Below are 111,588 nucleotides of genomic sequence, written 5' to 3' on the forward strand. Positions count from 1 at the left end.
AGCGCGCCGGAGCCCTCCGCGCCCGCCGACCAGACGCAGTCGCAGGTCACCGTCTCCATTGGCGCTCAGGACCTCTTCAGCCAGGCCGTGAAGGGCCGCGTCTCCGCCCAGGCCTTCTCCTACAGCGACGTGAAGAGCATCCGCGTCGATGTCTCCGAGCAGGGCACCAACGGCCTCGTCATCTTCAAGAACTTCGACCTCTTCACCTCCGCGGGCGCCTGGACCGGGAAGCTTCCCTTCCTTCCCAAGGCCAAGGCCCTCACCTTCTCCGCCCGCGCACTCGATGCCTCGGGGAACCTTCTGTTCTCCGGCACCCTCGACGCCACGCTGAACCTCGACTTCGAGACCGTCACCATCCCGCTGGCCCCGGCCAACAACAACGCGGTCATCTCCCTCCCTCGCATCCGAAAGATCAGCATCCCCAGTGCCTTCGCCTCTTCGCAGTCGGGCAACATCACCTTCGCGGTGGAAGCCACGAATGGCGAAGTGCTGCGCTACGCCATCACCTCCGCCGTCGCCGGAAGTGGCAGCTTCTCGCCCCTCAACGGAGCCATCACGCTGCAGAACACCGCGGGCGCCTTCGTCTCCCAGTACACGCCGCCGACAGTGTCTTCGGAGACGGTCTTCAACCACACCGTCACGGTGACCAACCCCGCGGGCCACTCCATCAGCACCACCTTCACCACCAAGGTGAAGCCCCCGGAGACCTCCAACGGCGTCATCGACACCTCCGTCGCCGTCCTCTTCAATCCCGTCATCAACGGCCTCAACGGCCTGCGGATGCGTGACACGCAGAACGTCATCTTCACCGCCGACGTGAGTGACGACGGGGCCCAGGAAGCGCTCACCTACGCCTGGAGCTTCACGCCCGCCTCCGGCACCACCTTCGACCCCGTGCCCGCCTTCACTGGCGCGACGAACCCGTCCACGCTCCAGAACTACACCACGGCCGTGCAGGGCGACCTGAAGCTCGCAGTCACGGACGGCAACAACGGCACCACCACGCTCACCTACAAGCTCACCCCGGATCAGTTCCCGGACAACCCCGTCGCCGAAGGGCCGCTGGATGGCATCAACAGCATCCGCAACGGCCGGGACCACACGTGCACCCTCTTCAACAACGGCTCGGTGCGGTGCTGGGGCTACGGCGCCTTCGGACAGCTGGGCTACGAGAACACCCAGAGCATCGGTGACAACGAGCTGCCCTACACGGCCGGCGAGGTGAAGCTGCTTGGCAAGGCCACGAAGATCGCGATGGGTGGCAACCACTCGTGCGCGCTGATGGACACGGGCCTGGTGCGCTGCTGGGGCCTGAACAACTATGGGCAGCTCGGTTACAACAACACGGCCAACCTGGGTGATGGCGAGCCGGTGGCCAGCTTCGGCTACGTGAACCTGGGCGGCCCGGCCACGCGCATCACCGTGGGCGAGACGCACTCCTGCGCGGTGATGGCCACGGGCAAGGTGCGCTGCTGGGGCCGCAACCAGTACGGACAGCTGGGCTACGGCCACACCAACAACATCGGTGATGACGAGCAGCCCTGGAGCGCGGGTGACGTGGACCTGGGTGGCGTCACGGCCACGGATGTCGTCGCGGGCTCCAACCACACCTGCGCGCTGCTCTCCAACGACAAGATGCTCTGCTGGGGCTACAACCTGGAGGGCCAGCTCGGCTACGCCCACGCCAGCAACATCGGCGACAACGAGGTGCCGGGCAGCCAGACCGCGGTCGAACCGAGCGGTCCGATTGCACAGCTCGCCCTGGGCAACAACCACACCTGCGCCCTGCTGAAGACGGGCACCCTGCGGTGCTGGGGCGCCAATGGCCTGGGCCAGCTGGGCACCGGGCAGTCCGGCGGCAACTTCCTGTTCCAGAACTCCGGCAGCATCGACCTGGGCACCGGAGCCCTGCAGGTCACCGCGGGCGTGAGCCACACCTGCGCCCTGCTATCCACGGGCAGCGTGCGGTGCTGGGGACAGGCGAACTTCGGCCAGACGGGCTACGGGACCACGACGGCGCGCAACACGCCGGGCCCGGCCGTGGACCTGGACGGAGCCACCGCGTACCAGGTGGCGGCCTCCGCCTCCGGCAACTCCACCTGCGCGCTGCTCTCCACGGGCAAGGCGCGGTGCTGGGGCCAGGGCAACTCCGGTCAGCTCGGCTACGGCAACACCAACCACATCGGTGACAACGAGCAGCCCTCCGCCGCGGGCGACATCCAGATCCTGCCTCCCGCGCCGTAGTCGCAGCCCTCATCGCGGGCGCCCACAGGACCGGGCGCCCGCCTGTTTTCGTCTGTCATTCCCTTCGCCTTCAGGAGTCTTCCGTGCAGAGGTCATCCCCTCGTTGGTTCCGTTCGCGCGGCATGTTGGGCGCGCTGCTGTTGTCCCTGTCTTCGCCGTGGATCGCAGCATGTAGCTCTGGCTCCAGCGCGCCGGAGCCCTCCGCGCCCGCCGACCAGACGCAGTCGCAGGTCACCGTCTCCATTGGCGCTCAGGACCTCTTCAGCCAGGCCGTGAAGGGCCGCGTCTCCGCCCAGGCCTTCTCCTACAGCGACGTGAAGAGCATCCGCGTCGATGTCTCCGAGCAGGGCACCAACGGCCTCGTCATCTTCAAGAACTTCGACCTCTTCACCTCCGCCGGAGCGTGGACCGGGAAGCTCCCCTTCCTCCCCAAGGCCAAGAGCCTCACCTTCTTCGCTCGCGCGCTCGATGCCTCTGGGAACCTGCTCTTCTCCGGCTCGCTCGACGCCACGCTGAACCTCGACTTCGAGACCGTCACCATCCCGTTGGCCCCGGCCAACAACAACGCGGTCATCTCGCTGCCGCGCATCCGCAAAATCAGCATCCCCAGCGCCTTCGCCTCTTCGCAGTCCGGCAACATCACCTTCGCGGTGGAGGCCACCAACGGTGAGGCGCTTCGCTACGCCATCACCTCCGCCGTCGCGGGCAGTGGCACCTTCTCCCCGCTCAATGGCTCCATCACGCTGCAGAACACGGCGGGCGCCTTCGTCTCCCAGTACACGCCGCCCACGGTGTCTTCCGAGACGGTCTTCAACCACACCGTCACCGTCACCAATCCGGCCGGCCACTCCATCAGCACCACCTTCACCACCAAGGTGAAGCCCCCGGAGACCTCCAACGGCGTCATCGACACCTCCGTCGCCGTGCTCTTCAACCCTGTCATCAACGGCCTCAACGGCCTGCGGATGCGTGACACGCAGAACGTCATCTTCACCGCCGACGTGAGTGACGACGGCGCGCAGGAGGCTCTCACCTACGCCTGGAGCTTCACGCCCGCCTCCGGCACCACCTTCGACCCCGTGCCCGCCTTCACTGGCGACACCAACCCGTCCACGCTCCAGAATTACACCACTGCCTTGCAGGGGGACCTGAAGCTCGCCGTGACGGATGGCAACAACGGCACCACCACGCTCACCTACAAGCTCACCCCGGATCAGTTCCCGGACAACCCTGTCGCGGAAGGGCCGCTGGACGGCATCAACAGCATCCGCACGGGTTTGGACCATGCGTGCGCGCTGCTGAATGACGGTTCGGTGCGGTGCTGGGGCTACGGGGCCTTCGGACAGCTGGGCTACGAGAACACCCAGAACATCGGTGACAACGAACTGCCGCACACGGCTGGCGCGGTGAAGATCCTCGGCAAGGGGACGAAGCTCGCGGCGGGTGGCAACCACTCCTGCGTGGTGCTGGATACGGGCCTGGTGCGGTGCTGGGGCCAGAACACCTATGGACAGCTCGGCTACAACAACAAGGACAACCTGGGCGACGGCGAGCCCGTGGCCAGCTTCGGCTACGTGAACCTGGGCGGCCCGGCCACCCGCATCACGGTCGGCGCGGAGCACTCCTGCGCGGTGATGGCCACGGGCAAGGTGCGCTGCTGGGGGCGCAACCAGTACGGCCAGCTCGGTTACGGGCACACCAACAGCATCGGTGACGACGAGCAGCCCTGGAGCGCGGGCGACGTGGACCTGGGCAACGTCACCGCCACGGATGTCGTCGCGGGCGACAACCACACCTGCGCGCTGCTCTCCAACGACAAGATGCTCTGCTGGGGCCGCAACGGCCTGGGACAGCTCGGGTACTCACACATCAACCCCATTGGTGACAACGAACTGCCCAGCAGCCAGACGCCGTTCGAGCCCAAGGGGCCTGTCGCCCAGATCTCCGCCAGCCGGAGCAACACGTGTGCCCTGCTGAAGACGGGCAGCGTCATCTGCTGGGGCGACAACCTCAACGGGCAGACGGGCAACAACATCTACGGTGACTACATCTGGTACTGCGCCGAGCACCCGTCGACCCGCTGCTACTTCAACTACCTGGCCAACTCGACGACGGTGAACCTGGGCGGAACGACCGCCTTGCAGGTGACCTCCGGTGGCGAGCACGCCTGCGTCCTGCTCTCCACGGGCGCCACGCGGTGCTGGGGAAGCAACACCTACGGGCAGCTGGGCTACGGCAACACGACGGACCTGGGGGTGCCTGGAGGGAACGTGGATCTGGGTGGGGCGACGGCCTATCAGATCAGCGCCTCGGGCAACGGCAACACCTGCGCGCTGCTCTCCACGGGCAAGGCGCGCTGCTGGGGCAAGAACAACGCCGGGCAGTTGGGCCAGGGCAACACCACGGTCATCGGTGACAACGAGCTGCCGTCCGCAGTGGGCGACATCCAGCTCTTGCCGCCGACGCCGTAATCCCTGAACACTCGCGGGCGCCCGGCACAGGTCGGGCGCCCGCTTCGCTTTCCTTCCGTGTGAGCCATGACGAAGCCCGCCACCCTCGCGCTCCTCCTGCTGTGCACTGTCGCCGCGTGTACGTCGCCCACGACGGATCCGGTCACGCCGGAGCCCACGGCCTCTGTCACGTTCACCATCTCCACGGACAGCACCGGCTCCCAATCCCAGACCCGGCGCGCGCTGGGCTTCTCCTTCGCGGACGTAGCGCGCATCCGCATCGACGTGGAGGACGCGGCCAGTCACAGCGCGCTGTTCTCCAACTTCGACCTGGTGCCCTCCCCCTCCGGGTGGTCCGGCACCATGCCGTCCCTGCCGCGCCATCAATCCCTCACCTTCATCGCGCGGGCCTACGACGGAAACAGCGCGCTCCTGTTTCAGGGCAGCACCACGCAGACGCTCATCGCGGACCGGGAGTCCGTGGCCATCACGCTGGCGCCCACCAACGACGGCGCGCCCATCACCCTGCCGCGCATCCCTCGCATCCAGCTCCCCGGTGAGCTCGTCTTCGGCCAGCCCGCCACCGTCACCTTCTTCGTCGAGGCCACCTCCGGCGAGGCCCTCACCTTCGCCCTCACCGCCGCGAACAACGGCGGCTCCTTCGTTCCCTCCAGCGGGACGTTCACGCTCACCGGGACCTCCGGCGCCTTCGTCGCCCGCTACCTGCCGCCCTTCGGCATTCCCAGCCCCACCGACTACACGCACTCGCTCACCGTCACGAACCCGGCGGGGCACTCGGTCAGCACCACGTTCGTGACGCGCGTCCTTCCTGCGGATCAATCCACGGACTCGTTGGGCACCACCGTGCGCATCCTCTTCGCTCCCGTCATCCAGGGCCTGGCCGCGTCCCGCCTCGCTGGCACCTCCGAGGTCGCGTGGTCCGCCTCCGTGTCGGATGATCAGCCCGCACGCACGCTCGACTACGCGTGGAACTTCATCCCGGACGCGCCCGTGACTCCCGCTCCGGGCTTCACCACCCAGGCCAACCCCACCGTCCTCCAGCACTACGCGCCCTCGCTCCAGGGCCGGCTGTCCCTCCAGGTCACCGACGCCGCCGGGGCTCGCACCACCGCCACCTACCGCCTGGGCGCGCAGCAGTTCCCCGATGCTCCCGTGCAGACCGGTGGCCCCACCGACGTCGCCCAGCTCCGCGCTGGGGACAGCCACACCTGCGCCCTGCTCAACGACGGCTCCGTGCGCTGCTTCGGCAGCGGCGCGCAGGGCCGGCTCGGCTACACCGGCACCGCCAACGTCGGGGATGACGAGACCCCTGCGTCAAAGGGCCCCGTGCCCCTCGCTCCCGGCGAGAAGGCCGTGCAGTTGGCCACCGGCCTGGGCCACACCTGCGCCCTGCTCTCCACCGGCCGCGTGCGGTGCTGGGGCGTCAATGCCTCCGGCCAGCTCGGACTGGGCCACACGCACACCATCGGCGACGACGAACCCATCGCCAGCGTGGGCACTGTCGACCTGGGCGGAGCCCGAGCGCTGCGCATCACCGCGGGCGACCGCCACACCTGCGCGCTGCTCACTTCCGGCCACGTGCGCTGCTGGGGCGACAACACCCACGGACAGCTGGGCCTGGGCCACACCGACACGATGGGCGACAACGAGCCTCCGCCCACCACCGATGTCCCGGTCGGCGCTCCCGTGCAGGACCTGGTCGCGGGCGGCGACCACACCTGCGCCCTGCTCTTCTCCGGCCGCCCACGTTGCTGGGGCGCCAACGCCTACGGACAACTGGGTTACAACCGTGATGACGATGTCGGTGACACCGAGTTACCGTCGTCAGCGGGTGACGTGGACGTGGGCGGCACCGCCGTGCAGCTGGCCCTGGGCACGAACCACACCTGCGCCCTGCTGGACACCGGCGCCCTGCGCTGCTGGGGCGCCAACGCCTACGGACAGGTGGGCAACGGCAACCCCGACTACGCCACATCCCTCACCGCCGTGGCGTTGGGCTCGGGCCTCCGCGCCGTCCAGGTCGCAGCCGGTGCGCAGCACACCTGCGCCCTGCTCGAGTCCGGCCAGCTCCAGTGCTGGGGCAACGGCGCCCGGGGGCGGCTGGGATACGCCAACACTCGCTCCCTCTCCGCTCCCGGCACCGCGTTCATCGACGTGGGCGGCGCTCCCGCCACCTCCGTCACCGCGGGCGGCCAGCACACGTGCGCCGTGCTCTCCTCCGGCCGGGCGCTGTGCTGGGGCTTCAACACCTCCGGACAGCTTGGCTATGGCCACGTGCGCGCCCTCGGCGATGACGAGGCACCCGCGCTCGCCGGGGGCATCCTCCTCGTGTCGCCCTGACACCGCGCACAGGAGGGCCCTGACGCCTGGTTGCCTGTCCTCCAGGCCCGGGCGGGCGCTTCCGGAGCGGGGGCCGACACCGGGGCGATGACGTGACGCCGGAGCTGAATGAGGAGCCCCTGCCCATGGATCCGTCCCCGCGCGCGTAGAGCGGGAGCAGAGTTTCCAGGCCTGTGGTTCCTACCGGTTTGGTAGTTTCGCGGGCGGAGGCCGCCCCGCTTGCCCTTCTCCTTCTCCGCGTTGAACCTGCCCCTGGTGCTCGGGGGACTGCTTCTCTTCACGGCGGCCCAGGCTCAGTCGGCATCGTCGGTCCGCGAGCGCAGGGACAGGCGGGTTGTGCTCCCACGTCCTGGTGAGCCCGTCCTGGAGGTTCCAGTCGCGGCGGGCATCCTGACGACCCTTGTTCTCGATTCGGCGCTGGACCGGGCCTCCGTGGAACTGGAGGGCCGCACTCGCTTCAAGCTCGTGGACGTGGGCGAGCGCGCCATCAACCTGGAGCCCGTGATGGAGCTGGGCGCGGGTGAGCATCTGATGCTCCGCGTGCGCTTCGCGGATGGAGCCTTCCCCGAGCATGCGGTCTTCGCTCTCGTGTCTCACCCAGCCGTGGTGGACACCCGCGTGGAAGCGTCCCGTCGTCCGCTGGCTCCCGAGGCGCTTCAGGCGGAGTTGTCCGAGGTGCGCGCCCAGCTCGCGGCGAAGGACGCCGAGCTTGCCGCACTCCGCGCACGCGGCGATGCGAGCAGTCCCTCGGCACTCGCTCTGGCGGGGCTTCTCGACGAGGCAGGGGTATCAGCCAGGAAGGTTGATGATCAGCCCAAGAAGGAGATGCAGTCCTCACTGCGTGTCATGGCCGGATTCAGCCTTCGCGCGTCTGCCTGGGGAGTGGTGTCCGTGGCGGTGAAGAACTACGGAAAGACACCTTGGACGCCCACGGAAGCGCGTCTCACCCGTTCAACGGGCGGTGTGACGGTACAGGTGCTCGGCGTTCACATGAAGCAGCCGCGGATTGGGCCCGGAGAGGTTGGCACCGTTGTGGTGGAGACGGAAGACCCTGCCTGGGATCGAGGTACGTTGTTCCGCTTGGAATTGGTGGACTCCACGGGCACGCGTCCTCTTCTCGTTCCGTCTGTCGCGCTGTAGAGGTCGGCCATGTTGACGGTCATTCATCACCCCGCGCAGCTCCCGCCCGGGTACATGATTCACGGCTGGCGCGTGGTGAAGCTGCTGGGCGCGGGCACCTATGGTGCTGTCTACCGCGTGGAGATGAACGGCCACCCCTTCGCGATGAAGATCGCGATGCACCGGCCCGGGAGCGGCGACGCGGAGCAGGCGGACGCACGGTTGAAGCGGGAGCTGGGCTGCCTCGTTCACCTGACGCACCCGAACATCGTCGAGGTGCACGGCCATGGCCGCTTCCCCGACTTCCGCACCGGGTGGCTTTACGTCGTCTTGGACTTCATCGAGGGCCACACCTTGGCCGAGTGGGTGGAGCGAATGCACCCCACGGCCCAGGAGGTGGTCCGCATCTTCGAGAAGCTCGCGGGCGCCATGGACTACATGCACGGGCGCGGCGTCTTCCACCGTGACTTGAAGCTCGCCAACATCATGGTGCGCGCCAAGGACGGCGAGCCCGCCATCCTCGACTTCAGCGCAGGCGACTACACGCACGCCGAGGACTTGACGGATGCGCCCTTGCCGCCCGGCACCCGCCGCTATCGCTCGCCCGAGGCTGCGCGCTTCTTCAAGGAGCATGGTGACGAGCGGGGCGCGCGCTACGAGTTCAAGGTGACGGATGACGTCTACGCGCTGGGCGTCTGCCTCTATGACGTGCTGACGACGGCGGAGCCCGCGAGCGGTTCCCCGAAGGCGGCCGTGGAGGGACGTTGGGTGCCCAGGTCCGCCCGGGAGTTGAACGCGCGGGTGCCGGCGGGACTCAGTGACGTGGCGATGCGCTTCATCGCGCGAGAGCCCGAGCAGCGCCCCCCCACGGCGGAGGTGATGCGCCGCGAGCTGGCGGCACTGGTGGGGGAGGTGGGGCCGGAATGGACCGTGCCCGTCCATGTCCCTTCGCTGCGGCCACCCGCTGCTCCCGCCTCCAACACGGATGAGGAAACGCCCCCCGCCCTTCGTGTGCGGCGGGCCCGCGTCGTGGACGCCGGAGTGGCCCTCCTCGTCGTGGTGGCCGTGGCGGGGGCCTTCATGTGGCTGCGCCCCGCGTCGCATCCTGTCTCCAGTGAGGACGTTGAGCGTCCACCCGCGCCCACTTCGCCTGGGGATGCGGGAGTCGCCTCCCTCATTCCAGCGCCCATGTCCCTCCAGGATGCGGGCCCCTCACCTGACGCGGGCGACATGCTGGCCGCGTCGTCCCCTGGGGTAGCTTTGCCCCCTCTTGCTCCTGTCCGGAAGGAAAGCTCCGCCGTGAAGCGTGCTCCCATCGTCGCAAGCCCGTCCAAGAAGGACTCCACCGCCAGCTCCAGGGCGGAGTTCCTCGCGAAGTGTGCCGCGGCGAGCGCCGCCGTCGCCTTGCAACTTGGCTGCCCCAGCAGCTCCCAGGTGCGTCCTGAATCAGGGGCGTGCCCCGAGGAAGCGCGCAACGCCATGCATACGTGGGACAAGCCCGACGGGCTCCATTTGACCAAGGGCGATTCAGTGCTGGTCACCATCGACAAGAGCCAGCCGGGCGATCCTGGTGATGAGGGGGTGTTCAGGGATGGCCCCGTGACAGGGGTTGTCTGGAGCGGCACGAAGTACCTCCCCACGGGAACGGTGTTCTCCGGCCGGTTGTGGACGGGAGACGGGACGTTCTTGCTGGCCCGCTACACCGAAGCGCACCTCCCGGATGGACGCACCCTGCCGGTGTGCTTTGCCATTGGGGAGGAGGGCCCCAAGGGAGCTTGGGACGGCTCCAAGCCGGGGGCAGTTCTCTACACTCGTGTCGCGAATGCCTATGCCGTGGACCGCTGGCCCTGAGGCTGGAACGTAAAGACGCGTTGCGTTTCCGTCGCTGCGGGGCCCATTCCGGGGATAGCAGGAAAATTTGAAATAGAGGACCCCTGGCATCGTTCACGCGTGGAGGCAGCCGGAGGTAGCTTTCCGTCTGCCTTTGCGCGGCTCCCTCGCGCGGGCATTCAGGAGCCCTCTTCATGTCCAGTGGTGCTGACTCCCGGCTCGCCGGGGGCACGGTCCTCTTTTCCCACGCGGGAACCGCCTACGAGTTCTTCCAGGAGCTGGGCATTGGCCGCAATGGCGAGCGCGTCCTGTTCGCCCGGCCCCGGACGCCCTCCGGCTACAAGGGGAAGGTCCTCGTGAAGTGCGTGCCCCTGCCGGAAGGGGCCGTGCCAGAGAAGTTCCAGCGGGCGCGTGCGCGGCTGGAAGAGGAGGTGCGGCTGGCGCAATTCCTCCAGCACCCCAACATCGCCCGCGTCCATGGCCTCTTCGAGATGAAGTTTGGAGAGGCGCGGGGCCTGGGCGCCGTCACGGAGTGCGTGGAAGGCTTCAGCCTGAACACCCTCCTCACCATCGCCCAGCTGCGTGGGCGCTACTTCTCCGAGGCCTTCGTCCTCTACCTGGGCGCGGAGGTGGCGGCGGCCCTTGCGCATGCGCACACCCGCACGGACGACGCGGGCAACTCGCTGGGCATCGTCAACCGTGACATCAATCCCGGCTGCATCCGCCTGCGGCCTGGCGGGGGCATGGTGCTGACGGACTTCGGCGTCGCTTGCTCCAGGCTGCAAGGGCGCCTCGCCACGACGCTGCCTCGCCCTCCAGGAGAAGTCATCTACGCTTCACCCGAGGCGCTGGTGGGGGCGGTGACGGATGCGAGAAGCGACCTCTTCTCCCTGGGGCTGGTGCTGCTGGAGTTCGCTACGGGACGACACCTCTACTACCCGGGGAATCTCAAGGTGGAGGACGAGTCTCCTCTGCTCTCGCGGGAGCAGAATCAACGCGTGCTCGCGGCCATGACTACGACGATGGACATGCACCTGCCGCCCTTCGTGGAGGACGCCGTCCACCGCGCCATGGTGTTCAGCGGGAAGGACGTCAAGGAGGCCGCGTTCGGGCTGTCCACCTCGCTGCGCTCCGTCTTCCTCCGGCTGCTGTGCCGGGAGCCTGCGTCTCGATATCCGACAGCGGCGGCGCTGGAGCTGGAGTTGCGCGGGCAGCTCGCGCGGCTGGGGCCGTACAGCGCGGCGTATGCGGTGAAGGAAGTAGAGACCGCCCTCTTTGAAGGCGGCGAGGCCATGGAGGAGCTGAATCTGCTGGAGGACGAGGGTGGCATCGTCCCGGCCTTTCCGTCGCGGAGTCAGGACGCCATCCGCGCGGAGCCCTGGCCCCTGCGCAGCGCGGATGAGACGACGACAGAGCCGGGACCGGGCGCCTTGCGCCTTCCACGGCGGTAACCCATAAGGAGCGGGCCAGATTGGCGCGGGCGGCACTTCGCGCGAACCCGCCCCCTGCTGGATGGCGCCCGCTCGGTCCTGACGACGAACTGCTCCGGACGCTCCTCCCCGACGAGGAAGCCTGACCGAAAGCGGCTTCCCTTCAAGCCTGTCATGGGCCGCCCTGTCGGATCGCCCGCGTGCTCTGGAGGGCCCTGACGCCTGGCTGCCTGCCCTCCAGGCCCGGACGGGCGCTTCCGGAGCGGGTTGCCGGACACTGGGTGCGATGACGAACCTCATCCGACGGAGGGAATCCTTCATGGCCAGCAACGACAAGCGTCCCGCACCCCCGCAGCCCGCCGAGGATTTCTACGGGCGTCCGACCACTCCGAGACAAGACGGAGAACCCCAGCGCCAGGGACAGGGCTCCACGCCCTCCACGCCGCGCGAAGAGCAGAAACCCCAGCGCCCCGGCACTGAAGAGGAGGACGACGAGCGCAAGCCCCGCCGCGAGCTGTCCGAGGCCGACGAGAAGGGCGTCCACCCGCGCACCGAGGACGACGCCGACGACCGCGACCTGCGCCTCCACGACGCCAGCGGCCTGCGTCCGTATGACCCTCGCGAGCGCGCCCCGGGGGCATCGCTCGACGACATGCCGGATGGCGACGGACCTCGCAGCGACGCGGGCACCAACCCGGTGTCCGACGTGTACCGCTACGGCCACCCGGACCGCCTCCCGGACCGCGAGCGCTGAAGCGCTCCGTCGCGCCCGGCCCGGCCCAAAGCTGTCCGACTGTCGGACAGCTTTCCAGGTCGCGCCCGGAAACACCGAGGGCCAGGAACCGGGCTTTTCCGCCCCGTCCTGGCCCTTCGTCACGTCCGGATGCCCGCGGCTTTCAGCCCACGCGGCGCGGGGCGTGATCCAACCGGTGCGCCTCCACCCACGCGTCGGCCTGCGCCAGCGTGTCCACGAAGACCGTGTCGAAGCTGGCCGCATGGCCCGTGAGCAGCATGGCCACGGACATGGCCTTGCCCACCACGCGCTGTGACAGGTCGGACCCCACGTACACCACCGAGCGCATCCACTCCGCGCGCACGTTGTTGGCCAGGTACTTGCGCGACTCGGCGGGCAGCTCCGAGCCCGGAACCTCCGCCACCAGGTAGAACGGCCCCTGCGCCGCCATCTCCTCGTAGACGCGCAGCGCCCACTTCGCGTCCTGCAACCCCACGACGCCCGTGTACTTCGTGTGCAACACGTCTGGCGCCGTCATGCGAATCCGGTGCGCGCCACACGTCCACTCGCGAATCTGTTGCTCCATGCGGTCCTCCCCCCAGCGACTGGAAAGAACCCTACGCCCGACCCCTCCTGTCCAGGGAAGCGCCCCTGCCCTTCCGTACAAGGTCTGGCTGTCCATTGGATGTCAGACCCCCTCTGTACTGTGTACCCATTCCGACAGCATTCCTGAGGGGGAAACACCATGACGGAAACCCGTGAACTGCCGCGCGTCTCGGTGAACAAGTTGGGCGAGTACCTGGTCGCCACGCCCGCCCGCCGCAAGCGCATCATCCACGACCAGAAGCACCCGCCGGATGCCCAGTACCTGCGCTATCCGGAGGCGTCCCATGCCATCACGGACTTCCTCTGCCGGGGCCTGGACATGAACGTGCTGCGGGAGTCCCAGCGCCGGTTCGCCTGCGCGGTGCCGCAGACGGAGTTCGAGGCGCAGCGCATGCAACTGTGTTCGGAAGCACTGGAGCGCTTCGCGGACCTGGTGCCTTGGTTGGATTTGGACGACGCCATCATCAGCGCGGTGGGCGCGGAGCCGCCCGTGCTGGAGATGGCCGGCGTCACCATCAGCGTGCGCCCGGAGGTGGTGGTGCAGCGGTTGGACAAGCACGGCAACCCGCGCGTGGGGTTGATGAAGCTCTACTTCTCCAAGACACAGCCGCTGGACGAGCGGAGCGGCCAGTACATCGGCACGCTGCTGCAGCGCTTCTCTGAGCAGCACCTGTGCCGGCTGGGCCCGGCGGACCACCGTCTGATGACCGTGGTGGACGTGTTCGCGGGCTCGCTGTTCGTCGCGCCGCGCGCGCACATCCGCCGGCTGGGCGACGTGGTGCTCGCGTGCGAGGAGATCGCCGAGCGCTGGGCCGTCCACTGACGGGCCCTACACGCCGTCAGCGAGGCGCCGCTTCCTGACGGCGCCGGTGGGCTTCCAGAAACGCGCGGGCCTGGGCCTCCGAGTCCACGAACTCCGCCTCCAGCTTCGCGCCCCCGATGAAGTTGAGCGCCACCACGAGCGCGCGCAGCACCTCGCGATGCGTGCGCTTGGCGCCGAAGAAGACGACCGCGCGGAACCACGAGGGGCGCACGTGTTCGGCCAGGTACTTGCGCGGCGCGACCGACAGCCCCTCGGAGCTGCTCAAGTCCACGACGAGGTACAGGGGCTTGTCCGGGCCCGCCCCCAGCTCGTGGAACACGTCCACCAGCTCCCGCACATCCGTCTCTGAAAACGATCCCCGGACCTTCGTCCAGAGGATGTCGGAGTCCTCCAGCGAGACACGCTGTGTCCCGAAGACCCACTCCCGCATCACCGCCATGCCCTCTCCCACGCAGAGGGCCTCAGGGTACCCAAAACCCGGGGCCCGTCACCAGCCCGTGACCCCTTCTTTCCGAGGGAATCCGCCCGTCCAACCCTCAGGGTCACGCGCACGCGCACGCCACGTGTCCTCCCGGGCCGGGTCAATCCCCGCACATCGTGTCAAGGCGTCCTGAGCACGGAACCGCACGGGCCGTGTCACGAACGGGTCAGCGCGGTGAAGGCGCGCGACGGGGCGTGGGCGGAAAGCCGCTATGCTCGTGGAGCGGGCGGCCTGACGGACGGTCGCCCCTGGGCGCATCCCCGGCCGGTTGTCGGGACGCGCTTCCTTGCTCACCGTGAAGGGTCGCGCCGCTGGCGCGGAGGATGGGAGCGTGGTGCTGGAGTCCTTGTGGAGCAGACGCGCCGTGCTCGTGTCGGGCAAGGGCGGCGTGGGCAAGACGACGCTCTCCGCGACGCTGGCGGTGGCGGCGGCGCGCGCGGGCCGGCCGGTGCTGCTGGCGGAGCTGTCCCCGGACGAGGGCGGCCCGTCCACGCTCGCGGGGCTGGTGGGCGCGAAGGAGGCCGGGCCGCGCGTGGTGCCGGTGGGGCCGAACCTGTCCTTCGTGCGGCTGTCCGCGCAGGAGGGCCACCGGCTCTTCCTGGAGGAGACCCTGCCCGTGAAGTGGCTGGCGGAGGCCGCGCTGCGCTCGAGGGCGCTGCGGCGCTTCCTGGAGGCGGGCCCCGCGCTCAAGGAGATGGGGCTGATGTTCCAGCTCCTGGCGCTCCTGCGCCTCACGCACCCGGACGGCCGCAGAGTGCACCCACTCACGGTGGTGGACCTGCCCGCGACGGGCCACGCGCTGGCGCTGGCCACGCTGCCCCGGAGCATCCTGTCGCTGATGCCGGGCGGTCCCGTGGGCCGCGCGGTGCGTGAAGGCCTGGACCTGCTCCAGGACCCCGCGCGCACGGGCGTGGTGCTCACCACGCTGCCGGAGCCCCTGCCCGTGAGCGAGACGCTGGCGCTGGTGGGCGAGCTCAAGGAAGTGGGCCTGCCCCTGTCCGCCGCGGTGCTCAACCGCATGCCGGAGGACCCCTTTACGCCGGAGTCTCGCGCGGCGCTGGAGCGGCTCTTGGAGACGCACGGGCCGCACCGGGGGCAGCGGGCGCTGGAGCGGCTGGAGCGCGCGCGGCTGGCCCGGCAGCGGCTGGCGGCGGGCGTGAGCGTGCCCCACTGGGGCCTGCCGGAGCTGGCGCTGACGGGCGTGGCGCTGGTGGAGCGGCTGGCGGAGCTCCTGGAGTCCACACTCGAAGGAGCCGCGTCCCACGGCGGCCGGGAGGCCACGCCATGAAGCTGGACGGCATGCTGCGCGACAAGCGGATCCTCGTGCTGTGCGGCGCGGGTGGCGTGGGCAAGACGACGACGGCGGCGGCGCTGGGCGTGGCCGCGGCGCGCTCGGGGCGCAAGGTGCTGGTGCTCACCATCGACCCGGCGCGGCGGCTGGCGGAGGCCATGGGGCTGAAGGAGAACGGCGCGGAGCCCACCACCGTGCCGCCAGAGCGCCTGTACGCGGACGGCCCGCGAGGCGAGGGGCGGCTGGACGTGTGGATGCTGGAGCCGCGCATCGTCTTCGAGCGCATGGTGCGCCGGATGTCCGCCACGGAGAGCGCCGCGCGCACCATCCTGGAGCACCGCCTGTACCGCTTCCTGTCGGAGCTGGTCGCGGGCGTGCAGGAGTACGCCGCCGCGGAGGCGCTGGACGGCTTCATCGCGGAAGGCCACTACGACCTCATCGTCCTGGACACCCCGCCCAGCCGCCACGCGCTGGACTTCCTGGACGCCCCGGGCCGGCTGTCGCGCTTCCTGGACGAACGCATCATCTCCCTCTTCGGTCAGGAGCCGGGCCGCGCGGGCCGGCTGTGGCAGGGCGCGCAGGCGCTGGTAGGCAAGGTGCTGGACGGCGTCTTCGGCGGCGGCTTCGCGCAGGAGATGCGCTCGTTCGTCTCCGCCTTCGGAGGCCTGTTCGCCGGCATCCGCCTGCACTCGGACCGGCTGCGCGAACACCTGTCGTCGAAGGACGCGGCGTTCCTGCTCGTCACGTCGCCGGAGGCCGCCGCGCTGCGCGAGGCCACCTTCTTCCAGGAGGCGCTCCAGGCCAAGGGGCTGCCCTTCGCGGGCTACGTGCTCAACCGCAGCTGGGCTCGGGACGACGGTCTGGCCCCGGCCGCCGCGCTGAAGCCGCACGCGAACAACGCCGCGGACACGGACGCCGTCAGCGCGCTGGAGCACCTGGCGGGCGTGGAGGACGCGCGCGCGACGGCGCACCGCTCGCTGCTGGAGAGGCTGGCCGAAGGGCTGCCCCGGGGCGCGCTGGCCATCGCCGCGCCGGACGCGGGCGCGGACCTGGAGGACTTCCGGGGGCTGGTGCACCTGGGAGACGCGCTCACCGTCGTCTGACGCCCTGGTCGGGTTGCATTTCGCGTCAGGGCGGACGGGCGAGCGGCGCCGCACCTGGCCGGCTGGAGCTTTGCGCGTCCGGGCGCGCTTCCCATGTTCGCAAGTCGAGGAGGCTTGCGACGCACATGGGCACCAAGGACTACAGCAACGGAAACGGCAGGCATGACCTGGGGCGCGCGGACATCTCCACGCCTCCCACCGACGCCATGGCCACGCACCGCTCACCGGACGTGGCACCGCCGGGCTCGCGCGAGCGCGCGGAGTCCGACGTGAGCGGTTGGAGCCCCGCTCGCGACGAGCCGCCCGCCGACCGCCAGGGGCGCTTCCACCGCGCCGCCGCGTGGCGCCTGGGCCGCGTGCGCACGGACGTGGACGACACCGGCATGTGGCGCAAGGACCGCGAGGGAGAGCGCGACGGCGGCTCCACCGGCCCCTATGGCCGCGACGACCGGGACGTGCGCTACGCCAGCGGCGTGGGCCCCCGGCGCACCCAGGGCGACGACACCGTCCAGGAGATGCAACCCCAGCGCGCCGACTACCGCGAGTGGGACCGCAGCGGCTACGGCGGTGAGGAGCCCCTGTTGCGCGACCGCCCGCGTCGCGACGCATCGGCGTGGCGTGAGGACCCGGGCCTGCGGGAACGGCAAGCCCCAAGGCGGGAGGAGACCTTCCCCCTGGACCCGAGGCTCCGCGCCTCCCGCGACACGTCCACCGCGTCCGCGCCTTCGCTCCGCCGCTGGAAGCGCGAGCCGCTCTCCGCGCGCGACATCATGACCCGCCAGGTGCGCACGGCCCGCCGCGACAGCTCCCTGCGTGAGGTGGCGCAGTTGATGCGGGACGAGGACTGCGGCGTGGTGCCCATCGTGGACGCGGAGGGACGGCTGCTGGGACTGGTCACGGACCGCGACCTGGCGCTGCGCGCCTTCGCCGGTCAACGCGCCGTGGACGGACTGCGCGCCGCGGACGTGATGACGGAGGACCTGGAGGCGGTGCTGCCGGAGGAGGACCTGCACGGCGTCATCGAGCTGATGGGCCGCCGCCAGGTGCGCCGCATCCCCGTGGTGGAGCCCGACGACAGGCTCGTGGGCATCATCGCGCTGGGGGACATCGCCAGCCGCGCGGATCAGGACGAGGAGCTGCAGGAAGCACTGGAGCGCATCTCGTCCCGGCGCTCGTTCTGGAGCCGGCTGCGCTGAGGGCAGGCCCGAGGAGACGGGAGGCTCGAAGGCCTCCCGTCCTGGCCTCGGTGATTCAGGCGATGGAGACGACCACGCCGGACGCGTCCGCCGTCGCGGTGAACTTCTTCAAATTTACCGTCGCCGCGCCCCCGGGGTCGACCACGCCCGTCTTGCTGAACGTGGACGCGTGGCACGGGCAGAGCAGCTCGTCGAGACCCGCGTCGAAGCCCACTTCACAGCCCTGGTGCGTGCAGACGGAGTCCACCGCGGAGTAGGAACCATCCGCCAGCTTGAAGACGAAGATGGTCTTGCCGTAGCCGGTGGGATTGCCGCTCACCATGCCGCCCGTGTTCTGGAGGTCGGGGAACTCAGCGAAGGTGAGCGTCACCTTCCCGTCGACCACCGACGGGAAGTTGTCGCTGCCGGCCTTGAGGTTGATGCTCAGCACCTGCGTGCCCGCGTTGTACGTGGCCACGTACGTCTTGAGCGGCACCGTGGCGGGCTCCTGCGTCACCGCGCCATCCGTCACGTTGAACTTCGACAGGTGGCAGGGGCACACGGCCTCCGTCCCATCGAAGCCCATGGGGCAACCCACGTGGGTGCACGTGGCGGACAGCACCGCGTAGGTGTCCGCGGACGGGTGCACCACCAGCAGGTTCTCCTGCCCGGATTCCTTCGGGAAGCGCAGCGTCACCGAGCCGCCCGCGCGGGACAGGTCCGGGTAGCGCTGCACCACCAGCGACACGATGCCGTCCTCGCCGGGCGTGGTCACGTCCAGCACCGGCGAGGGGTCGATGTTCGGCGCGCATGCGGGCGGCAGGCCCGCCACGACCACGCCCGTTCCCAGCAGCTTCTTGAAGAAGTCTCGACGCGACGAGCTCACGTGCCCTCCGTGAAGACGAGGTGCGGCTCCAGCACCAGCTCGTCTTCCACCTTCACCAGCAGCAGCGTGGGGCGTTCGATGTTGTAGCCCTCCAGGCTGATCTTGAAGGACCCGTCCGCCGTCACCTGCGTGGCGGAGTCGAACTTCACCGTCATGGGGATTTCGACGTCCTTCGTCACGCCGTGGAAGGTCAGCTTGCCCTTGAGGGTGACCGGCACGGAGCCCGGGAAGGTGGCGGGCGGCTTCACGCCGGTGCCCACGGCCTTCACCTCCACCAGCGGGTACTTGGCGGCCTCGGTCACCTCCAGCATGTGCGTGTCGCGGTTGGAGTTCTGCGAGTCGAAGTCCTTCACCTGCGCGCGCACGGCCACCTGGATGGTGCCGTCCGGCTTCAGCACGGCCTTGCCCTCGCTGGGGGCGGCCTTGCCGGACACGGTGTGCATCTTGTGGATGAGCTTGTAGGTGAGGGAGCTGGCGTCCTTCTTCACCGAGTACATCTTCGCGTTCTGCGCGGCGGCGGGGAGCGCGAGCAGCAGGGCAGCGGAAAGAACGAGTCGTCGAGCAATCACGGCGTCCTCCAGAGGGGGCTACGTCTTGTCTCCGCACAACGGCCGGCGCGCGGAGACATTCACGACAGGGGGGATGGGGTCAGAAAGTGAGCGTGACGATGCCCGCGGCGACGCAGCCCAACGTGGCATAGCCCACCACCTGGTGCGCGGTGGCGTACTTCGGCTCCGTGATCTCGCCGTAGCTGTGGGTGGCCAGGATGCCCAGCACCGCCTGGGCAATCATCCCGGCGGTGGCCAGGCTCATGAAGATCTTGTGGAACGTCACCGTGTCCCACTGGAACGGACGCTCCACCGGATCCGGCGCCAGGATGCCCAGCGTGCCCACGGTGGCGAACAGCAGCGACGTGCCGATGACGACGCCCCGGTGCCAGGCGAGCAGCGAGCGATTATCCCCGCCGCCGTCGGTGAATGAACGGCTGAACTGGATCTGCCCCAGCACGGTGGCCGCGGTGAGGCCGCCCGCCATGGCCAGGCCCAGGCCCTGGTGCAGCTTGAGCATGGTGCGGCGCGTCTCCAGGTCCTTCTGCAGGTTCGGGTCCAGCAGGCCCGCGGACGCCTCCGATTCCGGCGTGAGCAGATCGAAGTCCAGGCTGGGCTCGGAGGACGGCGTGCTGCTGCCGGAGTCCTGCGGCGCGGCGGAGCCCGTCGAGCCGGACTCCGGCGTGGCGGACACGGGCGGCGTGACGTCCGGCGTCACAGGCGCCGCGGGGGTCGCGGGCGCGGCTTCCTGCGGGGGAGGCGGCACCGGCGTGGCGGGCTTGCGCTTCGCGGGTTTGCGCTTCGCCGCGGCGACCATCACGGGGGCGTCCGGCGCGAGGGCCGCGCCGGCGGGGGAGGCCGCCAGGAGCATGACGGCCAGGAGGGGGGAAATGACGCGGGTCATCATGGGGTTCCCGGGGGACGACGCGGCCCGTCGAAAAAAGGGGGGGCCATGTCTTTCCAGGCTACCCCGGCTCGCGGTTCGGGTGCACGGAAGTGCACACAGGGTCCGGGTGAACCTTGCGATGCCGACATGTCCCTGGATGGCCGAAGCCATAAGAAACCCCAGGGACCGCCGGAAGTTGCGTCTGTGTCAGGCCGGTGTCGTCGAGGGCACCTCCGAGCGGGGCGCGGTGCCGTGCGCGAGCTCCTGGCCCAGGGCGTGCGGGTCGAAGTAGGCGAAGAAGCGGCGGACCCGGTCGCCGTCCCACTCGATGATGGAGACGCCCTCGTAGGCGACGGCGGCCCCTTTGCGCGCGGTGCCCTGCGTCTCCCATTCGAGGGCCACGCGGTCACCGGATTCAATCATGTTGCGGAAGGTGGACTTCACCTGGCCGAGGGTGGCCTTGTACTCGGTCCAGAAGCGGCGGGCGCCGTCGATGCCGGAGAAGACGTGGGGTGAAGCGACGTTGCTCACCTGCGCATCGTCGGCGAAGAGGGCGACCATCGGCTCGATGTCGCCGTGCTCCTCCAGTTTCAACAGTGCGTCCACGAACCGCTGCGCTCGTTCCATCGGCATCGGGTGTCCTCGCTCGTCGCGAAAGAGAAATCAGGGGTGTGCCCGGGAAGGGTGCTCACGCGAGGGGGAGGTGACCTGCCGCTGGCGGCCGCTCCCTCGTCCTCCAGACGGAGGCCCCACCCCCTTGCTCCCGGGTGGCCCCGTGATGGAAGACGGACGCTGTCATGTCCCAGGAAGCCCACCGCCCCGAGCCGCCTTCCACCGCCTCCAAGAAACAGTCCTGGCAGGAGGCCGAGGCGGCCCTGCTTGGCCTGGCTCCCCCCGTGACAGCGAATGCCGAGGGTGAGGCAGCGTCCGACGCCACGGGTCCCGCGGCCCCTTCCCAGCCTGGCTGGGGCAGCGCCGTCTTCGTGGCGCTGTGCGCGCTGTACCAGCTGCGCCGGGCGATGCCGCTCGCGAACGTGACGCCGTGGGACTTCGGGGCGCTGTTCTCCAAGGGCTACGGCACCGTGGCCTTCCTGGTGTTGTTCCCCTCGCTGGTGTCGCTGTGGGGCCTCACGAGGGGCGACCTGAAGCGGCAGTCCGACGCGTCGGCGTGGTTCCTGCTCCAGGCGGTGGTCTGGGCGTTGATGGCCGTGGTGGCCCTGTTCCAGGGGGAGTTCGTCACGGCGCTCCTGATGCCGTGGCACCTGGCGCTGGTGTGCGCCATCCTGATGGTCATGCGGGCTCCGCCGCCGCTGGAGGCCCCGGTGCCACCGCGCGGGAGCCCGCCCCCGCCCACCGTGCGGCCCGCCACGCCCGAGGACCGGGACGCCATCGCGGGCCTCCAGGATGCGGCGCTCGCGCGGCGTCCCACGACCTTCGAGGCGCCGTCCGAAGGCGAGGAGGACGGACGGCACCCGGTGCTGGTGGCGGAGGAGAACGGGCGCGTCGTCGGGTGTGCCGCCACGCGCGCCCACAGCTCGCGCGAGTGCTACGCGGACATCGCGGACTTCAGCCTCTTCGTGGCGAAGGACGTCCGGGGCATGGGCGTGGACGAGCTGCTGCTGAAGGCGCTGCTAAAGGCCGCGGAAGGAGCGGGCTTCCACAAGCTCACCACCTGCGTCCTCGCGAACCAGTCGCACACCCTGAAGCTGTTCGAACGCCTGAGGTTCACCACGGTGGGCACGCACGAGAAGCACGCGAGGGTGGACGGCGCGTGGCACGACGTGGTGGTGGTGGAGAAGTTCCTGCGATGAAGGGGCCGGAGGCGGCTCCACGGACACTGTCTCCTCGTGGTACCCGAGGGTGGGGGGTGCCCCTCTTGCTCGCGGGCTTGCGCCGGAGGATGACTGTCCTCCAGGAGCACCCATGTCCCAGCAAGCCCTCCGTTCCGAGCCGTTGCCCTCCTCCGTCGACGAGGCGCCCGCCAACGTTCCCGAGTCCATCGCGGCGGAGTCGTCCCCACCGCTGACGTTCCTGCTGGAGGAGGTGCGCTCGCCGGGGATGGTGCGCGCGGACATCGACGCGCTCATCGTGGGCCTGGGCCGTCCGCCCGCGCCGGACGAAGCGCCGCGGGAGCGAGCGGATCTGCTGCTGGGGCTTCTGGACCGGAGCAACCCGGTGGGGGACTACGCGGGTTCGGGTGGGATGAAGGTGCGGCACGCGGCGAAGGAGGCCCTGATCGCCATGGGCTATCCGTACGCGATGGAGCTGCCGCCCGAGTTGGTGGAGGCAAAGGGCGCTGACAACAGGGCGGAGGGGCTGACCGCGGGCAACGCCACCCTGGCGGTGGCGAGTGCGCTGTACCAGTCGGCGGCCATGGTGACGGTGTGGTTCCTCCTCGAGTACTTCCGGATGCCGGCGGCGGCCGAGGTGACGTTCGGCATCGGCTCGGTCCTCTGGATCTTCACCGTGCTCTCACTGATGGGCCACCACTCGCGGTCGAGGGACATGCAGTCCATCGCTTCGGTGGTGCTGTGGGCGGCGGCGGTGTTGTGGATCCTGGTCGCCCTCCCGTTGGCCGTGTTCACGTATGGCGTGGCCCTGATCTTCATCCCGTGGCACCTCGCGCTGTGGACCGCCATCTCCCTGCGCCCGGAAGCCGAGGAGGAGGCTCCGAAGAAGCGCGCGCCTTCTCCGTGAGCCCACCGCGCGAGGGAGTCAGCGCCGCGAGTCCTGGGCCCACTCCTCGCGCGTCCAGCCCTGCCGTTCATAGAGGGCTCGGCGCTCCGAGGGCAGGGCCTCCCAGCCGACGCCGGGGTCCAGGTCCTTGGGGCGGCTGAAGAGGCCGGGGACATCGTTGCGGACGGCCTGGGAGGCGCGCTCGGGGGTGAGTCCGCGCAGGCCGTAGCCCAGCTTGAGGCCAGCGCGGCTCTGGCCGGACTTGTCGGAGACTTCGAAGGAGACGCCGCCACCGAACTCCGCGGTGCGCGGGTTGAGAGCCGCGTGGGCGCGAGCATGCGGGCCCGCGCCCAGGGACAGCTCCACCTTGCCCTCCGAATCGCGGCTCACACTGGCGATGCCCAGATCCACCTGGAGCTGAGCCTCCGTCTTGCCGTGAGCGTCCATCATCACCTCCAGGCCCAAGGGACCGGCCTTCGAGGCGATGCCCGCCTGAGTCTGGACGTCGGTGGTGCCGCGCGCGGAGGCATGGGCTGTGCGTTTGAATTGGATCATCTCGTGGGACGCGCTCGCTTCGGCGGAGACGAAGGCACCGGCGGGACGTTCTCCAGAGAGGACCTGCGCGCGGGCGGTGACGGTTTCGTAGGCCTGGACGAGCGAGTGTTGGGGGCGCCCCAGGCCGGCCTTCCATTCGGACTCGTAGCGTTCGCGCTGGGGGTCGGACCAGGAGAGGCCGAGCGACGTCTCACGCAGGTCCAGCGACTGAGGAGGCCCGAGCACGCGAAGGGCCTGGAGGCTGCCAGCCTGGGCCACGGCGTCGCCATAGCGTTGCAGATAGGCATCGTAGGCAACGACAGCGGCACGGCCGGTGTCGGTGGCGTGAGCGTTCACGGCGTCGCGAAGGGCAGCAGGGAGCTTCGGATCATTGACGAAGGTCTCCGGCCGTCCAGGCATGCCGAGCGGTCCTTCCACCCCGCCCGGGCGCCGCGAGAGGACGCCGTTCGACGCGGCCTGTTCGAGGAAGGACTGGCGCGACGGAGCATCCATCCGGGACACGTAGGTGGCGAGCAGCCCATCACGATCCATGCGGTCCAACGTGGCGCGGTACGCATCGCGAGGCACGGAGCCAAGCGCATCATGCGTGGCCTTCACATCGCTGTCGGTGAGGAATGGGTTCGACAGGCTGCGCGTCAGGTGCGAGCGGACCGAGGCATAGACGTCCTCGGGGACGGGAGCGGAGGGAGAACGCAGCCGACCACCCATCGCCGCGAGCTCGCGCGCGGACACGGCAGGGCCGTCCGCCAGCGTGGAGGGACGGGGTGCGGAAGGAGCAACGGAGGGGCCGTCATAGGGCCGCAGCTCGTTGCGACCCGGCGCGGAGGCACTGCTCTCACTGACGGAGGTCCTGCGGGACGCGGTCGTGCCCACACGGAGTTCGGGCGCGGGTGCATCAGGTTCAGGAAGCGTGGGTTCGGGGGACAGGGGACTGCTACCGGGCGCATCGATTCGGGACATCAGGCTCGCTCCGAGGAAGGAGGAGCCCGTGCCCTGTGCAGCCGGTGCGCCACGGTCAGGTGCCCGGAATCAGGGGCTTCGCGCGAGGGAGGATCCGCCTTTCGGACCGGGAATCCCTTGGCGCGGACGCATTCAGGCGGGAGTGCGGTCCAGCCAGGCTCGCAGCCGGTCGCGAAGGTCCTTCAGCTCCGGGCAGAACGTGAGCAGGGCCTGCCACTGGCCTCCCAGTCCCTGCATCGCGCGTTTGCGACCGCCACCTGGTTGCAGCAGCCATCCCTTCCGCCGAAGAAAGGGATCCGCGTACTGCTCCTTGGGGTCCTGGTGGGCGCGGACCTCCGCCCAGGCAGCGCCCAGTTCATCGCGATGCAACGCGAGCATCCACACTTCGACCTCTTCAACCGCGAGGCAGGCGATGAGCCGGTGTGGATGTTCCGCTTCGCGGCCTCTTGCTTGATGCGAATTGCCCAGTCGATCTCCGTCCCGGTCGACCATGAGAAGGAACAGGTTCTCCATCGGGTTCTCCGCGACGATGCTCTCGATCGTCTTCTTGTCGAGTGCTTCGGAGATGTGGATCCTTCAGGACCTCGACACGGGCCTTCCGCCCCAGGTCTTCGAAGAGCTTCTCGACGATGGGCTTGAGAATGTACTGGTCGCGCGTGGGGTCCTCGGGAATGACGAGGACCTTCACAATGCGCGCTCCAGCCAGCCCGTGGTGAACAGGTGCTCAATGTTGGAGCGCTGCGACACTTCTTCGAAGTGAGGAAGGTCGCCCAGGCGGCGCAGCACGGTGCCCTCTTGGTCTGGGGAGCGAGCGCAGAGCACAGTGCTCTTCAGCGATTCGGCGGACAGAGCCTGGAGGACCTGTGGCGAGTGCGTGGTCAGGATGACCTGGAGCCCGCGTTCACGTACGACGGACTCCAGGAACTCGACGAGAAGGTGGATGCGCTGCGGATGAAGTCCGGTCTCGGGCTCTTCCAGAATCACGAGGCTGCCCTCCCGCACGGTCCTCAATGCAACCAGTGTTCCCAGGAAGCGCAGCGTCCCGTCCGACAGACTCCGAGCCGGAGTTCGAGTCCCATCCTTCTCGACAAGGACGAGCATCACGTCCCCGAGCTCGGTCCTGCTGAAATCGAGCCCGACGATCTCTGGGCCGCATAGCTCTGCGAGCCAATCGACCCACTCCTGCTGTGTGTCGGGATGGCGCTGGCAGTGGGACCAGATCACAGACGAGATGTTTTCCCCTTCGGCCCCCAGTTCAATGTCCTGCTGAGGTGCGTAACCCCGCATCCGCGCTGGAATCACTTCTAAGAAGAGAGATGTCCCCAGCGTTTGAGTTCGCATCACCGGGCCAGCGTACAGCTCACTGAGCTGATTGAACGCTCGGCGATAGACGCTTTGATTGGCCTCGTTCGAAACCGAGATCGTTACGTCTCGCTCTTCCGACGAGACAATGCGCCTTGAGCCGGAGGACAAAGGCCCTCTGACGGGTACTGCATCGACAACGACCCGAGAAGGGCCCCCTAGGACCGGGCCATCCAAAGTTACCCGCTCCCAACGAAACATGGGCTCTCCCAGGACCTTGATGCCCATGGCATGCGTCAAAAAGTCGGGCTTCGAGCCCCAGCGAAGTGTCAGCTCAACCAGCGCATCGGTTGAACGCGCGAGGCCCATGCTTCCACCGCGCAGCGCGGGAGCGACTTCACGCCCCGCCTCCCTGCGCCCTAGAAGAGCTTCCGTCAGCGTCCATCCCAGTTCCAACCGCTGAACCAGCCTCAGCGCATCCAGCAGATTGCTTTTCCCGGAGGCGTTCGCCCCGACGAGCACAGTCAACGGAGCGAGCTTCACCTCCGCGTCCGCGAAGCTCTTGAAGTTCTTGAGGTGGATGGATTCCAGCATCGCCACCACCCTACTTCACGGCCCCCGGCGCGCGAACGCCCATCCCCACACAGCGTCCTCCAGAAACGACAAGGACCCCGGTCCCGAAGGCCCGGAGTCCCAAAACCTGTCCGACAGTCGGACAGCTTTCAGCCCAGCACGTCCTGCGCGCGGCGGTAGTACATCTCGCGGCTCGCGAGGCCGTTGTAGCCGCCGTTGATGCGGCGGGTGACCTCGCGGAAGTTGCCCGCGTCCGCGTAGCTGTTCAGGTTGCGCGAGCCCCAGTACCAACCCGCGATGCGGAACGCGACGTCCGGATCCTTCGCGCGCTCCGGGTGCCCTTCCAGGTCGATGCCCAACGCCTTGCCCGCCGCACGGTAGTTCGCGCGGCCCGTCAGCTGGATGGGTCCCCGGCCCTTGTAGCGCTTGCCGTCGCCCGGCTGCGTGTTGCCCAGGTCCTTGCGGCCCTCGTACGCGGCGCCGGAGGCGATCTCCTCCATGTAGCGCAGCTCGCCGCTCTCATGCGCCAGCTGGGCCAGGAACATCTCCTTGCGCCGAGGCGTGTTGATGTTCGCCTCCGCCATCGCCTTGTTCAGGTGCGGCAGGTACTGCTCCGCCTTGGCCTGCGACAGGTTCGGCATGATCCGCCGCAACTGCGCCACCGTCACCCCGCCCTTCCCGCCCGACGTGCCCGGCGTCCCACCCACGCCCCCCGTCGACGGAGGCGGCTTCGACGTCCCGCCCGAGCCACCCGTGCGGCCCGGAATCGTCAGCTTCTGGCCCACTTGGATCTTGTTCGGATCCGCGATGTGGTTCGCCTGCTGCAACGCCCCCACCGTCGTCCCGTACCGGCCCGCGATGCCGCTCAGCGTGTCCCCACTGCGCACCGTGTACGAAGCGCCCCCGGACGACGGCGGCTTCGACGTCACCGGCGCCGCGCCCCCACCCGCGCCCGGAATCGTCAGCCGCTGGCCCACGTAGATCTTGTTCGGGTTCGCGATACCGTTCGCCTTCGCCAGCGCCCCCACCGTCGTGCCGTGCCGCCCCGCGATGCCGCTCAGCGTGTCCCCGCTGCGCACCGTGTAGCTGCCCGCCTTCGACGGCGCCGCCTGGAACCCATCCGGGACCGTCAGCCTCTGGCCCACGCGGATGAGGTTCGCGTTCGCGATGTGGTTCGTCTTCTGGAGCGAAGACACCGACGTGCTGAAGCGCTGCGCGAGCCCGCTCAACGTGTCGCCGCTGCGAACGGAATAGGTCGTCACGAATGAAACTCCGGGAAAAGAGGGAATCAGTGCCCGGATTTTCGCGACGCCTGGGAATTTGTTTCCCAGGAAGACCTACTTTTCAGGTTGCTGCATCTATCCGTTATTCCTGTGCCTTCGAGTCACGCAACCGTGACTGAAGGTCGCGGGCGGCGCCGGTGTCGTGCATCACGATGAGGCTCTGCACGTAGTACGCGAGCGCCCAGAGGTTCTCCTCCGGGATGGCGCCCTTCCACGACGGCATCGCCGCACCGCCGACGCCCGCGGCCATCACGCGGTAGAGGTCCTCGCGCTGGGCCTGCGCGGTGTACGGCTGGCCCTCCACGCGGGTGTCCTGCGGCCACACGGTGCGCAGGCGGTGGAAGAGGAAGTCCGGCGGCAGCACCTTGGCGAACTGCGTGGCCTCGCCCTTCGCGTCCACGGTGAGCGAGTAGTCCGAATCCCGCTGCAGCGCCGTGTACGGATCCGCGTTCGCCAGGTTCACCTTGCGGCCGGTGACGCTCTCCGTGAGCGCGGCGAGTTCCGCTCGGGGCAGGTACGCGACGTGGCAGCTGGCGCAGCCCGCGTTGCCCTTGCCGGCCACGTGGTAGACGGTGCGGCCGCGCTCCACGGCCTCGGCTGCGCGGCCCTTCCACGGGTCGTCGGACAGGGCGAGGGCCGCGCCGGGGAACTCCTGCTTCCAGCGCGGACTGAAGGTCTTGAGGTACTGCACCACGGCGTCCACGTCCGCCGGCGGCACGTCCCAAGCGAACATGGGCGTGCCGTGCAGGCCCCGCCGCAGCGTGCGCTTCAGCGCGTCGTCGGTGGGCAGTTCGCCCGCCGCCACGCCTCCGAACTTGTAGAGGCCCTGGTGGAAGTTGCGAGGCGGAGGCCGCATCCCGGAGCCCGCGGGGCCCTGGCCGTCGCCCTTCTCGCCGTGACAGGACGCGCAGTAGTGCGTGTAGACATCATATCCGCGCGCCAGCGTCGCGGCGGGGATGACGGTGCCGTCCGCGAGCTTCAGGGGCTCGAAGGTGGGCGTCTCCTTGCGGCACGCGGGAGCAAGCGCCCCCAACGCGAGCACGGCGAGCACACGGAGCGACCGATGAGTGGAGCAGGAAGTGAGCTTCATGGGAGGTACACCACCGCGAAGAGGACGCCGTACATCACCGTCGAACACCACCAGCCGGGCAGGGCGCGCCGCAACGGAGCGCTGACGTCCTGTCCGCGCAGCACGCGAAGTCCCGCGCGCAGCAATCCCACGAGCACGACCGCCAGATGCGCGGCCTGCACCGCCGACAAGCCATACAGCGAGGAGGCGAAGACGCCGCCGTCGGGGACGCGCAGGTCCCGGTACCAGAACAGCACGTGCAGCCAGGTCGCCTGCGTCGCGAGGAACCCCGCCCCGGTGCCGAGCACTCCCGCCAACGTGAGCCGGCCCGGTCGTTGCTGCCGGAGCGCGGCGTGCAGCAACACGACCCCGATGACGAGAAGCCCACCGGCCAGCGCGGGAACGAGTGCTCCAGGGCGCGCGGACTCGGGAGGCCAGAAGCCGCGCAGCCGGTAGAAGCCCGCGGAGAAGGCCATCGAGCAGAAGAGCATCGCCGCCGCGCCGTGCGCGATGACGACCCCGAACCAGAGGTTCGCTTCGTCGCGCTGGAGGGACGTGGAGGCCAGCGTCCCGGCGGGGTCGTTCGTGCTCACGGGGCTGGACTCTCGCATGCCTGGGCCCGGCGGAAAGCACCAGGAAGCCGGGCGGCCCCCCGTCCCTCGGAGCGGCGCCCATCGGCCGAATCACGTTCGCGCATCACACCCGTGAGCATCCTCCGTCCTTGGAGCCGTCGCGCCGATGCAAGAACCCCGCGTGCGTCCAGGCCCGCCGGTAGTAGCCTGCCGCGCTGCCCCGATGGAACCCGCGCCCACTCCGCTCGCAGCGCCGTCCCCGTCCGTCCCTTCTCGCGCTTCGAGGGGCCTGGACGTCTGGCCGTTGATCATCGTGGCGCTGGGCGCCTGGGTGCTGCGCGCGCTGGCGTTCTTCCATCGCTCCGGCGCCATGGGCTACCCCATGGACTACGACGAGGGCGTCTACTTCTCCGCCGCGTCGCTCCTGCTGCGCGGGGACCTGCCCTACCGCGACTTCATCTTCGTGCACCCGCCCGGAAGCCTCCTGCTCTGGGCCCCCGGCGCCGCGCTCACGCTGGGGCTCGACGCGGCCACCGCCTACGGCATCACGCGCTACCTCGCCGCCGCCGTGGGCGCCCTGTGCGTGTTCCTCGCCGGCCGGGTCGCCTGGCGCGCCTGGGGTCCGCTCGCGGGCTGCGTGGCGGCGCTCGCCTACGCCGCGTATCCGGAGGCCGCCATCGTCGAGCGCGGCACCTTCCTCGAGCCCCTGCTCAACGTCTTGTGCCTGGGCTTCGCGAACCTCTGGCTCACCTCCGGCACCCACTCCCGAGCCCGCCGCATCGGCGCGGGCGTGCTCCTGGGACTCGCCATCTCCGTGAAGCTTCCGGGAGGACTGTGGCTCATCGCCGCGCTGCTCGCACGCCCGGGGAAGGAGTCCTGGCGTCACGCACTCCTGCCCGTGTTCGTCGCGTTCGCCACCTTCGTCGTCGTCGTGGGCCCCCTGGCCGCGCTCGCCCCTTCCGAGTTCATCCGCGACGTCATCACCTTCCAGGCCGCGCGCCCGCCGGACGGTGAGCTGGACCGATGGATGCGCCTGCGCGAGATCTTCCATGAGCGCCGTTGGGGCGGAGTCCTCCTCGCCCTCGTGGGCCTCGGCACCGCGTGCGTGCGCGCCTTCCGTGCCGCTCCGGAGCACCGCCCCGCCGCGCGCTTCTTCGCCTGCACGTTCGTCCTCAGCGTGGTCCTGTTCCTCGCGTCACGGACCTACTGGAACCAGTACAACGCGCACCTCGCCGCTTCGGAGGCCGTGCTCGCGGGCCTGGGCGCTTCCATGCTCCACGCCTTCAGCATCCGCTGGGGCCGCACGACATCTCGCGCCGTGGCAGCACTGCTGCTCGCCGCCGCGTTCGTTCCCGGCGCGCAGCACGTCTACCAGAGCGCCCAACTGCAGGCCCCGGACGTGGTGGCGCTCGCGAAGCACATCCGCGCGGACGTGCCACCCGATGCGTGCCTCTTCTCCTTCGAGCCCGGCTGGGCGCTCGCGGCGGGCTGGCTCCCCTCGGGCGCCACGCCCATCGTGGACGGCTACGCCACCATGCTCCAGGACGCCATGAGCTCCGGCGACCGATTCGAGACCACCGACGAGGCCCTCTCCGCCGATGAGGCCCAGCAGGCCCTGCGCATCATGCTGGGCTCCTGCCGCTTCGTCGTCCTCGGATGGAGAGGCACCTGGCAGCTCACGCCGCAGAGCCGCCCCTGGTTCAAGCAGCGCTTCGTCCGCCGCTTCCCCGCGGGCGACGCGGGCGGCGTGGACCTCTGGGAGCACCGCTAGACGGCGCCCTCCACCCCGGGCACCGGCGTCGCCACCGGCTCCGCCACGGGTACACCCGAGGGCAGCGGCTCCGCCTGCCCAATCCAATCGCGACCCAGTTGCTCCTGTACTTCCGGTTGCGACAGCGCATGCGGCCCGCGCAGCACCACGGCGCCAGGGCCCGCGTCCATCCACTCCAGCGTGCCCACCCGCCACGGGTTCGGCTCCGCGGCACGGCCCCACTTGAGCGTCCGCACCAGGTTCACCACGAACACCAGCTGCACCGCGCCCAGCGCGAACGCGGCCCAGCTGGTCCACCGGTTCAACGTGAGCAGGTGCGCGAGGAACGTGTACTGGTACGGGTCATAGAGCCGCCGCAGCTGCCCCGCGTAGCCCGCCACCAGCTGTCCGCCGAAGACGGCGATGAACAGCACCGCGCTGAGGAGCACGTGCACCTTCGCCATGCGCTCGTCCAACGTGCGCCCGTACATGCGGGGGAACCAGAAGTAGAGCCCCGCGAACACCGCGAGGAAGCTGGCCGCGCCCATCGTCAGGTGGAAGTGCCCCACCACCCACATCGTCCCGTGCAGCGGCACGTCCGTCGCCACCGCGCCCAGCGCCAGCCCCGTGATGCCGCCCAGGCCGAAGACAATCATCGTCGCCAGCGCCGCGAGCATCGGCGACGTGAGCCGCACGCTGCCCCGCCACAGCGTCATCAGCCAGTTGAGGAACATCACCTGCGCCGGCAGCGAGATGAGCAGCGTCAGCACCATGAACGTGCGCCCCAGCACCGGCGCCATCCCGCTGGTGAACAGGTGGTGCGCGTACACCGCGCCGCTCAGCGCCGTCACCACGCCCATGGCCCCCGCCGTCATCCGGTAGCCGTGCGCGGGCTTGCGGCTGAAGAACGCCACGAAGTCCCCCACCATGCCCCACGCGGGCAGGATGAGGATGTAGACCTCCGGGTGGCCGAACAGCCAGAACAGGTGCTGGTACACCAGCGGGTCGCCGCCCCCGCCCACCGCCGCCGCGCCCGCGATGAAGAACTGCGTGCCCGCCACCCGGTCCAACAACAGCAGCACCGTGGCCGCCGCCAGCACCGGCACGAACAGCACGTTGAGCACCGCGCCGTAGAACAGCCCCCACACCACCAGCGGCATCCGGCCCCACGTCATCCCTGGCGCGCGGCAGCGCACCACCGTGACGACGAAGTTGAGCCCGTACAGGAACGCGGACACGCCCACGCACAGCACCGCCACCGTCACCAGCGTCTGCCCCAGCCCCGGCGTGAACGCGGGCGTCGCCAGCGGCGGATACGACGTCCACCCCGCGCTCGCCGGCCCCAGCCGCACCACGAACGACACCAGCATCAGCGCGCCGCCCACCGCGTAGGCCCAGAAGCCGAGCGGCGACAGCCGGGGGAACGCCATCTGCTTGGAGCCAATGGCCAGCGGCAGCACGAAGTGCCCCAGCGCGCCGAAGAGCAGCGGCGTCACCGCGAAGAAGATCATCAACAGGCCGTGCATCGTGAACACGGCCGTGTACGTGGGCGGAGTGAGCGCGCCCTTCGACTCGGGCAGCACCCACGCGAGCCCCGGCACCGGCTGCCCGGGCCACGCCCACTGGAAGCGGATGAGCATGGCCAGCAGGCCACCCACCAGCAGGAACAGGAACCCGCCCCACAGGTACTGCCGCGCCACGCGCTGGGGGTCCGTCGTCCAGAGCGACTTCAGCAGCGCCCCCGCCTTCATGGCGTCCTCCACACCCAGCCCCAGTGGGCCGCGGTGTCATCCGGGTCGTAGCCCTGCACCGCCTTGAGGCTCGCCTCGTGCAGCCACGCCGCGTACGCCTCCGGGGACAGCGCCGTCAGCATGCCGCGCATCCGGTAGTGGCTGGTGCCGCAGTGCTGGTAGCAGGCCACCTCCCACGAGCCCTCGCGAGCGGCCTGGAACCACGTCTGGTTCACGCGGCCCGGAATGGCGTCCAGCTTCACTCGGAAAGCGGGCAGCGAGAACCCGTGCACCACGTCCGTGGAGACCAGCTGCACCCAGACGGGCACGTCCGCCGGCACGCGCAGGTCGTTCCACGTCACCACGTCGTCCTTCGTGCCGAACGCCCCGTCCGCGCCCGCGTACCGCGCCTCCCACGACCACTGGTGCGCGTTGATCTGGATGCGCACCGTGCGCGGATCCTCCGTGGGGACGCGGAAGTTCCAGAGCACGTCGTTCAGGTAGCCCTGGGAGCCCAGGAACAGCGTCCCGTCCACCACGCCGAACACACCCAGGGCCAGCCCCAGCACCCACGCCCGCGAGCGACGCGTGCCCCCGTCCGGCGCCACCTTCCGGGCACCCCGAAAACGCACCACCGCCAGCAACATCCACCCGAGCATCACCGCCGCCAGCGCCATGTCGAAGCCATGGCTCGTGGCCAGCAGCGCGTCGATGCGGTCGCCCGTCGCGCTCGCGTTCTCCGGCGGCGCCAGGCTCCAGGCACCACGCGCGGGCGGCACCGCCAGGGGCGCCTGCGCATCCGGCGGCGCGATGTCGCTCGGGGACGACGGGGATAACGCCGGGGACTCCGCCATCACGGATGCTCCTGTTCCACGGGGGCCGAAGCCCGCTCCGCTCCCTGCTCCTCTCGCCCTACCCGCCAGGCCGCCCAGAGCCCCACGCCCACCAGCGCGAAGGGCACCAGCATCAGCGCCAGTAGCAGCTCGCCCGCCCCGCCGGGAGACTCCGGCGCACGGGCCGTGCACGAGGGGCACGCCAACACCGCCGCCGGCACCAGCCCTCCGACGAGTCCGAGCCACGGCCCGGACCCCGCCAGCGACCGGAAGCCTCCCCACCCGCCCGGCGAAGTGCGTCCACCCAGGGGCTGGAAGAGGGCATGGGCCACGGCTTCCGGGCTAGCACGCACCCAACGTCCCCTCAAGGAGCACCCTGCCCGCCGCGAAGCGGCCACTCTCCCTCATGCCTCGCATGCGGCCAGCCCCTAACCCGTCAGGCCCGGCGCTTGTGCGCCCCCCGCCGATGCCGTACGTGCCGACGCATGTCCGTCGAATCGCCCTCCCCGTCCGCCGCCCCCCGCTCCCGTCCCGTGCGCCGCTCCTGGGTCTGGGCGGGCATCGCCGTGGCGTCGCTCGGCTTCATGGGGGTGGCGGTCCACGACCTGGTGCAGGGCCGTTCCCAGCCGCCGCCCCGCCTGGGCGCGCTGCCGGACTTCACCTTCACGCGGCAGGACGGACAGCCCTTCGGGTTGAAGCAGCTCCGCGGCCACCCGTTCATCGCCAACTTCATCTTCACCCGCTGCCCCACCGTCTGCCCCGTCTTCACGCAGAAGATGGCGCGCGTGCAGGAGCACACCTCGAAGCTGGGGACGGATCTCCAGCTGGTGTCCTTCTCCGTGGATCCGGCCTACGACACCCCGGAGCGGCTGGCCGAGTACGGGAAGAAGTACCAGGCGGACTTCACCCGCTGGAACTTCCTCACCGGCGACTACGCCACCCTCAAGGACACCATCGTCCAGGGCTTCAAGATCAGCATGGGCCGCGAGGCCGGCGCCCCCGAGGACGACCTGCTCTCCATCTTCCACGGCACCCACTTCGTGCTGGTGGACGGCACCGGAGAGATTCGCGGCTACTACGACAGCGCGGACCCCGAGGCGACCCAGAAGCTGGAGACCGACGCCTTCCGCATCACCCGCGAAGAAGGCTGAGCCGCGCCGCTTCCTGATCGCGCCCGCACTCCAGGTGCGTCATGCTGGGTCGCATCCCACTCGGGCCCCGAGCCCGTAACGGAGCCGACATCGGAGCCGACATCGAAGCTGGGCATCGGAGCCTTCAAAGCCGAAGGGCCGGCGCCCCGCCCATGACGGACGGAGGACCGACCCCAGTGCCTCGCGCGGCGTTGGCCCGCAAAGCCGAAAGGCCGGCCCCACCTCGCGGTGAGTACCGGCCCTCGTGCATGAGTCACGCTAGCTTCAGCGGGGAACTCAGTTGGTCAGCGCAGCCTGGGCGTGGGCGAACAGGTTCTGCACGTTCTGCTGCGCGGGCTGGGAGGCCAGCGCGCCGACCTGGTCCGCGCCCTGCTTCACGGTGGTCGCGATGTCCGCGATGGACTTCACGGTGGGGGCGAACTTGGTCAGCTGGGACAGACCGGCCAGGGGGCCCTTGGCGAGCAGGGACGCGCCGGAGTCGATGAACTTGTCCACGAACGGCTTCGCCAGCTTGCCCAGGCCGAACGGGAGCTTGTCCAGGAGGCCGCCGGCGAGACCCTTCAGGCCGCCGGTGATGGCGCCCATGGGGTTCTGCACGAAGTTCAGCGCCTTGCCCGCGATGTTCGCGACGCCGCCAGCGATGTTGGAGACCGTCTTCGCGACGCTGCTGACAACCTTGCCGATGCCGCCCATGGTGAAACCCCCTACTTAATTTGGTTTGGAGAGTGTGTGCCGGAGTGAAGCTTCAAAAGGATTCTCGGAGGGGGGAGGAAAATGTTTCCTCCCCATTTTCCGATCTATTTCACGGGGATTCCGGGCGACCTCAGCCGCGGGTTCCGCCGCCGCCCTTCTTCATCTGCTCCAGCAGCTCCTGGCGCTTCGCCTCGTCCTGGGGCGTCTGGGGGGCGCCCTCGGCCGCGGGGTTCAGGCTCGGCTTGCCGGCGGTGCCGCCCTTGCTGGCCTCGAACTCGGACTTGGCGAAGGGGTTTCCCTGGCCGGGCAGCTCACCCTTGGCGCCCGCGACCAGGAACTCACCGACCTCCTCCACCGTGTGCACGGGGAAGCCGTTCGCCTTCAGCTCCTCGTCGGACACGACGTTGAGCATGGGCTCCTTGTCCTTGTCCTGCGCGTACTCGAGCACCAGCTCGACGTAGTCCTCCAGCTTCATCCCCACGGCATCCGCGATGCGCTTCGTCTCGGGATCCTTGAGGAGCTCCGCGCGAACGACTTCCACGGGACGGGACAGACCACGCTTCTTGCCAGGGGCTTGCTGGGACATTGCGGTTTCGCTCCGGAGAGGAGAGGAAAGACGGCTGGGAACAACTCTAGCCCATCTTTCCAGTAGTACCCATTCCCCGCCCCGGACGGCTCCCCGCTCCCTCTGGGACACCCCTCCCGGCCGTGACCCGCGCCTCCCCGTCTCGGGCCACCCCGTCCAGGACGACCGGCCGGGAAACCCAAAAGGGGGAGGGGTTCACGTTCCCAGGGGCACGGGCCCCGGGGTTTCAGCGGACCGCGTTGCGGGGCGCGCCCTTGCGCACGGGACTCGATGCCTTGCGCTTGGGCAGGATGCGGGTGACGGAGCCCGGGCGGCGGGCCACCGCGGCGGCGCGCTCCTTCTCCTCGGCGGCCTTCAACGCCGCGGCGCGCACGGCCAGTTGCTCCGCCTGCTGCGCCCAGCGGCGCTTGAGCGCGTCCCGCAGGCCGTCCGTCTGCAGGTCCACCTGCGCCTGGTTCAGCCGGTAGTGCAGGTCCTCGCGCAGCGTGCCCCGGGTCAGGGCGGCCATCGCGGTGCCGGACACGCCCACCACCACCTTGGGCCGCTCCTCCTGCATCTGGAGGCAGCGCAGGATGAGGCCCTGGGCGTCCAGCGGCAGCTTCCCCGCGTCCGCGATGAACACCACGCCGTTGGGCTGACGGAGCGCGCCGGCCAGCTCCGGGCCCTGGCGCACCTCCGTGAGCGGGACGCCGAAGTTGCGCGCGGCTTCCTCCGCCCAGGCCCTGCGCTCATCCTCGGTACCTCCGTGGATGATCAGCGATGCACGGTTGGAGACGAGGTCCTCTTCTCGATAACCGCGAAGAGCCACGGGATGCCCTACCCTTCTGGGAAAGCGGGTCCTCCCAAAGTCTAACGCCCTCCAGGGTCGCCTGTTCAATCCCTTACGCGTGGGAAAAAAACAGGGACCCGTTCCGCGAGGAGCCCATCCACTGGACGCCCGTTCCCGGGTCAAACAGAAGGCACCACCATCACGGGCCGGCGGCAGCGCAGCACCAGCTCGCGCGCCACCGCCTCCTCCAGCACGTCCGGAACCACTTCGCGGTGGGCGGACGTGCCCACGCACACCAGGTCCACGCCCTCGCGCTCCGTGGCCTGGCAGATGGCGATGGCGACGTCGTCTCCGCTGACCCCCTCCACGCTCCAGTGCACTGCCCGCGCGACCGTGTCCCCGGGCACCTGCGCCCAGAGCCGGTTCAGCACCCGGTCCCGCTCGCTGTCCGGCTCCGGGAGCACGCCGTGGAAGTCCCGGGGGCCCCGCTCGCGGCCCCGGAGCCGGTGCACGTGCAACAGGTGCACGCGTCCGCCGGGCCCCACCAGCGAGCACGCCTGCGCGATGGCCTGTCCGGAGGCGAGGGTGAAGTCCACCGGCACCAGCGCGCTCCGGGGCGGAGGAAGCCGGCGAGGTTCGCGCGCTCCGGGCGGGATGCACGCCACGGAGCGCTCCGCGTGGCGCAGCACTCCTTCCGACACGGAGCCGTGCCACAGCCGCTGCACGCCGCCGCGCAGGTGCATGCCCACCACCGTCAGCTCCGCGCTGCGCGCATGGGCCACGTGCAGCAGGTGGTCCGCCGGGCGGCCATAGCCGGGCTCCAGCACCACCTCCACGCGGCCCTCCCCCTCCAGGTCGCCCAGGCGCTCGCGCACCTCGCGCTGGAGCACGCGCTCCACCAGCGGCTCCAGCCCCTCCATGGTGCGCTCGCGCGCGTCCAGCCGCTCCACGTGCACGGGGGTGTGGACGCCCAGCCGCTCGCGCTCCTCCAGCGGTGAGCACACGTACGCGGCCAGCACGTCACACCCGCCCACGCGCCGCAGCTCCCGCAGGAAGGTGATGGCCGCGTCGGACGTGGAGGAGCGGGGGTCCACCCCCACCATCACCAGCAGCCGGCGCCGGCAGCGGGCCCAGTCCAGGAGCGCCGTGTCCCGGCGCACCGCCAGCACCGGGGCGCAGCCGTGGCGGGCCAGGCGCTCCGCCAGGGACGTCTTGCGCCAGGGGGACGTGCGCCAGCCCTCCGCGGCCACCACCACCAACCGGGCGCTGCGGCACTCCTCGTCCCCCAGCAGCGTCTCCACGGAGGCGCCCCGCTGCATGCGCGGCTCCACCAGGCCCGCGAGCGGCCTCAGGCGCGCGGCCTCCGCGGCCAGCCCGCCTTCCGCCGCGGACAGGGCGTCCGGGGCCTCCGCGTCAGGCACTTCGTCATCCACCCCCAGGAGCAGCAGGGGCTCTCCCAGGCGGCCGGCGAGCGTCGCCGCGACGGTGGCCGCGTGCGCGGCGTCGGCGGACAGGTTGGTTGCGCAGATGATGGCCATGGCGGGGCCCCCCGAGGAGGCGATGCCCGCTGGAGCCTCCCCTCGCCACGAAGGATGCGCACGCCGGACGCCCGGTGACGTGCGGCCCGGGCGTGCCGGCCTGCCTGCCCACCAGGGCGGGGCGTCCCGGCGGCGAGGCCCTCCCTACCGCAGGAGCTGCTGGTGACCGTCGTGGTTGGTGTGGTCCTGGTTGTCGCCCGCGCCGCCGCGCTGGTTCTCGCGGCCGAAGCTGGACAGGAACACGCCCTGCTCGCTGCTCGCGTAGTGGTAGGGCCGGCCCCAGGGGTCCAGGGGCACGGCGTGGAGGTAGCGGGGCACCAGCAGCGCGTCCAGGTCCCCCTCCTCCGGCAGCTTCCCTCCGTGGTCCGCGCGGTAGCGCTCCAACGCGCCCAGGATGAGGGTGAAGTCGGCGTGGATGTGCTGGGCCTGCTCGGGGTCGCGGCGGCGGAAGGCGGTGAGCACCAGGGCCACGACGAGCGCGACCGCGAACACCACCGCCACCCAGGGCAGCGGGGAGCGGCGGGACTTCTCGGGGACGGCGGACGAGGAGGTGGCGGCCATGGCCCGCCCACCCTACCGCGTCAGAGGGCGCGGTAAAGCGGCACCGGCTGCTGCTTGCCCTTCAAGCGCACCGGCGGCAGGTCCTCGAAGGCTGTCTCGTTCGCGTCCACCAGCTCGCGCGTTCGCTCGCCCACCAGGATTTCCCCCGGCCCGGCCAGCGCGCACAGCCGCGCGGCCACGTTCACCGCGTCGCCGATGCAGGTGTACTCGGCCCGCATCGCGCTGCCGATGTTGCCGGACACCACCACGCCCGAGTTCAACCCCACGCCCAGCTCCAGCACCAGGGGCCGGCCCTCGCGGCCGTGGGCCACCCACTCGGCCTCCGCCACGGCGCGCAGCTCCGCCACGGCCTCCATCATCATCTTCGAGCACTGCAGGCCCCGAAGCGCGTCGTCCGGGCGGCCCACCGGCGCGCCGAAGACGGCCATCAGCCCGTCGCCCAGGAACTTGTCCAACGTGCCGCCGCAGGTGAGCACCGCATCCGACAGCCGGCCCAGCACCTGGTTGAGCACCGCCACCACCTGTTCGGGAGGCAGGCTCTCCGCCAGGCCGGTGAAGTTGCGGATGTCCGCGAACAACACCGTCACCTCGCGCTTCTCACCGGCGAGCACCGCCGCGTCCGCGCTCTTGAGGATCTCCTCCACCACCGCGTCGGACGTGTAGCGCGCGAACAGTTTGCGCATGCGCTCCGTCTCGTCCGTGCGGCGCACCACGCTCTCGATGCGGGCCGCCAGTTCGTCCATGGACGCGGACTTGTTCACGTAGTCGTCCGCGCCCGCGCGCAGGCCGCGCACGCGCTCCGCCTCGCGGTCGTTGGCGGTGAGCATGATGACGGGGATGGCGCTGCGAGGGCCCTCCTTCAGCCGCCGGCACAGCTCCACGCCGTCCAGCCCCGGCATCTCCAGGTCGCTCAGCACGATGGCCGCCTGCAGCCGCCCCATGCCCTCCAGCGCCTCGTAGGGGTCCTGGAAGCAGAGGACCTCGTAGCCCAGGGCCACCAGCCCCTCCTGCACGAACGCGCACGCCAGGGGGCTGTCGTCCACCACCACCACGCGGCGGCGCCCCTCCGTCGCGGGACGTGGCAGGTCCTGCCGGCCGACGATGCGGTTCTGCACGCCCAGCGCTTCGTAGATCTGCTTGTAGGTGCAGTGGCCCAGCTCGACCAGGATCTCCCCCAGCCGCCGCCCGTCGCGCCGCTGCCGCGCCAGCGCCTCGTCCAGCTGCGCGAGCGTCACGTACTTGAGCCCCACCAGCAGCTCGCCCAGGGGCGGCTGCGCGGGCCCCTTCTCGTGGTTCAAGCCCAGGGCCTCTCCCAATGCGTCCTGAATCTGCTCGCGTGACACGTAGCCCAGGGAGATGAGCGCCTCTCCCACGCGCTGTCCGGTGAGGGCCTGCAGCGCGAGCGCCTCCTGCACCTGCCCCGGCGAGACGACGCCCAGCTTGAGCAGCAAATCACCGAAGAGGGGGTTCGATGCACTCACGCGGAAGCCTCCGTCTCACACACCCGAGCGCGGGAGCGTAGCGCAACCCCGGCCGCCGCGAAGCCCTCACCACGTCTTGTCTCTTCCCGCGTCCCCCATCCGACGGGACCGTCGTCCCTTCGGACGCTCCACGGGAGCGCCGCGCGGCGTTCCTGGCCGGCTCGCCGTCAGTGCTCGAACATGCGGCCGAAGGCCATGACGATTTCCAGGATGATCAACGCGACGATCATGACTTCCAGGACGTGCGAGCGGTCGATGTCCACCTCGCCCTTGAGCAGGCCATAGGTCTGCGCGAGCAGCTGCTGCTTGCGCGTGACGGAGGCCTGCCACGCGGGGATGCGCAGGCGGCGCACGGCGCCCTCGTAGACCTTGGCCAGGTAGAAGTCGCCAATGATTTTCAGGCTGTTCTCCACCCGCTCCACGAACTCGTTGAGGTCCACGAGCGTGCCCAGCGTCTCGCGCGCCAGGTTGCGGTACGGGCTGCGGAACAGCGTGAGCCAGCCGGGCTTGCGCGCCTGCACCTCGTCGTGGATGCGCGCGATGTGCTTGTCCAACCGCTCGTCGTAGTAGCGGAACTCCAGGAGCTGCGCGTTGGCGATCTCCAACAGGTCCGGGATGTCGCGCGAGCCGGACGGCTCGTAGACGAACGCGCTGTTCCAGTCGACGACGACCAGGTCGTGGGCGGTGTAGCTGAAGCGCACCTGGGTGACGGCCTCGCGCTCGCGCGGCGCGAGCGGCGCGGCGGTGCTCTCTCCCAGCAGGAGCCGAGCGATGTCCGCGCGCTGGAACAGCTCCTCCGCGGAAGGGTTGCCCTGGATGCGTTCGGCGAAGATGACGGTGTAGCTCTCGCTCTGGTCCCAGAGGTGCGGCCCCTGCACGGCGGAGGCGATGGTGCGGCGCACGCCCTCCACCAGCTCCCGCGCCAGGTCCTCCAGGGCATGGCTGTCATAGAGCTCATCCGCGACCTGGGTGAGCGTCTCCCAGGTGGTGCCGGGAGCGACGGGGACGCGCAGGATGATGGACGCGGCGCCGTGGTCGAACAGGCGCGCGGTGGCGTCCACCGTGACAGGACCGTCACGCAGCGCGAGCGGCCTGCGGCCCAGCTCATAGACCACGGGCGGGTTGGGCAGTTGGATGTACTGGCTGTTCTCGCGCGACAGCTTCAAGCGGCGCGAGTCCTCCGTGAGCGCCTTGCGCGCGCGCTCCAGGTCTATCTCCTCCGCGATGTCGAACGTGCGGTAGCAGAGGATGTGGGCCTGTTCGAAGAGCAGCATCATTCCGGCGGGCGCGGACATGGTGCGGAAGAGCCTACTCGACGTCCTCCCACAGGACCTTGAGTTCCAGGGGAAGCGCCTCGAATGGTTCCGCGTGGACTATCTCCGAGTCCCCGTAGGCTCCCAGCAGCAGGTAGTGGCCGCCTTCCAGGCGGAAGACCTCCAGCATGTGTTCGCGCGGGTCCACCAACCAGACGTGTTTGACGCCCTCTCGGGCATAGATAGGCAGCTTGCGGGCCCGATCCAACCGGAACGTCGACGGGGACAGCACCTCGCACAGCCAATCCGGCGCCATCGTGAAGCCCACGACGTCGGGCATCTTGGGCATCCGCTCCCGGCGCCAACCCGCGACGTCGGGAACCAGGACGTCCTTGCCCAGGTGAAGCTCCGGCTTGGGGAGGAAGAGCCATCCTCCAGGCCCTCCACGCCCCCGTCCGAAGGGATGGTGAAGCTCACCAAGCAAATGCATTGCGGCGGAGGCAAGCGGCGCCGCGAGCGGGGGCGTCGCGAACAGCTCCCCGTTGACGATCTCCCCAACCAGATTCGGGGGCAGTGCTTCCAGGTCGGCGTAGGTGGCGGGCTTTCGGGTCATCTCCGGGAAGAGTAACCCATCAGGTAGGGACTCACCTATCTGACACCCGGCGGCCGGGAACCCCGGAAGGGCCCCGGGGCCTGAAACATTTCCGGATGTTTCACTCAGTCGCCGCCGCCCTCGGGCAGCTTGATGCCAATGCCACCCGGGCCCTCGCCATTATCTGGCAGATTGCCAATATGCCCTGGCGTGGGAATGGGGCGGTCTCCCGCCTGACGCTTGTTCTTCTGTTCGTCTTCCGGAAGCTGCGGTTCCTTCCGGGGGCTTTCGTGCTCACCCATGGTGGCTCCTTCGCACGTTGAGAGGATTTGACCTCTCCCAAGCTAGGGAGCTCGCGCCCCGGCTGGCACCCCGTTCCTGCCGGTCCGCGGAGCATGCGGGGACACGAGCGGGGGCGGATGGGGAGCTCAGACGCCCCGGGGCTTCGCGGGCGGCGTCAGCACCGTGCGCACGTCCCACAGCTCCGGGAAGAAGCGCAGGTCCAGCGCCTTGCGCAGGAAGCCCACGCCCGACGAGCCGCCCGTGCCCTGCTTGAAGCCGATGATGCGCATCACCGTCATCATGTGCCGGTAGCGCCAGAGCTGGAACCGCTCCTCCGTATCCACCAGCTTCTCGCACATCTCATACGCGTCCCAGTGCTTCTCGGTGTCCTCGTAGATGCGCCGGAACACCTCCATCACCTGGGGGCTCTTCTCATACGGCTGACGCCAGTCGCGCTCCACGTGGCTTCTGGGAATGTCGTGGCCCATGCGCGACAAATGGCGCAGGAATTCATCGTAGATGCCCGGCGACTCCAGCAGGCGGTCCAGCTCCGCGTGCACACCCTGCACGTGCTTGAAGGGCCCCAGCGCCGCGTCATCCTTGTTGCCCAAAAGGAACTCCAGCGCCCGGTACTGGAAGCTCTGGAAGCCTGACGCGTGGCCCAGCGTGTCGCGGAACTCCAGGTACTCGTTGGGCGTGAGCGTCTCCAGCACGCTCCACTGCTCGAAGAGCATCCGTTGGATGTGCGCGACGCGCGCGAAGATCTTGAACGACGGCTCCAGCCGGTCCGCCTGGATGTAACGGATGCAGGCGGACAGCTCGTGGATGAGCAGCTTCATCCACAGCTCGCTCGTCTGGTGCTGGACGATGAACAACAACTCGTCGTGATGGGGAGGCTGGGAGCGGGGCACCTGCGCGGACAAAAGGCGGTCCAACTGCAGGTAATCGCCATAGGTCGTCCGGCCCGCGAGGTCCGTGACGATTCCAGGCTCCAGGTCGCGTTTGTTCATGGCCCGGGCACTCATGCACACCAACGCCCTCGCGGCGCAAGCACATCCTCCGCGCGGTCAATCCTGCCACGTGCTTCCAGACGGAAGGGCGTGGTCTACCTGTATGCCCGGGCCGGGGCGACGACTGATACTGCGGAAGAACCTAGGCGTTCTTCTGAGCGGCTTCCGCGAGCGCCTTGGAGGCGGCGCGGCCACGGGGCAGCTTGATGTCCTCCACGCTGTTGGGGTTGGCGTAGTCGGACCACGCGGAAGGACGGCGGTTGGTCTTCTCCAGCATCCGCAGCTTCTGGTAGTGCGCCGCGCAGTAGCCCTTGGTGCGGCTGGGCTTGCCGCAGCCCATGATGGCGCACTCACGGGCGCCGCCTTCCACCACCGCCGGCTTGCGGCCCCGGCGCTTGCCACCCGCCGCAGCCACCGGCGCGCTCACCGACGGACGACCCGCCGGGCGACCCACGGGACGACGACCGGGCTTGCCGGCCGCGGGCGCGTTCGCGCCGAAGAGGGGGCCCACCACCTGAGCCAGGGGCGCCAGACGCTCGGCCACGCTGCGCAGCGCATCCAGGTCCGCCGTGCCCGACTCCAGACGAGACACCACGTCGCGCAGGGGCTTGAGCTGCACTTCAATCTCGTTGCGAATCATCTCGCGGAACGCCTTGTCAACTGACATTTCGACCAATCCTCGGTTTAAGGGGGGAGCATTGCCTTGGCGTGAACCGGCACGCACAAGTACCAATACCTTCCAGAAAGGCAATTGTCGAAGGAAGCGATAAAAAGTTGTGACGCCACTGCGTATCAGCAGGCGAGAAAGGCCCGGGAAATGGGTCTCGGCGACGCTTTCAGGCGCTTCTCACGCATCCCAATGCAGGGGTTCCAACAACGCTCCACGACCCGGGGCGGGGGGGTGCTGCGAGCGATCCAGCAGTTCCTCGTACGTGAGTGCGAGGTCGTGTCCCAGTTCCTCCAATTCCTCCGCGTCTAGAGACGCGGACAGGCGGGGGAGCACCCCATGTTCGGTGGCCTGCACATGCGCCACGACCTGATCCTCCAGCGTGAAAAGGCGCGCCTGCCACTCGACGCCGCGAGGCGTCAGCTCCTGCAATTCCTCCATCAGCTCACGCAGGGTGAGGTGGTCCTCGGCCTCTTCTCGGGCGCGGGTGCGGCCCTCCACGCGTGTCAGCAGCGGATGGACGCAGCGCTCCTCCAGCCGGGAGTGCAGGCGCAGGAGGCGGGCCAGGGCCTCCTGACCGTGAGTCATTTCCTCCGCGTCCGCCTCCGAAGCCAGCCGCTCCAGCAGCTCCTCCAGCTCGCGATGTTGATGCAGGAGGATGTCGAATGGGCCGGCCATACCCCCAAGCATCAGCACGGCTCCGGGGGCAGACAACCGCACCCATCCCCCCGCCGGGAAAGGCAGCCTGCTGGCGTGCATGCCCTTTTCCGGTGATTGCGGCGGTTGAGCCCCTGCCCGGCCGCCTGGTGTCAGGGTGCCGGCTTGCGAGTGCGGCTGCATCTTGGCTCCACCGTGGAAAACCCACTCACCAGCGTCCGGCAAGCCGTGTTCCGTTTCGCGGAGGGCGGCGCCGCCCTGTCCGCGCGCTATCACCGCGCCCGACTGGTGGGAGCTGAACATTTGCCCAGACATGGGCCGTTGCTGCTCGTGGGCAATCACGGTGTCTGGGGATACGAGACCCCCGCCTTCTTCCACCTCCTGCACCGGGCCACGGGGCGCTATCCGTTGGGGCTGGCGGAGCGGGGGTTCTTCAAGATTCCCCTCGTGCGCACGGTGTTGCCCTGGCTGGGCGGGGTGGAGGGGACGCGGGAGAACGCGCTCCGGTCGCTCCAGGAGGGGCGGCTCGTCGTCTGTTATCCGGGCGGCGCGCGGGAGACCTTCAAACGCAGTCAGGGCCGCTACCAGCTCCGGTGGGAGAGCGCGCTGGGCTTCGTCCGGCTGGCCATGCAGGCCGGGGTGCCGGTGGTGCCCTTCGCCGGCTTCGGGGTGGATGACACCTTCTTCTGGCCTCCGGACGAGGACCGGTGGTGTGTGCGCCTGGCCGCGGAGGACAAATACCGCATTCCGTTGGTGATGGGATTGGGCCCCCTGCCGCTGCCAGTTCAATTAACCTTCGCCGTGGGTGAACCCCATGAACCGCCGCCGTCGGGTGCGTCGGAGTCACGCGTGCGAGCCTTCCGCGACCGCGTGGCCGCCAGCGTCCGGTGCCTGCTGCTGAGGGCCTGCCATGCTTGATACCGCCGCCACTCGCGTCCCCGCCCCGCCCCACCCGCCGCCGCGGGTGCCGGACGTGGAAGACATCCAGCGCGGGTATGAGCGGCTGGACTGCGAGGAGCGCGTCGTCCGGGGCACGGCGGTGCGGCTGTTCACCTTCCCTGGGGGCAACAGGGATGTATCACGCACGGTGGTCTGTCTTCCGGGGCTGGGCGCCAGTGGCCGGTCGTTCGCCCCCATGGAGCCGCTGGCCCAGGCGTGGAACCTCCTGTTGTGGACGCCGCCGTTGAAGACACCGGCGACCCATACGCCGCTCCAGTGGAACCTGTCGGTGCTCAACAACCCGGAGGCGGGGCTGCCGGAGCGCTTCGCGTTGTTGGGGTCCTCCTACGGCAGCCTGCTGTCCATCGCGTATGCGTTGGAGCACCCCCAGCGGGTGAAGGCGCTGGTGCTGGTGTCGCCGGTGGCCAGCGTGCGCAAGGTGCGGCGGCTGGCGTTGTCGCTGTCCACGCTGGTGCGGGCGCCCCAGCCGCTGGCGTATGTGTTCGCGCCCACGGTGGCGCGGGTCATGGGAGGCCGGTGGCTGCCGGCGGAGGGGCGGGCGGAAATCGTGCGCGAGGCCCGGCGCATTTCGCCGCTGGAGCTGATGCGGCGGCTGCGCGACATCCTGGCCGCGGACCTCCTGCACCGGCTACAGGAGCTGCGCGTGCCCACGCTCATCATCGAGGGCGGCCGGGACCTGCTGGTGCCTCCAGCCGCCGCGCGCGACGTGGCGGCGCATGTGCCGGGCGCCCGGCTGGAGTTCCTGGAGGCGGCCAGTCACCTGCCGTACATGAGCCACCCGGAAGCGTTCAATGAACGCGTGTCCGACTTCCTCTCGCGGCACCCTGACTGAACAGGCGTTATCTCTAGTCGCGGGGGGAACACATCCACATGACCACGGCCGCAGACCAGCTGTCCCGCTCCGCGCTGCTGTTCCTGTCGCGTCAGTCCAACCTGAAGGACGTGGCCACGCGGCTCAAACCCTTTCGCCAGCTGGCGTCCCGCTTCATCGCGGGAGAGACGCTGGAGGAGGCGGTGGACGCGGTGAAGGCCCTCACGGCGAAGGGGCTGATGGCCAGCTTCGACCATCTCAACGAAGCGGTGCGCTCCCCCCCGGAGACTCGCGACGAGGTGAAGCAGTACCTGCGGTTGTTGGCGCGCATCGACCAGGTGGGCGTGCGGGCCAACGTGTCGATGAAGCTCACGCAGTGCGGCCTGTTGTTCGACCGGAACCTGGCGCTTCAGAACGCGCGAGCGGTGGTGGCGGATGCGACGGCGCGGGACTCGTTCGTGCGCGTGGACATGGAGGAGAGCGCCGTCACGCAGACGACCCTGGACATCGTGCGGGATTTGCACTCGGAGTTCGGCGAGCGGCACGTGGGCGCGGTGCTCCAGAGCTACCTGCGGCGCACGGAGGAGGACGCGAAGGCCCTGTGCGCCGAGCGCGTCCGCATCCGGCTGTGCAAGGGGGCCTACCTGGAGGGTTCCGACGTGGCGTTCCCGGACAAGAAGGACGTGGACGCGAACTACGTGCGCTGCATGCGCATCCTCCTGGACAGCGGCGTGTATCACGGCATCGCCACGCATGATGAGCGGATGATTGACGCCACGTTGGAGTACGCCGCGCGTCAGCATCTGCCCAAGGGCGCCTTCGAATTCCAGATGCTGTATGGCATCCGGCGCGACCTGCAGGAGCAACTGGTGAAGGACGGCCATCCGGTGCGTGTCTATGTCCCGTATGGGAAGCACTGGTATCCCTATTTCATGCGCCGGCTGGCGGAGCGTCCGGCCAACCTGTGGTTCGTGATGCGCAACCTGATGAAGGGGTAGGCCATGAGGAATCCGTACGCGGCGGCCTATGTCGCCGGGGCCGTGGGCACCGGCGCGCTGGGATTGCTGGTCACCGTGCGCAATGCCTGGCTGGGCCATCCACCGCCCTACGCCGCGCGCCACATCGCAAGGCACGTGCTGAGCCGGCTGTTCCGCCGGAAGCTGTCCCGGCACGAGGCGTCGCAGTGGGCCTTCGCGCTGCGCGCGGGCTATGGCCCCCTGCTGGGCATGGGCTGGGGCCTGGTGCGGGTGCGCACGGCGAAGTGGACCCTGCTGCACAGCGGCGTGTTGCTGGGCCTGGGGGTGCTGGCGTTCGAGCGCGCGGCCTTCCCCGTGTTCAAGGCGACGACGTTCGCGAACACCTGGTCGCGCGCGGAGCACGCCTGGCTGTTCGCGCAGACGGCCCTGTTCGGCGTGGTCACCGAGGCGACCATGCGCTGGCTCACGAAGTAGGCCGTTTCACGGAAGTGGGACGGCCGTTCCCAGTTCCGGTCAGGCCCCGGGGCGGCGTGCTCCGTCCGGCGGAGGAAGGCCGTGCGTGGCATCCTCGTTGCTACACGCGCGTCCTCGTCCCCCCACCCCTGACAGGTCCATGCTCTTGCACGAAGTCCGGCGCACGTTGCGCTCGATGGCCCGGGAGAAGCTCTTCACCTCGGTCGTCGTGTTGACGCTCGCGCTCACCATCGGTGCGACCACGGCGGTCTTCAGTGTCGTGTACCCGGTGCTCTGGCAACCCCTGCCGTATCCGGAGTCGGAGCAGTTGGTCCGCCTCTTCCAGGCGACGACGCCGGGCGCGGGGGCCGGGCCGCACAAGGACCGCACCCGCGTGAGCCTTCCGGTGTGGAACGCTTGGCGCGAGGGTGCCCGGAGCTTCTCCGGCATCGAGGGCGTGCGGGTGGCGAAGCAGCTGCTGGGCGGAGCGGGGCTGGAGGCGCGGCTGACCGTGGGACGCGCCTCCGCGGGGCTGATGCCCCTGCTGGGCGTCCGGCCCGCCCTGGGGCGGCTCTGGGGGACGGAAGGAGAAGTTCCGGGCCGCGACCGCGAGCTGGTGCTGACCCATGCGCTGTGGCAGCGGCTGTATGGGGCGGACCCCGCCGTCCTGGGCCGGAGCGTCCTGCTGGACGACACGTCGCACGTCATCGTGGGCGTGCTGCCGGAGGACTTCCGCTTCGAGCCGGAGGTGGAGGCGTGGAAGCCCCTGGCGCTGGATGCGCTCAAGGACGGAGGCAATACGCTGCGCGTCGTGGGACGGATGCGTCCGGGCGTCTCCCTGGAGCAGGCCCGGGGGGAATTGCTTCCGCTCACGCTCGCCGCGGCGGACGTCCCGGGCGAGCCACGGGTGGGGGTGCACGTGGAGCCCCTCCACGCGTACTTCGTCGAACAGTCCCTTTCCCAGCTCCAGATCGCGGCCGGGGCGGCGGTGCTGCTGTTGCTGTTGGGGTGCTCGAACCTCACGAACCTGCTGCTCGCGCGGGGCAGCGCGCGGATGCACGAACTGTCGGTGCGCCTGGCGCTGGGAGCGACCCGGTGGCAGCTGGTCCGGCAGGTGTTCGTGGAGAGCGCGGTCCGGGCCGCGTTCGGTGGCGTGGGCGGGTTGCTGCTGGCGCTCTGGGGGCGGGGACTGCTCACCCTCTTCATTCCGGGCTGGTTCGTGTCCGGACCGGGGCTCGAGCCCTCCTTGCTCGGCATCGTCGCGGCCGTGTCGCTGACGACGGCGGTGCTGGTGGGGGTGCTGCCCGCGCTCCACGCCTCGCGCGGAGAGGCCCGGGCCGTGCTCGCGCCGATGATGCGCGGAGGGCGCGGCGCGACGTCCCTGGGCTGGGCACGCTCGGCACTGGTCGTCGCGCAGCTGTCCCTGGCGCTGGTGCCGCTGGTGGGCGCGGGGCTCATGCTGCGCACGCTGTGGAAGCTCCAGGCCGTGCCGCTGGGCTTCGAGCCCGAGAGGGTCACGGTCGCGGAGGTGTTCTTCCCGCTGGAGCAGTTCCCCGACGAGGCCCGGGCCTCGGCCCTGGCCCAGGCGCTCATCGCGCGGCTTGAGACGCTTCCCGGCGTGGACTCGGCCGGGCTCACCGCGGCGCTCCCCTTCTCGGGTGAAGTCTGGCGTGAGACGGCGGGCTTCCACGTCGCGGGGATGCCCCCGCCGTCCGGGATGCCTCCCCGAGCCGGTTACGTCCCGGCCAGCGCGGGCGCGTTCCGGGCCATGGGCATCGCGTTGAAGCAGGGCCGCCTCATGGACGCGGGCGACACAGCGGATCATCCTCCCGTGGTGGTCGTCAGCGAGGCCTTCGCGCGCCGGTATCTCCCGGGCCGGGAGCCGGTGGGTGTCCGGCTCCAGTTGGAAAGGGACGCGGCGCCCCGGGAAGTCATTGGCGTCGTCGGGGACGTGCCCATGGAGCGCATCTCGGTGGCACCGTCCGGGGACCTCTACGTCCCGCTGGGCCAGGACATGCGCAAGAGCTTGAACCTGGCGGTGAAGTCCTCGCTGCCAGCGCACCAATTGCTGGCGCTGCTACAGGAGGAGGTCCGCGCGGCGGATCCAAACCTGCGGCTGCTCAACGTCCGCCCGCTGGACCGCGTGGTGGAGGCCGGCTCCGCCCGGGTGCGGGTGCTGGGCGGACTGCTGGCGGCGTTCGCGCTGCTGGGCGCGGTCCTGGCCTCGGTGGGGCTGTATGGATTGCTGGCCTTCTGGGTGACGCAGCGGACGCGGGAGCTGGGCATCCGGAGCGCTCTGGGCGCGACGCCTCGGGGACTGCTCCGGCTGGTCGTGACCCAGGGATTGCGGCTCACCGGCCTGGGCCTCGCCGTGGGGCTGCTGGGCGCGGGGCTGCTGGCCCGCGCGCTCTCCGCGATGCTGTATGGCATCACGCCCCACGACCCGCTCATCTTCGTGGGAGCGCCCGCACTGCTCTTCCTCACCGCGCTGGCGGCCAGCTGGATTCCCGCGGTCGCCGCCACGCGTGTCTCCCCTGCCGAGGCCCTCAAGCAGGACGCCTGAGGGCCCCTGCCCCACCTCAGGACTTGTTGCCCTTGTGGGGGAGGAGGTTCTCCACCATGTCCTTCATGGACTGCTTGAGGAAGCCGCCCGCGTCCGGGTCGCCCTTCACGACGGCGGAGGCGAACATCTTCGCCTGCTCCACGGTGATGTGCGGCGGCAGGGGCGGCACGTCCGGATCCACGTAGGCCTCGAAGACGACGGGCCGGTCCGAACCCAGCGCTTCATCCCATGCGGACGCGAGCCGGTCCGGCCGGTCCACGCGGAGGCCCTTGAGGCCCAGGGACTCGGCGTATTTCGCGTAGGGGAAGTCCGGCAGCTCCTGCGACGCGGCGTACTTCGGGTCGCCGGCCATCGCCCGCTGCTCCCAGGTCACCTGGCCCAGGTCGCGGTTGTTGAGCACCAGGACGATGAGGCGCGGGTCCTTCCACTCCTTCCAGTACTTCGCCACGGTGATGAGCTCCGCGTTGCCATTCATCTGCATGGCGCCGTCGCCCACCACCGCGAGCACCGGGCGGTGCGGGAACGCGAACTTCGCGCCCAGGGCGTACGGCACGCCGCAGCCCATGGTGGCCAGGTTGCCGGACAGGGACGCCATCATCCCCTGGCGCATCTTCAGGTCGCGCGCGAACCAATGGGTGGAGCTGCCGGAGTCCGCTGTGAGGATGACGTCCACGGGCAGCTTCGGGGACAGCTCCCAGAACACGCGCTGCGGGTTGAGGGGGTTCGCGTCGTTCATGGCGCGCGCCTCCAGCACCTTCCACCAGCGCGCCACGCCCTTCTCCACGCCCTCGCGCCAGCTCCGGTCCTCCTTGCGCTTCAGCTGGGGCAGCAGCGCGCGCAGCGTCTCCTTCGCGTCGCCGACGAGCCCCACCTCCATGGGGTAGCGGATGGAGAGCATCCGGCCATCCAGGTCGACTTGAACGCCGCGCGCCTGGCCCTCCGGCGGAAGGAACTCCGAGTAGGGGAAGCTCGTCCCCACCATCAGCAGCGTGTCGCAGTCCTGCATCAGGTCCCAGCTGGGCTTCGTGCCCAGCAGGCCGATGGAGCCCGTCACGAAGGGCAGCGCGTCCGGCAGCACCGCCTTGCCCAGCAGCGCCTTGGCCACGCCCGCGCCCAGCCGGTCCGCGACCTCCAGCACCTCGACCTCCGCGTTCATGGCGCCCGCGCCCACCAGCATCGCCACCTTCTTGCCGGCGTTGAGGACGTCCGCGGCGCGGCGCAGGTCCGCGTCCTGGGGAATCACTCGAGGGGATGCGTAACCCACGCTGGAGTGCACGGTGCCGTGCTTGCGCGCGGGCGGCTCATAGAGCAGCTCCTGCAAGTCGTTGGGCAACACCAGACACGTCACGGTGCGCTCGCACCGGGCGATGCGCACAGCGCGGTCCAGCGCGTGGCGGATGGCGGAGGGCGCGGTCACCATGGTGACGTACTCGCTGGCCACGTCCTTGAAGAGAGAGGTGAGGTCCACCTCCTGCTGGTAGTGCCCGCCCAGGGCCGTGCGCGCCTGCTGGCCGACGATGGCCACCACGGGCTGGTGGTCCAGCTTCGCGTCGTAGAGGCCGTTGAGCAGGTGGACGGCCCCCGGGCCGGAGGTGGCCATGCACACGCCCACCTCGCCAGTGAACTTCGCGTGCGCGCAGGCGGCGAAGGCGGCCATCTCCTCGTGGCGGACCTGCACGAACTGCATCTCCGAGCTGCGCCTCAGCGCGCCCATCACGCCGTTGATGCCATCGCCCGGGTAGCCGTAGACGCGGCGCACGCCCCACTGGATGAGGCGATAGACGAGGTAGTCGCTGACGGTGGCGCTCATGCGCGAGGCTCCTGGGCAGGGGGAGGTTCCTCGCGCATCAAGCTAGTGACCGCGGTGGGCCCTGGAGCCCGGGGGCATCCGGGTGCCCGTTCCGCCCTCCTGTGAGCGGACCTGCGTGCGGGCGGCTACTGCCGCTCGGGGCCTTCCGGTTCGTGCCGGTGCCGCCGGCCCTTGTCGTGGGCGAGCTCCGGGCGCTTCTCCGCCAGCCAGGCGATGGCGTGGGCGGAGCTGGGGATGGTGAGCATCAGGAACGCGGCGACGAGCAGCCCTCGCAGGAGCAGCCAGCCGTCCGCCGTCGCCAGCGTGGCGCCGATAATGACCAGCGCTCCGCCGAAGGGCACCGCGCCCGCCGCGTGCACGCGCGTGAGCACCGAGGGCAGCCGGTACATGCCGATGATGGCGGCGGTGATGAAGCACAGGCCCAGCGCCACCAGGCCGTCGGCCACCCACTGCACCATGGCGGACATCATCGACTGTCCTCCTCGTCGTGGAAGGTGCGGCCGTGGTGCAGGAAGCGGGCGCCGGCCACGGTCTGCACGTAGGAGAGCAGGGCCAGCACCAGGGCCGCGTCCAGGTAGCCGGCCTCGCCGCGTGTCGCGCCGTACAGCGCCAGCACCGCGCAGATGACCAGGCCCAGGGTGTCCACGGACATGAGCATGTCCGCCGAGGACCGCTGGCGTGAGGCCAGCAACACCAGCGCGCCCAGCAGGCCCACCATCCACACGATGGCCAGGGTGAAGAAGGTCTCGTGCATCGCAGGCCGCCTCCCTACGGAAACACCGCGCGCTGGTAGCGCTGGTAGAAGTGGTCCTGCTGCCGGATCAACCGGTCCGGATCCGACGCGTCCAGCGCGTGCATGCGCATCACGCGCTTCTTCCAGTCCAACTCCAGCAGCACCGTGCCCGGGGACAGGGACATGACCCACGAGGACACCTGCACGCCGCGCGCGGTGCGCTCGCCCATGGGGACCTCCACCACGCCCGCGTGATTCGCGCGGTCCGCGGGGCCGAAGATGACCATGAGCACCTGGAAGCAGCTCCGCGTCACCAGCACGGCCAGGGCCCAGCCGAAGCGGGGCAGGTGCAGCGTGCGGCGCCAGTGCTCGCGAGCGCTCAGGACCGGCGGCAGGCCGGCCAGGGGGAACAGGCGCATCACGCCCAGGGCCAGCACCGCGCCCAGCGTGAGGTCCACCGGGTGGAAGCTGCCCACCATCAGCGCGTACAGCAACGCCAGGGACAGCATGTGCAAGAGGGTGCGCGGCTTCATGGCAGCGTCCCCAGGCCCTGGATGGCGTCGCGTCCGGCGCGCAAGAGCGGCTCCGGCCAGAGGCCCGTGGCGATGAGCGCGAGGGACAGCGCGTACACCACCGCGCCCGTGCCTCGGTGCAGGGCCGCGCCCTCCTTGAGCCAGCGCTCGCGCTGGTAGGCGCGGAAGAGGGCCAGGAGCGACAGGGCGCTCGCCAGCACCACCAGCCCCGCGAGCCAGGCATGCCCCTGCTCCAGTGCCGCTCGCAGCAGCCAGGCCTTGGACCAGAAGCCCGCGGTGGGCGGCACTCCCGCCGTGCTGAAGGCCGCCACCGAGTAGGCCCTGCGCGCCCGCTCGCCGCCCCGGTCCTGCGCCAGGAACAGCGCCGTCTTGTCCACGGAGCCCGCGAGCGCCAGCGCCACCGCCGCGCACAGGCCCTCGCGGCCATCCAGGCTCAGCGCGGCGATGATGAGCCCTGCTTGCGTGATGGACGCGTACGCGAGCACCTCGCGCGTGTCCCGCCGGGAGAGCGCCAGCACGGAGCCGTAGAGGATGCTCGTCGCGCCCAGGACTTCCAGCAGCGGCCGGGCCTGCGCCAGCACCTGCGGCATCACGTCCACGCCGAAGCGCAGCAGCCCATAGCTGCCGATGTTCGCCAGCGCTCCCGCGAGCAGCGCCGCCACTGTGGGGCCCGCGTCCCGGTACACCGCGGGTGCCCAGAAGTGGAACGGGAAGAAGCCCAGCTTCACCCCGAACGCGCACAGCAGCAGCGTGCCCGGCACCAGCAGCGCGAACGGCGGCCCGGCCTGTCCCCACGCGATGATGGACAGCATGTCCAGCGTGCCGGTGGTCAGGTACAGCATCACCACCGCCGTGAGGAACAGCGTGGACCCCATCAGGTTCACCACCACGAAGGTGAACGCGGCGCGCAGGTTGCGGGGCTTCTCGCCATACGACGCCAGCCCGAACGCGGCCGTCATCGCCAGCTCGAAGAAGACGTAGAAGTTGAACGCGTCCGACGTGAAGAACACCCCTGTGAGCCCCGCGCCCATGAAGACCACCAGCGCGGGGAAGCTGCGCGACGTGATGCCTCCCGCCACGTGCTCGTACACGAGCGTTCCCAGCAGCACCGCGGTGGACACCAGCGCGAACACGATGGAGAGCTGATCCGCTCGAAGGCGGATGCCCACGCCCACGGGCCAGTCTCCCGTGACGAACTGGGGCGCCTGCGCGCTCCAGGCCTGGGGCAACAGCCACACCGTGCACACGAGCGTGCCCGCGAGCCCCGCGATGGCCAGCCACGCCACCCACGCGCGGCGCCCGTCCAGGAACGCCAGCACCACGCCCAGCACCCACGGCAGGAGCAACGGACCCCAGAGCGGCATCAGGGGTCCTCCTCCCTCTCCACGGCGTGCACGCGCTTGAGCTCCGCTTCCACCAACCGGTCCGTGCGCAACGAGCCGTGCGCCCGCTGCGTGCGGTGCACCAGCGTGAGCAGCAGCGCGGACACCGCGAAGCCGATGACGATGGCCGTGAGCGCCAGCGACTGGAGCACTGGGTCCGTCACCGGCCAGCCCTGCTGCACGCTCAACGCCTCGCCGCGCTCCGGGAAGGAGCCCGCGAGGATGAGCAGGACGCTGGAGTTGGTGATGAGCACCGTGCCGCACGCCACGCGCACCAGCTCGCGCTCCAGCACCATGCGCACGCCGCACGCGAACAGCAGGCCCACCACCAGGGACGCGATGAGAATCATGGTCCGGGCTCTTCCTCTGCTCCCGTGCGCAGGGCGAAGCGGTCGATGACGGTGACCACCAGCCCGAAGACGATGAGCATCAGTCCTCCCTCGAAGATGAGCGCGGTGTGCAGGTGGAGGCCTCCCATGCCCAGCTCCGGCTGGTCCGGGCGGGGGAAGAGGCTCATGGGCGTGTAGCCCGCGAGCACGGGCAGGAACGCGGTGCCCACCACGAGCAGCAGCCCCACGCCCGCCAGCGGCGCCGCGTACCGCACCGCCACGTAGCGCCGGGCCTGGTCTCGACCCGCCACCACGTACTGGAGCAGCACCGCAAGGCCTGCGAGCGCCCCTGCCGGGAAGCCTCCGCCTACCGATGCGCCGCCCTTCAGCCAGAACGAGAGCGCGATGATCAACGACGGCCACAGCAGGAGGCGCGACAGGGGTGGGACGAAGGAGATCATGGCCTCTTCCCCTTCAGGGTCAGGAGACTGGTGACGCCGAGCAGCGCCGCCACCACGACGGTCATCTCCCCCACCGTGTCCAGGCCTCGGAAGTCCGTGAGCACCGCGGCGACGACGTTGGGCGAGTGCGCGGCTTCCGCCAGCTGCACCGTGCGCGCGCCCACGCGGTCCGCATGGAGATGGGACAGGGCGCTCCAGCTCAGGAGGAAGGCGCTCGCGCCCGCGACTCCCGCGGCCAGACGGTCGCGTCCGCGTGGGTTCTGGGCCTCGTGCTGGGCGCGCGCGAGGCGTCCGCGGGGCAGCAGGGCCAGCAGGCCCGCGAAGAGCAGCGTGAAGGTGGTCTCCACCAGCACGGAGGTGAGGGCCACGTCGGGCGCGGCGGCGAAGGCGAACACCATGGCGAGGCTGAAGCCCACGCAGGAGATGAGCAGCACCAGCCGCAGGTGGCCCTTCGCGCGCAGCGTGGCCAGCGCGGCGGCGGACGCGAAGGCGAGCGCCATCACCAGCGTGATGTCCGCCCACCCCACCGAGCCCACCTTGAAGCGGTCGCGCAGCGGCGTCACGCCCAGCACCGCGAGGCCCAGCAGGCCCGCGGGCACCAGCACGGACGCCACGCGATCGCGCAGGTCGCGCACCTCCTTCTCGTGCAGCCACGTGGACAGCCGGTCCAACTGGTGCAGCAGCAGGCGGTAGCCGCGTTCAGCACCTACTCGGGACGCGCCTTCCAGCACGCGGGAGAGCGCGGGCGTCCACGCGCGGCGCGTGGCGAACAGCGCCGCGCCCAGGACCCAGGCCCCCACGGCGAGCAGGTTCTCCGCTCGCGCATCCAGGTGGTACGCGAGCTCCAGCGTGGAGGGCTCGCCGCGCATCGCCTCCGCGGAGGCTCGGGAGGGTGCGACGAGGAGGCTCGGGAGCACGCCGCCCAGCAGGATGGCGGCGGCGAGCACGACCACGGGGGCCACGAGCAGCGGCGGTGCGGCGGGCGCGTCCTGGCGCGGTCCACCGAAGAGGCCCCACCACAGGCGCAGCGTGTACGCGAGCGTCATGCCCGCGCCCACGAGCCCGGCGGCCATGAACGCGGGGCCCTCCTTCGCGAGCGCGTGGAAGAAGACCTCGTCCTTGAAGAAGCCCACGGTGAGGGGCAGCGCGGCGAGCCCCGCCGCAGCGACGGCGCTGGCACCCGCGAGCACGGGCAGCGAGTGGCGCAGGCCTCCGACCTCGGACAGATTTTTCTTCCCGGTGACCTGGGTGATGGCGCCCGCGGTGAGGAAGAGGGCGGCCTTGCACGGCGCGTGGGCCGCCACGTAGAGCGGCGCGCCTTCGGAGCCCAGCGCCACCAGCACCAGGGCGTAGCCGTACTGCGCGATGGTGGAGTACGCGAGCACGCGCTTGAACGGATCCGCCACCAGGGCCATGAGGCTGCCCATGCCCAGAGACAGGAAGCCGATGGCGAGCAGGCCGTGGCGCACGTCCGTGGCGGGGGCGAACAGGGGATAGAGGCGCTGGAGGAGGAAGACGCCCGCGGCGACCATCGCGGCCGAGTGCAGGTACGAGGACACGGGCGTGGGCGCGGCCATGGCGCGAGGCAGCCAGAAGTGGAACGGCACCTGCGCGCTCTTGCCCAGCGCGCCCACGGCCAGGCACACGAGCGCGCCGGTGGACGCGGGGTTCTGCGCCGCGCGTTCGAAGACGAGCGGCAGGGAGAAGGTGCCGTACTGGAGGCCCAGCGTCATGGCGCCCGCGAAGAAGACGACGGAGGTGGCGCCGGTGAGCACGAGCGACAGGAGCGCGGCGGCGCGCGACTCGGGGTCCTCGCGGTCGAAGCCGATGAGCAGGTAGGAGATGATGGTGGTGAGGTCCAGCGCCACGAAGAGCAGCAGCAGGTCATCCACGGTGACGAGCAGCACCATGGCGGCCATGAACGCGAGGAGGAGTCCCTGGAAGCGCACCTCGTCGCGCGCGGGACGGCCTTCCTCGTGGAGGTGGTGCGGCATGTACGCGCGCGAGTACAGGACCACGAGCGCGCCGATGCCGAGCGCCATCGCGGCATAGAGGCCGGACAGGCCGTCGCGGGTGAACTCCAGCGACAGGCCCCAGGAGGGGGCCCAGGGGAGCACGAGGCGCGTGGGCGCCTGTGTTGTCCATTCATGGACCAGCGCCCCCATCGCGGCGAGCGCGCCCAGGGCGCCCATCCAGGCCGCGGCGCCCGGACGCCACCGGCCCGCGACATAGGCGAGCGGCGCGCACGCCAGGGCCAGGAGGATGGGCAGGAGGAGGGGCATGGGCGAAGAGGCCCACGTTAGGAGTGGCCCGCCGACGCAGGCACACAACCGTCAGCCCCATATGCGGAGCGTCACCCCCAGGTCACTCGTGGAGCCGGGGCCGTGCGCTGGTGGACAGCCCAGCCTGTTCCGATGGCCCGCTGCTACAGCGAGTCCAGCAGCTCCCGGCACTCGCGCCGCCAGTGGAGCGCGGTGGCGGGCACGGGGTTCACGCGCACGGAGCCGTCCGTGGGCTCTCGCGACAGGAGGCGCACCTCTTCCGGGCGCACGTGCTCCAGCAGGTCCGGCGAGTGCGTGGCCAGCACCACCTGCACCGGCTGGCCTCCCGTGGATTCGCCTCGCGTCATGGCGCGCAGCAGCTCCAGGACTTCGCGCACCAGGCCCGGATGCAGGGCGCGCTCCGGCTCGTCCAGCGTGAGCAACTCCGGCAGCGGGCGCTGATAGGGCAGCACCAGGAACGCGAGCAGCCACAGCACTCCGTCCGACACGTAGTCGGGGCCGAACCAGACGTCCGGACTCCAGCGGTCGCGGAAGCGCAGCCGGAAGGAGCGGTCCTCCAGGTCGCGCGCCACGTCCACCTCCGACAGCGACGGCACGCGCCTGGCCAGCTCCTGGGAGATGACTTCCCGCGTGGACATGGGCAGCGCCGCGAAGACGCTCGCGAGATTGCCGCCCTTGCGCTCCAGCCAGGTCGCCTTCGCGGACGAGCCAGCTCCGCGCAGCGCCTCCATGCTCAGCGACAGCTGCTGTGTGGAGTGCCCCTGGCCGGGCAGCGTGTCCATCACGCTGAATGGATACTCCACGCGCGTGCGGTCGCCGTGCGCGTACGTCCACTCGATGGAGAGCGGACGGGACTCATCCCGCCGCCAGAAGTCCGAGGGCTCGTACGCGAGCTGGTGTTGGAGCCCCTCCAGCACGGCGGTCTTCCCCGCCGCCGAGGGTCCCACCAGGACGGTCAATGGCTCCAAGGCGAGCTGGACGTGAAGCAGGCACCGGTAGTGCTCGAAGCGGACGGAGGCAATCACAGCCGGAAATCTAACGGCCTCCCCCCAGGGGCCGTCCATGGCTCCAAGCGGACCCAGGTTCCAACGTGGGGTGTCCACCACGCCCTCCAGGCGGTCAGGCCCTTCCCCGGCGGGGTCTCCGCCTCGGGTAAACCGGGTCCTCTCTCCGCGCGGCCGTTCCTACTCTCGACGATGAAGGGAGGGGGGATGCGGATGCGCGGACGGCGTCAGGAGGCGGACTTGGCGGTGGCGCCGTGGAACCCTGTGCGCGATGCCGTGCTCCCAGGTGCGCTCGCGGGAACGCTGGGCGCCTTCGCGATGACGGTGCTCGCCTGCGCGTTCGCGGCCGTGCTGCAAGGCGAGCCCTGGAGGCCTGCGCTCCTCGTGGCGGGGCTGTTCTTCCGCGGTGGCACGGCCCAAGGAGCCGGCGCGGTGCTGCTCGGGCTGTTCATCCACTTCGCCGTGGCGGGTGGACTGGCCACGGGCTTCGCGCTCCTGCTGCCACGCCGGGGCACCGCCGTCGCGGCGCTCTGTCTGGGAATGCTCTACAGCCTGGGCCTGTGGGCCGTGATGACCCGGCTGATGATTCCCTTCGCTTCGCCACCCCTCGCGCGCGAAGCTCCCTCCGCGCTGCTGTTCCTCCTGCACATCGCGTTCGGCGCGGCGCTCGGCACGGTGCCTGTACTCCGCGACGTCCTCACCCGCGTGGACCGGCTGCGACGTCAACTCCAGCTCTTGAAGCAAGCGGCCTGAGCGGGATGGGAGTCAGTGCCGCCCATTAGCGTTCGGCGGCATGCAACCCCATTCCATCAAGTCCTCCAGGCGCGCCTGGCTGCTCCTGTCCGTGCTGTTGGTTCTCCTTGCTGCATGCGCGGAGGGCGTGATGACCGCGACTGGCGGCATCCGGAAGTGGGTGGGGCCGGAGGTGCGGGTCCCTGGCGGTGGAAACTTTCGCACGGTCATCTACTACGGCCCCTGGCAGTGCAGCCCCAACCTCATGAACTACTGCCGAGACAAGTGCTCAGGAGAGGGCTACGCCCTTCAAGGCTGCATCTGGCTCGCGGACGTGAAGATGGACTTCGTGGGCGACATTGTGCGGGCCGGCAGCCGGTTTGGCATGACGAACTGCTGTTGCAACTACCCGACGCTGAGCAAGGCCCAGAACGACTCGGCCCGGGCGAAGTGGAAGTCCATTCGCGATGGATTCCGGGAGCGGTGGTCTGAAAAGTTCGGTGAGTGGCCTCGCGAAGCGGACGGGTCGCCATACCAGGCGCACCACCTTCGCGACCTCAAGCATGGTGGCAACCCCACCGACTGGGACAACATCATTCCCTACCCCAAGGACGTTCACGAGACGCTGTTGGGGCTCTACAACCAGTGCTACGCGAGCCAGCCTCCATGGACCACGCCGGGGGGAAGCTACCCCTACGGAGAGTAGCCAGATGCCGACGATGACCGAACTGCTGGAGGAGGTGTCACGGCACCACTTCCCCAACGCGCCCGCGACGTCCGCACAAATCGAGGCGTTCGAGGCCAGCATGGAGTGGCGGCTGGACCCGGACATGCGCGCGTTCTACCTGCACTGCGACGGCGCGAAGCTGTTCGACCGCGTCGACCCGGACTTCCACTTCCTCCCGCTGGCGATGATTCGCCGCGCACGGACGGTCATGCTCCAGGACGACAGCGACAAGTCCGGGCCCGCGTCCTGGTACGTGGCGTGCGCACTCCAAGACAGCAACTACGTCATCGTGGACGTGGGCCAGCAGTCCGGAGGGCGCTATCCCATCATCGACGGCTACCGGGAGGCGTTCCCCGACCCGTACTACTGCACACAGATCGCCAACTCCTTCTCGGAGTTCCTTGCCGGCGCGCTCCACTCCGAACGACGTTGGTTCTGGCTTCGAGAAGAGGCGTAACGCCCTGACGCTCACGGCTCCCGAGGACCCGCGGGCTCCGGAGGCCTCGCGCTCCTCGGGTCCTCCATCGCTCCTGGCAGGGCCTCCACCGGGAACGGACCTGGGGGAATCGTGGGGCGGAAGCGCGTACGCGTCTCCAGCACGCACACCGCCAGCAGCACCGCCACGAACACCACGGACGTGAGCAGCACCAACCCATTGCTCGCGCGCTGTTCGCGCAGGTGCATGTAGAACAGGGCAATCAGCAGCCCCTTCGCCCCCGCGATGAGCAGCGCCACCGGCAGCGACCATGCGCCGTGCGGCAACTTGTGCAGCCCGTACGTCAGCGCCGTCAGCGCGAGCAGCACCCCTCCCACGACCAGCACTCCGGCCACGCTCAGCTGACGCTCCGGCCTCTCCACCGCGTCCTCGGTCACGGGCCCTCTCCTCATGACAGGTACAGGATGGGATAGACGAACAACCAGATGACATCCACCAGGTGCCAGTACATGCCGCCCAGCTCCACCGGCGTCGCGTACGCCGAGCCGAACGTCCCCGACGCGGACCGCACGCCCAGCACCGTCAGCACGCTCACGCCCACGGTCACGTGCAGCGCGTGGAAGCCCGTCAGCAGGTAGTACAGCGTGAAGAAGAGGCTCGCGCCCACACGCGGCACCTCCGTGAACCGGTACGCGTCCCCAGGCAGCCCGCCCTCCCTCACGTGATGCGCGTACTCCACGCCCTTCACTCCCAGGAACACGACGCCCAGGAGCGCCGCAGCCAGCAGCAACGCGCCGCCCAACCCCGGCCTGTCCTCCCGCACCGCGTGCACCGCGAGCGCCACCACGATGCTGCTCGTCACCAGCAGGAACGTGTTCAGCGTGCCCAACCCCACGTCCATCGTGAGCTGCGCCGCTCGGAACACCTCCGGGTACACCGAGCGATACACGCCATAGGCCGTGAACAACCCCGCGAACAGCAACACCTCCGTCGCGATGAAGACCCACATGCCCAGATACGCCGCCTGCCGGCGCGCACCCTCGGAGCCCCAGTGCTCCGTCACGGCCTCAGGCGGCATGCGACACCTCCTCGCTCGCGTACTCGTGCGGACCGGTGGGGTACTCGGGCGGTGTGGAGAAGTTGTGCGTGGGTGGCGGGGACGCGGACCGCCACTCGAAGCCGTCGCTGCCCCAGGGGTTGGCTCCCGCGACCGCGCCATGCCTCAGGCTCCACGCCAGATACCCCGCGATGGCCAGGAACCCGAACGCCAGCAGTGACGCTCCCGCCGTGGACGCCACGTGCAGTGACTGGAAGTGCGGCGGATAGTCCGCGTACCTCCGAGGCATCCCCAGGTTCCCCAGCAGGAACTGCGGCACGAACGTGGCGATGAAGCCGAAGATGATCAACACCGCCGCGCCGTTGGCCAGCTTCGCGGGGAAGCAGCGCCCGGACATCTTCGGGAACCAGTAGTGCAGCGCCGCCAGGAACGCCATCACCGTCGCCCCCACCATGATGAAGTGGAAGTGCGCCACCACCGAGTACGTGTCGTGCCAGTGCAGGTTCAGCGATGTGGTCGCGTACGCCACGCCAATCATTCCTCCGAAGAAGAGGAAGAACATGAACCCCAGCGTGTAGATGAGCGGCGACTCGATGGCGATGGAGCCCCGGTAGAGCGTGCCCAGCCAGGAGAAGATTTTTATCGCCGTGAAGATGGCCACCAGCATCGACATCGCGCCGAACGCGCCGGACCCGAACGTGGACTGGCCGGACGCGAACATGTGGTGGCCCCAGGTGAAGAACCCCACGAACGCGATGCCTAGCGTGGAATACACAATCATCCGGTAGCTGAAGGCGTTCTTGCGGCTGAAGGCACACACCGCCTCGCTGATGACGCCCATCGACGGCAGCACCATGATGTAGACGGCCGGGTGGCTGTAGAACCAGAACAGGTGCTGGAAGAGGAGTGGGTCGCCTCCTCGCGCGGGATCGAAGATGCCCGCGCCCACCACCCGCTCCAGCGCCACCAGCAGCAGCACCATGCCCAGCACCGGCGTCGCCAGCACCTGGATGATGGATGTTCCGTAGATGGCCCAGACGAACAGCGGCAGCTTCATCCACGTCAGGCCCGGCGCGCGCAGCGTGTGCACCGTGGCGATGAAGTTGAGCCCGGTGAGGATGGTGGAGAACCCGATGATGAACACGCCCACCAGCACCGGCAGCACCGCCGTGCCCGTGGTCGTGCTGTAGGGTGTGTAGAAGGTCCAGCCCGTGTCCGCGCCGCCCTCGAACATGCCCCACAGCGCGACGCTGGCTCCCAGCACGTAGAGGTACACGGACGCCAGGTTGAGCCGGGGAAAGGCCACGTCCCTGGCCCCAATCATCAGCGGCACCAGGAAGTTGCCGAAGGCGGATGGGATGGCCGGAATCATGAACAGCCACACCATGGTGACGCCATGGAGCGTGAACATCCGGTTGTACGCCAGGTGCCCCATGATGGTGCGGCCGGGCGTGAGCAACTCGATGCGCAGCGCCAGCGCGAACAGTCCGCCCACGAGGAAGAAGAAGAGCGTCAGCCCCAGGAACATCACCCCGATGCGCTTGTGGTCGTGCGTCGTGAGCCACGACCACACGGTGCGTCCGTCCGTCAGGTAGGACTCAGCGGCCGGTGGGGACATAGACGGGCTCCTCGGCCGCGGTGACTCCCGGGCGCAGGGGACGCAGGGACTTGATGAACTCCACGAGCGCTCCGGAGTCCTCCGCGCTCAGCCGGCCGTGGTAGCCCGGCATCACGGGCGCGTAGCCAGCCACCACCTTCGCCAGCGGATCCATCATGGACTCGGTGAGGTACGCCTCGTCCGCGAGCACCGCGCCGCCGCCCTCCAGCGGCTCCTGCCTGCCGTACAGCCCCAGCCACGTGGGACCGATGTGCGGCGCGCCCGTCACCGTGTGGCATTGCAGGCAGCCCTGCGCGGCGGCGATGCGCTCGCCTCGAACGGCCATGGGCTCGGCGGTGTTGGCGCCGGGCAGCGCGGCCACGGGGAGGTTGCGGCGCTGCGCGTCCTTCCACGCCTCGAAGTCCTCGGGTGGCAGCACCACCACCTCGCCGCGCATCTGCGAGTGGTCCAGCCCGCAGTACTCCGCGCACAGCACCTGGTGCCGGCCGGGCTTCGGGGCTTCGAACCAGAGGTCGGTGTAGCGGCCGGGTATCGCGTCCCGCTTCATGCGGAAGTCCGGCACGTAGAAGGAATGGATGACGTCCCGCGAGGTGAGCAGCAGCCGCACGGGCCGGCCCGCGGGCACCACCAGCGTGTCGATGGCGCTGGGGCCTCCGGGATAGGTGAACTTCCACATCCACTGCTTGCCGGTGACGTACACGTCCAGCGCGTCCTGGGGCGGGCTCATCACCCAGACGAACTGTTTGAAGCCCAGGACGAACCAGAGCAGGAACAGCGACAGCGGCACGCCGATGAACAGCGCCTCCAGCCACGTGGGCGCCACCACTCGAGGCGTGGGGTCCGACGCCGTTCGCCGGCGGTAGCGCACGAGGAAGACGAGGCCGACGGCGCCAATGCCCATCCCCACCGCCATCGTGGTGAGCAGCAGGATGTAATGCAGGTGGTCCACCTTCACGGCGAAGGTGGAGCCCTGCTCTGGGAGGAAGAAGAGGCGGCGCAGCAGCTCGTTCATCGCGCACCCCCTTCACCTTCGGAGAGCATCTGCCGCATGGCCGCGTCGATGGGCTGGTGGATGACGCCCGCGTCCACGTCCACCCAGCCGTAGCCGTCCAGCCGCTCGCGCTGCCGTGCCTTCAGCGCATCCGCGCGCCGGTCCAGCGAGAAGGGGGCCTGGTCGAGCATGCCCACCTGCAGGGTGCTCGGAGGCATGGGGAGAGGACGCTCGGATCCGGGACGCCAGAGGATCCACAAGGCCCACGCCGCGACGCTGGCAGCCGCGAGCAGCGCCAGCGCCACGGCCCCGACGCGCAGCAACCACGCGGTGGGCAACCGCTCCAGTTCCGGAGGGGGTGGACGGGCTTCGCTCATGGCGGACGAACCTGGAGCGAGTGGACGAGATACGGATCCGCCACGGGCACGGGATAGGCGCCACGCGAGAGCCAGAGTGCCGCCGCCACGGACAGCCCGCCCACGCCCAGCCACGCGGTGAGCGCCGTCCAGGGAACGAAGACGCGCTCCGGCGAGAGCGAAGGGAACAGCAGCCACGCCACGTCCACGGCGTGCATCGCGAGCAGCCACAACGCCACGGCCCCCAGCACTCGCGGACGCGACTTGAGCTCGCGCGACAGGAGCAGGGCGAAGGGGATGACGAAGTGGCCCAGCACCAGCACGAGCGACAGCACGCCCCAGCCGTCCTCCAGGCGAACGCGGTACCAGCTCACCTCCTCAGGCAGGGCGGCGACCCACATGAGCATGAACTGCGAATAGGCGATGTAGGCCCAGAAGCAGACGAAGGCGAACATCAGCGTGCCCAGCCGGTGGTAGTGGCCCGGGGACATCAAGCTGCCGAAGTGCTGTGTGCCGCGAGTGGCCGCGCCCGCGATGATCATCAAGGCCAGCGCGCCCACGAACGCGCCGGAGAAGACGTGGACGGCATAGACGGTGGACTGCCACGTCGCCTCCAGCGACATCATCCAGTCCAACGTCATGAAGGAGAACGTGAGGCCCAGCGCGGGCAGCGAGCCTCCGCTCAGCCGCCGTTGCCACAGCGTCCAGCGCACATCGCCCGTCGCGTCCTGGCGCACGGACCAGCGGTACAGCAGGTGGCCCACCAGTCCCCAGGTGACGAAGTACAGCGCGGCGCGCACCAGGAAAAAGGGCACGTTGTTGTAGAGCCGCCGGTGTTCGAGCACCTGCAGCGTGTGCTCGCCCAGGTCCTCGGATGGCGCGACCCACGGATACAGGTGCCGCATTCCCAGCACGAGGGGCACGAACAGCACGAGGAACAGCGGCGCGGTGGCGGACGTGACCTCCAGCGCGCGACGCAGCACCACGGGCCAGCGCGCTTTCGACGCATGGAAGGCGGCGAGCAGCAACAGCGCGCCCAGGCACAGGCTCAACCAGTAGGTGAAGCCGAAGAGATAGCCCGCCAGTGCCTGACGCACGTCGAGGAATGCGCCGATGGCAGTGGCGGCAAGACCTACGACCCCGAGCGCCGCGCTGATGCCCAGCGCGCGTTGTCCGCCCTCGAAGCGTGGGAGCACGGGAGGTGTCATGGTGCTCCGACCTCCTGGCGCAGCCGTGCCTGCACTTCGGGCGGTGCGACGGTGAGCGGTGCGTGCTGACTGCGGCCCAGGGCTCGCAGGTACGCGACCACGGCCCAGCGCTCATGGGGGGTGAGCTGCGGTCCGTATGCGGGCATCACGCCGAAGCCATGGGAGATGACCGCGAAGTAGAAGCCCGGCGGGTGCGGCAGGTCTCCATTCGTGGAGCGCTCGTTCAGCCGTCCTTCCATCGCGAGGCCTCGTGGCCCCACGAGCGCCACCTGCCGGGCCCGCGCTGTGTCCGCGTCACTCACCTTCACGCGTCCCGCGTCCGGAACACCGGGCCGCCCCGCATCGGCCGTGTCCCTCACGGCGCCCTCCCCGTCCACCCTCTGGGGCAGCGGGAACGCATCCGGTCCCACCCTCGCGGTCACGGCCTGCGTTCCCGTGTACGGGGCTTCGCCCTCCACGACGCCGTAGACCACCTGGCTCGCGTGGTCGTGCGGCACGAACAGCCCGGGCGGCCGACGCTGCGGCATCTTCCTGGCCACGATGGCGTCCCCGTCTCCCGTCAGCCCGTGGCACACCGCGCACCAGGTCTCATAGGCCGTGCGCCCCTCCTCCAGCAGCTGCCGGGTCAACGGCACTGGCACTGCTTGAAGCCAGGTCCCTTCCGCCGTGAGCCCCTGCGTGTCCCCACGCGTGCGCCACTCCTGCGCCACCGTCCCCGGCACCAGGGGGCGCATGGCTCGGCCGTCGTCGAAGAACTCGCTTGCCCCGAACGCCTTCGCTCGCGGCTGTGACGCCATCGGATCCGTGTCGTCGCACGCGGCCAATCCGCCTAGCAGCGCCATGAGCGTCCAGCGCTTCATCGCGCTCCCTCCGCCACCACCGACACCTGCCGCGCTCCCAGCTCACGCAGCGCCGCCTCCACCTTCGGTGCGTCCTCGCCGTCCACCGCCACGCTCGCCCAGAAGCCGTCCACGGACGCGCTGCGGAAGGACTCCACGTCGAACACCGGGTGCGTCACGTGCGGGAAGCCGAAGAGCAACATCAGCGCGCCAAACACCGTCAGCGCCGCGCTCAGCACCGCCAGCTCGAACGCGATGGGTAGGTTCGTGGGCACGCTGTGCAGCGGCCGGCCTCCCACGTTCAATGGATAGTCCACCGCGTTCGTGAACCACTGCGTGACGTACGCGAACGCCGCCCCTCCCAACCCCGCCCCCAGGGTCAGCATCGGCAACCACGAGCGCTTCAACCCCAGCGCTTCGAACGTCTCCTCCACCGGGAACGGCGTGTGCGCGTCCAGATGTTCGAAGCCCCTCGCCCGCAGGTCCTTCAGCGCGGCCACCAGGGCTTCGCTGGACGCGAACTCTCCCAGCACCCAGTGTCGGCTCATGGCGCACCGCCTGGCCGTGTGCCCTGCTCACGCCGGAACTGGAGCGACGCGTCCACCTCGCGCTGGAGCTCCTTCATCTCGCTCACCGACACGGGCGGCACGAACTTCAGGAACATCAGGAACGCCGTGCCGAAGAACGCCACCGTGCCGCCCAGCAGGCTCCAGTCCACCCACGTGGGCCGGTACGCCGCCCAGGACGACGGCAGGAAATCCATGCTCAACGACGCCACCACGATGAGGAAGCGCTCGGTCCACATCCCCACGTTGATGAGCAGCGCCGCCACCCACAGCACCACCACGTTCGTGCGCAGCCGGGAGAACCAGAACAACTGCGGCACCAGCACGTTGCAGAAGATCTGCATCCAGAAGAGCGGCGCGTACGGTCCGAAGAACTCCGCCTCCGTGGCGTGCATCTCGAACGGGTTGCCACTGAACCAGGCGAAGAAGTGCTCCTGGATGTAGCCGTAGGCCACCATCCACCCCGTGGCCATCAGCACCTTCGCCATGTTGTCCAGGTGCAGCGGCGTCACCACGTGCTCGATGCCCAACGCCTTGCGCGCCGGAATCAACAGCGTGAGCACCAGCGCGAAGCCGCTGAACACCGCTCCCGCGACGAAGTACGGCGGGAACACCGTCGTGTGCCAGCCCGGCAACTGAGACACCGCGAAGTCGAAGGACACGATGGTGTGCACGCTCACCACCAGCGGCGTGGCCAGCCCCGCCAGCAGCAGGTAGCCAGTGCGCCACTGCCGCCAGTGCCTCGCCGAGCCCCTCCACCCCAGGCTCGCAAGCCCGTACCAGAAGCGCGCGCGGGGCGTCTTCGCCGTATCGCGCGCCGTGGCCAGGTCTGGAATCAGCCCCACGAACCAGAACAGCAGCGACACCGTGAGGTACGTGCCCACCGCCGCGATGTCCCACGTCAGCGGCGAGCGGAACTGAGGCCATGCGCGCAGGCTGCTCGGATAGGGCACCAGCCAGTAGAACTTCCACGGCCGCCCCAGGTGCAGCAGCGGGAAGAGCCCCGCGCACGTCACCGCGAAGAGCGTCATCGCCTCCGCGAAGCGGTTGATGGACCCTCGCCACTTCTCCTGGAACAGCAGCAGGATGGCGCTGATCAACGTCCCCGCGTGACCGATGCCGATCCACCACACGAAGTTCGTGATGCCGAACGCCCACGCCACCGGGATGTTGTTGCCCCACATCCCCACGCCCACGAAGAGCGTGACGCCCACCGCCACCGCCAGCACCGCGGTCCCGGCCAGCCCCAGTCCCATCAGCGCCCACCAGGTCCGGCCCGCGGGGCGGTGGACGAAGGCCAGCAACGACTCGCTGTAGGCGCGGTCGGAGTGGCGCCCCTCCAGGATGGGGTGCTCGGTGAGCGGGTCTCCGGGCGCGGGCACCTGCGGGTCGGCCGTGCTCATGCGCCTCCCTTCGGCGCCGGGTTCTTCAGGCGCACCAGGTGCACCGTGCGCGGCCGGGTGCCCAACGTGTTGAGCAGCTTGTAGTGCCTCGGGTCTTCGTGCTCGCGGCGCACGCGTGACTCCGGTGCGCGCAGGTCCCCGAAGGTGATGGCCTCCGTGGGACAGGACTGCTGGCACGCGGTGCGGACCTCGCCTTCACGCACGTCACGGTGCGCCGCACGAGCGACGGTCCGCGCCCGTTCGATGCGCTGCACGCAGTACGTGCACTTCTCCATCACCCCGCGCGAGCGCACCGTCACGTCCGGGTTCTGGCGCAGGCGCGTGAGGGGCTCGCGCTGCTGGTACTCCAGATAATTGAAGCGGCGGACCTTGTAGGGGCAGTTGTTGGAGCAGTACCGCGTGCCGATGCAGCGGTTGTAGACCATCTGGTTGAGGCCCTCGTCCGAGTGGACGGTGGCGTTCACCGGGCACACGTATTCGCAGGGCGCGGCCTCGCAGTGCACGCACGCCACGGGCTGGGTGATGAAGCCCGGGTCGTCCGGGTCGCCCAGGAAGTACCGGTCGATGCGCAGCCAGTGCATCTCCCGGCTCTTGAGCACGCCTTCGCGCCCCACCACCGGCACGTTGTTCTCCGCCTGGCAGGCCACCATGCACGCACTGCACCCCGTGCACCGGTGCAGGTCGATGGCCATGGCCCACTGGTGGCCGCCGCTCGCGAGCGCCGTGGGCCCCGGCGGATAGAGCCGCTCGCCGTCTTCCTGGAGTGAGTGGAGCGCCTGGGGCTTCGCGCGGAAGGACGCCTGCGTGAGCTGGAGCGCCAGCTGGCGTCCCTCCATGCTCCAGTGTTCCTGCGTGAGCGCCAGCGCGTGATAGCGGCCCGTGCGCGTGATGTTCGGAGTGCCGCCGCCCCATGGCAGGTTCCGGAACCGCAGCACGTTCGCGTTGACGCCCACGCCCTGCCCTACGGGCCCGACGCGCTCGCGGCCGTGGCCCAGCGCCAGCGTCACCGTGTCGTCCGGCTGACCGGGCAGCACCAGCACGGGCACCTCCACCGCCCGGCCCTGCACCTCGATGCGCGCCACGTCTCCTTTCTCCAGCGACAGTGCCCGCGCGGTGGCCGGAGAGAGCAACGCCGCGTTGTCCCAGGTGAGCTTCGTCACCGGATCAGGCAGTTCCTGGAGCCACGCGTTGCCGGCGAAGCGGCCGTCGTACAGCCGCGAGTCCAGCACCAGCGACAGCTCCAGGCCCTTGGGGGCTTCCCTCAGGAGGCTCGCGCGGGCGTCTGCTCGGAGGTCTGGCGCATTCCCGAGGAACTGGGAGGGCTCCAATCCCGCGACCTCTCGCGCATCCCGAATCACCGCGGCCTCGTCCAGCACGGCCCGAGCGGGCGGTGCCTGGGTCTCCGGGATGACGCCGTCCGCGAGCCACGTCTCCCAGCGCGCCTCGAAGTCCGGCGGTGAGCCCGAACGTTCACGCCACAGGGATTTGAGCAGTTCGTAAGGGCTCTGCGACTCCAGGCCCGCGAAGACGGACAGGAGCTCCACCTCGGAGACCGCGCCAGGGAACAAGGGCGCGATGAGGGGTTGCAGCACGGACGCGGTGCCGTCGGGTGCGCGGCCGTCGCGCCAGGATTCGAAGGGATGCGTCGCGGGGACGAAGGTGGGGCAGAGCGCCGCCGTCTCGTCCTCGTGGAGGCCGTGGTACAGCCGGAAGGGGACGCGCTCCAGGGATTGCGTGAAGCCTGAGTCCACCACCGCCGTCCAGGCCGGGTTCCACGCCGTGATGATCAGCGTGTCCACCCGCTTATCGACCATCTCCCTTGTGAGCGCGGTCAGTGCCTTCGGGTCTCCGTCCGGGAGCGCCACGGGCTCCAGCAGCCGGGGCGTGTTGCCCAGCGACTCGTCCATCGCGAATGCCAACTCATGCACCAGCGGCGGCTGGCGCGGGCCCACCGTCACCCGGCCCTGTCCCCGGTGCGCGAGCAGGTCTCTCGCCGCGCCGTGCACCCAGGCGCGCTGTGCATCCGTGAGCGCGGTCGGTGGAACGCGCAGGCTCGCGAGCCCCGAGGCCAACGCTGGCGTCACTCCGCGCGTGGGATTCGCCGGAGCATTCCCTCCCAGGCCCGCCCCTACCGCCTCCGCCAGCGCGAGCATCAACGCGACGCCCTGTGACGGACGCATCCGCAGCCGTTCGTCGGCGAAGCCGCCCGTGACGGTCAGCGTGCTCTCCGCCACCCACAGCCGATTCATCGCCTCCGGCTTGCGTGCGTTCACGAAGTCACGCGCCGCACGCAGGTGCCCGGGTTGTGTCGTCGCGAGGAAGTCGTCGTCCACCGCGACCACCACCGCGCGCCCCACGTCGTGCACCACGTCCAGCACCCTGCCGTACGCCAACCGCGTGCCCTCGCGACGCCCGTCCGCCAGGGTCGCGCCACAGGAGATGATCCGCGCGGACGGGAAGCGCTGCTGGATGCGCGCGTACAGCGCCTGCACCAGCGGACTGCTCGTGGGCTCCACCAGGAAGCGCAGCCCCGCGCCCTGGTCGTCGCGTTCGGCCTGCTTCCGCAGCGCATCCCTCACGGTGCCCCACGCGGCCTCAACGCCTTGCAGCCGCGCGGTCTTCGCTCTCGCGGGGTCGTAGAGCCCCAGCAGCGCCGCCTGTTCGAAGATGCCGGCCGCGCCCAGGCTCGCTGGGTGCAGCGGATTGCCTTCCACTTTCGTGGGCCGCCCCTCGTGGCTCTCCACCACCAGCCCCACCGTGCGGCCGTTCCACTCCAGCCCCGTGGCGAAGTGCAGCGGCACACCCGGCGTCAGCCCCTCCGGCGGCGTCGAATACGGGAGGATCTTCTCCGGTGGCTGACGGAAGCATCCGCTGAAGCCCGCCGCCGCCAGTGACGCCGTCGCGAGTTGCAGGAAGGTGCGCCGCGCCACGCCCTCGGGCGGAAGCATCGCGCCGGGAGGATGTTCGCGGGACAGGACCTCATGTCCGGGCCCTCCCGTGTGCCACTCCTCCAGGCTCCGCCACGCGCGCACCGGTTCCGTCCCGTCCGTCACGGGCGTGTCGCGGTCATCCGTTCGTGCGGGGTCGGTCAGAAGTGGCATGTGTTGCAATCCGTGCGAGGGGACACACCGAGCGCGGCCTGCACCGCGCGGCCCGTCTCCCTCGGGTCTCCAGGTGGACGCCATGTGAGGTTCGCGACCTCGGACACGGGGCGCAGCCACGGCGTCGGGTCGCGGTGACAGTCCAGGCACCAGCCCATGGTGAGCGGTGCCACCTGCTCCACCGCCGGCATGGTGTCCACGCGGCCGTGGCAGGTGACGCAGCCCACGCCCTTGTTCACGTGGATTTGATGGCTGAACCAGACGTAGTCCGGCAGCGCGTGCACCCGGTTCCATGGAAGCGCCGTGCCGTCGAAGCCGCTGGCGCGCACCGGCTCCAGGCGGGCGCTCTCGTTCCACACCTGCGCATGGCACCCCAGGCAGCGCTGCGTGGGCGGCACTCCCGCCACCGGCGAGCGCCACGCGCCCTCATGGCAGTAGCCACAGGGGATGCCCTCGTCGCCTACGTGGTGGCGGTGATCGAAAGGAAGTGGCTGCTCGCGAGGCGTGAATGAGCCTCGACCCAGCGGGTTGCGCGCGAGGAGCAGCAGTCCCGCCAGAGCCACTGCGGGCACACCCAGTGCCAGGGCGATAAACGCCCGCAGCACCGAGTCGGTCCCCGGGCGGAACAGCGGAGCCATGGCCCCCCCTTCAACATGGGAGCCTCCGCGGGCCAGGTCGCTGGAGGCGGGCGCGACTGTGGGCGTGGCCTCAAGGCAACCACCAGCCTCCCGCTTGCGTCCCGTCGCGTTTCACACGGCCAGGACGCACGACGTCCGCCAGTCCACAGGGATGCCGCCCACCCGTGCAGCACGTAAGCGCGCGATGCACGTGCTCGCGGGCGGACTCCGCTGCACGATGTCTGCACGCATTGGCGTCCACGAAGGAGCCACGCGCGAGCAGTGCGCGGCAAGCCACTGCACATCACGTCAGCGTGAGCACCGCTCCTGCGCGACGGAGCCACGCGTGAGCAGCGCACGTCACGTCACGGCAGCGTGAGCACCGTTCCTGCGCGAGCGGCCCAAGCGCCTGCGCGCCTCCCTTCGCTCAGCGCCTCGACGCGAAGCCCCAGGCCCCGCGCATCAGGACGGCAGCGTGCGCCCGCGCACGGACGCGGAGGCCGTCATCACCGACGCCGCGCCCACGTACACATCCACCGGAGACAGCGGACCCGAGCCCGGCAGCGCCGCCAGCTCGCGCACCATCGCGTCCTGCCCGTGGCACTCCACTCCATTCCCCATGCAGTCGCGCAGCGCCGCCTGGAACCCCGCGGCGGAGTCCGCCCCGCGCTCATCCAGCAGCACCCCGCGCAGCACGTCCCGCAGCGCGGGCGACACCCCACCCAGCGCCGCGTCCACCCCGGCCGCGTCCTCCGGAACCACCGTGTTCCCGGACACCAGCGCCAACAACACCCGCCCCAGCGCGCGCAAATCCTCCCGCGTCTCCACCGACGAGCCCACCGCGCCCTCGCGCACGGGCAGCTCCACCACGTCCGGCCGAGACGGCGACGTGAAGCGGCGCAGCAGCGGACGCGCGGGCCGCAGCCCGAAGTCCGTCAGCGTCACCTCGCCCCGAGGCCCCACGCGGATGCGATGCGCATGCACATCCCCGTGCACCACGCGCGCGCCATGCGCGGCTTGCAGCGCTCCCGCCACCTCCGCGCCCACGTGACATACGAACGCTTCCGACGGCCGCCCACCCCGCCCCAGCACCCTCCGGCGCGCCGTGGCCAGCGAACAGCCCGGGACGTAGTCCGACACCACCGTCAGCGTGTCGCGCACGTCCACCTGGAAGCCGTGGAGCCTCGCGATGCCCGGATGCCGCAACGGCACCGCTCGCGTCAGCGCCTCCTCCAGCGGACGCCGCGTCTCCGGCGCCAATCCCGACGCCAGGAGGAACGTCTTCACCACCAGCGGGCGCGCATCCACCGCGTCCTGCTCCAGCGGCCACACCAGGGACACCCACTCGCCCAACGGGCCTCTCCCCAGCGGATGCAGGGGGGCGAACGCGGGCAGCCTGGATGCGAACGGAAGCACGGACATGGCAACCTCCAACCCAACACATCCAACCCGTGACGTCAACGCACCGCGTCCTACTTCACGGGTCCTGCATTCCCCGACACCCGGGCACGAAGCCCAGAGTGCCGGGGAAGGCCCGAGGCTAGAAGTAGCCGCCGACCGTGGTGGTGATGCCCAGCGTCACGTCATTGCCCGCGAAGTAGCCCTGGTCCGAGCCCAGGCTGCCCACGTCCTGGCTGATGACCGCGCGCACCTGCGGACCCGCGCCGATGAAGAAGTGCGGCGTGAGGTGGAACAGCACGGGGGCGTTGAAATCCAGGACGAAGTTCACGTCGCTGGCGTTCGGCACGTGGGCGAACTGCACGCCGAAGCCCGCCTTGGGCCACAGCGACACGCGCTCGCCCAGCGGCAGGTGGTAGCCCACGCGGCCCAGCACGCCCAGGCCCACGACGGTGCTGTCACCGAAGCCGAAGGCCACCAGCGCGGACGCGCCCACCGACAGGTTCTGCTGGAGGAAGTAGTCCGCGGACGGCTCCAGCCGGATCAGGAACACTTCGGAGGCGGTGTTGTAGCCCAGGAAGCCGTTGAGGTCCTGGCTGATGACCATCTGGCCCGCCTGGCCGAACGACGACGAGCTGCCCGGGTTCGCGTTCAGGTTCGGCTCTTCCGCCGCCACCGCCTGCGCCGACACCGCGAGGCCCGCCACCAGCGCCAGGCCCGTCCACTTGTTGCTTCCACGCATCGATGTTTCTCCCCTCGTTGGCGCCCCGGCCGACCCTTCCCGGAGCGCATGCGGGGCCCCTTCTAGCCAAAGGACGCCCCAACGCGAGGATGTTTTCGGACCCACCCAACACTTCGTTGACACCACACCATCAGCACCGCGAACGGAAAAATCCTGATCGCGGCGCCCTCGGAGCGGGTGACGTCATCGCGCCCCGCTTCAACGTGCCGCGCGCATCAGGCCGCGCGCGCCCAGCACCGCGCCGCCCACCACGCCGCCCGTGAGCGCCGCCAGTCCCAGCGTCGCGGAGAAGCGAACCCACGCGGGCGTCGGGGGCACGCTGCCACGAGGCCCCACGCCCTCCACCACGGGGGTGAAGAGGTTGCCCTCGGGCCGGTCCAGCGGCATGTCCGTCGTCTGCATCCGCACGCCGAAGCGGGAGAGCACCGCCTTGCCCACGGACGGCGCCAGTCCGTTGAGCCACAGCATCAACCGCCCCTGGAGGAACGCCGGCACCGACGTGCGGCCCGGCCGCTTCGCCAGCCGAACCACCGCGCGGGCCACCAGGTCCACGTCGTACGTGGGCGGCACCGGCACGGGCTTCCACCCCAACATCGTGGGCGCGTGGTCGAACATGGGCGTGGACACGGACGGCACCAGCACGTTGGAGACGTGGATGCCCGTGCCCGCCAGCTCCATCTCCAACGCCTGCGCCCACCCCAGCGTCGCGTGCTTCGCGGCCGCGTACGCGGACAACAACGGCGCGGACCCCGACGCCAACATGGACTGCACGTTGAGCAGGTGGCCGTGGCCCTGCTTGCGGAAGTGCGGCAGCACCGCGCGCGCGAAGCGGAAGTAGCCGAAGCACGACACGTCGAACACGCGCGTGATGTGCTCCCAGGGCAGCTGGTCGAAGTAGCCGTAGGACTGCACCGCCGCCGCGTTCACCAGCAGGTCCACGCGGCCGTAGTGCTCCACGCACTCGCGCACCACGCGCTCCACGTCCTCGGCCACCGTGACGTCGCCGTCACTCACCAGGCACTCACCGCCGCGCTGGAGCACCTCCACGCGCAGCTGCTCCAGGGCCGACTGGCGCCGAGCGGTGACGCACAACCGCACGCCGGCCTCCGCCAGCCGCAGCGCGGACTGCCAGCCCACGCCGCTCGACGCGCCCGTGACGATGGCCACCTGTCCTCTCAAGTCCTCGTGACGAGCCATGCGCTTTCGCCCCTCCTCGCCCTGAGGTGGGCCTTCTGGCCGGGCTTCGCACGAGGCAAGCCCCCGGAATCCTCCGCGCGACGCCCGCTCGCACGGCCGCCCTCCGGACCGGGAACAGGGCGCGCCCCGCCTCCCCATCCCCGAGTGTGCACCCGTCAACAAGGCGCCCCACCCTATGAGCACGCTTGCAGCCACCGCACCGAAAGGGCCCGACCATGATCCGCTGGAGCCGACTCCGTCCCGAGAAGCGCTCGCTCCTCCAGGACATCCTCATGGGCGCCGCGGGCGGCGCGCTGGGCACCTTCGCCATGAACCAGGCGCAGGCGCTCATCGCCAGGCTGAGCGAGTCCAAGCAGCAGGACGACTCCCAGCAGGAGCCCGCCACGGAGGTCGCCGCGCGCAAGGCGGCGGAAGGCGCGGGCGTGAAGCTGGAGGGAGAGCGGAAGAAGCAGGCCGGCAACGTGGTGCACTGGAGCTACGGCACGCTCTGGGGCGCCGTGCACGGTGCGCTGCATGAGCGCGTGCCGCTGGCGGGAAAGCTGTTCGGCGTGGGCTTCGGCCTGGGGCTCTTCCTCATCGGCGACGAGCTGGCGGTGCCGCTGCTGCGCCTCGCTCCGCCGCCCCAGAAGGTCCCGGCGAAGTCGCACCTGAGCGCGCTCGCCGCCCACATCGTCTACGGCACCACGGCGGAGGGCACCTACCGCCTCGTGCGCCGCGCCCTGGCCTGAGCGCGGCCCGTGCGGCTCACGACCAGGAGACGTCGTAGTACGCGTCCACCAGCGACTGGGCATGCCCGCGCACCTGCACGTCGTGCACGCCCGTCACCTCCAGCGCGGACTGGAGGATGCCCTCGTTGTAGGGCACCGGCATCAGCGAGCGCTTCATGATGACCCGGCCCGACGTGGGGCCCGTCCACTCCACGGAGCGCTCGCCGAAGTTCAGCGCCGTGCGGTAGCCGGAGTGCATCAACTCCAGGAGCCGCTTCGGGTCCCCACCCGCCTGCTGCACGAAGTCGCGCGCGAACATGGAGTTGAGGAAGTCCAGCATCGCCTGCGTGCCAATCTGCCGCTGCGCCGCATCATGGCCGCCGACGAGCGGCGAGAGCTGCTCCGCCGCCACGTAGGACAGCCGCAGGAAGCGCGGGAACGGATAGGTCTGCATGGGGATGAAGTCCGCGGTCTCCCCCACCTGATCCAGACAGCGCTTCACCGCGTCCGCTCCGCCCAGAAAGCGCACCGCGTCCAACACGCCCAGGAAGAACAGGCCCCGGCTCGTCTCCTCCGGCTCCGTCGCGGCCAGACGGGCTTCCAGGTCTCGGGCGACGTCCTCGGGTAGGTTCAGCGTGCCATCCGGCATCTGTCGTCCTTTGAGTGAGGGGGAATGGACCAGGCGGGGACCTGACGGGGCGCGAGGATTCCACAGGTCTCGCTCCATCGCGAGTCCTCGATGCGCACGCGCCGCGCCATGCGACACATGTTTCACGACGTGGGAGGTCCTTCCGGGCCTTCCCCGGATGACGGCAGGAAGCGGCGCACCACTTCCATCAGGTCCGACACCGCCACCGGTTTGCGCAGGTAGTCCACCGCGCCTGGGGGATGGAAGGGGCTGCCGGACAGCACGATGATGGGCACGCCTTCCAGCATGCGCTCCTGGGACAACCTTGAGAGGAAGGCCTGTCCGTTCATCACCGGCATCATCAGGTCCAGCAGCACCAGGTCCGGACGAGGATGGGACGCAAGCCAGCTCCAGGCATCCTCGCCATGGATGCACTGCGCGACGCGATAACCCTCCATCTCCAACAGCGTCGCGACCGCGTCCCGAAGGTCTTCCTCGTCCTCGATCAACAGGATGAGAGGGGCACTGTCCGTCATGCAGGTTCTCCACTCGCTCTCCGCCACGTCTCCGGCCATCACGTGGCTGTGGGTCTTCCTGCTCCGCCTGAAGGCCCGCGGGGCCCCAGGGGAGGGTGGAGCAGGAAGAGGCGTTGGCACCGTGGAGTAGTAACGGTTCGAGCCCCCCGGTCTGATTTCGCGCACGTGCATTTCCGTGCCTGCTCGCCTGCTCTCGCGTTCACTGCTGGACGCGAGCCAGGGACCGGCGGCACTGGTCCGCCCCGCCGCGCGTCCCCATCTTGAGCACCAGATTCCACGTGCGCATCCGTAGGAGGGGCGGCCTTGAAGTTCCGCGACCTGATGAAGGGTTGGCCCGTCCTGCGGCAATTCGCCCGAGGAGACAGCCGGGCCCTGGGCGACACGGCGATGTCGGCGCGAAGCCGCTCGCTGGCGCCGCGCACGAAGTCCGCGGACCGGGTGGTGAAGTCCATCTGTCCGTACTGCGCGGTGGGCTGCGGGCAGGAGGTCCACGTGCGCGACGGGCGCATCCTCGACATCGAGGGTGACCCGCATTCCCCCATCTCGCGCGGAAGGCTGTGTCCCAAAGGGGCCGCCACCTTCCAGTTGGTCACGGGAACGCAACGCATCCAGCAGGTCCTCTACCGCCGCCCCGGCGGGACGGAGTGGGAGCCCATCCCGTTGGAAGAGGCGATGGAGAAGGTGGCCGAGCGCGTGAAGCGCACGCGCGACGCGACGTTCGAGGTGACGGACGCGAAGGGGCAGCGGCTGAACCGGACGCTGGGGTTGGCGCACCTGGGTGGAGCGACGCTGGACAACGAGGAGAACTACCTCCTCAAGAAGCTCTTCAGCGCGCTGGGCATCGTGCAGGTGGAGAACCAGGCTCGAATATGACACGCGTCCACGGTGCCCGGTCTGGGCATCACGTTCGGCCGCGGCGGAGCCACGACGTTCCAGCAGGACCTGCAGCACTCGGACTGCATCCTCATCCAGGGGTCCAACATGGCCGAGTGCCATCCGGTGGGCTTCCAGTGGGTGATGGAGGCGAAGGCCCGGGGCGCGAAGGTCATCCACGTGGACCCGCGCTACACGCGCACCAGCGCGGTGGCGGATATCTACGCGCCCATCCGCGTGGGCTCGGACATCGCGTTCCTGGGCGGGCTCATCCACTACGTGCTGGAGCACGAGCGGTACTTCCGTGACTACGTGGTGCAGTACACCAACGCGGCCACGCTCATCCGCGAGGGCTTCCTGGACACGGAGGACCTGGAGGGGCTCTTCAGCGGCTACCAGCCGAAGGACAACCGCTACGACATCGACACCTGGCAGTACCAGGGCGTGTCCGGAGTGGTGCCGGCGGCGGGCCACAAGGAGCTGACGGACGAACCGGGCGCGGGCGCGGGCGGGCATGACCACCGCGTGGACCTCCGCGACGAGCACCGGGACGAAACGCTCCAGCATCCCCGGTGCGTGTTCCAGCTGCTGAAGCGACACTTCGCGCGCTACACGCCGAAGGTGGTGTCACAGGTGTGCGGCGTGGACGAGGCGCTGTTCCTCGAGGTCGCGCGGACGCTCTGTGACAACTCCAACCCGGAGCGCACCAGCGCGTTCTGCTACGCGGTGGGCTGGACGCAGCACACGGTGGGCGTGCAGTACATCCGCACGGCGGCCATCCTCCAGTTGCTGCTGGGCAACATCGGCCGGCCCGGCGGAGGCATCCTCGCCCTGCGAGGGCACGCGTCCATCCAGGGCTCCACGGACATCCCCACGCTCTACAACCTGCTGCCCGGCTACCTGCCCATGCCGCGCGCGAGCGGCACGGACTCACTGGAGCACTACATCCGCAAGAACAAGTCCGGCAGCGGCTGGTGGACGGAGTTCCCCAAGTACGCGGTGTCCCTGCTCAAGGCGTGGTTCGGGGACAAGGCGACGAAGGACAACGACTACCTGTTCGCGCACCTGCCCCGGCTGACTGGCAACCACTCTCACATGCAGACCGTGGCGGACATGGCGGACGGGAAGCTCCAGGGCTACTTCGTCATGGGGGAGAACCCCGCCGTGGGCAGCATGAACGGGGCGCTCCAGCGCAAGGGGCTGCGCAAGCTGGACTGGCTGGTGGTGCGCGACTTCACGCTCATCGAGACCGCGGAGTTCTGGCGCACGGCACCGGAGATCCAATCCGGGCAGGTGCGGCCGGAGGACATCCAGACCGAGGTGTTCTTCTTCCCGGCCGCCGCGCACACGGAGAAGGACGGCACCTTCACCAACACGCAGCGGCTGCTGCAATGGCATCACAAAGCCGTGGAGCCGAAAGGGGACACGCGCAGCGAGCTGCACTTCGCCTACCACCTGGGGCGCAAGCTGCGTGAGCGCTACGCGGGCTCCACGGACCTGAAGGACGCGCCGCTGCTGGATTTGACGTGGGACTACCCCACGCACGGACCGCACGCGGAGCCCTCCGCGGAGGCGGTGATGAAGGAGATCAACGGCTACACGTTGGCGGACGGGAAGCTGGTGGACGGCTTCACGGCGCTGAAGGACGACGGCTCCACTGCGTGCGGCTGTTGGATCTACTCGGGTTGCTTCAAGGACGGCGTGAATCAGACGGCGCGGCGCAAGCCCGGGCAGGAGCAGACGTGGGTGGCGCCCGAGTGGGGCTGGGCGTGGCCGTCCAACCGGCGCATCCTCTACAACCGCGCATCGGCGGACGCGAACGGCAAGCCCTGGAGCGAGCGCAAGCGCTACGTGTGGTGGGACGCGGGCGAGATGAAGTGGACCGGCGAGGACGTGCCGGACTTCATCGTGGACCGGCCGCCGGAGTACCGGCCGCCCGAGGGTGCGACGGGGCTGGCGACCATCGCCGGCAATGATCCGTTCCTCTTGCAGGCGGACGGCAAGGGCTGGCTCTTCGCGCCCAGCGGGATGATGGACGGGCCTCTGCCCACGCACTACGAGCCCATGGAGTCGGTGGTCTCCAACCCGCTCTACGCGCAGCAGTGCAGCCCCACGCGAGAGGAGTGGAAGCGCAAGGACAACCCCTATCACCGGGCCTGGGGCGACCCGCGCTATCCGTACCTGGTCACGACCTACCGGCTCACCGAGCACCACACCGCGGGAGGCATGTCGCGCTGGCTGTCATGGCTGAGCGAATTGCAGCCGGAGATGTTCTGCGAAATCTCCCCGGAGCTGGCGCGCGAGAAGGGGTTGAACAACGGGGATTGGTGCACCATCGCCACGGCGCGAGGGGACCTGGAGTGCCGGGCGCTCGTCACGGAGCGCATCCGTCCGCTGAAGGTGAAGGGACGGCAGGTGCACCAGATTGGTCTGCCGTACCACTGGGGTGTGACGGGGCGCGTGCGCGGTGAAGGGGCCAACGAACTGACGGCGTTCGTCGCGGATCAGAACGTGGACATCCAGGAGTCGAAGGCGTTCACGGCGGACCTGCGAGCAGGGCGGATGCGCTCGGGGGAGAGGGCCGCAGCGGGAGCGGCGCCGCCTCCGCTGCTGTTGCCGGAGGTGCCGCGCGACGTGACGCCGCCTGGGGACACGGACCATTCAGAGACGCAGGAACCCGAGGGGAAGGGATAGGCGCATGGGAGGCCGCAAGGGGTTCTTCACGGACACGACGCTCTGCATCGGCTGCAAGGCGTGCGAGGTCGCGTGCAAGCAGTGGAACCAGCTTCCTGACGACGGCTTCCACTTCACGGGGATGTCCTACGACCAGACGGCGCACCTGGGTGCGTCGACGTGGCGGCACGTGGCGTTCGTGGAGCGGCCGGTGCCGCTGCAGGGGCAGACGTCGGGCGCGGGGGACTTCTCGTGGCTGATGATGTCGGACGTGTGCAAGCACTGCCAGCGCGCGGGGTGTCTGGAGGCATGTCCCACGGGCGCCATCGTGCGCACGGAGTTCGACACGGTCTACGTGCAGCCGGACGTGTGCAACGGCTGCGGCTACTGCGTGTCGGCGTGTCCGTTCGGAGTGATTGATCGGCGCGAGGACGACGGGCGCGCGTGGAAGTGCACGCTCTGTTACGACCGAATCGGTGACGACCAGACGCCCGCGTGCGCGAAGGCGTGTCCCACGGCGTCCATCCAATACGGTGATTTGGACGAGTTGCATGCGCGCGCGGAGTCGCGGGTTCGCGACCTGCATCAGCGTGGCGTGACGGACGCGTACCTGTACGGGAAGGACGCGGAGAACCAACCGGGCACGGGTGGGCTCAACGCGTTCTTCCTGCTGTTGGACAAGCCGGAGGTCTACAACCTGCCGCCCGACCCGGTGGTGCCGACGAAGAAGGCGCTGCGGTCATGGGCGTCGGTGGCGATGGGTGCGGTGGGCATGGTGGCGGTGGCGCTGGGCGCGGTGGCATTCGGGCGGGAGGGGCGCGGATGAGCGACGACACGCTGCTGGACCGGCTGCAACGCAAGGCGGACGGGCGGAACATCGACACGCGCGCGGGCATCCTGGAGGGCGAGGGTGCTCAGCAGCGGGTGAAGGATCCGGAGCCTGTGCGGCATGGGATGGACGTGTTGCCCACGGTGCCGTCACGGTCGGGGCCGGACAGTGCAGCGGCGCCGAGCTACTACGGCATGCCCGTGTTGAAGGAGCCGCTGTGGATCTGGACGGTCCCGGCGTACTTCTACGTGGGTGGAGTGGCGGGTGCCGCGAGCGTGCTCGGGGTGGCGCTGGAGCACATGGGAGGACGGAGGCTGGAGCGGCTGGCGGGGCGCTGTCACGCGGTGGCCACGGCGGGGGACATCGTGAGCGCGGGGCTGTTGATCCACGACCTGGGCCGGCCGTCGCGCTTCCTGAACATGCTGCGCGTGTTCCGTCCCACGTCGCCCATGAGCATGGGTTCGTGGGTGCTGGCGGGCTCGGGCGCGGTGAACACGGCGGCGTTCGTGCTGCGACGGATGCCCGGAGCTCTTGGAGTCATGGGACGCACTGCGGGCATGGTGGGCGCGGTGCTGGGGTTGCCGCTCGCGGGGTACACGGCGGTGCTGGTGAGCAACACTGCGGTGCCCCTGTGGCAACAGGTGGGGCGCACACTGCCACTGTTCTTCATGGCCTCCGCGACTGCGAGCGCTGGGAGTTTGTTGTCGCTGTTCCCGCACACGGACGCGGAGGAGCGCGTGCTGCGCCGCTTCCGTGTCGCGGGGAAGGTGGCGGAAGTGCTCACGCGCGAGGCAGTGGAGCTGGAGGCGCGGCAGGTGGTGGAGGTGGGGAAGCCGCTGCGCACGGGTGTGTCGGGAGCGCTGTGGACGCTGTCCCGGACGTGCTCACTGGCGGGATTGGTGATGGACGTGCTGCCGGGACGAGCGCGGTGGAAGCAGGTGACCGCGGACGTGCTGTCCACAGTGGGCGCGGTGACCGCGCGTTACGCCGTCATCCAGGCGGGCAGGGCCTCCGCGCGGAATCCACAGGCCACGTTCCAGGGACAGCGACAGGGACTGGGTGCCGCGCAGGTAGAGGGGAACACGGAGGCGTCGGACGGAAAGCCACTGAGCTTCCCGTTGCCCGTGCTCGGTCAGCCACAGGCCGGCATGCCCTACGCACGGTTCATGGCAACGTGACGCCGTATCGGACCAAATCCTCCGGCGTGTTCACGTTCGCCAAGGCCCGCAGCTCCGGATCCACCGCTCGCAATGCGTCCACCGGCAAGGTCCGCGTCCGGAACCGCATCAGCAGCCCCCGCAGAGACGGATCCTCCACCAAGGCTTCACCCCAGTGTGACACCAGCTCCGTACGATACGCCGCGAACAACGGCTCCCACCGTCCGTCCCGCTCGATGCACACCGCGTCCACATCCTCGCCTCGCGCGTCCAGCACCACCCGCGCCGCGGCCTCCGTCACGAATGGCATGTCGCACGCCACCGCGAACACCCACCGCGTGCGGGCCGCGCCCAGGGCCGCATGGACCCCTCCCGGCGCTCCCTTGCCCTTCACCGCGTCCGCCACCGTGCGGAGCCCGAAGCGCTCGTACGGCTCCGAAGCATTCGCCACCAGCAACACGTCCTCGAAATGCGACCCGAACGCCCGCAGCCGTTCCAAGGTTGTGAGCCCCTCCACGCTCAGCAGCCCCTTGGCCACGCCCCCCAACCGGGTCCCCTGCCCCCCAGCCAGGATGGCCAGCGTCACGTCGGGAAAGGTCGCGGATCCGTCCATGTCCGCCGACCCTACACACCTCTCATCCTCCGCGAAAACGCTTCACACCCCGGATTTCGCCAACCCCCAGAGGGAGGGAGCAACCGCATCTCCCATGCCCCGTGTGGACAAGGCACGCGCACCCCGTCGTAGAGTCCGCCGCCCCCTCGCTGACTCATGCCGCTGACTCCCCTCCCCGCCGCGCGACTGGCCGCGCTCGATGCCATTGTGCCCGCGGCCCCCGCCCGGCTTCCCTTGATGGAAGCCCATGGCCGGTTCCTCGCCGCTGGCGTCGTCGCGTCACGCGCGCTGCCCGGCTGCGACAACTCCGCCATGGACGGGTGGGCTGTGCGCGCCGAGGAGACCCGGGGCGCCAACCGCGACCGCCCCGCGCGCCTGCGCGTCGTCGACACCGTCTACGCCGGCCACCTCCCGCGCCGCGCCCTCCAACCCGGCGAGGCCGCGCGCGTCTTCACCGGCGCCCCCCTCTCCCCCGGCGCCGACGCCGTCGTCCGCCAGGAGGCCGCGCGCCCCACCGACGACGGCTCCCACGTGGACCTCTTCGTCTCCGTCGCCCCCGGCCATGACCTGCGCCGCGCTGGCGAAGAGGTGATGCCCGGCACGCCGCTGTTCCCCGCCGGCCAGCGCGTGGACGCCACCGTGCTCGGTGTGCTCGCGTCGCTGGGCGAAGCCACCGCGCTCGTGCGCCCCGCGCCGCGCGTCGCCGTCATCGCCACCGGCGACGAGCTCGTTCCCCCCGGCCAGCCCGCGCAACCCCACCAGGTCTTCGAGAGCAACCGCCTCCTCGTGGCCGCCCTCGCCCGTGAGGCCGGCGCGGACGTCACGCACCTCGCCCGCTCGCGCGACGACGAAGCGGAGCTGCACGCCCAGCTGGAGCAGCTCGCGCCCCAGGTCGACGTGCTCATCACCACCGGCGGCGCGTCCGTGGGCGACAAGGACTGCGTGAAGCGCGTCCTCACCCGCATGGGCGCGCGCTTCCTCGTGGACGGCGTCGCGCTCAAGCCCGGCAAGCCCGTGGCCGTGGCCCGTCTGGGCTCCACCGCCGTCGTCGTGCTGCCCGGCAACCCCGGCGCCGCCACCGTCGCGTTCGACCAGTTCGCGCGGCCCCTCCTCTTCAAGCACCAGGGCGTCATCGAACAGCGCCGCGTCACCCGCGCCCGCCTCTCCGAGCCCCGCCACAAGCAGGCCGGCCTCACCTACCTGGTCACCGTCGCGGCGCTCGAAGCGCGCGGGGACAGCGTCGAACCGTGGGCCCGCTTGCGTCCCCAGGGCGCCGGACAAATCCTCCAGAACGTGGCCGCCCGGGGCTGGGCCGTGCTCCCCGCCGGCCGCGCAGACTTCGCCCAGGGCGAGTCCGTGGACGTGCAGCTCTTCGACACACCGGACTTCCACGCCGTGGAGGCCGCATGAAGCCGCCTCCCGCGCTCGCCCTCATCGGCCACTCCGGCGCCGGCAAGACGACGCTCCTGGAGCGCCTGCTGCCGGAGCTGGCCTCGCGCGGCCTGCGCGTCGCGTACGTGAAGCACTCCTCGGATGCGCACCCGCTCCACCGCCCGGGCAGCGACACCGCGCGCCTGGACGCAGCGGGCGCCGCGCTCACCGGCTTCGCCACGCCAGACGGCACGCAGCTCACCACCCGGCAGCCCCTGTCCCCTTCGCTCCTCGCGCGCGACGCGGGCCGCGTGGACCTGGTGCTCGTGGAGGGCTGGAAGGACGGCCCCCTCCCGAAGCTGGAGGTGTGGCGCGAGGGACTGGAATCCCCGCTCGCGGCCTCCCGCCCCGACGTGCTCGCCCTGGTGACGGACGCGCCCACGCTTCCGCCCACCGTGGCCTCGCGCCCGCGCGTGCCAGCCACCGCCACCGCCGTCGCGGACCTCCTCACCGCGTGGCTGCGTGATCAATCCGCGACATCCAAGGTCTCTCGCCCAGAACCGCGCGGCGTCACCCACCGCGCCGTGCGCCGCTTCGACGGAGACACGCTCCGTGCGGCCGAGGATGACCGCGTGGCCGTGGAGGAGCCCCTGGAGATCCGCGTGAATGGCGACCCCGTCGCCACCACCATGCGGACCCCCGGGCATGATCGCGAGCTGGCGGTGGGTTTTCTCTTCGCCGAAGGCATCCTCAACGACCGCGACGACCTGGGCAGCCTGTTCCACTGCGGCCACCCCGGCGAGGAAGGTTACGGCAACGTGCTGGAGGTCGTTCCCGCCGCCGGTGCCGTGCTCGACCTGGAGCGCGTGGAGGCCACCCGCCGCGGCACGCTCACCACCTCCGCCTGCGGCGTGTGCGGCCGCCGCGACGTGGACGACCTGATGGCCACGTGCGCCCCCGTCGCCCCCGGCCCCGTCCTCTCCGCCCACACCGTGGCCCGCGCCACCGAACGCCTGCGCGACATCCAGCACACGTTTGAACACACCGGTGGAGTGCACGCCGCCGCCGCGCTGGATGCCCATGGCGAGCTGCTCGCCTCATATGAGGATGTGGGCCGCCACAACGCCGTGGACAAGGTGGTGGGCGCCCTGGTCCTGGCCGGCGCCGTGCGCACCCCGCTCCGGATGCCCACACCGCCCTTCCCCGCCGCACCCACGGTCCTGGCCGTCAGCGGCCGCGCCAGCTTCGAAATCGTCCAGAAGGCCGCCCGCGCCCGCATCCCCGTCGTGGTCAGCGTGTCCGCCGCCAGCTCCCTGGCCATCGACCTGGCCCTGCGTGCTGGCGTGACGCTCGCCGCGTTCTCAAGGAACGGCCGCTGCAACGTCTACACCAGGACAGAGCGCCTGGAGCCCCACTCTCAACCTCCGGGAATTCCTCATGACTTCCGCCATGACGCATCTCGGTAGGAGCGCAGGCATCCGACTGTCAGACGGGCATCGTACATGCAGTCGGCGGGCGTACCCGACTGCTTTGGGGTCCAGGTGGGATCCAAAGGACCCATTGGACCTCAATGTCCTGGGACGCGAACTCACACCCGACGGCTGGGATGGGTGTCCAAGTTTTCACCTGTTGTCATGTCTTTCTTGCTGAGCAGTGGTTGCGCCGCGACGCACTATTTGGCAGTCTTTGCATTTCCTCCTGGTTAAACTTTTCTAGTCTAGACGGTATCCTCTGCGAGTGCCGAACCTGAGCAGAGGGGGGTGGACACGATGAGCAGTGCGACTGCAAGCGCCGAGGTAAAGGCTTCCGGGGCGACGGAGGCGACGGCCGCGGCCGAGGTCACCGATCCGCCGCGCCTGGCCCCTGGCTTCGCTGCGAAGCTGAACCTCACCGTGGATGTGGCGCTGCTGGTGGCGGTGCTGATGGGCTCCGCCTGGATGCGCGGCGGGCTGACGTTCCCCATGAGCTGGGAGCTGCCCAGCATGGTGCTGACGGCGGTGCTGGTGTGGCTCATCACGGGCACGGCGCTGTGCCTGTACGACTCGCGCTTCGCCGAGCGCAGCAAGATGGACCACGTGGCGCTTGTGTCCGTCACCACGCTGGCGGTGGTGACCATCCAGGCGGTGCTGGAGCTGGCGATGCCCACGGCGTCCCATGTGGGCCTGGCGCCACTGCTCTTCATCTTCTGGCCGGTGGCCCTGCTGCTGCGCCTGGGCGTCTTCCGCCAGGTGGCCTCGCAGGAGGCCCCCACGGAGGAGGTGCTCATCGTGGGCACCGGCGCCATGGGCCGCTACACGGGCGAGGACCTGCTCAAGCGCGGCCGTCACAAGATCCTGGGCTACGTGCGCTTCCCCGCGGACCACGCCTCGGGCGACAGCCTGCCGGCGGACGTGCTGGGGCCCGCGGACGAGCTGGAGCGCCTGCTGCGCACGCTGCCCGTGAGCGAGGTCTACATCGCGGGCAACACGCTCAAGCAGGGCGAGTCCATGCAGGCGGCCATCAAGCTGGCGGAGCGCTTCGGCGTGCCGTTCGCGCTGCCGGCGCACTCGTTCCGCCTGGACCGCGCTCGCCCGGTGGACTCCCGCGCGGTGGCGGACGGCTACCTGCACTTCGCCGCGGTGGCGCCCAAGCCGCACCAGATGGCCATGAAGCGCCTGTTCGACATCGCCGTGTCCGCGGTGGCGCTGTGGGCGCTCTTGCCGCTGTTCGCGGTGGTGGCGGCGGCCATCAAGCTCACCTCGCGCGGCCCCATCTTCTTCAAGCAGCTGCGCACCGGTCAGCACGGCAAGCCGTTCTACATGCTGAAGTTCCGCTCCATGGTGGTGAACGCGGAGGAGCTCAAGGAGCGGCTGGCCGCGCAGAACGAGCAGACCGGCCCCGTCTTCAAGATGAAGAACGACCCGCGCATCACCGGCATCGGTCGTTTCATCCGCAAGTTCTCCATCGACGAGCTGCCCCAGTTCCTCAACGTGCTCCGCGGTGAGATGAGCATCGTGGGCCCGCGCCCGCCGGTGCCCAGCGAGGTGGCGAAGTACGAGACGTGGCAGCGCCGCCGCCTGTCCGTGCGCCCGGGCCTCACCTGCATCTGGCAGGTGTCCGGCCGCAACCAGATCTCCTTCGAGCAGTGGATGTACCTGGACATGCAGTACATCGACCACTGGAGCCTCACCGGCGACCTGCGGCTGCTCCTGCAGACGGTGCCCGTGGTCATCACCGGTCGCGGAGCAAGCTAGCAACCGGGGTGTCATTCCGGGCCCGGCGTTGACGCGCCGGGCCCGTTCGTCTTTCCATGGGGCGGGCCTTCCTCCCCTGGTGTGCAGCAGCCCCGAAGGCCCGCTTCATCCATGACCGTGAACAGTCCGACCTCCCCCTCCGCTGAAGCCGACGACGGCGCCCGTGCGAACGAAGTGCGCGGCGCGGTCCGCAGCACCATGCAGCTCGGAGGCTCGCTGATGGTGACGTACGCCATCGCGCTGGGCATCCGCGCGCTGATGCCGCGCTACCTGGGGCCGGAGGCGTTCGGCTACTTCAACTGGTCGGAGGCGTTCGCCGCCACGTTCTTCGTGGCCACGAACCTGGGCCTGGAGACGTACATCCGGAAGGAAGTCCCCGTCCGGCCAGAGCACGCGAGCGACTTCTTTGGCACCACGATGCTCCTGCGCCTGGCGATGACGCTCGTCCTGATGGTGGCGCTGGCGCTGGTGCTCCACCACACCGGCGAGCCTCCGGAGGTGCAGCACCTGGTGCAGTGGTTCGCGGTGGCCCAGTCGCTCATCGTCATCAACGCGTCCATGGCCGCGCTGCTGCACTCCAAGGGCAAGGTCGCGGGCCTGTCCGTCTCCAACGTCATCACCAAGATTGTGTGGGGCGGCGGCCTGGCGCTGATGGCCGCGTTCGGCGTGGGCCTGCAGTGGCTGGCCGTGCCCATGGTGCTGTCGGAGGCGGTGAAGCTCATCATCAGCTGGAAGCTGGCGAAGGAGCACCTGGGGCTGAAGTTCCGCGTCGACCTGACGGCGACGAAGAAGGTGATGAAGGCGTGCCTGCCGTTCTTCCTCACGGCGGCGGCGCTGGCGTGCAACGGGCGCACGGACATGACGCTGTTGGGCAAGCTCGCGTCGAAGGAGGAGGTGGGCTGGTACGGCGGTGCGTTCAGCATCGCGGGGCTCACGTTCCTCATCTCCCCCATCTTCGGCTGGGTGCTGATGCCCATGATGTCGCGCGCGGCGGCCCGCTCCCCGGAGGAGCTGTCGAACCTGACGCGCCGCTCGCTGGAGGGCGTGCTCGCGTTCACCGTGCCGGTGATGATGGCCATGGTGCTGGGCGCGGACCTGTGGGTGCGCCTGATGTGCGGCCCCGGCTTCGAGCCCGCGGCGCTGCCCCTGCGTGTGCTGTCCCCCATCTTCGTGATGGCCTACGTCACCATGGTCAGCAGCATCTGGCTGACCATGTCCAACAAGGAGTGGTGGGTGACGCTGGCGGCCACCATGGGCGCGGTGGTGAACCCCATCCTCAACCTGATGCTCATCCCGACGCTGTTCCGGCGCATCGGCCCGTCCGGCGGCGCCACCGCCACGGCGCTCTCCATGTTCTTCACGGAGGTCATCGTCACGGTGCTCTTCCTCAGCCGCATGGGAAAGAACTCCTTCGACCGGCGCTCCCTCCTCATGGTGGCCAAGACGGCCGCGGTGTGCGTGGGCTGCGTGGTCCTGGACCGGGTGCTGGCCGGAGCGGGCTTGCAGGCGTGGCCCCGGCTGGGGCTGACGGCCTCCGCCTACGTGGCGGGCGTACTGGGCACCGGTGCCCTGCGTCCCTCGGAGCTGCTTCAGGTCGTGCGCATGGCGAAGCAGCGCGGTGGTAATGGTGCCGAGGTGGCCGTGCCGGCCGCCCCCGCCGCGTGAGGAACTCTCAGGCCATGCCTTCCCGCCCGTCCCGATTCCGCGGTCCCGTCTCCCGCGCGCTCGCGTGCGCCGGGTTGCTCCTGCTGGCCCCCGCGTGCAGCGGCCTGGGCCAGTACACCTGGGTGAACGACTACCAGGAGAAGCCCACCGAGTCGGACGCCGCCTACCGCATCGTCCCCGGCGACGTGCTCAACGTGAAGGTGTTCGGCCAGGAGGCGCTCACCACGCGCGCCAAGGTGCGCGAGGACGGCAACATCAGCCTCACCTTCCTGGACGACGTGGAGGCCGCGGGCCACTCGCCAGCCCTGCTGGCGCAGCAGATCCAGACGCGGCTCAAGGACTTCATCAACCACCCCGTCGTCACGGTGTCGCTGGAGGAAGCGCGCCCCATGTCCGTGACGATGCTGGGCGAAGTCGCCAACGTGGGCGCGCACGTGCTGGACCCGGGCGCGACGCTGCTCCAGGCGCTGGGCGCTGCGGGCAGCTTCACCGACTACGCCCACCGCGACCGCATCTTCGTGCTGCGCCGGGATGACCCGCAGGCGGAGCAGCCCACGCGCATCCGCGTGCGCTACGAGGACATCATCCGCGGCGAAGGCCGCGCGGCCGCCTTCCGCCTGCGCCCCGGCGACGTGGTGGTGGTGGAGTAACCCGTGCTGGACGCGGCCCTCGCGAGCCTGTGGCTGGAGGTGGCCTCCGCCTCCGTGAAGTACGGCGCCTCGGCCCGCGTGGACACCCGCGCGCGCTCCATGGACGCGCAGGCCACGGGGGAAGCCGTGTCGCCCCTGGCGGCGGACATGGACATCGTCCCCACGGTGAGCCTGAAGTACGACGACGGCAGCGCGGTGGCGCAGGTGGAGTACGCGCCGCGCATCTCCTTCCGTGAAGCCACCACCAACCCGCGCACCGAAGTGCAGCACGTGGGGCGGCTGTTGGGGGACTGGCGCCCCTCGCGCGGGCTCACGCTGCACGGCACCCAGGAGTTCGTGCTGGGCCAGGTGAACCTCTTCACCAACCTGCCCCTGGGCGGCAGCCTGGACGACGACCCGGCGGTGCCCGGGGACACGCCGGCCCTCCCCATCCAGCCGCTGCCGGAGGGCGTGGACACGGTGTTCTTCCTGTCCTCGCTGACGACGCTGGCGGCGGAGACGGTGTGGCTGGGCCCGGGCTGGCGGCTTTCCGGCAGCGCGGGCTTCTCCGCCAGCGGCGGCCTGGACGACACGGCGAAGGAGGCGGTGCCCTTCCAGTACGGCCCTCGCGCGCAGCTGTCCCTGGGGAACTCCCCCGCGCCCCGGCACACGCTCTCCACCACGCTGGCGTACTCGGACTCGCGCTTCTCCACCGGCGCTCGCGCCACCGTGACCACGCTCACCGGCGGCTGGACGCACCGGTTGGATCGGCGCACGGCGGTGGAGGCCGGGGTGGGCGTGGGCGTGGCGTACTCCGTGCGCGCGACGGAAGAGGACCCCACGGATGACCCGGAGGTGCCCGGAGTCACCCCGTCATCCACCTTGTCAGGTGGGCGGCGGCTGACGACCTTCCAGGTCGGGGGCGCGCCCGTGGAGGATCCGCCGCAGCGCCTGGAGCTGCTCCCGGACCTGACGCTGGCGGTGTCCCACCGGGTGCCGTCGCGGACGGCGGACTTCAACGGCCGGCTCGCCGCGAGGGTGACGCCCTTCGTGGACCGGCTGACGGGGCTCGTCTACCCGAGGGCCGACCTCACGTTGAACGGCACCTGGGCGCTGAGCCCGCGCTTCCGGTTCTCCGGGACAGGTGGCGGCGCTTTCGCGGTAGGCGGAGCCGTGGGGGACCGGCAGGTGGTGGGCGGTGTGGGCGCGGGTTGGACGGTGAACCGGTGGATGACCCTGGAGGTGGACACCCGCGCGGCATGGACTCGCTCGCCCGACGTGGAGGCGGCCCGTACGGTGTGGTCCGCGACGCTGGGACTGACGGTCCAGAAAACGGGTATCCTCTGAGCCTCCCGTCATGGCGAAGCTCATCCTCCTGTCCGTCCTCGTTGCCACCATCGCGCTGCCCGGAGCGGCCGCGCGCGATGCGCATCCCTGGCGGGGGATGAAGAAGGCCATCTTGTGGGTGGCCCTCTTCAACATGGCGTACGCATATGGCGTGCTCGTCCTCGTTCCCAGGTACGGGTTCGGGTGAGGGAAGGAAAGGCGTCAGACGTGATGGAGCTCCAACAGCTCACCGTCCTCCTCGTGGAGGACTCTCCGATGTTCCGCGTCATGCTGCGTGACATGCTCGAGCAGATGGGCGTGAAGAACGTGGTGGAGCAGCCCAACGGCAAGGCCGCCATGGAGTACCTGGCGAGCGGCGAGCTCAAGCCGGACCTCGTGTGTCTGGACCTGACGTTGCCGGACGTGTCCGGCTACGACGTCTGCGAGCACATCCGCCGCACGCCCGCCATCGCGCACGTGCCGGTGTTGATGGTGTCCGCGCGCAACCTGCCGGAGGACAAGGCCTACGCGGAAGAGGCCGGCGCCAACGGCTACCTGGGCAAGCCCTTCACGCCCGAGGAGTTGGAGAAGCGCGTGCGCCACGTGCTCAAGGCCGCGGCGCCCCGGGGCACCGCGTGACGACGCCCGCCCCACGCACGCCTCGCTCCGCCCCGCCCCCGCCGTACGTCCCCGAGCGCGAGGAGACCAACGCGCCGGCGGACCTCATCGACTGGGGCTTCATGTTCGACGGGCTGGGCTTCGTGCGCAGGGCCATCTTCCGGCACTGGTTCCTGGGGCTGTGCATCGTCGCGGTGATGGCGGGGCTGGGTTCGGCGGCGGCGAAGCTGATGCCGCGCAAGTACCACGTCGAGACGCGGATGCTGACGTACCGCAACCTCATCATCTCCTCGTTGGTGAACCCGGGCCGGTCCATCCCGGTGGAGGCGGATCAACCCACGCGCGCCGCGTGGGAGATGGTGCTCAGCCGCGGCAACCTCAAGTCCGTGGTGAAGAACGCGAAGCTCATCGAGTACTGGGACCACATGCGGTCGCCCCTCAGCCGCGTGAAGGAGCAGTACCTGAAGAAGGCTCCGCCTCCCATGACGGACGAGGAGAAGGAGGAGGCGCTCATCGCGATGCTGGAGACCAGCCTCATCGTGATGGCGGAGGGCGGCAGCGGCACGGTCACCATCGGGGTGGACTGGAGCGATCCGCAGATGGCCTTCAACATCGTGGAGGCCGCGGCGCAGAACTTCCTCGACATGCGCCATGACTCGGAGATGGGCGCCATCTCCGAATCGGTGAACATCCTCCAGGGCCAGGTGGCCAACGAGGCCGCGAACATCAAGCAGGCCATCGCGGACCTGGAGCGCGCGGTGCGTGCCGCGGATGCGCGCCGCAAGAAGAAGGATGCGGACCCCAAGCAGGCCAGCGCGCGGCAGGCGCTCCTGGCAACGGACCACGCGCTCGCGCAGCTGAAGTTCCTGGTGCAGGCCAAGCGCCGCGCCATCCGCGACGTGGAGGAGTTCCGCGGTCGCCGCCTCACGGAGCTGCGCTCGCAGCTGGCGGAGCAGCGGGTCGTCTTCTCTCCGCAGCACCCGGTGATTGTCGACCTGGAGCAGCGCGTGGCGACGATGCAGGCGGACTCGCCGCAGCTGACGTCCCTGCGCTCCGAGGAGCAGTCGCTCATCCAGGAGTACCTGCGCATGGGCGGCACGGACGTGGACTCCACGACCGAGGGCACGAGCCTGGCGGCGGGCTTCGGCGCTCCCATGGCGGGCGCGATGCTGGGCACGCCGGATGATCCGGAGGTGGCGGTGGCCACGGACCGGATGCGCATGGTGGTGATGCGGCACCAGGAGAAGCTGCGCCGGTTGGACCAGGCGCAGACGGAGCTGGAGATCTCCAAAGTCTCCATGAAGCACCGCTACAGCGTGCTCTTGCCGGCGCTCTTCCCGGAGAAGCCGTCCAAGCCGAACCCGAAGCTCATCGCCATCGCGGGCGTGGTGGGCGGGGTGGCGCTGGCGGTGTTCGCGGCGGTGGCGTTGGACATCCTGCGCCGCCGGGTCCTGGAGAAGTGGCAAGTGGAGCGGCTGCTCAAGTTGCCGGTGCTGGCGGAGCTGGAACGGCGCTGAAGGTTCATGCGCTCGGCCGTCCTTCGGATGGCGCGAGCGCGGGGGTGACACTGTCGTGACGGTCTGGACCTGGGTGGACGTGGCGCTGTGCGTGGGACTGCTGCCGGTGGTGGTGGGCTGCGGCTACCTGCTGCTCCTGACGCTGTTGTCGGGGCGCAAGGCGGCGCCGGTGCCGCCGTCGCCGGCGGTGCGGAAGTTCGACGTCATCATCCCCTCGCACAACGAGGAGTTGGGCATTGCCCGGACGGTGGCGAACCTGTCCGCGGTGGACTACCCGGCGCACCTGCGGCGCATCATCGTGGTGGCGGACAACTGCTCCGACGCGACGGCCCAGAAGGCGCGGGAAGCGGGCGCCACGGTGCTGGAGCGCCAGGACGCGGAGAAGCGCGGCAAGGGCTACGCGCTGGCGCACGCCTTCGAGCACAGCCAGCGTGACGGCTTCGCGGACGCGGTGGTGGTGGTGGACGCGGACACGGTGGTGTCCGCGAACCTGCTGCACGCCTTCGCCCGCCGGCTGGAGGACGGGGCGCACGGCGCGCAGGCGCACTACGGCGTGATGAACCCCACGGCGTCATGGCGCACGCGGCTGATGACCATCGCGCTGGGGATGTTCCACCGCGTGCGCTCCATGGGCCGCGAGCGGATGGGCGTGTCCTGCGGCCTGCGCGGCAACGGCATGTGCTTCACGCACGCGGTGCTGAAGCAGGTGCCGCACGACGCGTTCAGCGTGGTGGAGGACCTGGAGTACGGCATCCGCCTGGCGCGCGCGGGGCACCGCGTGCACTACGCCTGGGAGGCGGAGGTGCTGGGCGAGATGGTCACGGCGGAGAAGCAGAGCCGCTCGCAGCGTCAGCGCTGGGAGGGCGGCCGCGCGCAGATGCGCAAGCTGCACGGGTGGCCGCTCTTGAGCGACGCGTTGAAGCAGAAGAGCGGGCTCCTGCTGGACCTGTCCATGGACGTGCTGGTGCCGCCCCTGAGCCAGTTGGTGCTGGCGACGGTGGCGGGCTCGGTGCTGGCGACTGGTGTGGTGTGGCTGTCCGGGGGCACGGCGGTGGCGGCGTCCGCGCTGGCGTCGTTCGGCCTGATGTCGCTGTCGCTGTACGTGCTGCGCGGCTGGTGGGTGTCCGGCGTGGGGGCTCGCGGCCTGCTGGACCTGGCGTGGGCGCCCTTCTACGTGGTGTGGAAGGTGTGGCTGATGGTGCGCGGCCCCGGCGCGGAGAAGCGCGGCGAGTGGGTGCGCACCACGCGTGAGGCAGAGCGGCGGTAGCGCTCAGGCGCGGGGCTTCCGCTTCGCCGGAGGCTTCGGTGCGCCGAGCGACGCCTGGATGGGACACACGGTGTCCGGAGGGCAGAAGCCTTCGGCCATCAGCGTGGTGATGGCGCGGCGCATGCGGCGCAGGTCGTCGATGCGCGCGTCGATGGCCTGGACCTTCGCTTCGGCGAAGCGGGCCACGTCGCGAGTGGGAGTGCCTCGCCGGTCGGTGAGTGCGAGCACTGCGGACACCTCCTTCAGCGTGAAGCCCAGCTCCTGCGAGCGTCGGATGAAGCGCACGCGGATGGCGGCGTCCTGGCCGTAGAGGCGCTGACCGCTCTCGCTGCGGTCCATGGGCAGGAGCAGCTTGCGGCGCTCGTAGAAGCGCAGCGTGGACAGCTTCACGCCGGATTCACGGGCGAGCGCGCCGATGCGCAAGGGGGCTGCTTCAACGGGCCGTCGCGGGGATGCCACCACGCCACCTCCTGGCGCCGAGGATGACACCGCCCTGCGCGAACATCCACGCCAGCTCCAGTACGAGGAACACGACGAGCACCCGCGTCGCACCCTGCGTGAGCGACCACGCCATCCAGGCGGAGAACAGCGCCCGGCCCGCGGTGTCGGCGGCGCCGTTGAACGCGGTAGGCTGAACGAGCCGCACGACGGACCACAGCGTCACGATGGTGCCGAACAGGGCCACGAAGAACAGGTGCGTGGACGTGAACGCGGGGAGCGGCTCACCGCCCAGGCCCAGCGCATGGTGCACGGCTCGGATGCCCTCGAGCACCGCGTCCGCGGTCCACGGCGTGGCGAAGGGGATGGTGACGAAGAAGTCGTACAGCGCGCTGGCGAAGACGACTCGGCGAAGCAGGGACGGTTCAGGGTTCATGCGAAGGACGCTAACCCCTGCACCTTGGTGCAGAGGCAAGGGCCTCCGCTCAGATCCCCGTCGCGGGAGCCGCCGCCCGACTCCGTGCGCCGAGCAGGAGCGCGCCCTGCACGAACATGCCTGCGGCCTCCATCACGAGGAACACGCCCAACACCTGGGATGCCCCCTGCGTGAGCGCCAGCACCATCCACGCGGAGACAAGTCCCCGGCCCACCGTGTCGATGGCGCCATGCAGCGCGGTGGGCTGGAGGACACGGACCAGCGCCCAGATGACGGCGAGCACCCCGAAGAGGGCGACGAAGAACACGTGCATGGGAGTGAAGGCCGGCATGGCCTCACCGCCCAGCGCCAGGCCCTCGTGCGCCCACTGCATGACGCCCAGCATCGCTTCCGCCGTCCACGGTGTGGCGAATGGAAGCGTGACGCACAGGTCGTACACAGCGAAGCCACGGACGGCGCGGCGAAGCAGGGAGGAGCTCATGCCTGGAACCCTATCCCCCGCCGCCCACGGGAAGCTCCTTGAAGAGAACGTCCATGGGTCCCAGGCCGCGCGCCACCTCCACGAAACGCTCGGTCACGACAATCAACGTCACGGCATCCGTCAGCCGGAACACGTCCAGGTCCGTTGGCAACGACGCGCCCTCCAGCCTGCACTCCTCCGGCATGGCCGCATCCACCCGTCCACAGGTCTCACAGGGCGGCGGCCCCAATGGAAACAGCCGACCACGCGCCGTGAGCTCCAGTTCATGGAGCGCCGGAGTCGATGCCCCGCTTGGAGTCAACTCCGCTCTCACCGGCACAAGGCCTTGAAGCCCGGCGGTCCGCAGCGCGGCCAGGGCATCCTCCCGCACCAGGAGCTTCCAGGGGTCCCTCAGGACGAGGGGGCCGAACGACCCCTCCGCGGTACCAACCAGGGGACCGAAAGTCGTTCCGGGCTCCACCTGAGCCCCAGATGGCAACAACGGCTTCACCTGCTCCAGGAGCCGTGCGTAACGCGCGAAGGGCTCCAGGCGCGGCGTCTCGAGCTCCGTCCGCAATGGGCTCTGGGACAGGTCCACGGAGGGATAGGCCAGTGCGATGCCACTCCAGGTCTCACCGCAGGTAGGACACTCCACGCCGGGCAGCATCCAGCGAGCATCCGCCTGATAGGTCCCCGTCCAGATGCGAGGCGCGTCGTAGTGCGGCGTGCTCAGCTCGAAGTAGCGCATCAGTCATCCCTGGGAAAGGGACCCAGTTCGATGCTCTGCCAGTAGGTCATCGTCAGCCCGAACAGACCGAACTGCTGGATCATCTTCGATGCTTGTTCGAAGTGCTGCGGCTTGGTGGCCCGGCCGTAGGTCCTCGAGAAGAACATGCGCCACTCGCCATTCCAGGGCGCTCCATCAGGTCCCCGATGGATCCGCGCGTGCAGGTCCTTGTCGATGGCCATGACGTAGTCATGCACGTTGATGCCCTTGGAGAGGAAGTACGCCGTGTACTGCTGCGGGAAGAGGTGATGCTTCTCCTTGGGACGCCGCGCCCATTCCTCCATGGCCTGCTGGCGGCGCACTTCGCTCGGAAGGCGCTCCTGCGGATACCAGCGGAACACCATGACCGGCTGCCGATCTCCCGGCAGTCCCTGGGCACTGCCCCAATTCCGCTGCGCGGTGCCCCCGGGTGCCACGAACACGGGCGCAGTCGCGCGCGTGCGGACAATCCCGGAGGACGCGAGATCTTCACAGAAGAAGAGCGCGCATTCCGTCCCGGTACAGAGCGTGGCGACGCAGCGGTCCTCTGCGTCCGGCTCGCAACCCTGTCCGACTTCCGCCCGAGCCCAGACCTGAAGAGGAGCCCCCACGGGCGGCGTCCCCGAAGACGCGCACCCGAGGACTCCCGCGATGAAGCCCAGCGCCCACCTTCGCATGGCGGACCCTTCCCGAGACTTCAGTCCGCCAGCGGCATGCCGAAGTCCGGCTGGCCGCGCTCGCCGGACACCCAGCGATACACCTCCAGCACCTGCTCCGCCTTCGCCTTCCACGTGAAGTGCTTGAGGATGCGCGCCCTCGCACGCTCGCCCATGGGGCCAATCACGGACGGATCCGCGACCAGCTTCTCCAGGACTCCGCGCACGCGCTCCACAATCTCCTGCGGCGTGCCCATGGGAATCGCGAAGCCCGTGGACGGACTGACGATTTCTCCCGGGCCGCCGTAGTCCATCACGATGGGCACCAGCCCCAGCGCCATCGACTCCGCCACCACCGCGCCGCCGAACTCGCGCACGCTCGGGAAACCGAAGATGTGGTTCTTCGACAGGCGGCCCTGCAGCTCCTGGTGCTTCACCCAGCCCGCGAACGTCACGCCGTTCTCCAGGCCGCCCCTCGCCACCTGCGCGCGCAGGTTCTGCATCTCCGCGCCGTCGCCGATGAGCTCCACCTGCAGCTTGCCCTCGCGCACCAGCGGCGCCGCCGCGTCGATGAGCATCGCCATGCCCTTGTACGGCACGAAGCGCCCCACGAACGCCACCCGCAGCGGTTCGCCCGGCTTCGGCGGCTCCGCCTTCGACGCGCCGAAGCGCCGCACGTCGATGGCGTTCTCCGGGATGTAGACGACCTTGTCCTGGTACTCCTGCGACAGCTGCGCCCGCGTCGCCCGCGAACCCATCATCAGCGCCGCCGCGTTCTGCCGCGTCGACTTGTAGAAGGGCATCAGCTTGTAGACGTCCCGGATGTAGCTCAGCCACTCGCGCTCACGCACGCGCGCGTCCCCGAAGCCCTTGGGCCACGGCAGGCCGCCGTTCATGGGGCCCATGATGAAGGGCACCCCGGCGTCCGCGCACCGCGCCGCCAACGTGCTGGGCGTCGTGGGGCTGATGGGCGTGTAGCGGTGCACCACGTCGAATTCCTTCGCGCGGATGCGGTCCCCGAAGCGCCGCCAGAGCAGCTCCTCGAAGTAGTAGTACGGCAGCACGCTCAGCGCCGTGGCCGTCGTCCAGCCCACGCCCGCCTTGCCGCGCAGCACCTCGCCCACCTTCTCCAGCGGGCGCTCCACCGGCGTGGAGTCCAGGGCCGTGAAGTCCTTCCCCTCCACCAGCCCCTGCTTGAGGATGTTCTCGCGGTTGCGGACCTGGGTGACCAGGTGCACATCCGCCACCTCGGCGAGCGCCCTTGCCAGGGACCAGCCTTCCAGGGGGACGCTCACCCAGTCTGGGTTGCACAGCTCAGCAATCAGGAGGACGCGGGGTCGGGTGCCAGCCATACGCCTTCGCATCTATCCCAACCCGGGCCCGGGATATAGCCTCCCCCTCGCTCGAATGGCCTTCAAACCCTCGCCCGCCGCCTGGCTCCAGTACATCGTCATGGTCGTGGGCCTGGGCGCCGTCACCCTGGGTGCGGCCGCCGTGGGTAACGGGGACCCCATTGTCACCATGGCGCCCGTGCTGGCGCTCACGGTGGGGTGGGTCATCATCAAGGTGCCGCTGCGCTACCTGGCCATCACGGTGCTCTACCTGGTGCTCGCGGTGGACTACACACCCGAGCGCCCCCAGTCGATGTTCTGGCCGTCGCCGCTCTTCCCCCTGGGGAAGCTGCTCTTCACGCAGATGCACGAGCTGGTGGGCATTGGCGCCCTGCGCTTCCCGCTCATCGACGGGCTCATCATCGGCTCCATCGTCATCGGCATTGTCCGGCGGGCCACGAAGTCCAAGATTGATCCACCGGTGGTGCCCATCCCCCGGCCGCTGGCGGTGGTGCTGGCGATTTCGTTCTTCTCCATCATGTGGATGGAGGTGTGGGGCATCGCGCGGGGCGGAGACATCAAGAACTCGCTCTGGCAGTGGCACCAGGCGGCGGTGCTCCCGCTGGTGGGGATGATGTACCACTACAGCCTGCGCGGGCCGGAGGACTGGCCCCTGGTGGCGAAGACCATCATCGCGGCGGCGCTCACCAAGTCCGCGGTGAGCACCTACTTCGCCCTGGTCATCATCCCGGCCCAGCACCTGGAGGTGGAGTACACGACCTGCCACTCGGACTCGATGACGTTCATCTTCGCCATCAGCGTGTGCATCATGCGCTGGCTGGAGCGGCCCAGGTCCGGCCACGCCATCCGAGGCCTCCTCATCATCATCCTGGTGTTCATCGGGATGTTCTTCAACGACCGCCGGCTCGCGTACGTGAGCCTCGTGGGCGGGCTGGCCGCGGCGTACCTCTTCAACCCGTGGACGCCGCTGAAGAAGTTCATCACGCGAGGGCTCATCGCGTGCTCGCCGCTGTTGATTGTGTACTTCCTGGCCGGATGGAGCTCCAGCAGCAGCATCTTCAAGCCGGTGGCGACCTTCCGCTCCATCATCGAGGGTCAGCACGCCGAAGGAGAGCTGGACTACCGCGACATCGAGAACCTCAACCTCATCGCGACCTGGAACACGAACCCTGTGTTCGGCACGGGCTACGGGCACGAGTTCCTGGAGCCCTACCCGCTGCCCAACATCGCGTTCGTGTTCCCCACGTACCGCTTCCACCCGCACAACTCGCTGCTGGGCCTGCTGGCCTTCGGCGGGTGGTTCGGGTTCACGGGCGTGTGGATGTACCTGGTGGTGACGGTGTACCTGGCGGCGCGCGCGTACCATCGAGCGTACGCGGCGGAACACCGAACAGCGTGCCTGGTCATCGTGGGCGTGGTGGCGTCCTACCTGAACCAGGTGTTCGGAGACATGGGCATCATCTCGTACATCTGCACGTTCCAGGTCGCGGTGTGCTCGGTGCTCGCGGGCAAGCTGGCCATGGTCACCGGCGCGTGGCCGTGGCCTCAGAGGGAGAAGGTGCTGGGCCTGACGCGCGCGGCGCCGGATGAGGCGCCGCCCTCGGGTGCGACTGCGGCCTGAGCGGCTTTCGGCTGGCCAGCTTTCTGGAGTGCTAAGGACGACGAGGGACGAAACCGACGTTTGTCCCGTCTAGCGACCTGACCTATACCCGCGCCGAGGACGGCCCCGTGCGCCCGGAGAAGCTATGCTTGAACGGCTGGAACTCCATCATGTCGGACCAGCCTCACGGCTCGAACTCGAGCTGGCCCCGCGACTGAATCTCCTCACGGGCGACAACGGGCTGGGGAAGACCTTCATCCTGGATGTGGCCTGGTGGGCCCTGACCCAGACCTGGGCGGGCTATCCCGCGTCGCCTCACCGCGGAGAGCACCTCACTCCGGAAATCTCCTTCCGCCTCAAGAGTGATCAAGGCGCCTTCGACTCCACCAGCGAGTACGACTTCAGCGGCCAGTTCTGGTTCCCTCCCCAGACGACTTCGAAGAACTCCAGCCTTGTCATCTATGCCCGCATCGACGGTTCCTTCTCGGTCTGGGATCCGCTGAGGAACAGCCAGCGGCCGCACTCGACCTGGCCCGGCACGCCACCTCCACAGAGCGCGTATCATTTCACTCCCCAGCAGGTCTGGGATGGTCTGGAGCCGGATGGGAAGGTGCTCTGCAATGGCTTGGTTCGGGACTGGGCCACGTGGCAGGGGCGGAACGACGTTCCCTTCCATCAGCTGCTACGGGCCCTGGAGGTGCTGTCGCCCTCCGAGAAAGAACGGTTGGCTCCAGGAGAACTGACCCGGATAAGCCTGGAAGACGTTCGCGACATGCCGACGATTCGGACCTCTTATGGCCAGGAGGTACCGGTGGTTCATGCCTCCGCAGGAGTCAAACGCATCATCGCCCTGGCCTATCTGCTTGTCTGGTCGTGGCAGGAGCATGTCCAGGCGAGCCGTCTGCTCCAACAGGGCGTGACGCGGCAGATCGTCTTCCTCATCGATGAGCTCGAGTCCCACCTGCATCCCCGTTGGCAGCGGACCATTCTCCGCTCGCTCCTGGGCGTCATGGGCGCGCTGACCCGCGAAAAGGTCGAGGTACAGGTGCTCTCGGTGACGCACTCGCCCCTACTGCTCGCCTCGTTGGAGCCGCTGTTCGACCCCGCGAAGGATGCGCTCTGGAACCTGGATCTGGTGGACCAATCGGTGGTCCTGAAGAAGGAACCCTGGCGGCGCCGTGGTGACGCGAACTCGTGGCTCACCTCGGACGTCTTCGACCTGACGGAGCCCCGCTCGCTGGAGGCTGAAGAAGCCCTCCAGCAGGCCAAGGCGCTCATGAGCCGCAAGGGCGTCACGCACGAGGAATTCAACGAGGTCCGTCAGAAGCTCCGGGCCAGTCTCTCTGACGTGGATCCGTTCTGGCTGCACTGGGGCTTCTGGGCACAGGAGGCGGGACTCCAGAAATGATCCGGGTCGAGAAGCAACCCGAACCTCGTCCGCCCGGCTTCGACTTCGACAATCGAGTGCGCCAGCCGGGGCTCAGTGCACTCGCTGAGCTTACGGGTCAGGCCGCGACGATCTCGCGACCAGGGCGCCCCATCCGGCAACGGGCATCCCGGGTCGAGGACCTGACGCACGACGACCTGCGGGACTACCCCTATTGGACGCGGGCGCTCGATGCCATGCACGACGCCTATCAAGGCATCTGCGCCTATTCGTGCTTTTACATCGAGCCCCTCTGCGGATTGACGGTCGACCACTTCGTCGCCCTTTCACGTACGGGGGCTCCGCAGGCCTACGAGTGGGACAACTACCGGCTGGCGTGCTCGCTGATGAATGCCGCCAAGAACCAGTTCCCGGATGTGCTCGACCCCTTCGTCATCCAGGACGACTGGTTCACGCTCAATCTGGCCACCTTCCAGGTCGAAGCGGCGGAAGGCCTTGAGGCGCCGCTGAAGCAACTGGTGGATGCCACCATCACCCGCCTGGGGCTCGCCTCACGGGATGTCAGCAACACGCATCGCACGTGGTTCGAGACCTACTGGAAGCCCGCTGTGCCTACTCAGCCGATCCCGCTGTGGTTCCTTGAACGGCGAGCCCCCTTCCTGGTCCGCGAGATGCGTCGCCAGGGGCGTATCCGGCCTGAAGATGCCGCGAGTCTTCGGTAAGGGGGTTAGCGCTGGATGGACAGGATGCGCCACTGGCGCGTGTCGATGGCATACGTGGCGCTTGCGTCCGTGACGGGCCCTTCGGAGTTGCACGCGTCCTGCCGGGGCACGAAGCGCACGAACATCACGCCCTCCGGACCGGGCGCCGTCCACACGTCGAAGGATTCCCGCCGGTAGAGGCACAGCTCGTCCGCGGTCGCGCCCTTGTGCGGCTTCAGGTCCAGCGGACGGAAGTCATCCATCGCCAGCTGCGTCGCCACCGCCACCAGGGCGGGCGTCTGCGTGCGCCCCTCCGCGGGCAGGTCCAGCGGGAACTGGAAGCGGGCCATCTCCTCGTCGGAGGCGCGTGGCGGACGGATGGGCCTCGCGAAGAGCACGCAGCCGGAGAGGGGCAACGCGAGCAGCGCCGCGAGCCCGCGCTTCACGAACACCCGCTGCAACGACGAACCGTGGCGACCCATCTATTCACTCTACGGGAGTATTGAAGCCCGTGTCCCTGTACGCTTCATGGATGTACCCGATGAGCTTCCACGCTTGGTCTCGCATCCGAGACTCAAAATACCCCTAAAGCAAGCAGCGCATGTGAGCATACTTGGTAGTTTACCTACCCCATTCGTGTCGGGATTTGTGGAGGCTCAGAATGTCTAGGCAGGAAGAAGAGGATGAGAAGGAGTTCAACCGAATTCTAAGTGTCAGCCAGTATGACGAGCCTCCCGTATTCGGACGGCTACAGTTCAATGTGAAATCCCCTGTTGCCTCCGTGCAGTCCTCTAAGGAGAAGCTGAAAATCTTCCAATCCGCCATCCGTGCTCAGACGGCACAATACAAATACCTTTTGAGCGGAGATGTCAGGCTCGAAATCACCTGCTTTCTCGACAAGGAGAAGCGCCACGAGTCTGATGCAAGCGCCGACTTAGACAACATACTCAAGCCCATGCTTGATAGCCTTGCGGGCCCCGAGGGCATTCTCATCGACGACAGTCAAATTCGTTCATTGGGCATCAAGTGGCTGTCATCAAGCTCTTCGGATGACTTCGTCGACCTAGACTTCGAATTTATAGATTCTGACTATGTTCCGAAGGACGGCTTGGTCTTCGTCAACCTCGACCGCGCTCTTTACTTGCCGGTAAACACCGGTTTGCCACGTGCCGACCAACGCATTTATTGGTTCTTAATGCTGTGCCTGTTCCGCGGGGCCAAAGCGCTTAAGCAGTTGACGGGGAACTACAACATCACGCATGGGGCCATGATGGCACAGCGCAAGTTCCACCGCACACGGCTCAAAGGATTCACGGTCCTATCTCGACGCGACTACGGCAAGTATCTGCGAGGAGGTCCGCTCCCCGTGGCTCCCGCCAAAAAGTAGTTTGGCTATGTAGCGTCTTGTTCGCACCAAGCGCCCCTCGCCTGTTTACGAAATACGCTTCCGCCACTACAGGAGCGTGAGTTCGTCTTTGAGGATGCCTATAGACAAGGCTCGTGCTCGCTCACTTACCCGGTGCGGGCCCGGAGTTCCGCGGCTTCGGCGGCGGCGGCGGTCAGGTGCTCCAGCTCCAGGTCGATGTGCTTCGCCTGCGGGATGGCGCGGCGGACCTCCGCCTCGATGGCGTCGATCTCCTCGCTCAGGGTGCGGATGAGGTGCCGGGCCGCGTCCGTCAACGCGCGCTCGCGCTCCGCGCCCACCGGGGGCAGCCCCTGCGCGGGCAGGGCCTCCGCCAGTCGGGCCGCCACGAAGGACTCGCTGAAGCGCAGCTCCGCCTTGAACTGGTAGGACTCTGGGGTGAGCTGCCGCGTCTTCACGTCGTGCAGGTCCGCCAGGCTGGGGCGGGCGCGCAGCAGATCCTCGAAGCGCTGCTCCACGTCCGAGGGCACGGACCGGCCCAGCAACAGCTCCCGGTTCTCCACCATCAGGTAGATGGCGATGAGCCCCAGCAGCACGCCCACCGTGAGCGAGGCCGCCGCGTCCCACACCGGGTTGCCCGTCACGTGCGTCAACGCGATGCCCGCCGTCGCCAGCACCAGGCCCAGCACCGCCGCGCCATCCTCCAGCAGGATGGCCACCGACGCCGGGTCGGCCTTCGTCCGCACGAAGCGGAAGAAGGGCTCGCCCGCGGCCTGCTTGAGGAGCCCGCGCACCGCGAACAGCAACACGCCGCCCTCGATGAGGAACGACAGCCCCAGCACCCCGAACGTCACCGGCCCCGTCTCCGCCACGTGCGGGTGAAGGAGCGACTGGATGCCGTGGTAGACGGTCACGCCGCAGCCCACGAAGAAGATGCCGGACGCGGACAGGATGCCGAAGATGAAGCGCTCGCCGCCGTAGCCGTACGGGTGCGAGTCGTCCTCCACGCGCGCCGCCCGCTTCAGCCCCAGGAACAACAACACCTGGTTGCCCGTGTCCGCCAACGAGTGGATCGCCTCCGACAGCATCGCCCCTGAGCCCGACAGGAAGAAGGCGATGAACTTGATGAGCGTGACCAACACGTTGCCGGACAGCGCGGCGATGACGGCCTTGAGCGACGATGCAGGAGCAGACATGGAGGTGCCAAACCTACCATGGGGCGCCCACCCGCCCGTCCGCACCGCGTCCGACCCTTGTCCTTCCGCGTCATCACTGCTGGACAGCCTCTGTCCAGGGTGATTGTTTGTTCTCAAATCATAGAGAGACTGGGAGAGCGCCGTGGGCCGTTTCGTGCCGCCGTGGATGTGGGTGTTGCTGCTGTTGGGGCCCGTGGGGGCCTTCGCGCTGAACGCGGGGCTGCCGCCGCCTCCGCCGGAGGTGGACCGGAGCACGCCCACGGCGACGGCGGCGGGGTTCCTGGATGCGGCACATGCTCGGGATGGGCTGCGGGCGCCGCACTACCTGGACCTGTCGCGGCTGCCTCCGGAGACGCAGGCGGAGGAAGGGCTGACCCTGGCGCGGCGGCTGGTGGTGGTGCTGGACCGGACGATGTGGCTGGACTTCGCGCGCATCGGCCGCGAGCCGGCGGGCCCCGGGGAGCGCGCCCGCCGCGAGGTGCTGGGCCAGGTGGCCACGGCGCGAGGCCCCCAGGACATCGTGCTGGAGCGGGTGGACGCGGAAGGAGGCCCCGTGTGGGTCTTCAGCGCGGACACGGTGGGCGCCATCGACACGCTGTTCCAGGAGCACGGGTCGCCGCTGCTGGAGATGCTGCCACCCGTGTTCTTCACGCGCCCGCTGTGGGTGCTGGAGACGTGGCAGTGGCTGGGGCTGGCGGTCGTGCTCGTGGGAGCGTGGGCGCTGGGGCGGCTGGGCGAGGCGGTGACGCTGCGGGTGGGTGCTCGCGCCGCGGGGCTGACGAAGTCTGGCTGGGATGACGAGCTGCTCGCCGCGGGCAAGGGGAGCATCCGCTTCGTGCTGGCGGGCATGCTGACGGCGGCGGGGGCGCGGTTCCTCAAGCTGCCTCCTCCGGCGCAGGAGACGGTGGATCTGGCGGCGCGCTCGGTGGTCATCGTGGCGGTGGCGCTGTTCGTCCTGCGCTTCCTCACCCGGGCCGCGCGCTTCCTGGAGGACAAGGTCGCGAAGTCGCCGGAGGGCACGGACGTGGCGAGGGTGCGCGGCCTGCGCACGCAGCTGGCCATCCTGCGGCGCGTGGTGGAGGTGGCGGTGGTGGTGGTTGCCGCGTCGCTGCTGCTGCTCCAGTTCGAGGCGGTGCGCAACGTGGGCGTGTCGCTGCTGGCGTCCGCGGGCATCGCGGGCCTGGCCATTGGTCTGGCCGCGCAGAAGTCGCTGTCCACGCTGTTCGCGGGCATCCAGCTGTCCATCACGCAGCCCATGCGCATTGGCGACACGGTCATCATCGAGAACGAGTGGGGATGGATCGAGGAGATCACCCTCACCTACGTCGTCGTGAAGGTGTGGGACCTGCGCCGGCTGGTCATCCCCATCACGCAGTTCCTGGAGAAGCCGTTCCAGAACTGGAGCAAGGTGTCGCCGGAGATTCTGGGCACGGCGGAGCTGTACGTGGACTTCCGCACGGACGTGCCCGCGGTGCGCGCGGAGCTCAAGCGCATCCTGGAGCAGGAATCCAAGGGGCTGTGGGACGGCAAGGTTCAGGGGCTTCAGGTGACGGACCTGAGCGAGCGCACCATGAAGCTGCGCGCCCTGGTGAGCGCCGCGGATTCCGGCAAGGCGTTCGACCTGCGCTGCCTGGTGCGAGAGAAGCTGGTGGCCTACCTCCAGGCCCAACCGCACGGTCTGCCGCTGCTGCGCGCGGAGGCCACGCCCCTGCCCCTCCCGGAGGAGAAGGCCGTGGGACCGGCGCTGCTGGCCGCGCGGGCGGGCAACACCTGAGGCCTCAGTGCCACGTGCCCACGGAGAGCCGGCGCTCCTCCGCGATGGGCTGGAGCCGCTCGCGCAGCTGTTCGCGCACCTGGTGGAGCCACCAGCCCACCGTGCCCGTGGAGCGGCCCACCTGGGCACCGATGCTCACGTAGGAGCGCCCCTGCGCTCGCAGGTGGAACACTTCCCGCTGCTGCGGCGGGAGGCGCTCCACCGCTTCGCGCAGGTCCTTCTCCTGGATGAAGGTCCAGAGCTCGCTGCCCTCGGTCTCCTCCGGGTCGTCCGCGAGCACCGTCACCCAGCCCGCGTTCACCGCCTTGCGCTGCTCCGCGCGGTGGTGGCGCAACAGGCTGATGGCCCGCGTGTTGATGACCCGCCCCGTCCACGCACGGAAGGCCTCAGGCCCTTGAAGGTGCAGCCGCTCCTTCCACGCCTCGTCCAGCGCGTGCTGCACCAGGTCCTCCGCGTCCGCCGCATTCCCCAGGATGCGCTGGGCGTGCTTCAAGAGCCCTGAACGGAATTGGATGACCAGCGCCGCGAACGTCTGCATCTCTTTGTCAGCCATGGAAGTGCCCCCCGAGCTCCGTTTCCGCGCAGGACCATGATGACAAAACCTTCCAATACGGACATGGCATTCTTTGCGGGGATTACCCAGAGTGTCTGGAAACCCTATCCCACCCGGCCATTTCCGCCTCCAACGTCCCGAATGCATCCAGTGTCTGTCTTTTGGATGTCCATCCAGGGCAGGTGCACATGGGTTCCCGACAGAAGCGCGCCGGGATGATCAGCAGTCGTCATCCCGGGCGAAGACTCACGACGACGGCCCTCCGGGGTGATTGACCCTGGGGCAAAACGCCCCGGTGTGGCGAGCCCCCTGGTCGGATGGGGCAGAACGCCCCGGCTCGAGGCATGAAACACACGTGAAACACGGCAGGGTTCTTGCTGACCGCGTGAGCAGGAAGGCGGCAATCGCTCATGCTCGAACAACGGCGCCCGGAGTCGGCCGTCCGCGACGTGCTTCCCTATCGGAAGCCGAAGCTGGGACGGGACTACTGGATCAAGGACAACGCCCTGCCCAACGCGCTGGAGGTCTACGAGCGCAACCTGGCCCGCGAGGACTGGACGATGGGCGCCCCGTGGCGGCCTGAAATCTGGCCCGGCATCCGCGCCCCCCACGCGCTCACGCCCGCGGAGCTGGCCCCCATCGAGCAGTGGATCTGCGAACAGGCTGGCGTGCGCGCCCTCAAGCAGGAGGCCCCGTCCCAGGGCTCGCTGTCCCACAACCACGTGCAGCTCGTGGGGGAGAAGGAGTCCACCGCGAAGCCGCACGTGGACTCGCTGGCGCTGTGTGACTTCGCGGGCGTCATCTACCTGCACCCGAAGCCGCCCGTGAAGCACGTGGGCACGTCCTTCTACCGGCTGCGCATGCCCGGCGGCGGCCTGGGCGGCAACACCTGCCCTCCCGGCTGCGTCAACCTCACCCAGGCCTTCGGCGTGACGAAGCTGCCCGCGAACGCGTGGGCGCAGGACATGGAGGTGGAGAACGTCTTCAACCGCCTCATCGTCTACCGAGCCGACTTCGTGCACTCGGCGACCGCGTACTTCGGGCAGGGCGACAAGCGGAACAAGCGCGCCACCGCCCTGTTCTTCTGGAAGGCCGTGCGCTGAAGCCGGCTACGCCAGCATCCGCGCCAGCATGTCCGCGCTGCGCTCGCTGCTGAACTGCTCCTCCACCTTGCGGCGGCCGGCCTCGCCCAGCCGCACCGCTTCGGCCGGGTCCCGCGCCAGCTTCTCCAGCTTCTCCGCCAGCACGGCGGGCGCCTGCGGCGGCACCAGCACGCCGTCCACGCCGTCGTCCACCAGCTCCTTCACGCCGCCCGCGCCCGTCACCACCACCGGCGCCCGCATGGCCATGGCCTCCATGATGGCCACGCCCAGCGGCTCCTGGAGGCTCGCCAGCGCGAACAGGTGCGAGCGCTGGATGCCGTCCTTCACCACGTCCTCGCTCACCGCGCCCAGCAGCGTCACCGCGTCCGCGAGGCCGTCCTGCTGAAGCTTCGCCTCCAGCACCTTGCGGTACGTGGTGCCGCCCGCCTCGTCCTCGCCCGCGATGGACAGCCGCGCGTCGATGCCCTTCTTGCGCAGCATCCCCACCGCGTCGATGAGGTCCGCGTGCCCCTTGCACGGGTTCAGCCGGCCACACGCGAACAGCCGCAGCGGGCCTTCACCGGACCACGGCTCGTAGGCCACCGAGCGCTGGAAGCGCGACAGCTCCACGCCCATGGGCGCCAGCTCGATGCGGTCCGGCAGGCTCCCCGCCAGCTCCTGGCGCACCTCCGCCAGCAGCTTCTTGGTGATGACGAAGGCGAACTTCGCGTGCCGCCACTTCTCCCGCTGGTTCGGCCCGTAGTCGTCCAGCGGCCCGTGCAGCGTCATGCTGTACGTGAGCCCGGACAACAGGTTCGCGAACATGGCCACATGCGCCGCGTTGGCGCAGGAGTGCACGTGCACGTGCGTCCAGCCGCGCTCGCGCGCCAGCGACGCCAGCCGGCCGCCCATCACCGCGAACGCCACCAGCTGCGCGCGGCCCTTCGCGTCCAGGCCCTCCGCCCTCGCGATGGAGGCCAGCACCCGCGCCCAGCCCGTGGGCATGGCCCGGGCAATCTCCAGCGCGGCCCGCAGCACGCCCAGCGGAGGCGGCGGCGCCAGGTACTCCGTGCGCGTCATGGCCTCGCGTGCCCAGCTGTGGCTGATGATGCGCGCGGGCGGCGGACGGGTGGACACCAGCTCCGGTGACACGCCCTTCCCCGGCAGCGCCTGCAGCTCGCGCCAGAAGAAGATGTGGGTCTGGCCGGGGAACTCGGGAATCAGGTAGCCGATCTTCTGCACCCCTCTTCCATAACACGCCGCGTCCCCCACGCCCCCCGGCGGCCCCCCTCGCGGGAGGCTCCTTCTGGGGGTGTCAGCCGTGACAGCAGACCGGTGGCGCGCTCCTTCGCCTGCCCGCCCGCCCGGGTCGTTGGGTCATGACGCCTCATTGCGTTATACCGTCGCCGCTCCCATGTCCGCCGATTCGAGCCCCCCGCCGCCCGCCGAGGAGACCCCGCCCGTCAGCGCCGTGCCCTCGCCGGAGCTGTCGCGGCTGTGGTTCGCGCTGGACCGCCGCGCCTGGAACTACCTGGTGGTCGTCCCCGCCCATCCCGGTGCCCCCGCGCAGGACGCGGCCCAGGCCCTGATGGAGGCCGGTGCGCCCTACCCGGAACCTCCCCTGCGCCTGGTGGACGCCACCGGCATCGAGCCCGCCGGCGCCCCGCGCATGGTCCTGGAGGTGCGCCGCCGCGTGGAGCAAGGCGAGCGGGTCATCGTGGTCATCGACTCGCTCATCACCCACCCGGCGAGCCTCCCGCTGGCCCTGGCCGCGGACACCGCCCTGATGGTCGTCACCCTGGGCGAGACGGACTTCGGCTCCGCGCAGAAGACCCTCTCCCTGGTGGGCGAGGACCGCTTCGCCGGCAGCGTCACCTTCCCGCGTCCGACCAAGAAGCAGAAGCGCGCCGCCGCTGACGCCGCCAAGAAGAAGAAGACGCCATGAGCCCTTCCGACTCCCCCGCTGTCCCGGCCCCCCGGCTCAGCGTCGTCATCGCCACGTACAACCGGCTGCCCCTCATCACCCGCCTGCTCCAGCAGCTGGCCGGCCAGACGCTGCCGCCCGAGGAGTTCGAGGTGGTGGTGGTGGACGACGGCTCCGCCTCCGACGTGAAGGGCCCGCTCTCCGAGCTGAAGCTGCCCTACACCCTGCGCGTGGAGGTGCAGCAGAACGCGGGCGCCGCCGCCGCTCGGCACCGGGGCGTGCTGGCCGCTCGGGGCGCCACGGTGCTCGTCACGGATGACGACATGCAGGTGGCCTCCGACTTCCTGGCGCGCCACCTGGCCCACCACCCGCAGGGCTCGCGCAACGTGGTGCTGGGCCGCATCCGGCCGGATCCCGAAATCGGGGAGATGCCCCTCTTCGAGCGCTGGTACGCGCACCTCAA

General features: G+C 69.6%; 108 protein-coding genes and 1 pseudogene (1 of these 109 cut by a window edge). 46 read left to right on the top strand and 63 right to left on the bottom strand.

All coding sequences use genetic code 11. The features are described from left to right. The 8 genes and pseudogenes from D7Y04_RS37685 to D7Y04_RS37720 form a co-directional block, all read left to right on the top strand. A partial coding sequence (locus tag D7Y04_RS37685) for an RTX toxin (RefSeq protein WP_121762475.1) occupies positions 1–2,244 on the top strand: 2,244 nt, incomplete at its 5' end. Positions 2,245–2,366: 122 nt separating this feature from the next. Then, on the top strand, positions 2,367–4,715 hold the full coding sequence (locus tag D7Y04_RS37690) for an RTX toxin (RefSeq protein WP_121762476.1): 2,349 nt from the start codon (positions 2,367–2,369) through the stop codon (positions 4,713–4,715). 66 nt (positions 4,716–4,781) lie between these two features. Beyond that, complete coding sequence (locus D7Y04_RS46650; protein WP_121762477.1) at positions 4,782–7,055, top strand: RTX toxin; 2,274 nt, start codon at positions 4,782–4,784, stop codon at positions 7,053–7,055. Between the two features lie 219 nt (positions 7,056–7,274). Then, complete coding sequence (locus D7Y04_RS37700; protein WP_121762478.1) at positions 7,275–8,195, top strand: DUF2381 family protein; 921 nt, start codon at positions 7,275–7,277, stop codon at positions 8,193–8,195. Positions 8,196–8,204: 9 nt separating this feature from the next. Beyond that, the gene (locus D7Y04_RS37705) at positions 8,205–10,025 is read left to right on the top strand and encodes a serine/threonine-protein kinase (protein ID WP_216669326.1); all 1,821 of its coding nucleotides are present in this window, start codon (positions 8,205–8,207) and stop codon (positions 10,023–10,025) included. 173 nt (positions 10,026–10,198) lie between these two features. Next, entirely contained in the window at positions 10,199–11,455 is a 1,257-nt protein-coding gene (locus D7Y04_RS37710) for a protein kinase (protein WP_121762479.1), read from the top strand. Further along, a pseudogene (locus tag D7Y04_RS46050) lies at positions 11,446–11,580 on the top strand (NUDIX hydrolase); the annotation flags it as partial. The gene D7Y04_RS37710 and the pseudogene D7Y04_RS46050, both read left to right, overlap by 10 nt. Before the next feature lie 173 nt (positions 11,581–11,753). Then, positions 11,754–12,188 carry a hypothetical protein gene (locus D7Y04_RS37720; RefSeq protein ID WP_147454620.1) on the top strand — a complete coding sequence of 145 codons (435 nt, stop codon included), beginning with the start codon at positions 11,754–11,756 and terminating at the stop codon, positions 12,186–12,188. Between the two features lie 142 nt (positions 12,189–12,330). Here D7Y04_RS37720 and D7Y04_RS37725 read toward each other — a convergent pair whose 3' ends face one another. After that, complete coding sequence (locus D7Y04_RS37725; RefSeq protein WP_120596855.1) at positions 12,331–12,753, bottom strand: STAS/SEC14 domain-containing protein; 423 nt, start codon at positions 12,751–12,753, stop codon at positions 12,331–12,333. Between the two features lie 159 nt (positions 12,754–12,912). Here D7Y04_RS37725 and D7Y04_RS37730 point away from each other — a divergent pair, with 159 nt between their 5' ends. Continuing rightward, positions 12,913–13,596, top strand: coding sequence for a hypothetical protein (locus D7Y04_RS37730; RefSeq protein WP_120577708.1), 684 nt, complete (start codon positions 12,913–12,915; stop codon positions 13,594–13,596). Between the two features lie 16 nt (positions 13,597–13,612). Here the strand turns inward: D7Y04_RS37730 and D7Y04_RS37735 are convergent, their stop codons facing one another. Further along, positions 13,613–14,035, bottom strand: a complete 423-nt coding sequence (locus D7Y04_RS37735; protein ID WP_120596854.1) for an STAS/SEC14 domain-containing protein — start codon at positions 14,033–14,035, stop codon at positions 13,613–13,615. A gap of 376 nt (positions 14,036–14,411) precedes the next feature. Here D7Y04_RS37735 and D7Y04_RS37740 point away from each other — a divergent pair, with 376 nt between their 5' ends. From D7Y04_RS37740 to D7Y04_RS37750, 3 genes are all read left to right on the top strand, one after another. Continuing rightward, positions 14,412–15,365, top strand: coding sequence for an ArsA-related P-loop ATPase (locus D7Y04_RS37740; protein WP_366928077.1), 954 nt, complete (start codon positions 14,412–14,414; stop codon positions 15,363–15,365). After that, positions 15,362–16,471, top strand: a complete 1,110-nt coding sequence (locus tag D7Y04_RS37745; protein ID WP_121762480.1) for an ArsA-related P-loop ATPase — start codon at positions 15,362–15,364, stop codon at positions 16,469–16,471. The genes D7Y04_RS37740 and D7Y04_RS37745 overlap by 4 nt, the downstream gene beginning before the upstream one ends. Before the next feature lie 125 nt (positions 16,472–16,596). Next, complete coding sequence (locus tag D7Y04_RS37750; protein ID WP_171807233.1) at positions 16,597–17,667, top strand: CBS domain-containing protein; 1,071 nt, start codon at positions 16,597–16,599, stop codon at positions 17,665–17,667. A 55-nt stretch (positions 17,668–17,722) separates the two neighbouring features. Here the strand turns inward: D7Y04_RS37750 and D7Y04_RS37755 are convergent, their stop codons facing one another. The 4 genes from D7Y04_RS37755 to D7Y04_RS37770 all read right to left on the bottom strand — a co-directional run bounded on the left by D7Y04_RS37755 (position 17,723) and on the right by D7Y04_RS37770 (position 20,599). Further along, positions 17,723–18,532 carry a Rieske (2Fe-2S) protein gene (locus tag D7Y04_RS37755; RefSeq protein ID WP_121762481.1) on the bottom strand — a complete coding sequence of 270 codons (810 nt, stop codon included), beginning with the start codon at positions 18,530–18,532 and terminating at the stop codon, positions 17,723–17,725. Next, on the bottom strand, positions 18,529–19,101 hold the full coding sequence (locus D7Y04_RS37760) for a YceI family protein (RefSeq protein WP_120577712.1): 573 nt from the start codon (positions 19,099–19,101) through the stop codon (positions 18,529–18,531). The genes D7Y04_RS37755 and D7Y04_RS37760 overlap by 4 nt, the downstream gene beginning before the upstream one ends. A gap of 79 nt (positions 19,102–19,180) precedes the next feature. Next, the gene (locus tag D7Y04_RS37765) at positions 19,181–19,987 is read right to left on the bottom strand and encodes a hypothetical protein (protein ID WP_121762482.1); all 807 of its coding nucleotides are present in this window, start codon (positions 19,985–19,987) and stop codon (positions 19,181–19,183) included. A 186-nt stretch (positions 19,988–20,173) separates the two neighbouring features. Then, positions 20,174–20,599 (bottom strand): nuclear transport factor 2 family protein, encoded by a 426-nt coding sequence (locus tag D7Y04_RS37770; RefSeq protein ID WP_120596850.1) that lies wholly within the window; start codon positions 20,597–20,599, stop codon positions 20,174–20,176. 164 nt (positions 20,600–20,763) lie between these two features. On the opposite strand from D7Y04_RS37770, the gene D7Y04_RS37775 reads away from it, so the two are divergent. Together D7Y04_RS37775 and D7Y04_RS37780 are read left to right on the top strand one after the other, a co-directional pair. After that, on the top strand, positions 20,764–21,777 hold the full coding sequence (locus D7Y04_RS37775) for a GNAT family N-acetyltransferase (RefSeq protein ID WP_120596849.1): 1,014 nt from the start codon (positions 20,764–20,766) through the stop codon (positions 21,775–21,777). 112 nt (positions 21,778–21,889) lie between these two features. Continuing rightward, positions 21,890–22,663: a hypothetical protein gene (locus tag D7Y04_RS37780; protein ID WP_121762483.1), complete on the top strand. Its 774-nt coding sequence runs from the start codon at positions 21,890–21,892 to the stop codon at positions 22,661–22,663. Positions 22,664–22,681: 18 nt separating this feature from the next. Here the strand turns inward: D7Y04_RS37780 and D7Y04_RS37785 are convergent, their stop codons facing one another. The 6 genes from D7Y04_RS37785 to D7Y04_RS37810 all read right to left on the bottom strand — a co-directional run bounded on the left by D7Y04_RS37785 (position 22,682) and on the right by D7Y04_RS37810 (position 28,977). Continuing rightward, entirely contained in the window at positions 22,682–24,157 is a 1,476-nt protein-coding gene (locus tag D7Y04_RS37785) for a hypothetical protein (protein WP_147477279.1), read from the bottom strand. A gap of 132 nt (positions 24,158–24,289) precedes the next feature. Beyond that, a complete protein-coding gene (locus D7Y04_RS37790; RefSeq protein WP_121762485.1) occupies positions 24,290–24,535 on the bottom strand; it encodes a hypothetical protein in 246 nt (81 codons plus the stop codon). 306 nt (positions 24,536–24,841) lie between these two features. Next, entirely contained in the window at positions 24,842–26,053 is a 1,212-nt protein-coding gene (locus tag D7Y04_RS37795) for an AAA family ATPase (protein ID WP_233601784.1), read from the bottom strand. 128 nt (positions 26,054–26,181) lie between these two features. Then, positions 26,182–27,294, bottom strand: coding sequence for a LysM peptidoglycan-binding domain-containing protein (locus D7Y04_RS37800; protein WP_121762487.1), 1,113 nt, complete (start codon positions 27,292–27,294; stop codon positions 26,182–26,184). A 103-nt stretch (positions 27,295–27,397) separates the two neighbouring features. Then, positions 27,398–28,405: a cytochrome c gene (locus tag D7Y04_RS37805; protein WP_199749801.1), complete on the bottom strand. Its 1,008-nt coding sequence runs from the start codon at positions 28,403–28,405 to the stop codon at positions 27,398–27,400. Next, entirely contained in the window at positions 28,402–28,977 is a 576-nt protein-coding gene (locus tag D7Y04_RS37810; RefSeq protein WP_121762489.1) for a hypothetical protein, read from the bottom strand. The genes D7Y04_RS37805 and D7Y04_RS37810 overlap by 4 nt, the downstream gene beginning before the upstream one ends. 292 nt (positions 28,978–29,269) lie before the next feature. On the opposite strand from D7Y04_RS37810, the gene D7Y04_RS37815 reads away from it, so the two are divergent. Next, positions 29,270–30,727 (top strand): glycosyltransferase family 87 protein, encoded by a 1,458-nt coding sequence (locus tag D7Y04_RS37815; RefSeq protein ID WP_233601785.1) that lies wholly within the window; start codon positions 29,270–29,272, stop codon positions 30,725–30,727. Here D7Y04_RS37815 and D7Y04_RS37820 read toward each other — a convergent pair. Genes D7Y04_RS37820 through D7Y04_RS37830 form a run of 3 tightly spaced genes read right to left on the bottom strand, consistent with a single transcriptional unit; the run spans position 30,724 to position 33,622 of the window. Beyond that, positions 30,724–32,457, bottom strand: a complete 1,734-nt coding sequence (locus D7Y04_RS37820) for a cbb3-type cytochrome c oxidase subunit I (RefSeq protein ID WP_120577737.1) — start codon at positions 32,455–32,457, stop codon at positions 30,724–30,726. The genes D7Y04_RS37815 and D7Y04_RS37820 overlap by 4 nt on opposite strands. Then, positions 32,454–33,290 (bottom strand): cytochrome c oxidase subunit II, encoded by an 837-nt coding sequence (locus D7Y04_RS37825; protein ID WP_121762491.1) that lies wholly within the window; start codon positions 33,288–33,290, stop codon positions 32,454–32,456. Before D7Y04_RS37825 ends, D7Y04_RS37820 begins: the two co-directional genes overlap by 4 nt. Further along, a complete protein-coding gene (locus D7Y04_RS37830; RefSeq protein WP_147477281.1) occupies positions 33,290–33,622 on the bottom strand; it encodes a hypothetical protein in 333 nt (110 codons plus the stop codon). Before D7Y04_RS37830 ends, D7Y04_RS37825 begins: the two co-directional genes overlap by 1 nt. Before the next feature lie 132 nt (positions 33,623–33,754). Between D7Y04_RS37830 and D7Y04_RS37835 the strand changes: the two genes are divergently transcribed. Beyond that, on the top strand, positions 33,755–34,420 hold the full coding sequence (locus D7Y04_RS37835; RefSeq protein WP_233597100.1) for an SCO family protein: 666 nt from the start codon (positions 33,755–33,757) through the stop codon (positions 34,418–34,420). A 276-nt stretch (positions 34,421–34,696) separates the two neighbouring features. Here the strand turns inward: D7Y04_RS37835 and D7Y04_RS37840 are convergent, their stop codons facing one another. The 12 genes from D7Y04_RS37840 to D7Y04_RS37895 form a co-directional block, all read right to left on the bottom strand. Continuing rightward, on the bottom strand, positions 34,697–35,113 hold the full coding sequence (locus D7Y04_RS37840; RefSeq protein ID WP_120577724.1) for a hypothetical protein: 417 nt from the start codon (positions 35,111–35,113) through the stop codon (positions 34,697–34,699). Between the two features lie 130 nt (positions 35,114–35,243). Beyond that, positions 35,244–35,699, bottom strand: coding sequence for a hypothetical protein (locus D7Y04_RS37845; RefSeq protein ID WP_120577725.1), 456 nt, complete (start codon positions 35,697–35,699; stop codon positions 35,244–35,246). A 226-nt stretch (positions 35,700–35,925) separates the two neighbouring features. Further along, entirely contained in the window at positions 35,926–36,507 is a 582-nt protein-coding gene (locus D7Y04_RS37850; RefSeq protein WP_120595348.1) for a Fis family transcriptional regulator, read from the bottom strand. Between the two features lie 140 nt (positions 36,508–36,647). Further along, positions 36,648–38,006 (bottom strand): universal stress protein, encoded by a 1,359-nt coding sequence (locus D7Y04_RS37855; RefSeq protein WP_121762493.1) that lies wholly within the window; start codon positions 38,004–38,006, stop codon positions 36,648–36,650. Positions 38,007–38,150: 144 nt separating this feature from the next. Next, a complete protein-coding gene (locus D7Y04_RS37860; protein ID WP_121762494.1) occupies positions 38,151–38,567 on the bottom strand; it encodes a type II secretion system protein GspG in 417 nt (138 codons plus the stop codon). 20 nt (positions 38,568–38,587) lie between these two features. After that, positions 38,588–40,048, bottom strand: a complete 1,461-nt coding sequence (locus D7Y04_RS37865; RefSeq protein ID WP_121762495.1) for an adenylate/guanylate cyclase domain-containing protein — start codon at positions 40,046–40,048, stop codon at positions 38,588–38,590. A gap of 167 nt (positions 40,049–40,215) precedes the next feature. Then, positions 40,216–41,343 (bottom strand): hypothetical protein, encoded by a 1,128-nt coding sequence (locus D7Y04_RS37870; protein WP_121762496.1) that lies wholly within the window; start codon positions 41,341–41,343, stop codon positions 40,216–40,218. Positions 41,344–41,356: 13 nt separating this feature from the next. Next, positions 41,357–41,914 carry a Uma2 family endonuclease gene (locus tag D7Y04_RS37875; protein WP_121762497.1) on the bottom strand — a complete coding sequence of 186 codons (558 nt, stop codon included), beginning with the start codon at positions 41,912–41,914 and terminating at the stop codon, positions 41,357–41,359. 104 nt (positions 41,915–42,018) lie between these two features. After that, positions 42,019–42,195 carry a hypothetical protein gene (locus tag D7Y04_RS44680; protein WP_158620633.1) on the bottom strand — a complete coding sequence of 59 codons (177 nt, stop codon included), beginning with the start codon at positions 42,193–42,195 and terminating at the stop codon, positions 42,019–42,021. Between the two features lie 126 nt (positions 42,196–42,321). Beyond that, positions 42,322–43,185, bottom strand: a complete 864-nt coding sequence (locus tag D7Y04_RS37885; RefSeq protein WP_120595354.1) for a tryptophan 2,3-dioxygenase — start codon at positions 43,183–43,185, stop codon at positions 42,322–42,324. Between the two features lie 142 nt (positions 43,186–43,327). Then, on the bottom strand, positions 43,328–43,852 hold the full coding sequence (locus D7Y04_RS37890) for a cell wall protein (protein WP_121754212.1): 525 nt from the start codon (positions 43,850–43,852) through the stop codon (positions 43,328–43,330). Between the two features lie 180 nt (positions 43,853–44,032). After that, positions 44,033–44,530 (bottom strand): hemerythrin domain-containing protein, encoded by a 498-nt coding sequence (locus D7Y04_RS37895; RefSeq protein WP_233597101.1) that lies wholly within the window; start codon positions 44,528–44,530, stop codon positions 44,033–44,035. Positions 44,531–44,797: 267 nt separating this feature from the next. On the opposite strand from D7Y04_RS37895, the gene D7Y04_RS37900 reads away from it, so the two are divergent. From D7Y04_RS37900 to D7Y04_RS37915, 5 genes are all read left to right on the top strand, one after another. Further along, positions 44,798–45,427, top strand: coding sequence for a lysophospholipid acyltransferase family protein (locus D7Y04_RS37900; protein ID WP_255428746.1), 630 nt, complete (start codon positions 44,798–44,800; stop codon positions 45,425–45,427). Next, on the top strand, positions 45,420–46,301 hold the full coding sequence (locus tag D7Y04_RS37905) for an alpha/beta fold hydrolase (RefSeq protein WP_121762498.1): 882 nt from the start codon (positions 45,420–45,422) through the stop codon (positions 46,299–46,301). Before D7Y04_RS37900 ends, D7Y04_RS37905 begins: the two co-directional genes overlap by 8 nt. Before the next feature lie 38 nt (positions 46,302–46,339). Continuing rightward, positions 46,340–47,278, top strand: coding sequence for a proline dehydrogenase family protein (locus tag D7Y04_RS37910; protein ID WP_120595357.1), 939 nt, complete (start codon positions 46,340–46,342; stop codon positions 47,276–47,278). A gap of 3 nt (positions 47,279–47,281) precedes the next feature. Next, entirely contained in the window at positions 47,282–47,731 is a 450-nt protein-coding gene (locus D7Y04_RS44685; RefSeq protein WP_158627659.1) for a hypothetical protein, read from the top strand. Positions 47,732–47,870: 139 nt separating this feature from the next. Continuing rightward, a complete protein-coding gene (locus tag D7Y04_RS37915) occupies positions 47,871–50,273 on the top strand; it encodes an ADOP family duplicated permease (protein WP_158627660.1) in 2,403 nt (800 codons plus the stop codon). 16 nt (positions 50,274–50,289) lie between these two features. Here the strand turns inward: D7Y04_RS37915 and D7Y04_RS37920 are convergent, their stop codons facing one another. The 9 genes from D7Y04_RS37920 to D7Y04_RS37960 all read right to left on the bottom strand — a co-directional run bounded on the left by D7Y04_RS37920 (position 50,290) and on the right by D7Y04_RS37960 (position 58,828). Then, positions 50,290–52,083: a thiamine pyrophosphate-requiring protein gene (locus D7Y04_RS37920; protein WP_121762500.1), complete on the bottom strand. Its 1,794-nt coding sequence runs from the start codon at positions 52,081–52,083 to the stop codon at positions 50,290–50,292. Between the two features lie 125 nt (positions 52,084–52,208). Further along, positions 52,209–52,553, bottom strand: coding sequence for a monovalent cation/H(+) antiporter subunit G (locus D7Y04_RS37925; RefSeq protein ID WP_120595361.1), 345 nt, complete (start codon positions 52,551–52,553; stop codon positions 52,209–52,211). After that, the gene (locus tag D7Y04_RS37930; RefSeq protein ID WP_120595362.1) at positions 52,550–52,837 is read right to left on the bottom strand and encodes a monovalent cation/H+ antiporter complex subunit F; all 288 of its coding nucleotides are present in this window, start codon (positions 52,835–52,837) and stop codon (positions 52,550–52,552) included. Before D7Y04_RS37930 ends, D7Y04_RS37925 begins: the two co-directional genes overlap by 4 nt. Positions 52,838–52,851: 14 nt before the next feature. Next, entirely contained in the window at positions 52,852–53,349 is a 498-nt protein-coding gene (locus D7Y04_RS37935) for a Na+/H+ antiporter subunit E (protein WP_121762501.1), read from the bottom strand. Beyond that, positions 53,346–54,713, bottom strand: coding sequence for a complex I subunit 5 family protein (locus D7Y04_RS37940; protein ID WP_120595364.1), 1,368 nt, complete (start codon positions 54,711–54,713; stop codon positions 53,346–53,348). Before D7Y04_RS37940 ends, D7Y04_RS37935 begins: the two co-directional genes overlap by 4 nt. Then, positions 54,713–55,081 (bottom strand): sodium:proton antiporter, encoded by a 369-nt coding sequence (locus tag D7Y04_RS37945; protein WP_120595365.1) that lies wholly within the window; start codon positions 55,079–55,081, stop codon positions 54,713–54,715. The genes D7Y04_RS37940 and D7Y04_RS37945 overlap by 1 nt, the downstream gene beginning before the upstream one ends. Then, positions 55,078–55,521, bottom strand: coding sequence for an MnhB domain-containing protein (locus D7Y04_RS37950; RefSeq protein WP_121762502.1), 444 nt, complete (start codon positions 55,519–55,521; stop codon positions 55,078–55,080). The genes D7Y04_RS37945 and D7Y04_RS37950 overlap by 4 nt, the downstream gene beginning before the upstream one ends. Next, complete coding sequence (mbhE, locus tag D7Y04_RS37955) at positions 55,518–57,803, bottom strand: hydrogen gas-evolving membrane-bound hydrogenase subunit E (protein WP_121762503.1); 2,286 nt, start codon at positions 57,801–57,803, stop codon at positions 55,518–55,520. The genes D7Y04_RS37950 and mbhE overlap by 4 nt, the downstream gene beginning before the upstream one ends. A 143-nt stretch (positions 57,804–57,946) precedes the next feature. Then, entirely contained in the window at positions 57,947–58,828 is an 882-nt protein-coding gene (locus D7Y04_RS37960) for an AAA family ATPase (RefSeq protein ID WP_120595368.1), read from the bottom strand. Positions 58,829–59,020: 192 nt separating this feature from the next. Here D7Y04_RS37960 and D7Y04_RS37965 point away from each other — a divergent pair, with 192 nt between their 5' ends. Genes D7Y04_RS37965 through D7Y04_RS37975 form a run of 3 tightly spaced genes read left to right on the top strand, consistent with a single transcriptional unit; the run spans position 59,021 to position 60,723 of the window. Next, positions 59,021–59,560 carry a hypothetical protein gene (locus D7Y04_RS37965; RefSeq protein WP_233601768.1) on the top strand — a complete coding sequence of 180 codons (540 nt, stop codon included), beginning with the start codon at positions 59,021–59,023 and terminating at the stop codon, positions 59,558–59,560. Positions 59,561–59,600: 40 nt separating this feature from the next. Continuing rightward, positions 59,601–60,245 carry a hypothetical protein gene (locus D7Y04_RS37970; RefSeq protein WP_233601769.1) on the top strand — a complete coding sequence of 215 codons (645 nt, stop codon included), beginning with the start codon at positions 59,601–59,603 and terminating at the stop codon, positions 60,243–60,245. 13 nt (positions 60,246–60,258) lie between these two features. Continuing rightward, positions 60,259–60,723 carry an SMI1/KNR4 family protein gene (locus tag D7Y04_RS37975; protein WP_121762576.1) on the top strand — a complete coding sequence of 155 codons (465 nt, stop codon included), beginning with the start codon at positions 60,259–60,261 and terminating at the stop codon, positions 60,721–60,723. An 11-nt stretch (positions 60,724–60,734) separates the two neighbouring features. On the opposite strand, the gene D7Y04_RS37980 is transcribed toward D7Y04_RS37975, so the two are convergent. The 14 genes from D7Y04_RS37980 to D7Y04_RS38045 all read right to left on the bottom strand — a co-directional run bounded on the left by D7Y04_RS37980 (position 60,735) and on the right by D7Y04_RS38045 (position 75,795). Next, a complete protein-coding gene (locus D7Y04_RS37980) occupies positions 60,735–61,139 on the bottom strand; it encodes a cytochrome C oxidase subunit IV family protein (RefSeq protein ID WP_233601770.1) in 405 nt (134 codons plus the stop codon). A gap of 11 nt (positions 61,140–61,150) precedes the next feature. Beyond that, positions 61,151–61,780 (bottom strand): cytochrome c oxidase subunit 3 family protein, encoded by a 630-nt coding sequence (locus D7Y04_RS37985; RefSeq protein WP_120595373.1) that lies wholly within the window; start codon positions 61,778–61,780, stop codon positions 61,151–61,153. Beyond that, positions 61,770–63,377 carry a cbb3-type cytochrome c oxidase subunit I gene (locus tag D7Y04_RS37990; RefSeq protein ID WP_120595374.1) on the bottom strand — a complete coding sequence of 536 codons (1,608 nt, stop codon included), beginning with the start codon at positions 63,375–63,377 and terminating at the stop codon, positions 61,770–61,772. The genes D7Y04_RS37985 and D7Y04_RS37990 overlap by 11 nt, the downstream gene beginning before the upstream one ends. After that, on the bottom strand, positions 63,358–64,389 hold the full coding sequence (gene coxB, locus D7Y04_RS37995; protein WP_121762506.1) for a cytochrome c oxidase subunit II: 1,032 nt from the start codon (positions 64,387–64,389) through the stop codon (positions 63,358–63,360). Before coxB ends, D7Y04_RS37990 begins: the two co-directional genes overlap by 20 nt. After that, positions 64,386–64,745, bottom strand: coding sequence for a hypothetical protein (locus tag D7Y04_RS38000; RefSeq protein ID WP_121762507.1), 360 nt, complete (start codon positions 64,743–64,745; stop codon positions 64,386–64,388). Before D7Y04_RS38000 ends, coxB begins: the two co-directional genes overlap by 4 nt. Further along, a complete protein-coding gene (locus tag D7Y04_RS38005) occupies positions 64,742–65,932 on the bottom strand; it encodes a hypothetical protein (protein ID WP_121762508.1) in 1,191 nt (396 codons plus the stop codon). Before D7Y04_RS38005 ends, D7Y04_RS38000 begins: the two co-directional genes overlap by 4 nt. Further along, positions 65,929–66,792, bottom strand: a complete 864-nt coding sequence (locus tag D7Y04_RS38010; RefSeq protein WP_121762509.1) for a cytochrome c — start codon at positions 66,790–66,792, stop codon at positions 65,929–65,931. The genes D7Y04_RS38005 and D7Y04_RS38010 overlap by 4 nt, the downstream gene beginning before the upstream one ends. Further along, complete coding sequence (locus tag D7Y04_RS38015; RefSeq protein ID WP_121762510.1) at positions 66,789–67,319, bottom strand: DUF3341 domain-containing protein; 531 nt, start codon at positions 67,317–67,319, stop codon at positions 66,789–66,791. Before D7Y04_RS38015 ends, D7Y04_RS38010 begins: the two co-directional genes overlap by 4 nt. Next, positions 67,316–68,740: an NrfD/PsrC family molybdoenzyme membrane anchor subunit gene (nrfD, locus tag D7Y04_RS38020; RefSeq protein WP_120595380.1), complete on the bottom strand. Its 1,425-nt coding sequence runs from the start codon at positions 68,738–68,740 to the stop codon at positions 67,316–67,318. The genes D7Y04_RS38015 and nrfD (D7Y04_RS38020) overlap by 4 nt, the downstream gene beginning before the upstream one ends. Further along, entirely contained in the window at positions 68,737–71,841 is a 3,105-nt protein-coding gene (locus D7Y04_RS38025; protein ID WP_121762511.1) for a TAT-variant-translocated molybdopterin oxidoreductase, read from the bottom strand. The genes nrfD (D7Y04_RS38020) and D7Y04_RS38025 overlap by 4 nt, the downstream gene beginning before the upstream one ends. Continuing rightward, entirely contained in the window at positions 71,829–72,479 is a 651-nt protein-coding gene (locus D7Y04_RS38030; protein WP_120599355.1) for a cytochrome c3 family protein, read from the bottom strand. The genes D7Y04_RS38025 and D7Y04_RS38030 overlap by 13 nt, the downstream gene beginning before the upstream one ends. Positions 72,480–72,920: 441 nt before the next feature. Next, positions 72,921–73,880: a protein kinase gene (locus D7Y04_RS38035; RefSeq protein ID WP_121762512.1), complete on the bottom strand. Its 960-nt coding sequence runs from the start codon at positions 73,878–73,880 to the stop codon at positions 72,921–72,923. Between the two features lie 118 nt (positions 73,881–73,998). Continuing rightward, positions 73,999–74,598, bottom strand: coding sequence for an outer membrane beta-barrel protein (locus D7Y04_RS38040; protein ID WP_120599353.1), 600 nt, complete (start codon positions 74,596–74,598; stop codon positions 73,999–74,001). Positions 74,599–74,796: 198 nt separating this feature from the next. Next, positions 74,797–75,795 carry an SDR family NAD(P)-dependent oxidoreductase gene (locus D7Y04_RS38045; RefSeq protein ID WP_121762513.1) on the bottom strand — a complete coding sequence of 333 codons (999 nt, stop codon included), beginning with the start codon at positions 75,793–75,795 and terminating at the stop codon, positions 74,797–74,799. Between the two features lie 215 nt (positions 75,796–76,010). Between D7Y04_RS38045 and D7Y04_RS38050 the strand changes: the two genes are divergently transcribed. Further along, entirely contained in the window at positions 76,011–76,523 is a 513-nt protein-coding gene (locus tag D7Y04_RS38050) for a DUF1440 domain-containing protein (RefSeq protein ID WP_121762514.1), read from the top strand. Between the two features lie 16 nt (positions 76,524–76,539). Here the strand turns inward: D7Y04_RS38050 and D7Y04_RS38055 are convergent, their stop codons facing one another. Beyond that, positions 76,540–77,151 carry a DUF2378 family protein gene (locus D7Y04_RS38055; RefSeq protein WP_120576907.1) on the bottom strand — a complete coding sequence of 204 codons (612 nt, stop codon included), beginning with the start codon at positions 77,149–77,151 and terminating at the stop codon, positions 76,540–76,542. 122 nt (positions 77,152–77,273) lie between these two features. Continuing rightward, a complete protein-coding gene (locus tag D7Y04_RS38060; protein WP_158627661.1) occupies positions 77,274–77,666 on the bottom strand; it encodes a response regulator in 393 nt (130 codons plus the stop codon). 321 nt (positions 77,667–77,987) lie between these two features. Here D7Y04_RS38060 and fdh point away from each other — a divergent pair, with 321 nt between their 5' ends. The 3 genes from fdh to nrfD (D7Y04_RS38080) are packed head-to-tail and all read left to right on the top strand — an operon-like array spanning position 77,988 to position 83,219. Beyond that, positions 77,988–81,233: a formate dehydrogenase gene (fdh, locus tag D7Y04_RS38070; RefSeq protein ID WP_199749804.1), complete on the top strand. Its 3,246-nt coding sequence runs from the start codon at positions 77,988–77,990 to the stop codon at positions 81,231–81,233. Positions 81,234–81,237: 4 nt separating this feature from the next. Further along, positions 81,238–82,038: a 4Fe-4S dicluster domain-containing protein gene (locus D7Y04_RS38075; protein WP_171813424.1), complete on the top strand. Its 801-nt coding sequence runs from the start codon at positions 81,238–81,240 to the stop codon at positions 82,036–82,038. Then, entirely contained in the window at positions 82,035–83,219 is a 1,185-nt protein-coding gene (nrfD, locus tag D7Y04_RS38080; protein ID WP_120600300.1) for an NrfD/PsrC family molybdoenzyme membrane anchor subunit, read from the top strand. The genes D7Y04_RS38075 and nrfD (D7Y04_RS38080) overlap by 4 nt, the downstream gene beginning before the upstream one ends. Here nrfD (D7Y04_RS38080) and D7Y04_RS38085 read toward each other — a convergent pair. Further along, positions 83,206–83,811, bottom strand: a complete 606-nt coding sequence (locus D7Y04_RS38085) for a molybdenum cofactor guanylyltransferase (protein WP_121762517.1) — start codon at positions 83,809–83,811, stop codon at positions 83,206–83,208. The genes nrfD (D7Y04_RS38080) and D7Y04_RS38085 overlap by 14 nt on opposite strands. Before the next feature lie 156 nt (positions 83,812–83,967). Between D7Y04_RS38085 and glp the strand changes: the two genes are divergently transcribed. The 10 genes from glp (at position 83,968) to epsU (ending at position 95,437) form a co-directional block, all read left to right on the top strand. Then, the gene (gene glp / locus D7Y04_RS38090; RefSeq protein ID WP_121762518.1) at positions 83,968–85,221 is read left to right on the top strand and encodes a gephyrin-like molybdotransferase Glp; all 1,254 of its coding nucleotides are present in this window, start codon (positions 83,968–83,970) and stop codon (positions 85,219–85,221) included. After that, entirely contained in the window at positions 85,218–86,648 is a 1,431-nt protein-coding gene (fdhD, locus tag D7Y04_RS38095) for a formate dehydrogenase accessory sulfurtransferase FdhD (RefSeq protein WP_121762519.1), read from the top strand. Before glp ends, fdhD begins: the two co-directional genes overlap by 4 nt. Positions 86,649–86,942: 294 nt before the next feature. After that, positions 86,943–88,415: an exopolysaccharide biosynthesis polyisoprenyl-phosphate hexose-1-phosphate transferase EpsZ gene (gene epsZ / locus D7Y04_RS38100; RefSeq protein WP_171809896.1), complete on the top strand. Its 1,473-nt coding sequence runs from the start codon at positions 86,943–86,945 to the stop codon at positions 88,413–88,415. Between the two features lie 111 nt (positions 88,416–88,526). Beyond that, on the top strand, positions 88,527–90,080 hold the full coding sequence (gene wzx, locus D7Y04_RS38105; protein ID WP_216672877.1) for an exopolysaccharide biosynthesis flippase: 1,554 nt from the start codon (positions 88,527–88,529) through the stop codon (positions 90,078–90,080). Between the two features lie 14 nt (positions 90,081–90,094). Then, on the top strand, positions 90,095–90,730 hold the full coding sequence (gene epsY, locus D7Y04_RS38110) for an exopolysaccharide export protein EpsY (RefSeq protein WP_120579625.1): 636 nt from the start codon (positions 90,095–90,097) through the stop codon (positions 90,728–90,730). Positions 90,731–90,733: 3 nt separating this feature from the next. Further along, complete coding sequence (gene epsX / locus D7Y04_RS38115; RefSeq protein WP_121762520.1) at positions 90,734–92,056, top strand: exopolysaccharide export protein EpsX; 1,323 nt, start codon at positions 90,734–90,736, stop codon at positions 92,054–92,056. Positions 92,057–92,066: 10 nt separating this feature from the next. Further along, positions 92,067–92,243, top strand: a complete 177-nt coding sequence (locus D7Y04_RS45290; RefSeq protein ID WP_014400807.1) for a hypothetical protein — start codon at positions 92,067–92,069, stop codon at positions 92,241–92,243. Positions 92,244–92,266: 23 nt separating this feature from the next. Then, complete coding sequence (gene epsW / locus D7Y04_RS38120) at positions 92,267–92,674, top strand: exopolysaccharide biosynthesis response regulator EpsW (RefSeq protein ID WP_120599616.1); 408 nt, start codon at positions 92,267–92,269, stop codon at positions 92,672–92,674. Further along, positions 92,671–94,170: a PCP family exopolysaccharide biosynthesis protein EpsV gene (gene epsV, locus D7Y04_RS38125; RefSeq protein WP_121762521.1), complete on the top strand. Its 1,500-nt coding sequence runs from the start codon at positions 92,671–92,673 to the stop codon at positions 94,168–94,170. Before epsW ends, epsV begins: the two co-directional genes overlap by 4 nt. 55 nt (positions 94,171–94,225) lie before the next feature. Next, positions 94,226–95,437, top strand: a complete 1,212-nt coding sequence (gene epsU, locus D7Y04_RS38130) for an exopolysaccharide biosynthesis GT2 family glycosyltransferase EpsU (protein WP_121755302.1) — start codon at positions 94,226–94,228, stop codon at positions 95,435–95,437. Between the two features lie 3 nt (positions 95,438–95,440). Here the strand turns inward: epsU and D7Y04_RS38135 are convergent, their stop codons facing one another. From D7Y04_RS38135 to epsH, 6 genes are read right to left on the bottom strand one after another with little or no spacing between them, the layout of a single operon-like run. Further along, positions 95,441–95,896, bottom strand: coding sequence for a MerR family DNA-binding protein (locus D7Y04_RS38135; RefSeq protein WP_158627662.1), 456 nt, complete (start codon positions 95,894–95,896; stop codon positions 95,441–95,443). Further along, a complete protein-coding gene (locus D7Y04_RS38140; protein WP_121762523.1) occupies positions 95,871–96,311 on the bottom strand; it encodes a hypothetical protein in 441 nt (146 codons plus the stop codon). The genes D7Y04_RS38135 and D7Y04_RS38140 overlap by 26 nt, the downstream gene beginning before the upstream one ends. Positions 96,312–96,360: 49 nt before the next feature. Further along, a complete protein-coding gene (locus D7Y04_RS38145) occupies positions 96,361–96,792 on the bottom strand; it encodes a hypothetical protein (RefSeq protein WP_121762524.1) in 432 nt (143 codons plus the stop codon). A 10-nt stretch (positions 96,793–96,802) separates the two neighbouring features. Continuing rightward, the gene (locus D7Y04_RS38150) at positions 96,803–97,519 is read right to left on the bottom strand and encodes a double-CXXCG motif protein (RefSeq protein WP_121762525.1); all 717 of its coding nucleotides are present in this window, start codon (positions 97,517–97,519) and stop codon (positions 96,803–96,805) included. Next, the gene (locus tag D7Y04_RS38155; RefSeq protein WP_120598673.1) at positions 97,519–98,214 is read right to left on the bottom strand and encodes a TIGR02269 family lipoprotein; all 696 of its coding nucleotides are present in this window, start codon (positions 98,212–98,214) and stop codon (positions 97,519–97,521) included. The genes D7Y04_RS38150 and D7Y04_RS38155 overlap by 1 nt, the downstream gene beginning before the upstream one ends. A 20-nt stretch (positions 98,215–98,234) precedes the next feature. Continuing rightward, entirely contained in the window at positions 98,235–99,545 is a 1,311-nt protein-coding gene (gene epsH, locus D7Y04_RS38160) for an exopolysaccharide biosynthesis glycosyltransferase EpsH (protein WP_120598674.1), read from the bottom strand. Positions 99,546–99,600: 55 nt separating this feature from the next. Between epsH and wzy the strand changes: the two genes are divergently transcribed. From wzy to D7Y04_RS38175, 3 genes are all read left to right on the top strand, one after another. Continuing rightward, positions 99,601–101,166 (top strand): exopolysaccharide repeat unit polymerase, encoded by a 1,566-nt coding sequence (gene wzy, locus D7Y04_RS38165; RefSeq protein ID WP_120598675.1) that lies wholly within the window; start codon positions 99,601–99,603, stop codon positions 101,164–101,166. 124 nt (positions 101,167–101,290) lie between these two features. Continuing rightward, positions 101,291–102,553 (top strand): AAA family ATPase, encoded by a 1,263-nt coding sequence (locus D7Y04_RS38170; RefSeq protein ID WP_121762526.1) that lies wholly within the window; start codon positions 101,291–101,293, stop codon positions 102,551–102,553. Then, positions 102,550–103,254, top strand: coding sequence for a hypothetical protein (locus D7Y04_RS38175; RefSeq protein WP_121762527.1), 705 nt, complete (start codon positions 102,550–102,552; stop codon positions 103,252–103,254). Before D7Y04_RS38170 ends, D7Y04_RS38175 begins: the two co-directional genes overlap by 4 nt. Before the next feature lie 5 nt (positions 103,255–103,259). Here the strand turns inward: D7Y04_RS38175 and D7Y04_RS38180 are convergent, their stop codons facing one another. Beyond that, entirely contained in the window at positions 103,260–103,715 is a 456-nt protein-coding gene (locus D7Y04_RS38180) for a hypothetical protein (RefSeq protein WP_121762528.1), read from the bottom strand. 179 nt (positions 103,716–103,894) lie between these two features. Between D7Y04_RS38180 and D7Y04_RS38185 the strand changes: the two genes are divergently transcribed. Beyond that, on the top strand, positions 103,895–104,620 hold the full coding sequence (locus tag D7Y04_RS38185; RefSeq protein ID WP_121762529.1) for a RusA family crossover junction endodeoxyribonuclease: 726 nt from the start codon (positions 103,895–103,897) through the stop codon (positions 104,618–104,620). 125 nt (positions 104,621–104,745) lie between these two features. Here the strand turns inward: D7Y04_RS38185 and D7Y04_RS38190 are convergent, their stop codons facing one another. Beyond that, positions 104,746–105,792 carry a cation diffusion facilitator family transporter gene (locus tag D7Y04_RS38190; RefSeq protein WP_120598676.1) on the bottom strand — a complete coding sequence of 349 codons (1,047 nt, stop codon included), beginning with the start codon at positions 105,790–105,792 and terminating at the stop codon, positions 104,746–104,748. Positions 105,793–105,958: 166 nt separating this feature from the next. On the opposite strand from D7Y04_RS38190, the gene D7Y04_RS38195 reads away from it, so the two are divergent. Beyond that, the gene (locus D7Y04_RS38195) at positions 105,959–107,566 is read left to right on the top strand and encodes a mechanosensitive ion channel family protein (protein ID WP_121762530.1); all 1,608 of its coding nucleotides are present in this window, start codon (positions 105,959–105,961) and stop codon (positions 107,564–107,566) included. A gap of 4 nt (positions 107,567–107,570) precedes the next feature. On the opposite strand, the gene D7Y04_RS38200 is transcribed toward D7Y04_RS38195, so the two are convergent. Continuing rightward, complete coding sequence (locus D7Y04_RS38200) at positions 107,571–108,119, bottom strand: RNA polymerase sigma factor (RefSeq protein ID WP_158627663.1); 549 nt, start codon at positions 108,117–108,119, stop codon at positions 107,571–107,573. A gap of 410 nt (positions 108,120–108,529) precedes the next feature. Between D7Y04_RS38200 and D7Y04_RS38205 the strand changes: the two genes are divergently transcribed. Then, positions 108,530–109,222, top strand: a complete 693-nt coding sequence (locus D7Y04_RS38205) for a DUF6445 family protein (RefSeq protein ID WP_120598679.1) — start codon at positions 108,530–108,532, stop codon at positions 109,220–109,222. Between the two features lie 6 nt (positions 109,223–109,228). Here D7Y04_RS38205 and epsE read toward each other — a convergent pair whose 3' ends face one another. After that, positions 109,229–110,443, bottom strand: coding sequence for an exopolysaccharide biosynthesis GT4 family glycosyltransferase EpsE (gene epsE, locus D7Y04_RS38210; protein ID WP_121762532.1), 1,215 nt, complete (start codon positions 110,441–110,443; stop codon positions 109,229–109,231). 172 nt (positions 110,444–110,615) lie between these two features. Between epsE and D7Y04_RS38215 the strand changes: the two genes are divergently transcribed. Next, positions 110,616–111,146 carry a hypothetical protein gene (locus D7Y04_RS38215; RefSeq protein WP_233601771.1) on the top strand — a complete coding sequence of 177 codons (531 nt, stop codon included), beginning with the start codon at positions 110,616–110,618 and terminating at the stop codon, positions 111,144–111,146. Then, positions 111,143–111,588, top strand: the beginning of a protein-coding gene (gene epsD / locus D7Y04_RS38220) for an exopolysaccharide biosynthesis glycosyltransferase EpsD (protein ID WP_120599194.1). Its footprint extends 592 nt past the window's final position; the window shows 446 of its 1,038 coding nt (coding positions 1–446); the start codon lies at positions 111,143–111,145; its stop codon lies beyond the right edge, outside the window. The genes D7Y04_RS38215 and epsD overlap by 4 nt, the downstream gene beginning before the upstream one ends.

It is taken from the genome of Corallococcus sp. AB038B, from assembly GCF_003668955.1.
GTDB classification, from domain to species: domain Bacteria; phylum Myxococcota; class Myxococcia; order Myxococcales; family Myxococcaceae; genus Corallococcus; species Corallococcus exiguus.

Excerpts from the sequence above, each read along its gene's own strand:
- D7Y04_RS37720 (WP_147454620.1), top strand. The coding sequence starts at position 11,754 with ATGGCCAGCAACGACAAGCGTCCCGCACCCCCGCAGCCCGCCGAGGAT.
- D7Y04_RS38200 (WP_158627663.1), bottom strand. The coding sequence starts at position 108,119 with ATGGCTGACAAAGAGATGCAGACGTTCGCGGCGCTGGTCATCCAATTC.
- D7Y04_RS37940 (WP_120595364.1), bottom strand. The coding sequence starts at position 54,713 with ATGCCGCTCTGGGGTCCGTTGCTCCTGCCGTGGGTGCTGGGCGTGGTG.
- D7Y04_RS37885 (WP_120595354.1), bottom strand. The coding sequence starts at position 43,185 with ATGAACAAACGCGACCTGGAGCCTGGAATCGTCACGGACCTCGCGGGC.
- D7Y04_RS38045 (WP_121762513.1), bottom strand. The coding sequence starts at position 75,795 with ATGGCTCGTCACGAGGACTTGAGAGGACAGGTGGCCATCGTCACGGGC.
- coxB (WP_121762506.1), bottom strand. The coding sequence starts at position 64,389 with ATGAACGAGCTGCTGCGCCGCCTCTTCTTCCTCCCAGAGCAGGGCTCC.
- D7Y04_RS37730 (WP_120577708.1), top strand. The coding sequence starts at position 12,913 with ATGACGGAAACCCGTGAACTGCCGCGCGTCTCGGTGAACAAGTTGGGC.
- D7Y04_RS38190 (WP_120598676.1), bottom strand. The coding sequence starts at position 105,792 with ATGTCTGCTCCTGCATCGTCGCTCAAGGCCGTCATCGCCGCGCTGTCC.
- D7Y04_RS37790 (WP_121762485.1), bottom strand. The coding sequence starts at position 24,535 with ATGCTCGCGTTGCATCGCGATGAACTGGGCGCTGCCTGGGCGGAGGTC.
- D7Y04_RS44680 (WP_158620633.1), bottom strand. The coding sequence starts at position 42,195 with ATGGGTGAGCACGAAAGCCCCCGGAAGGAACCGCAGCTTCCGGAAGAC.
- D7Y04_RS38150 (WP_121762525.1), bottom strand. The coding sequence starts at position 97,519 with ATGCGCTACTTCGAGCTGAGCACGCCGCACTACGACGCGCCTCGCATC.
- D7Y04_RS37860 (WP_121762494.1), bottom strand. The coding sequence starts at position 38,567 with ATGGCCGCCACCTCCTCGTCCGCCGTCCCCGAGAAGTCCCGCCGCTCC.
- epsW (WP_120599616.1), top strand. The coding sequence starts at position 92,267 with ATGGAGCTCCAACAGCTCACCGTCCTCCTCGTGGAGGACTCTCCGATG.
- D7Y04_RS37770 (WP_120596850.1), bottom strand. The coding sequence starts at position 20,599 with ATGCCGATGGAACGAGCGCAGCGGTTCGTGGACGCACTGTTGAAACTG.
- D7Y04_RS37690 (WP_121762476.1), top strand. The coding sequence starts at position 2,367 with ATGTTGGGCGCGCTGCTGTTGTCCCTGTCTTCGCCGTGGATCGCAGCA.
- D7Y04_RS37925 (WP_120595361.1), bottom strand. The coding sequence starts at position 52,553 with ATGATGTCCGCCATGGTGCAGTGGGTGGCCGACGGCCTGGTGGCGCTG.
- D7Y04_RS37920 (WP_121762500.1), bottom strand. The coding sequence starts at position 52,083 with ATGAGCGCCACCGTCAGCGACTACCTCGTCTATCGCCTCATCCAGTGG.
- D7Y04_RS44685 (WP_158627659.1), top strand. The coding sequence starts at position 47,282 with ATGAGGAATCCGTACGCGGCGGCCTATGTCGCCGGGGCCGTGGGCACC.
- nrfD (WP_120600300.1), top strand. The coding sequence starts at position 82,035 with ATGAGCGACGACACGCTGCTGGACCGGCTGCAACGCAAGGCGGACGGG.
- D7Y04_RS37845 (WP_120577725.1), bottom strand. The coding sequence starts at position 35,699 with ATGTCCCAGCAAGCCCCTGGCAAGAAGCGTGGTCTGTCCCGTCCCGTG.
- D7Y04_RS37945 (WP_120595365.1), bottom strand. The coding sequence starts at position 55,081 with ATGATTCTCATCGCGTCCCTGGTGGTGGGCCTGCTGTTCGCGTGCGGC.
- D7Y04_RS37930 (WP_120595362.1), bottom strand. The coding sequence starts at position 52,837 with ATGCACGAGACCTTCTTCACCCTGGCCATCGTGTGGATGGTGGGCCTG.
- D7Y04_RS38155 (WP_120598673.1), bottom strand. The coding sequence starts at position 98,214 with ATGCGAAGGTGGGCGCTGGGCTTCATCGCGGGAGTCCTCGGGTGCGCG.
- D7Y04_RS37895 (WP_233597101.1), bottom strand. The coding sequence starts at position 44,530 with ATGGCCGGCCCATTCGACATCCTCCTGCATCAACATCGCGAGCTGGAG.
- D7Y04_RS37855 (WP_121762493.1), bottom strand. The coding sequence starts at position 38,006 with ATGGCCATCATCTGCGCAACCAACCTGTCCGCCGACGCCGCGCACGCG.
- D7Y04_RS38015 (WP_121762510.1), bottom strand. The coding sequence starts at position 67,319 with ATGAGCCGACACTGGGTGCTGGGAGAGTTCGCGTCCAGCGAAGCCCTG.
- D7Y04_RS38075 (WP_171813424.1), top strand. The coding sequence starts at position 81,238 with ATGGGAGGCCGCAAGGGGTTCTTCACGGACACGACGCTCTGCATCGGC.
- D7Y04_RS37835 (WP_233597100.1), top strand. The coding sequence starts at position 33,755 with ATGTCCGTCGAATCGCCCTCCCCGTCCGCCGCCCCCCGCTCCCGTCCC.
- D7Y04_RS37725 (WP_120596855.1), bottom strand. The coding sequence starts at position 12,753 with ATGGAGCAACAGATTCGCGAGTGGACGTGTGGCGCGCACCGGATTCGC.
- D7Y04_RS38215 (WP_233601771.1), top strand. The coding sequence starts at position 110,616 with ATGTCCGCCGATTCGAGCCCCCCGCCGCCCGCCGAGGAGACCCCGCCC.
- D7Y04_RS38005 (WP_121762508.1), bottom strand. The coding sequence starts at position 65,932 with ATGACACCTCCCGTGCTCCCACGCTTCGAGGGCGGACAACGCGCGCTG.
- D7Y04_RS37915 (WP_158627660.1), top strand. The coding sequence starts at position 47,871 with ATGCTCTTGCACGAAGTCCGGCGCACGTTGCGCTCGATGGCCCGGGAG.
- D7Y04_RS38025 (WP_121762511.1), bottom strand. The coding sequence starts at position 71,841 with ATGCCACTTCTGACCGACCCCGCACGAACGGATGACCGCGACACGCCC.
- glp (WP_121762518.1), top strand. The coding sequence starts at position 83,968 with ATGCCGCTGACTCCCCTCCCCGCCGCGCGACTGGCCGCGCTCGATGCC.
- D7Y04_RS37785 (WP_147477279.1), bottom strand. The coding sequence starts at position 24,157 with ATGTCCCGAATCGATGCGCCCGGTAGCAGTCCCCTGTCCCCCGAACCC.
- D7Y04_RS38180 (WP_121762528.1), bottom strand. The coding sequence starts at position 103,715 with ATGGGTCGCCACGGTTCGTCGTTGCAGCGGGTGTTCGTGAAGCGCGGG.
- D7Y04_RS38175 (WP_121762527.1), top strand. The coding sequence starts at position 102,550 with ATGATCCGGGTCGAGAAGCAACCCGAACCTCGTCCGCCCGGCTTCGAC.
- D7Y04_RS37975 (WP_121762576.1), top strand. The coding sequence starts at position 60,259 with ATGACCGAACTGCTGGAGGAGGTGTCACGGCACCACTTCCCCAACGCG.
- D7Y04_RS37745 (WP_121762480.1), top strand. The coding sequence starts at position 15,362 with ATGAAGCTGGACGGCATGCTGCGCGACAAGCGGATCCTCGTGCTGTGC.
- D7Y04_RS37775 (WP_120596849.1), top strand. The coding sequence starts at position 20,764 with ATGTCCCAGGAAGCCCACCGCCCCGAGCCGCCTTCCACCGCCTCCAAG.
- D7Y04_RS38030 (WP_120599355.1), bottom strand. The coding sequence starts at position 72,479 with ATGGCTCCGCTGTTCCGCCCGGGGACCGACTCGGTGCTGCGGGCGTTT.
- D7Y04_RS37875 (WP_121762497.1), bottom strand. The coding sequence starts at position 41,914 with ATGACCCGAAAGCCCGCCACCTACGCCGACCTGGAAGCACTGCCCCCG.
- D7Y04_RS37780 (WP_121762483.1), top strand. The coding sequence starts at position 21,890 with ATGTCCCAGCAAGCCCTCCGTTCCGAGCCGTTGCCCTCCTCCGTCGAC.
- nrfD (WP_120595380.1), bottom strand. The coding sequence starts at position 68,740 with ATGAGCACGGCCGACCCGCAGGTGCCCGCGCCCGGAGACCCGCTCACC.
- D7Y04_RS37705 (WP_216669326.1), top strand. The coding sequence starts at position 8,205 with ATGTTGACGGTCATTCATCACCCCGCGCAGCTCCCGCCCGGGTACATG.
- D7Y04_RS37990 (WP_120595374.1), bottom strand. The coding sequence starts at position 63,377 with ATGTCCCCACCGGCCGCTGAGTCCTACCTGACGGACGGACGCACCGTG.
- D7Y04_RS37935 (WP_121762501.1), bottom strand. The coding sequence starts at position 53,349 with ATGAAGCCGCGCACCCTCTTGCACATGCTGTCCCTGGCGTTGCTGTAC.
- D7Y04_RS38205 (WP_120598679.1), top strand. The coding sequence starts at position 108,530 with ATGCTCGAACAACGGCGCCCGGAGTCGGCCGTCCGCGACGTGCTTCCC.
- D7Y04_RS38010 (WP_121762509.1), bottom strand. The coding sequence starts at position 66,792 with ATGAAGCGCTGGACGCTCATGGCGCTGCTAGGCGGATTGGCCGCGTGC.
- D7Y04_RS37710 (WP_121762479.1), top strand. The coding sequence starts at position 10,199 with ATGTCCAGTGGTGCTGACTCCCGGCTCGCCGGGGGCACGGTCCTCTTT.
- D7Y04_RS37890 (WP_121754212.1), bottom strand. The coding sequence starts at position 43,852 with ATGTCAGTTGACAAGGCGTTCCGCGAGATGATTCGCAACGAGATTGAA.
- D7Y04_RS45290 (WP_014400807.1), top strand. The coding sequence starts at position 92,067 with ATGGCGAAGCTCATCCTCCTGTCCGTCCTCGTTGCCACCATCGCGCTG.
- D7Y04_RS38060 (WP_158627661.1), bottom strand. The coding sequence starts at position 77,666 with ATGACGGACAGTGCCCCTCTCATCCTGTTGATCGAGGACGAGGAAGAC.
- D7Y04_RS38145 (WP_121762524.1), bottom strand. The coding sequence starts at position 96,792 with ATGAGCTCCTCCCTGCTTCGCCGCGCCGTCCGTGGCTTCGCTGTGTAC.
- D7Y04_RS38055 (WP_120576907.1), bottom strand. The coding sequence starts at position 77,151 with ATGCCGGATGGCACGCTGAACCTACCCGAGGACGTCGCCCGAGACCTG.
- D7Y04_RS37970 (WP_233601769.1), top strand. The coding sequence starts at position 59,601 with ATGCAACCCCATTCCATCAAGTCCTCCAGGCGCGCCTGGCTGCTCCTG.
- D7Y04_RS37965 (WP_233601768.1), top strand. The coding sequence starts at position 59,021 with ATGCGCGGACGGCGTCAGGAGGCGGACTTGGCGGTGGCGCCGTGGAAC.
- D7Y04_RS46650 (WP_121762477.1), top strand. The coding sequence starts at position 4,782 with ATGACGAAGCCCGCCACCCTCGCGCTCCTCCTGCTGTGCACTGTCGCC.
- D7Y04_RS37750 (WP_171807233.1), top strand. The coding sequence starts at position 16,597 with ATGGGCACCAAGGACTACAGCAACGGAAACGGCAGGCATGACCTGGGG.
- D7Y04_RS37905 (WP_121762498.1), top strand. The coding sequence starts at position 45,420 with ATGCTTGATACCGCCGCCACTCGCGTCCCCGCCCCGCCCCACCCGCCG.
- wzx (WP_216672877.1), top strand. The coding sequence starts at position 88,527 with ATGACCGTGAACAGTCCGACCTCCCCCTCCGCTGAAGCCGACGACGGC.
- D7Y04_RS37870 (WP_121762496.1), bottom strand. The coding sequence starts at position 41,343 with ATGTCCGCGCCCGCCGGAATGATGCTGCTCTTCGAACAGGCCCACATC.
- wzy (WP_120598675.1), top strand. The coding sequence starts at position 99,601 with ATGGCCTTCAAACCCTCGCCCGCCGCCTGGCTCCAGTACATCGTCATG.
- D7Y04_RS37825 (WP_121762491.1), bottom strand. The coding sequence starts at position 33,290 with ATGGCGGAGTCCCCGGCGTTATCCCCGTCGTCCCCGAGCGACATCGCG.
- D7Y04_RS38170 (WP_121762526.1), top strand. The coding sequence starts at position 101,291 with ATGCTTGAACGGCTGGAACTCCATCATGTCGGACCAGCCTCACGGCTC.
- D7Y04_RS37795 (WP_233601784.1), bottom strand. The coding sequence starts at position 26,053 with ATGCTGGAATCCATCCACCTCAAGAACTTCAAGAGCTTCGCGGACGCG.
- D7Y04_RS38195 (WP_121762530.1), top strand. The coding sequence starts at position 105,959 with ATGTGGGTGTTGCTGCTGTTGGGGCCCGTGGGGGCCTTCGCGCTGAAC.
- D7Y04_RS37765 (WP_121762482.1), bottom strand. The coding sequence starts at position 19,987 with ATGATGACCCGCGTCATTTCCCCCCTCCTGGCCGTCATGCTCCTGGCG.
- D7Y04_RS37805 (WP_199749801.1), bottom strand. The coding sequence starts at position 28,405 with ATGAAGCTCACTTCCTGCTCCACTCATCGGTCGCTCCGTGTGCTCGCC.
- D7Y04_RS38185 (WP_121762529.1), top strand. The coding sequence starts at position 103,895 with ATGTCTAGGCAGGAAGAAGAGGATGAGAAGGAGTTCAACCGAATTCTA.
- D7Y04_RS38085 (WP_121762517.1), bottom strand. The coding sequence starts at position 83,811 with ATGGACGGATCCGCGACCTTTCCCGACGTGACGCTGGCCATCCTGGCT.
- epsY (WP_120579625.1), top strand. The coding sequence starts at position 90,095 with ATGCCTTCCCGCCCGTCCCGATTCCGCGGTCCCGTCTCCCGCGCGCTC.
- D7Y04_RS37840 (WP_120577724.1), bottom strand. The coding sequence starts at position 35,113 with ATGGGCGGCATCGGCAAGGTTGTCAGCAGCGTCGCGAAGACGGTCTCC.
- D7Y04_RS38000 (WP_121762507.1), bottom strand. The coding sequence starts at position 64,745 with ATGAGCGAAGCCCGTCCACCCCCTCCGGAACTGGAGCGGTTGCCCACC.
- mbhE (WP_121762503.1), bottom strand. The coding sequence starts at position 57,803 with ATGCCCCTCCTCCTGCCCATCCTCCTGGCCCTGGCGTGCGCGCCGCTC.
- fdhD (WP_121762519.1), top strand. The coding sequence starts at position 85,218 with ATGAAGCCGCCTCCCGCGCTCGCCCTCATCGGCCACTCCGGCGCCGGC.
- D7Y04_RS38040 (WP_120599353.1), bottom strand. The coding sequence starts at position 74,598 with ATGCGTGGAAGCAACAAGTGGACGGGCCTGGCGCTGGTGGCGGGCCTC.
- D7Y04_RS37985 (WP_120595373.1), bottom strand. The coding sequence starts at position 61,780 with ATGCCGCCTGAGGCCGTGACGGAGCACTGGGGCTCCGAGGGTGCGCGC.
- D7Y04_RS38050 (WP_121762514.1), top strand. The coding sequence starts at position 76,011 with ATGATCCGCTGGAGCCGACTCCGTCCCGAGAAGCGCTCGCTCCTCCAG.
- D7Y04_RS38140 (WP_121762523.1), bottom strand. The coding sequence starts at position 96,311 with ATGAACCCTGAACCGTCCCTGCTTCGCCGAGTCGTCTTCGCCAGCGCG.
- epsH (WP_120598674.1), bottom strand. The coding sequence starts at position 99,545 with ATGGCTGGCACCCGACCCCGCGTCCTCCTGATTGCTGAGCTGTGCAAC.
- D7Y04_RS38035 (WP_121762512.1), bottom strand. The coding sequence starts at position 73,880 with ATGTCCGTGCTTCCGTTCGCATCCAGGCTGCCCGCGTTCGCCCCCCTG.
- D7Y04_RS37950 (WP_121762502.1), bottom strand. The coding sequence starts at position 55,521 with ATGATCTCCTTCGTCCCACCCCTGTCGCGCCTCCTGCTGTGGCCGTCG.
- D7Y04_RS37820 (WP_120577737.1), bottom strand. The coding sequence starts at position 32,457 with ATGAAGGCGGGGGCGCTGCTGAAGTCGCTCTGGACGACGGACCCCCAG.
- D7Y04_RS37735 (WP_120596854.1), bottom strand. The coding sequence starts at position 14,035 with ATGGCGGTGATGCGGGAGTGGGTCTTCGGGACACAGCGTGTCTCGCTG.
- D7Y04_RS37910 (WP_120595357.1), top strand. The coding sequence starts at position 46,340 with ATGACCACGGCCGCAGACCAGCTGTCCCGCTCCGCGCTGCTGTTCCTG.